Here is an 87,729-nt window from a genome sequence, read left to right as displayed (position 1 = left end):
ATGGAGCGGGTGATGGGAATCGAACCCACAACATCAGCTTGGAAGGCTGAGGTTTTGCCATTAAACTACACCCGCGTGTAGTATTAAATATATGATTTGGTGCGGCCGAGAGGACTTGAACCTCCACGGGATTAACTCCCACTAGGCCCTCAACCTAGCGCGTCTGCCATTCCGCCACGACCGCTGGCAAAACGCATAATTCAACTTTTAATTATCGAGAACAATAACCATTGTAAATTGTCGGTTACATTTTGTCAACACAAAATTAACTTAAAATTAATATTGTTAATTAAGGTTTGTTTTGCTTTCCTTGTTAAGACAACGATATCTATAATATATCATGTAATAATTATTGTCAATGTTTTTCACAACAAAATTTATATCAATTATAAAAAAGGTTGTTAGAAAACAGCATCTGCTTTTAACAACCCTTTTACTAAATATATATTTATATTTTTTCTATTTCTCAAAAACTTTAACTAATTTAAGTTTGCCACCGCAATGCCCGCATCTCATTATTTGAGTGTTCACTCTTTTAATACGTAAATAATTAGCTTTACAACTGACACATTGATATTTGTAATTAGCTCGACTTTCATATGTTTCAGTCGGATTGCAAAACCTTGGTGCGCCTACTTTAGCGCTTAAATCTTTGAAATCTGTATCTCTGTGTTGGTACCCTTTACCAGCAAGGTGAAGAAAATAATGACAAAGTTCATGTTTAACTATTTGAACTATTGCATCTTCTCCAAAATGCTTTAATTGTTTAGGATTTATTTCTATATTGTGGCTTTTCAACAAATATCTTCCACCTGTAGTACGTAATCGTTGATTAAAATAAGCCTTATGTTTGAAAGGTACTCCAAAGTATTTGATAGCCAAGTTTTCAGTTAATCTTTGAAGTTCATTATTATTCATTTGGATCAATCATCGTTAAAGATACTTTGCCTTTATTTTCATCGATATCCAGAATCCAAACATCCACAATATCTCCCACACTTACAATATCCATAGGATTCTTTACAAATTTCTTAGAAAGTTTAGAAACATGGACTAATCCATCTTGTTTAACACCTATATCAACAAATGCACCAAAATCTACTACATTTCTAACAGTACCATTTAATTTCATGCCTTCATTTAAATCTTCAATGGATAATACATCAGATTTAAGGATCGGTGTCTCAAATTCATCTCTTGGATCTCTATTAGGCGCAATAAGTGATTTGATAATATCTTCTAGAGTGGGTTCACCAATATTCAATTGTTTCGCAAGCCCTTCAATATTCACATCACTTAATGTTGATTTTAATTGATCCGTACCTATATCATTAGCGCCTAAACCTAGTTGCTCTAATATTTCATAAGTCACTTCATAACTCTCAGGGTGAATCGCAGTATTATCTAATGGTTCTGAGCCATCAACGATACGTAAAAAGCCTATACTTTGTTCAAAAGTTTTAGAACCCAACCGTTTAATTTTACTAATTTCTTTATTATGTTTAATAGGTCCATTTTCTTCTCTATAATCAATAATATTTTGCGCAATAGTTGAAGATAGTCCTGAAACATATTGAAGTAAAGATTTTGAAGCTGTATTTACATCTACGCCTACTTGGTTAACTGCAGTTTCAACTACGAAAGTAAGCGCATTGCTTAATTCTTTTTGATTTACATCATGTTGATATTGACCTACCCCAATAGATTTTGGATCTATTTTAACTAATTCGCTTAATGGATCTTGAACTCTTCTACCTATAGATACAGCGCTTCGTTCTTCAACTTGAAAATCTGGAAACTCTTGTCTGGCAATTTCTGAAGCAGAATACACAGAGGCTCCTGCTTCATTGACAATGATGAATTGAGCATCTAATTTATATTTTTTAATTACATTTGCTACAAATTGTTCAGTTTCACGGCTAGCTGTTCCATTTCCAATCGCTAGTAATTCAATTTGATAATCTTTAATCATGTTGACCAGTTCTTTTTCAGAAGCTTCGATTTTAGATTTTGGAGGATGAGGATAAATGACGCTTTTAGCAATAAACGTTCCAAAAGGATTAATAACTGCTAACTTACATCCCGTTCTAAATGCCGGGTCCACACCGAGAATTTGTTTTCCTTTCATAGGTGGTTGTAAAAGTAAGTTTCTTAAGTTCTCACTAAAAACATCGATGGCATGTGTCTCTGCTTTCTGAGTTAAATCTCCTCGAACTTCTCTTTCAATCGAAGGCATAATTAATCGTTTAAGACTATCTTCAATAGCCTCTGCAATATAAGGATTTGCTTCATTATTTACTTGAATTAATTGTCGTTCAATGTCTTTTTTAATTCTTGATGTGTCAAATTCTATTTTAACGTTTAATACTTTTTCTTTCTCCCCACGATTCATAGCTAAAATTCTATGATTTGCAACACGCTTTACTGGTTCAGAATAATCATAATACATTGAGAAGATTTCTTTTTCATCTTCTGCTTTTTTCTTCTTAGCAGACACAATTTGACCTTGATGATATACATCTTTTAAAAGTCTTGAACGATATTTAGGGTCATCTGAAACTTGTTCAGCAATAATATCCTGTGCCCCTTTAATAGCATCTTCTACTGTAGAAACTTCTTCATTTATGAATTCTTGTGCTTTTTCATCAACATTCTTATCTAAATTCTTCTGAAGTAACCATTTTGCTAAAGGCTCCAACCCTTTTCTTTTAGCTTCAGTAGCACGTGTTTTCTTTTTCTGTTTATAAGGACGGTATAAATCTTCAACTCTTTGTAGTTTTGTCTGTTTAATAATATCTTTTTTTAAGTCTTCAGTTAGCATGCCTTGTTGTTCAATACTATGTATCACTTCATCTTTTCTTTTTTGAAGATTTTCCATATATCTATATTCATCATCAATTTGCTTAATTTCAACTTCATCTAGACCACCAGTTGCCTCTTTACGATATCTTGCAATAAATGGCACAGTGTTGTTATCTTCTAAGAGTTCAAGAACTGATTTAATTTGTTTCTCTGAAAAAGAATACTTTTCAACGATTGTTTGAATTAAATTTTTGTCCATTGTTCTACCACGCTTTTCTTTAAAAATTTCTTCACTAGTTTAACATAATTTTTTAACTAGATTCTTCCTAGATATAATTTAGAATGCTTTAATCTTTTTTAAAGTTAAAAATTCTAACATATAAAAAGAAGTTCATTAACTCAGTCAATGAACTTCTTTTTATATTTATTGTTTAGCTGCTTCTTGCAACTTTTTGATTGCAGTACGTTGCAAGCGAGAGACATGCATTTGACTTAAGCCAATACGTTCGCCTGTTTCCTTTTGGCTTAAACCTTCTATAAATGTACATTGAATAATTTGTCTTTCTCTATCAGATAATATAGGTAAAATACGTTCTAGAATCATTCTCTTTTCAGTTAAATCATAATTATCATCTTGTTGACCCATAATATCTAATAGAGTGACAGTTGATCCGTCTTTATCTGCTTCAATAGAATGATCAACACTAAGCGCATTATAACTTTGACCCATCTCCATCGCTTCCAAGACTTCTTCATCCGAAACTTCAAGTCGTTGAGCAATTTCACTGATGGATGGTGAACGCTCAAGCTCATTTGTAAGTTCGTCACTTATCTTTTTAATTCTTGGACCAATTTCTTTAATACGTCTTGGTACATGAACACTCCATGTTTTATCTCTTAAATACCTTTTTATTTCACCAATTACGGTTGGAACTAGGAATGCTTCAAATTTTCGATCAAATGACAAATCAAATCTATTGATGGCCCCTATTAAACCAACCATACCAACTTGAACTAAATCTTCATGATGTGATTGCCCTTTTGAATATTTATATGCTAAAGATTCTATTAGTTTGCGGTAATGCGTAACTAATTTATCTTGAGCTTGGCTATTTTCATTTTCTTGGTGCTCTTTAATCCATTGGTTAATTTGTTCAGGTGATACATCATTAGCTGATTTCGACTCTTTCGCCATTATTTCGCACCTGCTCTTTTTTAATATACTTAATCATACTGATTGTAACACCAGATTCTTTATAGACCTTCACTTCGTCCATTAATGATTCAATAAGGAATAATCCTAAGCCGCCTTCGCGAAGAAAATCAATGTTTTCGTTATCGTCGTAAGGACCTAATTTTGATTTTGTTGTTTCATAATCAAAGCTTTCACCTTGATCTGAAATAACTATTTTTATTTTATCATCAAATATCTCAAAACATAAATTAATCATACCGGTTTCAGTATTTTGTTTATAAGCATGTTTTACAGCGTTAGTCACTGCCTCACTTACAGCAATTTTAGAATCTTCAATATCGTCATAAGATGCTCCAGCTCTTGAGAATACACCAGATAATGTTAAACGTATTAAACTTACGTATTCCGCAGAGGCTGGTAACCGCATTTCAATGTAATCTTGTCTTGATTGCATGTTATTCAACCTCCGTTCCTTCATTAACATGCATTAAATCTTTCAAACCGGTAATATCAAATAATCTACTGATTCGATCAGAAACAGCTAATATATATAAATCTTTATCATTTTGGTTTAATGCTTTTAACGTTCCTACAAATAAACCTAATCCTGTAGAGTCCATGTAACTTACGTTAGCTAAATTAACATGAATGTCATGAGTCCCTTCTTGTCGCATTGGTACAAGTACCTCTTCTAATTCAGGCACTGTATATACATCTAATTCTCCGCCAACTTTAACTTCATAATAATCGTCATGAGTTACAGTTTCTATATTAAGATTCATTCGATACACTCCTAGTCTTTATCAAATCTGCTTCATTTCTACATTTGTGTTCAAAAATATGTATACCCTACGACTTGAAACTTTAATCTATATTAGTTAAATTAATTTACTCTTTTTATAATTAAAATTGTCATATCGTCTTTTCTACTAGGGTTTTGAACTTTTAAAATTCCTTCATAAATAATTTGAACTATATCTTGTGGATGCATATGTTTATATTTTTGTATTAAATTTAACAATTTATCTTTATCGATAAATTCACCTTCTCTATTTCGTGCCTCAGTTACACCATCAGTAAAGATAATTATTAAATCTTCGAGATAAATAGGTATCTCTTGTTGATTATATCGAGTCTTCTGACTTACTCCAAGCACACGCCCACGAACGTCAATCTCTTCAAATTGTTCTGTTTCAGCTCGATAAATATAACCAGGCTCATGCCCTGCAGAACTACAATATAAAAGATGATTCATTTCTTCATACAAGCCATAAAACATCGTTACAAACATATTTTGGTTGACGTTTTTTTCGACAACTCGGTTAAGACGCTTTAAACCATCACTAGGCAATTGAGAGTGACCATATGAATCCATTCCAAATTTAATCATACTCATAGCTAAAGCAGCAGGTATACCTTTACCGATAACGTCCGCAACAGCGAAACTCATAGTCCCGTCTTTATGATCAATTAAATTAAAATAATCGCCACTTACCTTTTGAGCCGCTACGGAAATTACACCGATTTGTATACTATCGAATTGAGGTATATCTGTTTTAAGCATAGTTTGCTGAAGTCTAGAAGCCAAATCAATTTCTTTGTCGTGAACTTGTAATTTATTAACTAATCTTTGATAATCTCTATAACTATAACCGAATCCTCTTACTACCTCTTGAAGGACATCTAATGTACCGAGTATTTCTTTTTCTTCTAAATCTAATTGGTTAATATATGATTTATGAATTTCTACAATATCTTCTGGCAGTATATCCTTTTTAATTACTTCATTTGTAAATTCTTCGCACTTTTTTATAAGTTGTGTTCGGTTTTCAGTAGTTAAACTTTCTTTTACAAGTTCCATATAATCTTTCTTAAATTCTTCCACGAGATGTGCCTCCTTACTTCCAATTCACAATTCCATATGCTTTTAATCTGGTACTTTTTGGAATTCTTTTTTATCTATAAAATGAATAGCAAATAACTAAAAAGCCACAGTTTCTTAATATCTAAAAAAGACTTTAGGATTGGAATACCTAAAGCCGAAAAACTCAAGACATTCTTTTATAATAAATGTATTTACATAATAACTATAATTATATGCTATTTAACTAATGAGAGGTAGCACTAGTCTTGATTTGCAAAAATTCTTGATGTAAGCAATCGGTCTAAAGTTACCTAGTTAATTAAGAGTTATAATTATTATAAAGTTATTGTCTTTAAATTCATTATTTTATTTATGTTAACTACATATAAAACGCTATAATCATTGATGGTCAAAATTATGTAATCCTAGACTGATATCTAGGGCGTTGTCAACTTCCTTCATCTTACTTTCAGACAAATAGGTCAACTTCTCTTTTAAACGTTTTTTATCTAGTGTTCTAATTTGTTCAAGTAAGATAACAGAGTCTTTATCTAACTTATATTTTTTCTTTTCAATTTCTACATGGGTTGGTATCTTCGCTTTATTAATCCTACCTGTAATAGCAGCAACTATGACAGTTGGACTATATTTATTACCAGTATCATTTTGTATAATTACAACAGGTCTTACTCCCCCTTGTTCAGACCCTTGAACTGGTGATAAATCAGCTAAGTAAACATCGCCTCTTCTAATCATTCATTCTTAGAGTTAGAAGTAAGATATGTTTCATTACAATCGCAAGCTTCACATTCGATGGGAAAAGCTTCCGTTGCTAGGGAGAGGTTTAAATCGGCCATTTGTGCATAGCCTTCTTTTAATGATTGTTCAAGACTGTGACTCCTAGATTGATTAAAAGATAACATATGAAGAACCTCCATCTGATTCCAAAAAAGTTGTTATTTAACCTTTAATTTATGTTTATAATAACAAATTTTTAACGCAGTGACTATACTATTTTAACAAATCGTTCGTAACCACTTGTTCTTCATTATGGTGATAGATTCTTGGTAAACGTTTTGATAAGTTACACAATACTTCATAATTGATTGTATGTTGCTTTTCAGCTAGAGACTCAACGGACTGTGGTGAATCTATATGATTATCCATCAATATCACTTTGTCTCCCATCTTCACATCATCAGGCACGCTCACTATAGTCTGATCCATACAAACCCGACCTACCACTTCACATTGATGGCCATTAACATTCACATAAGCACCTTGCATAGCTCTTAAATAACCATCAGCATATCCAACTGGTAGTATAGCAATTTTCATTTCTTTATCAGCTGTAAAAGTACGTCCATAGCTCACAGTTTCGCCAACTTTAAGAGATTTCACTTGTACTATTTCAGTAACGAGTTGAGCACTTGGGCGAAGATGTACTTTGACATTATCCCTAACATATTGTGAAGGATAATACCCATATAATGAGATACCTAATCTAATCGCATTACAAAATTGTCCATCCATTAATAAAGAAGCTGCAGAGTTTTGTGAATGAATGTAATTTGGTTTTTCAACTTGATTAACAATATCTTTAAAAAATTCATACTGTTCATTCATAGAATCCCCTGGTTCATCTGCGCTAGCGAAATGTGTAAACACGCCTTCAAAAACAAGATCATCTTTTTTATTAATTATATCAACAACATCTTTATACTCTTCAACATCTTTCATACCTAATCGACCCATACCAGAATCTATTTTGGCATGTAACCAAAGTTCTTTCTCATTTTTTTCAGGTATATTTCTAATAGCTTCTTTAAGCCAAGCTTTTGAAGGTACAGTAAGAGCTACACGATGTTGAATAGCTTTACATATGTCTTTAGTTGGAATGACACCTAAGACTAGTATTTTTGCATCAATTCCATGCATTCTTAATTCAATTGCTTCATCAAGTGTTGCAACTGCGAAAAACGAAGCCCCATGTTCCATTAGGTGATGTGCTACTTTTACACTACCTAATCCATAACTATTAGCTTTAATGACTGATATAACAGTCTTGTTATGATGTAACTGATTGAATGTTTGATAATTGTTTAATATTGCATCTAAATTAACATTTAAATAGGTTGATCTATAGAATTTTTCCGACATGAAAAGGTCCTCCTTGAAACTACTCGCTTAATACTAAAATATTAATACATTTATTATATAACGCCTTTATTCTAATTTTTCTAAGGTAACTTGACTCATTGCATAATTATCTGTATGGGTAATGCTTACATGAGCTCTAAATCCATCATAGTCGATACATGGCTTACCTAATTCATCGTTATAGCAATTGATATCTTTAAAAGATATCGTCTGACCTAACCCTGTACCCAATGCTTTACTAAAAGCTTCTTTAACAGCAAAACGACCTGCTAAAAATTCAATCTTACGCTTTTCATGAGTGAATTTTTCAAACTTTAGCTTTTCATTTTCAGTTAATACTCGGTCAACTAATTTAGGTTGTTTATATAACACCTTTCTAATACGCTCAATTTCTATCAAATCTATACCTATTCCATGTATCATAACTTCGCCTCTTTAATCACTTTCAATATAGTTTCTATTCATAGTATCTTATTCATCATCGCCGTTTAACATATCATGCGCATCTCTAGTTTTATTTTGTTTAATTAATAACTTTAATTTTTGAGCTTCATTTTTATCTATCAATTCAATTTCACTATTACCACCAGCTGTTGATAGCGTGAGAGTAGCTAGTTGATATCTTCTCATTATAAAGCCCTCATTAATATCGATGTTCTGAATTCTAAAGTAGGGAATGATATTTGTCTTTATGAAAATAATGCCTCTTCTAACATGTACTTCATCTTCTTCAATTGCGTATCTAAAATTTTTATATCGAAATATGGGCATTACAAATATAAAAAAGACTCCTAAAATAACGACTCCAACTATTTCAGCAATGATGAGTGTACGATTATCTATCCAATGAAATTTCAACACATTAAAGATGGTAAATACGATTAATGCAATAGTAAAGATTGTTATCCATAGCAAAGCATTCATTCGCATTGCTTTTAAACCCTTTTTATTCATATAGTTATAATTACTCATGAGTATCACCTCTCATGTACCACTCTTTAAATTCATTAACTTTAGAAACATCTGTGTATTTAAGACCTATTTTTTTATTTTCAAAACCTTTGGCGATTATAAATTTAAAATTGGCCAAATGCTTTCTTTCTAATAAAGGATGCTGTCTAATTTCCATACCTATGACTTTATTGAGTTTGAAGTAGAATCTTTTCATATTAAGTAATGATGCTTTTTGGATAACAATTTCTTCATTTTCAAGGTAATAACCACTATATCGCACATATAATATGGCCCTTATTATTAATAAAATGATTAATAACCCCGCAATAACAAACGACCACGTAGACCAGAAATACCATCCAATAAAACTAGCAATAATAAGGATAAGTGATGGTATAAGAAAATGTCGATGAAAACCTCTTAGTGGCATGCCAGTATGGGCTGTATTAAAACGCATTTCTGGTACCAATGATTGAATCACTTCATAAGCTTGTTGCCGTTTAATAAAAGGTAAAATCATTATACGTCCATTAACATCACTCGTCTCTGCAGAAGTAACAACGTCACTAGTAATATAAAAATGAATAGAAGTATAACCAAATAATCTTCTTAGATATGATTGATGTTCAAGTACACCTTGAAGTCGATTTGTTGGTACAGTGACATTCTTTTTTGTAAATAAGCCATATTGAATTTTAAGTTGATGACCTTGTTGCGTTACTTTATATCCATAGTATCTTATGAATGCGAGACACGTACCGATGATATAGCTCATTATTAAAACGACAACCACTATAGCAATAATTATGAAGAAAGTAGATTTTAAGACATATGAGAGTTCCCCACCTAATTTTTCCCAAGGTATAATGTCCGAGAAACTTCCCACAATTGGAGACAATGTTATTAATGTAATACCAATCGCACCACTAGTCATTACCATAAATAATAATTGTTTAAATGACATTTTAAAAATTGATTTAGTAGGTACATTTTTCAAGGATTCATTATCCTCGTTTTCATCCTTTTCAGAATCAACATTCACTTCAGCTTGATGCGTTGCATTCAATTCTTGTTGTATGTTTTTAATCTCACTTTCAATCAATTTACTTTGCTTTTTTGATATTGTACTTAGTTCAATACCGTCACTTGGAGTTTTAATAATAAGTTCTACGCCACCTACTATTTGATTCACAAAACCTTCAGTGGTATCAACTGATTGAATTCTACTAATATTGAGTTCTTTTCGCTCTTTATTTAATACACCTGTTGTAAGAATGAAATGATTATTTTCAATCCAATATCTAGTATTATAAACTTTGAAAATATTATAAAAGAAAGTTATTAAAAATATTAATGTCATGATACCTGGCCATAAGTATGAATAGAAATCATCATATTTAAAATCTTTAATATTAAACAGGAAAATAATAATTACAATAAAATTATTTTTAATAACATTAATTAGACTTGTTACATATGAGATCGGATGTAGCTTTTGTGGATCATACATCGTCGTCTACACCTCTCAATCTATTTAACGCTTGATGCTCTATTACGTCTGCCTCTTCTTCTGAAACCATCGGCAGTGAAATTTCATGACCTGCTGTAACTAATTCAATTGTATTTATTTTAAATATTTTTGCTAGCGGATTTGTACTAACTGTAATATATTGCAACCTCTCTATCTTACTTAGTTCTTCCTTTTTAAAGAAAAAAGCTTGCTTCAAAATAATTGAATCGCCTTCAAATTTATAAAAATGGTATTTATATCTCAGAAATGGCCCAACTATAAAGTTTATAACTGAAATCACCGCAACTGTAATAAGTATGTATAGAATAAAGTTCCACCAATTATAAGTAGACCAACAATAATATAATATGCTCAAAATCACTAGTACTACAATTAAACCAATAAAACTAGTGATGTAATAGTACTTTAATGCATTTTTAGGACTGCGATGAAATGTACTATCAAGATTCATATTAAAGCTCCTTTAATTAATTTACTCACATTATAGCATAGAGTGTGATAGGTCTAAATAAAGCTTTAAATCTAAAAAAACCAGCTAAGTCAATAGACTTAACTGGTTAATAACATCATCGATTATTTTTGATGATCGGCAAATGTACGGCCTCTCATTGATTGGTTTGAACCTTTATTTTGTTTATCACGACGTTCGAATTTTTTATTATTTTTCTTTTTATTTGAATGACCTTTAGACCCTTTTGAACGTCTATTTTTATTATCAAATTTGCCATTGCCACGTTTGTTATTGTTGCCTCTTCTTGAACCGCCACCTCTACTATTGCGATTCTTACGTGCTAATGGTTTCTCAAACGTTAACTGTACTTCAACTTCATCGTTTGCTTCTACTAATTCTTGTAGCAATGATGCAACTAACTCAGTGCTGTCATATTCTTCAAGTAATTCACTTGAAATGCGTTGTAAACGAGGTTCACTGTCTTTAGACATCCAGTTTTGAACTTTTTCTTTAATATCGTCTTCACGAGCTTTAAGTACTTCTTTACGATGTGGTGGTCTTAAAGCGTTCATTCGACGTCCATTGACATCTTCAATTTGACGTATATAATCCATTTCAATTGGATTTACAAATGTTACCGCGATACCTTCTTTACCTGCACGTCCTGTTCGACCTATACGATGAGTATAGCTTTCTGTATCTTGAGGGATATCAAAGTTATAAACGTGACTTACACCTGAAATATCCAAACCTCTAGCTGCTACGTCAGTGGCAACTAAAATGTCAATTTGGTCATTTTTGAATTTCTTCAAGACTTCTAAACGTTTAGCTTGAGTAATATCACCATGCAAGCCTTCTGCTTTATAACCTTTAGATAATAGCGCACTAGTTAATTCATCAACACGACGTTTCGTACGTCCAAATACAATCGCTAAATCTGGTTGATGCACATCAAGGAAATTTGTAAATGTATCAAATTTCTCTAATTCTTTAACAATAGTATAGTATTCATCTATTTGTGGATCTGACATTTCATTATTCATTGTTTTAATGATTTTAGGCGTCTTCATAAATTGTTGAACTAAGTCTTGAATTGCTTTAGGCATAGTCGCTGAGAATAACATTGTTTGACGCTGGTCAAATGGAATTTTGTCCATAATAAATCTCATATCGTCGATGAATCCCATATTCATCATTTCGTCAGCTTCATCTAAAATTAATGTATGAATACCATTAGTTTTTAAAGTACGACGATTTAGGTGATCAATTACACGTCCTGGAGTTCCTACTACGATTTGTGGTCCTCTTTTAAGTGCTTTTATTTGTCGTTCAATCGGCATTCCACCGAAGACCGTAACGACTTGAACATTTTGGCCTTTACTAAACTCTCTTAATTGTTCCGCAACTTGCATAGCAAGTTCTCTTGTTGGCGCTAAAATGAGTGATTGTACGCCTTGTTGGCCTACAACTTTTTCAATTAAAGGAATACCAAAAGCCCCTGTTTTCCCCGTACCTGTTTGGGCTTGACCAAGGATGTCGTCTCCTTCTAACGCATAAGGGATACTGTCTTTTTGGATAGGTGTAGGTTCTTTAAATCCCATAGATTCCAGTGTTTGAACCGTTCTATCCGAGATCCCTAATTCTTTAAAATTTTGCAAAATAATTCTCCTTTTTAAGTGTTTATTTCTTAATATACGTTTTTGCATATATGTTCACTTTTGTTTCATCAACTTCTATATAGTACCACCTTAAAAATATTATAGCAATAAAGCAGTTACTTACTTTCTTTGTTTTACTCTTAAATTTTAAATTTATTACTCTTAAAAAAGATAGCGCATCACATGATGTAAGCGGTTAAAATTTTTAAATCATTTTCAACGCAAAAAAACATGCATTTCAACTTACTCATCAACGTTTAGATCGAGAATATTGAAATATGCATGTTCATTTACTTTAAAATATTAAATTAATGCTTCGACTACTTCTTCAAGTTTCATACCTCGTGAACCTTTAACCAATATTTTATCGTTTTCTTTCACAATAGTCTTCAATTCTTTAATCAGTTCACTTTTATCATCAAAGTGTTGTGCAGTAGGCACTTCATTTTGACCTGTGTTAAAAATAAATCGTGCTTCATCACCATAAGTGTATAATACATCAATTGCTTTATTATTGAGATAAGCCCCGACTTCTTCGTGCATAGATTGACTATTTTCACCTAGCTCTAAAACATCTGCTAGAATAAGGATTTTTCGCCCTTCCATACTACTTAGCGTATCGATGGCAGCTTTCATACTTGTCGGACTTGCATTATAAGCATCATTAATGACAGTTACGTTATTAGTAGTCTGGTGACGCTCCATACGCATACCTGTTAACTTAACATGATTAATATTGTCTTTTATTGTTTCATATGACAAACCAAGTTCATGTCCTATCGCAATGGCTATCGTCGCATTTTTCATATTGTGCGTACCTAGGATAGGTAGTGTAAAGCTTTCTTTATCATTTATTGTAAAAGCGATACCTTCTGTTTCTATATCATCAACATGACATACGAGCGTATTACTATTACCTAAACCTACACTTATTAATTTTGCTTTATTTAATTGTTCGAGATGCGGTTTTAGTAATGGTTCATCACCGTCGTATATGAATGTCCCATTCTCTTTAAGACCAATAGTAATTTCAGACTTGGCTTTAGCAATACCCTCTCTTGAACCTAAATCTTGCATATGTGATTCACCAATATTTGTGATGACTGCAATATCCGGTTGAGCAATTGAAGATAATAACTCTATCTCATGGAAGCCAGACATGCCCATTTCAAGAATAGAAATTTCTGTATCTTCATCTAAGTCTAATATTGTTAAAGGCATTCCAATCTCATTATTATAGTTACCTTGTGTTTTCTTTACTTTAAATTCTGTCGTTAAAACACTCTCAATCATATCTTTTGTAGTCGTTTTACCGTTTGATCCAGTTACTGCAATCACTTTAGGGTTCACATATTTAAGATATGCTTTGGCTAAGTCTTGTAATGCTTTAAGTGTATCTTCAACCCAAATGATTGGACCTTCGATATCCTCGCTTAACTCAGTTCCCTTTTCTGAAAATGAAGCACCAGCACCATCCTTTAAAGCTTGTGCAACAAATCGATGGCCATCTACGTTCTCACCTTTGAATGGGATAAAAAGCATATCCTTTTCAATGTTACGAGAATCAATAGTTACACCATTGATAGAATGGCTTAAATATTGTTCATCAATTTCGCAAGATATCCAATGTTTGATTTGTTCTAATGTAACGTTAATCATATTTAAAATCCTCTATTAATCAATTTTATATTTATTTTTCTTTTTATCTTCATGACGTTCTTTAGCGAGATTTATTAATTTTGCAATTAAATCTGGATATGATAATCCCATATTCTCCCACAAGCTTGGATACATACTGAATGAAGTAAATCCTGGCATAGCATTTGTTTCATTAATATAGATTTGGTTGTCTTCTGTAACAAAGAAATCTGCACGTACTAAACCTGAACAATCAGTGGCTTTAAAAGCCTCTAACGCCATATTACGTAATGTCATTTGAACGTCTTGATCTAAATCGGCTGGTATTTGAAGCTGAACTTTACCATCTTTATATTTAGATTTGTAATCATAAAATGCCACATCTTTAACAACTTCTCCAGGCCATGTAGTTTCAGGATAGTCATTACCCAATACAGCCACTTCAATTTCACGTGCTTCAATTCCTTGTTCAATTACAAGTTTACGGTCAAATTGGAAAGCTTCCTCAATACCTGATTTAAGTTCTTCTTCATTATTACATTTACTAATACCAACACTTGAACCTAAGTTAGCAGGTTTCACGAAAACTGGGTAAGTTAATTTATCATTAACTAATTTAATAATGTTGTTCTCATACTTTTCATATTCACTTCTTAAGAAACTAATGTATGGTAATTGAGGTAATCCTCTATGTTCAAACAATTGTTTCATAACTAATTTGTCCATAGAACTTGAAGCTGCTAACACACCATTACCTACATATGGAATATCTAATACTTCGAATAATCCTTGAATCGTACCGTCTTCACCATTAGGTCCATGTAAAAGTGGGAATACTGCATCATAAGAACGTCCAGTACTACCTTTACTTAATAATTGTGATATTTCTCCCGCTTCAACATTATTTAAAACTAATTCGTCAGTAGATTTAATTTCATCAGTGATGTTTTCTTTCTTCTTCCATTCACCATCATTTGTAATATAAATAATATCTATTTGATATTGATCTTTGTTAATTGCGTTTAATACGTTTTGTGCTGTTAATATTGAAACATCATGTTCAGCACTTTTTCCTCCAAAAACGATACAAATATTCTCTTTTGTCATTTCGTTTTCCTCCATTACAATTACTCGGCTTATATGCCATTTATCTGTTTAATAATTGTGATATTTTATTTATTATGTATAGCTCAATGTACATAACGGTCTCTGAAACTTAATATTATCATATTTCTAAAATCAATTGCATTTGATAATCCATCAATAAATCTAATTTTTAGTGACTGTTTTAATTCCTCTACCTTTGAATGGAAAAGAAAACTTATTTCTATATAATTTGTCGACTTGCCACTTTGATATTCTAGCAAATTTAAAAAAAGTCATGTAAAATCAATGTAGACTATTTATTAACCATTAAATTATGATTTTATATAGATTCATGAATGGTTTATGCTACAAATGAATCATTCATATATCATATTAATACGCGCATGATTATAAAGGAGTAGGAAATGAATTATTCATCTCGTCAACAACCAAGCAAACATTGGTTTCGTAAAGTCGACTGGATATTAGTGCTGGTAATTACTGTGTTAGCAATCATAAGCGTAACACTAATTAGTTCTGCAATGGGTGGCGGACAATATAGTGCGAACTTCAGTATTAGACAAATTATTTATTACATCCTCGGAGCTATTATGGCATTTCTCATTATGATAGTTTCCCCTAAGAAAATTAAACATAATACATATCTCTTATATTTCATTTTTTGTGTTTTACTCATAGGATTGCTTATTTTACCTGAAACAGCCATCACACCTGTGATCAACGGTGCGAAAAGTTGGTATAGCTTTGGACCTATAAGTATTCAACCTTCAGAATTTATGAAGATTATTTTAATTTTAGCCCTAGCTAAAACAGTTTCTAGACATAATCAATTTACTTTTAACAAATCGTTCCAGTCAGATTTAATGCTATTTTTAAAAATTATAGGTGTTTCAATATTTCCTATGCTATTAATTTTATTACAAAATGACCTCGGTACTACGCTTGTTATTTGTGCAGTTATCGCCGGTGTTATGATGGTTAGTGGTATTACTTGGAGAATCCTTGCACCTATATTTATCGCAGCAATTTTAGGTGGTGCTAGTATTATTTTAGCTATCATTTTCAAACCTACATTAATTGAAAATCTATTAGGAATTAAGATGTATCAAATGGGACGAATTAATTCTTGGTTGGATCCTTATACTTATAGTAGTGGCGATGGATATCATTTAACTGAATCACTTAAAGCAATTGGATCTGGTCAATTAATAGGTAAAGGTTACAATCACGGTGAAGTTTATATCCCTGAAAATCATACAGACTTTATCTTCTCAGTTGTAGGCGAAGAGATGGGCTTCATTGGGTCTGTTGTGCTAATTCTCATATTCTTATTTTTAGTGTTTCATTTAATTAGATTAGCAAGCAAAATCAATAGTCAATATAATAAAGTCTTTATTATCGGGTATGTTTCTCTTATCGTCTTCCATGTACTTCAAAATGTTGGAATGACGGTTCAATTATTACCAATTACTGGTATACCTTTACCATTTATTAGTTATGGTGGGAGCTCACTTTGGAGTTTAATGACAGGCATAGGTGTCATTCTATCTATTTATTATCATGAACCTAAGCGTTATCAAGAACCTGATACTTTAGATACTGCTAAAACTGCATAATTTACAAACAAAAAAGCACTCACACATAGTGAGTGCTTTTGATCATTTAAGCAAATTATTTTAACTCATGACTTACTTGATTAGATGTAGGTAAAGTATTAATAATATCTAAACGAGATTTAGTTTTTTTAATATTCACACCTAATGATGACAATAATTTGACTACGTTTTGAATCTTATCTGGATTCTTCACTATAATCACCTCGTTTGGATTGACTTCAAAATTATCATACCCCAATTTATACTACTTTACTACATCAATTGTTAAATTTTAAAAAATTATTTACAAATCTATAAATATGCTATATATAAGTAAATTGAACATTACTCTAATAACGCACGCGAAAGCCAGAATCATATACTTCTTTTTCAATACTATTTAAATTCGCAGGCGTTTCAAATAATACCTTTATTTCTCCTACTTTACTATCAATATCTACTTTTTCGACACCAATCATATTTTCTAAACGTGTCTTTAATTGGTTTTCTTCCTCTATAGTCTCAATATTAGCAACATAAACAATTCCATTTTCCATTGTATTCTACCTCATTAATCTTTAATTAATTTTTGAAAAGTAACCAATAGTTCTTCCATCGCTTCTTCTTGTGCACCATTATTCACTTTATTCATAATACAACTTTTCATATGATGATCTAACAATTTAGTAGCCACACTGTTTAAAGCAGAGCGTGTCGCTCTTATTTGAGTTAAAACATCATCGCAATACACATCGTCTTCAATCATTCGATTAATTGCACGTACTTGACCTTCGATACGATTTAATCGTGACTTTAAATTTGCTTTCGTTTGCTCTGAGTGATGTGCAGTTTCATTTTCAGTCACAAGCGTCACCTCGTTTCTTTATTCTTCATCATCGTATTATTCAATAATTATTAAGTCAATTGATTCATTCACTTTTTAAAATAAAACCGACTATGATATTCAACATTCTTCATGCTATAATTGTATAGTTAAAACTTTTTTGAATATCTTCAACGAAATTATGAGAAATACAAAGGAGGTACCATATGTTAGAAGTCTTTACTATGGCGCTTCACCATTCAAATATAATCATTAATGTTATCTTAATTGGCGCTTTCATTTTAAACTTGATCTTTGCATTTACAATTATCTTTATGGAGAGACGTACAGCTAATTCTATATGGGCATGGTTACTTGTGCTCGTATTTCTACCTTTAATTGGGTTCATTTTATATCTATTGCTAGGTCGTCAAATCCAAAGAGATCAAATCTTTAAATTAAATAAAGAAGATAAAGTCGGTTTAGAAATGATTGTCGATGAGCAATTGGAAGCGCTCAAGAAACAAGATTTCTCTAAAGGTAACCATCAAATAGTTAAATTTAAAGAAATGGTGCAAATGTTACTTTATAATAATGCTGCCTTTCTAACGACTGATAATGATTTAACTATTTATACTGATGGTCAACAAAAATTCGATGATTTAATTAATGATATTCGTAATGCTCAAGACTACATACATATTCAGTACTATATCTTTCATAGTGATGGACTTGGGAAACAAATTCTTAGTGAGCTTGAAAAGAAAGCCGAAGAAGGCATTGAAGTGAAAATGCTATATGACGATATGGGTTCGAGGGACTTACGTAAAAAGGATTTAAAACATTTTAGAAATAAAGGTGGGCATGCTGAATCATTCTTCCCATCAAAATTGCCATTAATTAATTTACGTATGAATAACCGAAACCACAGAAAAATCGTTATTATCGACGGTAAAATTGGTTATGTTGGTGGTTTCAATGTAGGTGATGAATATTTAGGTAAATCTAAGAAGTTTGGTTACTGGCGTGACACGCATCTACGTATTGTAGGTGATGCTGTAAATGCATTACAACTTCGATTTATTTTAGATTGGAATTCACAATCTACCCGAGACAATTTAACTTATCAAGAACGATATTTCCCTGATGTTAATTCTGGAGGAACAATCGGCATTCAAATCGCTTCTAGTGGACCTGATGAAGATTGGGAACAAATCAAATACGGTTACTTAAAAATGATATCATCAGCTAAAGAATCAATTTATATTCAATCCCCCTACTTTATACCAGATCAAGCATTTTTAGACTCGATTAAAATTGCTGCACTTGGTGGTGTGGAAGTCAATATTATGATTCCAAGTATGCCAGACCATCCATTCGTATACTGGGCTACACTTAAAAATGTCGCATCTTTACTTGAGGCCGGCGTAAAGGTGTATCATTACGAGAATGGCTTCCTACATTCTAAAGTATTGGTCATCGATGATGAACTCGCAAGTGTAGGTACTGCTAATATGGATAATCGTAGTTTCACATTGAATTTTGAAGTAAATGCCTTTATTTATGATGAGAGTGTCGCACGCTCCCTTAAGCAAGCATTTATTAACGATATGAAAGTGTCATCTAGACTTACAGAAGAAAGATACGAGCAACGCAGTACTTGGATTAAATTTAAAGAAGGTATTTCTCAATTATTGTCACCAATTCTATAATAAATTGAAAGGTCTGGGTTGTTCCTAGACCTTTTTAATATGTGAAGGAGACTATTATGGAAAATGAATTAAAAATTAAACACGCATGTAACTATATGAAAATGGTTCATAAAGATGATCACACTGGGCACGATATCACGCATGTAGAACGGGTTCATACATTAGCAAAGTATATCGCTTTAAATGAGGGTTTAGTACATACAACGATTATAGAACTTGCCGCTTTATTACATGACACAGTGGATAGCAAAATAACGAATGAAGAACAAGCATATGATAAACTTTCTACTTTTCTAGAAACGATTGACTTAACCCAAGATGATATTCAACATGTTTTACATATCATACAAAATATGAGTTACCGTGGTGGGAAAAACAATCAAGCCACATTATCAATTGAAGGGCAAATCGTAAGAGATGCTGATCGTTTGGATGCGCTAGGCGCAATCGGAATTGCTCGAACTTTTCAATTCGCTGGATATTTCGGCGAACCAATGTGGACTGAATCTAACGTGCCATTCGAATCACTACATACTGATAATATTGAAGCATTTGATCCTTCAGCAATTAAGCACTTTTACGAAAAATTATTAAAACTTAAAAGTTTAATGCATACCTCAACTGGAAGAAAGCTTGCTGAAGAACGTCATCATTTTATGCTTCAATTCTTAAAACAATTTTTACACGAATGGAATTTCAATAACAACACAAATTTGTAAATTTGGCACATGAAAAAGCCAGCAAATCATAATTTAATTTGCTGGCTTTTCTTATAACCTATTTCTTATTCTTTTTAGAAACAACTTGCGTATTTTTGCCTTTTTTATTAGAAGACGGATTATGTTCTTTTTCATATTGTTCGATGAAAGGTTGAACTTCTTTTTTAGCAAGTTTAGAGTAATACATATTTGCAAAATGCGTTTGTATTACTAAGAATAAGGCACTGACTGACCAATATAAACCAAGTGCAGATGACGCTTGTAATGAAATCCAAATAATCATGATTGGTGAAACAATCATCATCATGTATCCCATTTGGCGTTGCTCTTGAGGCATCGTTTTACTTGAAACATATGCTTGAACAAAGTAAAGAACACCGGCAATAATCGTAATCCAAATATCTGGTTTAGTTAAATTAAACCATAAGAAATGTGGATGATCAGAAAGTCCATTAACAAGTTTATCTTTTAATACGAAATATAATCCCATGATAATTGGCATTTGAATAAGCATTGGTAAACAACCGAGCATGCTCTTCATCGGATTCATATCATATTTTTTATAAACTTCCATCAATTCTTGGTTTGCCGCCATTTTCTCTTCTTGAGTACGAGCACGTTTAACTTTTTCTTGAATACCATCAACTTCTGGCTTAGCTACTTTCATTTTTTCACGCATCATATGACTATTTTTATAGTTTGATAACATGAATGGTAACAAGATTAAACGTATAACAAGAACTAAGATAATAATCGCTAGTCCATAGTCGTTATTAAATACATCATTTCCTAACCATTGTAAGAGATGTTTCATTGGCTGAACGAATGTATTAAAGAAGAATCCGTCCTGCTTTTCAGGTTTAGAGTAGTCACACCCTGCTAGAAAAACCATTATCCCTAAAAACAAAGGTAGTAACGCTTTTTTCTTCATTTTTCCACCTCTATTGTAATATTCACATAGGATTCATTTTATCATACTCATACTATAGTAGAAAACAAAAAGTGGAAAAATATATTGATTAATTAAAGTATTTACGAAAATGCTTAACAGTCTTGTCAATATTCTTACTTCTAGTTATTGCAGAAATTACTGAAACGCCATCAGCACAGGCTTCAGCAATTGGTTCAATATTTGTTTCATTAATACCACCTATTGCTACAATAGGTAATTCTCCAACATAATCTCGCAATTTTGTAATCATATGAGGACCAACAGGAGCGTTAGCATCATCTTTTGACGAAGTGGTATACATAGGCCCTACACCTATGTAATCCACTTGAGATAAATCCGATTGTTGATACTCATCTAAATTACCCACACTCAAACCTATAATTTTATTTCTAAACTGCATAGCAAAATCTTTAACTTCTTTATCATCCTGACCAACATGAACGCCATCAGCATCAATATCTTTTGCTAACTCTATATCGTCATTGACAATGAATGGTACGTGATATCTCTCGCATTTTCGTTTTAAATTTATTGCTAACTGTTTCTTCTCTTCACCTATTAAAGATGATGGGCCCTTTTCACGAAATTGATACATAGTGATTCCGGATTTCAAAGCCTCATCAAGTACTTGTTCAATGGTTCTATTTTCTGGTATATCTTGAGTTCCACAAATAAAATATACTTGTAATTGCTCTGAGCTAAACATATAAGATTAAACCTCTACTTTATGTACATATTTTTCAAATGTTGTCTCATCAATTTGATACATTTGATCGAGCAATTCTGGTAAAAATGATCCAGGGCCATGGACATGGTTTTTATTTTCAGCTAATTCTGCAGCAATATTGTACACACTAACCGCTTCAATTAACTGTTCAATTTCTGGTCGAGTATTTCTAAATAAGAAGCTTGCCACTACTCCTCCTAAAAGGCAACCTGCACCGGTAATTTTAGCTAGAAGAGGTGAGCCATTAGCAAGTTTAACAATTTGATTATTTTGTGCGACAACGTCTTCCTTACCTGTAATGACAATTGCTGTTTCGAGATTTTTATGGGCCTTTCTAGCAATTTCAACTGCATCAAGTGAACTATCACTATCTGTTCCTTTCATCGTAGTTTGAGAGTCAACAAGCGTAAGTAGTTCTGATGCGTTTCCCTTTATTACAGAAACTTCAATTTGTTCTAAAAATCTCTTACAAAATTGTTTTCTGTAAGAAGACGCGCCTACTGCCACTGGGTCGAAGACAATTGGCGTACCTTGTTCGTTAGCGATTCTCCCTATTTTCATAATACCTTCTTCATTATCATGAGTTAGTGTACCTATATTAATCACTAATGCACTTGCCACTTTGTAAAATTCTTCTGCTTCTTCAGGTGCTTCACTCATTGCTGGACTTGCTCCTAAACTAAGTAACCCGTTAGCTGTAAAATTTTTAACAACGTCATTGGTATAGCAAACAATAAGTGGATTTTCTGAACGTAATCTTTCTAAATTATTCATCATCTAAACCTACTTTCTTTAAATATGCAAAGTGATTCACTGGACCTCTCCCTTTACCAATTTCAGGCGTATGTTCAATACTCATTGAAATAAACGACTTAGCTTTTTCTACTGCTTGATGTATAGAACGACCTTTAGCTAGTTCTGCAGTGATTACTGCTGAAAATGTACAACCAGTTCCGTGTGTATGTTTAGTATCGAAGCGTTTATTTTCAAAAGTATAAACATCGTCCTTCGTAAATAAGAAATCTTTAGCGTTATTTAAATCAGCAGAATGACCACCTTTAATAACAACGCCTTTACTACCAATCTCATTGATAAAAATATCTCCTGCTTTGCGGATATTGTCTTCACTATCTATTTTCAAACCAGTAATTTCCTCTGCTTCAGGAATATTTGGTGTTACAACATCAGCTAAAGGTAATAAGGTAGTTTGTAAGTGAGATTTAGTATCATCGTCCATGAGTGAATCTCCACTCTTCGCCAACATAACAGGATCAATAACATAAGGAATATCTGAATACTTTTTCAAATAACTTTGTATCAGTTCCATTGTTTCTTTAGTCGCAATCATTCCTGTTTTTATAGCATGTGGTAATTCATCATCAAAAACACTATCAAGTTGCTCTTGTACCCAACTTGTTTCCAAATTATGAATGCTCTGAACACCTAGAGTATTTTGCGCGACAATGCTAGTGATTGCTGCCATACCGTATACGCCACATGAATGGAAAGATTTTAAATCAGCCATTACCCCTGCGCCACCAGTGGGATCTGTTCCAGCTATCGTTAATGCTATTTTAGGTTTATTCATGGTTTTCTCCTCCAAAATCCCATTTTTCATCGATATAAGCCATATTAAAGAAATGACGCTCATGTACTGTACTTTGCAAGAAGTTTTCTTTGATTTCTTGCTTTTCTTTGTCAGTACATTCTTCTGTTAAACGGTCCATCAATTGATCGAAAACATCAACAAGTGGATCCATTTCAGTACTATAAAAATCAAACCACTTTGCGGTAATTGAATCTTTATTTAATTTAGGATCTTTAATCGCACGCTTAGCTATAACTGCATAGACGTAAGGACAAGGTGCCATTGCAGCTATAGTGTATGCTGCATTTTCGTGAGCATAAGCATTATAATACATATGCTTAATATAGTGATCTCCACTTGGTGGCCAAACTTTTTCTTTAACAATTTCTTCATAAGATTCATTGATATAATCAGCCAGTACTTCATGTGCCTCTACTTCACCATCTAACATGAATTCAATCTGTTCAACTAAGAATTTTACATCTTGCATAGTGTGAACCTTTGGAATAAGTAAGGCATATAAGTTTGTAAATTCTTTTAAATATGATGCATCCGCTCTTAAATATTGACGTACTGCTTGTTTAGGTAAAGTCCCAACTAATAATTCTTGAATAAAGTTATCATTGTAAATTCTTTCAATAATTGGTTGAGCTTCTTCCCTTAATTCTTGTGAAAATTTCATTAAATAAGCCTCCTTGGATAATAAAAAAACTACTTTCCAACAATGAAAAGTAGCTAAATCTGGGCATAGCGATGCTTATTTGATAAAGACTACTTTCCTACGTTGGTACTAACCAAATCAGGTTATAAGGGTCTGAATCATATCATCTCAGCCTTGTGGCTCCCCTAGTAGTTAATATTTATTTAATTCAATAATTACATTATCAAACGACTCTCACTAAATCAATTAAATGTGCTTCTAAATAAAAAAACCATCTTCTCATATTGAGAAGATGGTTAATAATCATATATTTAAATTATGCAGTTACCCATTGGCTAGCGCCTGCAGTGTTGTATAATTTAACTGCTGCAGCGTCTTGTACGCTTTCAGGAGCGTTAGCTGGAGATTGACCTTTATATTGTTCTGGAGCTACTGAATCCCAAGTTGATTGTAAGAATTGGAATTTACCAGCTGCGCCAGTTGAAGGGTTGATAGCGTGGATGTCGCCACCTGATTCACGTTGAGCAATTTGTTTTAAGTGTGAATTTAAGTTTACTGATGAACCACTTGAAGCTTGGTTTGATGAAGCTTGACTACTTGCAGTGTTGTTAGTTGGTGCACTGTAAGAAGTAGTTGCTTTAGCTTGTGGTTGTTGAGTTTGCTCAGTTTGTGGAGCAGAAGTTTGTTCTGGTTGAGCTTGTTGAGCTTGGCTAGTTTGTTGTTGTGAACTTACTTGGGCAGCTGAAGTTTGGTTGCTTACATCTTGTTGTGGAGTAGCTTGACCATTTTGTGCATAGTTCCAGCTCCAGTGAGTACCATTTGATTCAAAGTGATAATTGAAACCATTGTAATCAAAGTTTACGTTATAAGCACCTTTTTGGATAGGGCTTTCGTTTAATGATTGGTCATTTGATTGAGCTTTTTGAGCTAATTCTGCTTTATCAACGTTTGTTGCTTCACTTGCGTGTGCGTCGTGTCCAGCATTACCTGCTACAACGCCTAATCCTACTGCTAATGATGATGCAATAATTGTCTTTTTCATTATTAAAAATCCTCCTAAAAGTGATTTGTTTTCTTAACTAATTTACAAGTACTACTCTAACATCTGTATAAACAGTGTAGGTTACAGTGAAATAAAAAAAACAAGCTCTTTTTTACACTCGAATTACAATGAATATTAAATATAATTGGAATTAAATTTCTACTCAAAACTGTCATGACAGTTTTGAGATTGTATCGATTCTTAAACAAGTTTGTAATATAATTGAAATCTGTCAGATAATTATAAGTTGATTGAATGATTGATGACTTAAATATTAAAAGCGACCTTACTTTAATATTGGCCGATCAAAGTAGGTCGCTTGAGTATAATTGAAAGAAAAGGATAATTTAATTTTTATTAAAAATAGGATGGAGTTTAGGGAGAGAATTAATTTTTAGATATTAATAATTTCAATGTCGTCTGAATGATAAGTGTCTTCATCGTATTGATTTTGAGAGAGGATTTCATTATGTTTAGTTTTTGGAGACATAAATTTAATTGTTTCTACATATAGTTCGGTTACAAAATGCGTTTGTCCTTCTTTTTCATATTTTCTTGAACGCATTTGTCCTGTTATACCTACTAATGTACCTTGACTAGTATATTTTTCGATATTGGTTGCTGTTTTGCCGAAAGCTTTACACAATAAATAATCACTTGATATTTCATTATTTTCATCTTTGTAATTTCTTTCAGTTGCTACACAAAATGTTGCGACCTTATTATCCTCCTTCTCATAAATTTGAGCATCTTTAGTCAACCTTCCTACTATTACTATTTTGTTTAACATGTGTCACCTCCTTCTTGTAATACATAATAATTGACGGGTTATAATTTGGTCAAAATTACAAATACCCTTAAAATGATAGCTATTTGTAGTATGTTTTTGATATATTTAAAGAAAATAATCATTAATTAAGTTCATAACTGCTTATAATTTAATTTATTGTATATTTAAAAAACAATTGGGATGTGAAATAATGAAAACATTTAAGGCTGTTCGGTTTCAAATTGTAAATGAGAATGGTGGCGTTTCAGAATATGAAATCGAAGATGGCGTTATTATAAATAAAGAAGGTAGTGGAACAGGCTGGTTACTTGAGATTGTTATTTCAAATGAGCACTATGAAACATTTAAAACATATATGGATGATAAACAATTATTAGATATTAGAGTAGTCATCACTAGACCTGCAAATGATCCAGCTTTATTTGATGCTACGGTTAAAAATGTCGCTAATTTTAAAAAATCAATGTCTGTTGTTTTTGAATGTCATATTTATACGTTACGACAAGTCTATGCCGAAAGCTTGCTAGAGGAATTGGTAGATGATGGTTTAACTGGTGAAGAGCTCAAGAAGACCTTTAATCGAATGATGCAATCTAAACCTAAACTAAAAGAAGAAAAATTCGAGAGAAATTAAATAAATAAAAAAAGGAGTGTAAAAGGAACTAATTCATTTTAATTAGTTCTTGATACACTCCTTTTATAATATGGAATAGTTTAAGCATCTTGAATAGCAAATATTAGTTCACAGCTACAAGCAAGTTGACCATCGACTGTAGCTTTCGCACTACCTTTACCTATTGGTCCTTTAATTTTAGTAATTTCTACTTCTAACATTAACGTATCACCAGGTGTCACTTGTTTTTTGAAACGACATTTATCAATACCAGCGAATAAAGCTATTTTACCTTTATTCTCTTCATTGTTTAACATCGCTACGGCTCCAGTTTGAGCTAGTGCTTCAGTTATTAATACACCTGGCATTACTGCGTATTCAGGAAAATGCCCTTGGAAAAATGGTTCATTACCAGAAACTTGCTTTAAACCCACGCAACGTTTTCCCTCTTCATATTCAACAACTCTATCAATTAATAAGAACGGTTGTCTATGAGGGATAATTTGTTTAATTTGATTATAGTCAAAAATTGTTTCCATTATATTAAACCTCCGAAATGTAAACTTTGATGTTTAAAAATGATTTAATCATTAATACGCTTAATATCTGCACCAAGGTCTTTTAATTTTCCGTGTAAATTTACATAACCTCGATCTAAATGCTTAAGTTCAGTAACTTGTGTAGTACCATCTGCAACTAAACCTGCTAAGATCAATGCTGCTGCAGCTCTTAAATCTGTAGCTTTAACTTGCGCGCCTTGTAATTGACTTTTTCCTTCAATTTTAGCGCTTCTACCTTCAACATTAATATTTGCATTCATTCTTCTAAACTCGGCTACATGCATAAATCTATTTTCAAAGACCGTTTCAGTAATAACTTTATGCCCATTTGCTGTAAGTAATAAAGCCATCATTTGTGATTGCATATCAGTTGGGAAACCTGGATGTGGTAATGTTTTTACATCAACAGGCTTTAAGTCACCTTCAGCAGAAACTTGAATACCGTCTTCTTTGAAGTCTAAATTAACCCCCATCTCTTCAAGTTTATATACTAAGCTTGCCATATGCTCTTTGATGGCACCTCGAACAAAGATATCTCCACGTGTGATTGCACCGGCGATTAATAATGTTCCCGCTTCAATTCTATCTGGAATGATTGAATGTTCTACACCATGTAATTTATCAACACCGTGTATAGTGATTGTATCTGTTCCAGCACCAGTAATTTTACCGCCCATTTCATTAATATAGTTGGCTAAATCTACAATTTCTGGTTCTTTAGCAGCATTTTCAATAATTGATTTACCTGATGCAAGTGAAGCTGCCATGATAATATTTTGTGTTGCTCCTACACTTGGAAAATCTAAATGAATTTGAGTACCTTTTAATCCATTTTTAGCATTAGCATAAATATTACCATTTTCTAAATGAATTTCGGCTCCTAGTGCTTCAAATCCTTTGATATGTTGTTCAATCGGTCTACTACCAATTGCACAACCACCAGGTAACGCTACAATTGCATGTCCGAGTCTAGCAAGTAATGGCCCCATTACTAAAATACTCGCTCTCATTTTACTCACATATTCATATGGAGCCTCTTCATTCAATTTTTGAGTAGCATCAACTTTAACTGCATTTTCTTCTTTATTATATGAAACATCTGCATTAAGTGTTGATAAAACATTATTTATCGTCTCTACATCACTTAAAGCTGGAACGTTAACAAGTTTACTTTGCCCCTCTGAAGCTAATAAAGAAGCTGTTAATACTGGTAATACAGCATTTTTTGCACCTTCAACTTTAACTTCACCTGTTAATCGGTTTCCACCATTAATTACTATTTTATCCATCTTAAATCCTCCACTTATAACTCCTATTACTTATTCATTTCCCTGATTAATAAGTTAATATTCATTTTATAATTATATCCAGTTTTAGATATAAATAACAGTTTTTGAATTACTTTAATAAATACTTAACTTGAGTTGAATATTGTAATAAATCGACAATAAAATTACTTACCGATGTACCTATTAAAATAGCTACAAATATCATACAAATTTGCACTTGTAATGCATAACCTTTTTTAAAAAATTGATCTAATCTAACAGAGTTTAGAGCCCAATAGGCTATACAGATACATATTACATGTAAGATAAGGTGTACAATTGCAAATTGACCAAGATAATCCATGTTCTACTCCTTCGTAAGATTACTGTATAACATTGTACACGAAATAACTTAATAAAGATACTTTAATAATTCCGATTGTGAAATTAAAATATTTAATAAAAAAAGGTTCGAAGCGTATATAACGCCTCGAACCTTTTTAGTTATTTTAATTCAGCCACACGTAAACGGTTATTAGCTCGTTCTAACGCTCTTTTGGCTCTATTAATGTCACTGTTATCATCATCATCTTCTAAATGTGATTCTGCTCTCGACTTAGCCAATTTAGCTCTCTCAACATCGATTTCGCTAGCAGTTTCTGCTGTTTGGACGATAATTGATAATTTATGTTGTCTAACTTCAACAAAACCATCACTAACTGCTACATATTCGTTACCATTATGAAAGTTAACTTTAACATAGCCAGTTTTTAATGCGGCAACTGTTGGAATGTGTCCACTCATGATACCCATTTCACCAGCTGTTGTTTGTAATACAGCTAGTTCTACATCTTCTCGTTCGTAGACAGAACCATTAGGAGTGACAATATTTAGGCTTAATGTATTCATTATCCATACCTCCTAATTATTAGACTTCAACACCCATATCTTTGGCTTTTTCAATTACGTCTTGCATACTACCTACTAAACGGAAAGCATCTTCAGGAATATGATCGTATTTACCATCTAAGATATCTCTGAAATCTGATACTGTTGTTTTAACTGGTACATAAGAACCTTTTTGACCAGTGAATTGCTCAGCTACGTGGAAGTTTTGTGATAAGAAGAATTGAATTCTACGAGCACGTTCTACAGTTTGTTTATCTTCATCTGATAACTCATCCATACCAAGAATTGCAATAATATCTTGTAATTCTCTGTATTTTTGTAAAGTAGACTGAACTTCACGAGCTACATCGTAATGGTCTTGACCAACGATTGATGGTTCTAACGCTCTAGAAGTAGAAGCTAATGGATCAACCGCAGGATAAATACCCATTTCAGTTAATTTACGCTCTAAGTTAGTTGTCGCATCTAAGTGAGCGAATGTAGTTGCTGGCGCAGGGTCTGTATAGTCATCGGCTGGAACGAATACCGCCTGAATTGAAGTAACAGAACCTTTATTAGTTGAACTAATACGTTCTTGTAATTGACCCATTTCAGTAGCAAGTGTTGGTTGATAACCAACGGCTGAAGGCATACGTCCAAGTAATGCTGAAACTTCAGAACCAGCTTGTGTGAATCTGAAGATATTATCAATGAATAATAATACGTCTTGGCCTTCTTCATCACGGAAATATTCTGCCATTGTTAAACCTGATAATGCAACACGCATACGAGCACCAGGTGGCTCGTTCATCTGACCGAATACCATCGCTGTTTTCTTAATTACACCACTATCGCTCATTTCATAGTAAAGGTCGTTACCTTCACGTGTACGTTCACCAACACCGGCGAATACTGAAATACCACCATGCTCTTGAGCGATATTATTGATAAGTTCTTGGATTAAAACTGTCTTACCAACACCGGCACCACCGAATAATCCAATTTTACCACCTTTAATGTAAGGTGCTAATAAGTCTACTACTTTGATACCTGTTTCTAAGATTTCTACTTTAGTAGATAATTCATCGAAGCCAGGTGCTTGTCTATGAATAGGATCACGACGTACTGAATCATCAATCTTTTCATCTAAATCGATTGTTTCTCCTAATACGTTAAATACTCTTCCTAAAGTTGCATCACCAACAGGTACGCTAATATCTTTACCTGTATCTTTAACTTCCATACCTCTTTGAACGCCGTCAGTTGAGTCCATTGCGATTGTACGTACTACATCATCACCTAATTGAAGTGCAACTTCTAAAGTTAAATGAAGTGTGCTATCTTCTTTAGGAACTTCGATGTGTAAGGCATTGTTAATATCAGGAACTTCATTATGTTCAAAACGAACATCGATTACTGGACCCATAACTTGAGTTACACGGCCAATTCCCATGTTGATTTCCTCCTTTTAATATTATTCAAGAGCTGCTGAACCACCAACAATTTCAGTGATTTGTTGAGTGATCGCTGCTTGTCTCGCTCTATTATATTCTAATGATAAATCATCAATAAGTTCAGTCGCATTATCAGAAGCATTTTTCATTGCAGTCATACGTGAAGCATGTTCACTTGCTTTAGCATCTAAAATAGTTCCATAGATTAAGCTTTCGACATACTGCGGTAGAATAACACTTAAAATAGATTCTTTGTCAGGTTCAAATTCGTAAGATGACATTTGACCATGACCTTGGCTAGAATCTTCTTGAGATAATGGTAATACTTGCTTAGTTGTTGGTTTATTTTCAAGAACACTAACATAGTGACTATAATAAATTGTTAATTCATCAATATTTTCTTCGCTATATAAATCAATTGCGTGCTTAGCAATCGCTTGAACTGATTTAAATGAAGGTTGATCCGGAAGGTCAACTAAAGAACTTTCGATTTCATAACCTCTATTATTAAAGAAATCAACACCTTGTTGACCTAAAACAATAATACTGTATTCACTACTGTCATTATGTTTCGCTTTAATATCATTCACTAAACGTTTTAATACATTTGTACTATAAGCACCTGCAAGTCCTTTATCACTAGTAATGATTAAATAACCACTACGTTTTACATCTCTAGCTTTAAGCATAGGATGGTTAGAAGAACTATTAGCACCTGCTACTGCAGTAATAGCATCTTGCATTTTTTCCATATAAGGTCTGAACTGCTTCGTATTCTTTTCTGCTCTACGCAATTTAGAACTAGAAACCATGTTCATCGCCTTAGTGATTTGCTTCATCTTTTTAGTCGATTTTATTCGATTATCAATCTCTTTTAGAGAGCCCATTATCTCACCACCTTTTTTAATTAGAGTATTAACGTTGAAAATGTACTCTCATATTTGCAGTTACAATTTTTCAATTAAGAATTATTGTTCTGATTTACTAAAACCTTTTTTGAATTCTGTAATAGCAGAATCAAATTTATCAGCATCTGGTAATGCACCAGTTTCTCTGATTTCATTTAATAAGTCAGTTGCATTTGCATCTGCCCAGTGGTTTAATTCGTCTTCAAATCGAGTAATATCTTCTACTGGAATATCATCTAAATAACCTTTAGTTAATGCATAAATTGTTAAAACTTGATATTCAACTGGTAGAGGGTGGTTTTGGTCTTGTTTTAATACTTCAACAGTACGTTTACCACGTTCTAATTTTTGAGCAGTAAATTCATCTAAATCAGAACCGAATTGTGCGAATGATTCTAACTCACGATAAGAAGCTAAGTCTAAACGTAGCGTACCTGCTACTTTCTTCATAGCTTTAATTTGAGCAGAACCACCAACACGAGATACTGATTGTCCAGCATTAATAGCTGGTCTTACACCAGAGAAGAATAAATCTGATTGTAAGAAAATTTGTCCATCAGTAATTGAAATAACGTTTGTTGGGACATAAGCTGAAATGTCACCAGCTTGCGTTTCAATAATAGGTAAAGCAGTGATTGAACCGCCACCCAATTCATCATTAAGCTTCGCTGCTCTTTCTAATAATCTACTATGTAAGTAGAAAACGTCACCTGGGTAAGCTTCACGACCTGGTGGTCTACGTAATAATAATGATAATTCACGATAAGCTGCTGCTTGTTTAGTTAAATCATCATATACGATAAGAACATGTTTACCATTAAACATGAATTCTTCACCCATAGTTACACCTGAATATGGTGCGATATAAAGTAATGGTGCTGGATCAGCTGCAGAAGCAGAAACAACGATTGTGTAATCTAAAGCGCCTGCTTGTCTTAATTTCTCAACATTTGCACGTACTGTTGAATCTTTTTGACCAATAGCTACGTAAATACAAATTGTATCTTGATCTTTTTGGTTCAAGATTGAATCGATAGCAACAGTTGTTTTACCAGTTTGACGGTCACCAATGATTAACTCACGTTGACCACGACCAATTGGTACTAAAGCGTCAATTGCTTTGATACCTGTTTGTAATGGTTCATCAACTGATTTACGATCCATAACACCAGTTGCTTTTTTCTCAACTGGACGTGTTTTAGTTGCATTGATAGGACCTTGTCCATCAATAGGTTGACCAAGTGGATTAACGACTCTTCCAATTAATTCGTCTCCAACTGGTACTTCCATAATACGGCCTGTACGTTTAACTTCGTCACCTTCACTAATATCGTTGTATGGTCCTAAAATAACCACACCAACATTTGATTCTTCAAGGTTTTGTGCTAAACCTAATACGCCGTTGTGGAATTCTACTAGCTCACCAGCCATAACATCGTTTAATCCGTGAATTAATGCGATACCGTCACCAATTTGAAGTACAGTACCAACATCAGTTACGGACATTTCAGACTCATAATTTTCAATCTGTGAGCGAAGTAATGCACTGATTTCTTCAGCTTTGATGGCCATCTATGTCACTCCTCTTTAAATATTAATTAGCTCTTTCAAATTTTCTTTGTAATTGAACAAGGTCATTCTTAACGCTACCATCCATAACAGTTGTGCCGACCTTAACTCTAAATCCACCAATTAAATCTGGATTGATTTTAGTGCTAACAATTACTCTAGATAAATGTGTTTGATCTTTAATCAATTGTTCTATTCTTGCTAATTCATCTTCATTTAATTCATAAGTAGATTCTACAATTGCAAAGTCTTGGTTATGGTGCGCATTATATAAACTTTGAAAAGCTCTAAATACATCTTCAATTAATGATAAATGACGATTATCAGCTAAAACTTTTAGCGTATTAACGACGTATTGATTTGCACCACTATATACTTCATTAACGAATGATTTACGCTCATCTGCAGTTAATGAAGGATTACTATCAATTGCTTTTAAACTTTTAATATAGTCGAAAGATGAATGGCTGATTGTTTCTAAATCTTCATAAACTACATCTAATTGATTTGTATCATTAGAGACATCAAATAATGCTTTGGCATATTTATTTGCTACCTTTACCATTATTTATCCCCTGCCTCTTTTAAATACTTTTCAACTAAATCTTTTTGATCTTGCTCTGAAATTTCTTTTCTAAGAACTTTAGATGCGATTAATACTGATAGTTCAGATACTTGATTATTAATATCAGCAAGTGCACGTTCTTTTTCACTGTTAATTTCACTTTGAGCAGTCTCAATCATGCCGTTAGCTCTTACATTAGCTTCATGAATAATTTCTTCATGTTGCTTACGTGCTTGAACCTTAGCATCGTCTAAGATTCTTTGAACTTCATCTTGAGTTTCTTTAAGTGTCTTTCTGTTTTCTTCTTCAAGTTTTTGAGCGTTGATTTTAGCTTGTTCAGCATCATCAATATCTTTATTGATGTCTCGCTCACGTTTGTCCATTACTTCTTTTAATGGACCCCAAGCAAATTTCTTCAATAGCGCAAGAAGAATTACGAATGTGGCAAGTGTAACTAATGTTGTTCCCCATTCGACTCCTGCACCTAAAACGAACATATTAGCTGTTGCAGTCACGGGCTCATGACACTCCTTTCGTAGATATAATCACTAAGCTATAAAAAACAAAACGAACGGCGATAGCCTTGTACAGGCCTCGCCTTAATATGTCTTATCCAGCAAATGTCATGAACGCAATTACAACACCAATGATAGGTAAAGCCTCAACTAAACCAACACCAATGAACATGATACCCATTAATTGACCACGTGCTTCTGGTTGACGTGCTACACCTTCAACTGTTCTAGATACGATAAGACCGTTACCGATACCTGCACCTAATGCTGATAAACCAATTGCGATTGCCGCTGCGATTAAATTCATAATAAATTTTCCTCCTAAGAATTGTATATAATTATTAAATTAATTTAATGTCCATCTGCCACTTTATGTGACATATAAACCATTGAAAGCATGATGAAGATATACGCTTGGATTGAACCAACGAATATTGAGAACGCTTGCCAAGCGATTAATCCTGGAATACTTATAATCCAACCCCATGATAAATGGTCTACAAATAGTCCTGCCAGTAAACCAAGTAATAATTCACCAGCAAAGATATTACCGTATAGTCGTAAACCTAAAGTTAATGTAGATGTAAACTCCTCAAATACATTAATGATTGCAAGTGGCCAGAAAGGTTTAAAGTATCCGGCTGCATATGCTTTAGGCCCACGCATTTTAATACCGTAATAATGCGTTAGTAGAATCATAGTTGTAGATAACGTAAGAGTTACCGTTGCGTCAGCTGTCGGTGATTTCCACCATAGATAGTGATCTTTAGTAACAATAGCAAACGGTAACCCAAGCATATTGGCTACAAAGATGAACAAAATTAATGTCACTGCTAAAAAGTGAAAGTTTCCACCTTTTTTCCAAGCCATGTTACTCTCTATGATGCCTCTTACAAAATCAAATACCCATTCAATGAAGTTTTGCTTTCCAGTTGGTCGTTTTTTAAGATTACGCGTGCATATTAAAGCTATGATAAAAACTAAAATCGCCGTAATGAGCACCATCATAACACTTGCCATGTTAAAGACAATATCGAATCCAAACACGTTCCAACTGACGAGTGGGGATTTGTGATCCATAAACTCACCTCTTTCTTATTTAATTTTTACTCCCTTTTAAGTAGAGGGCGTAATATGATTACAATATAAGAAATCATTAAACCAATTAATACACCTATGATATTGATGTGGTCTTTGAAGAAAAACCATAACAAACACGCAATGATTGCTACAAGATATCTCCATATATTGCCCGTTGAAATATGTATAGCATCTTGTTGTTGTGCCTTTGCTAAATAACTTTCAAAGATGTATGTATTAACCAAAGAACCACATGTTCCTATCATTAATCCTAAAATAAAAGGTCGGGGTATAATTAGATACAATATTCCTAATACTATTAAGAGATAAAGATAATATTGGATATATTGTTTAAAAATGATGTAGAAACGACTCATCTATATGCCTCCGAGTGTCTTATACCAATCATGTAAACCGTTCCACTCATACAATCTAAATGATAATATAGCCTATTGTATGGTGTCAATTCTATTCAAAGTCTTGTTAAAATTTACGGCATTTTTGTCACAAAATATTCACAAAAAGTAACGTAACAAACTTTTTATTTTTCAAAATGATTGGGTTTATCACTAATTAATCCAAAATAATATTTAATATGATTTACTATCCTATTACTTGCATTCCCATCTCCATAGGGATTGTTTGCTTCACTCATATGTTTATAAAGCTGTTTATCGTCTAAAAGACGCTTAGTTTCCTCATAAACAGAGTCCTCATTAGTACCAATAACCCTTAAAGTACCTGCTTCTACCCCTTCAGGTCTCTCTGTACTATCTCTCAATACGAGTACAGGTTTATGTAGAGATGGAGCTTCTTCTTGTATTCCTCCAGAATCAGTCATAATTAGGTAAGCGTGCTTAGCAAAATTATGAAAGTCTATCACATCTAAAGGTTCAATTAACTCTATACGATCATGGTGACCTAAATACGCTTCAGCGAGTTCTCTAACTCTCGGATTCATGTGAACTGGATATACTAATGCTAAATCTTCATACTGATCAATTAATTTTCTAACTGCCTTAAACACGTTAATCATAGGTTGACCTATATTTTCCCTTCTATGAGCAGTTAATAAAATAAATTTCTTGTTACGATGTTTATCGATGATTTGAGAAGTATAATTTTCATTAATTGTATAGTTCATAGCATCAATCGCTGTATTACCAGTTATTACCACATTGTTAGATGATTTGCCTTCATCAAGCAAATTCTTAGCTGCATTAAAAGTTGGGGCAAAATGCAAGTCTGCCATTACCCCAACCATTTGTCTATTCATCTCCTCAGGAAAAGGAGAATACTTATCATAACTTCTTAACCCAGCTTCAACATGACCAATAGGTAATTGATTATAAAAAGCTGCTAGTGACCCAGAAAACGTAGTAACTGTATCACCATGTACTAGTACCATATCTGGTGATTCTTTTTTAATTACTTCTTCTAAAAGAACCATCGATTTTGATGTAATATCAGACAAAGTCTGCCCAGATTTCATAATATTCAAATCATGACAAGGTGTTATATCAAATGTATTTAATACTGAATCAAGCATTTCCCTGTGTTGAGCTGTAACAACAACGACGGGTTCTAATTCAGCATCTTTTTCTAATGCTTTTACGAGTGGTGCCATTTTAATAGCTTCAGGTCTTGTCCCGAAGATGGTCATAATTTTTTTCATCAAACTATCTATCTCCGAATCTATTATTTAGTACCAAATAATCTGTCACCAGCATCCCCTAATCCAGGTGTGATGTAAGCTTTGTCATTTAATTTTTCATCAAGTGTCGCGATATAAATATCTACGTCTGGGTGAGCTTCTTGCATCTTTTCCACACCTTCTGGTGCAGCAATTAAGCACATAAAACGAATATTTTTCGCACCACGATTTTTCAGTGATGAAATGGCTTCTATTGCTGAAGCACCAGTCGCTAACATAGGGTCTACAACGATAATTTGTCTTTCATCGATATCTTGAGGTAGTTTAGCAAAGTACTCTACTGCTTTAAGTGTTTCTGGATCTCTATATAAGCCAATGTGACCTACTCTTGCTGAAGGAACTAAACTTAAAACACCATCAGTCATTCCTAATCCTGCTCTTAAAATTGGCACTATAGCTAATTTTTTACCCGCTAGTCGTTTAGCTGTCATTTTAGTTACAGGTGTTTGAATTTCAACATCTTGTAATTCTAAATCTCTAGTCACCTCATAAGCCATTAACATACCTACTTCATCAACTAGTTCTCTAAACTCTTTTGTACCGGTATGAGCATCTCTAATATAACTTAGTTTATGCTGTATTAAAGGATGATCGAAAACATGTACTTTACTCATTTATAATTTCCTCCAATGTGTTTCTCTATTATTCATATAATGGATATTTTGAAGTAAGGGCGTGCACTCTTTCTTTAGCTTCATTGAGTTTAGCTTCATCGTCAGTATGTTTTAAAGCTAAGCTAATAATTTTTGCCACTTCCTCGAATGCTGATTCATCGAATCCACGTGTAGTTGCAGCTGGTGTGCCTAATCTAATTCCACTTGTAACGAATGGTTTTTCTTGATCGAAAGGAATTGTGTTTTTATTACAAGTAATACCTACTTTATCAAGAGTCTCTTCAGCGACTTTACCTGTAATCTCAATAGAACCTTTAACATCAACTGCAACTAAATGATTATCAGTACCACCTGAAACCACTCTGAATCCTTCATCAATTAATGTTTGAGCTAAAACTTGAGCATTTTTAATCACTTGTTGTTGATATGATTTGAAGTTACTGTGTAATGCTTCTCCAAATGCTACTGCTTTCGCTGCAATTACGTGTTCTAGTGGGCCACCTTGAATTCCAGGGAAAATTGTCTTATCAATTTCTTTTTTATATTCTTCTTTACATAAAATCATACCTCCACGAGGGCCACGTAAAGTTTTATGTGTAGTAGTAGTGACAAAATCAGCATATTCAACAGGATTTGGATGTAAACCAGCTGCAACTAATCCAGCAATGTGAGCCATATCCACCATTAATTTAGCACCTACTTCATCTGCAATTTCTTTGAACTTTTTAAAATCAATAGTTCTAGAATAAGCAGAGGCACCCGCTACAATTAATTTAGGTTTATGTTCTAGTGCAAGTTTGCGTACTTCATCATAGTTAATTAATTCCGTTTCTTTATCAACTCCGTATTCAACGAAATTATAAAACTTACCACTAAAGTTAACTGGAGATCCATGAGTTAAATGTCCCCCATGACTTAAGTTCATACCTAGAACAGTATCTCCCATCTCAAGAGCAACTAAATAAACAGCCATGTTGGCTTGTGAACCAGAGTGAGGTTGTACATTAACATGTTCAGCGCCAAAAAGTGCTTTAGCACGATCAATTGCTACTGTTTCAGAAACATCAACATATTCACAACCACCATAATAACGACGGCCTGGATAACCTTCGGCATACTTATTAGTCAATACTGAACCTTGAGCTTCCATAACAGCTTCAGACACAAAATTCTCAGATGCAATTAATTCGATATTACTATTTTGACGGTCATACTCCTTTTGAATTGCTTCAAAAATCACTTTATCCTGTTTTTCAATGTAAGACATAAATAATTCCCCTTCTTTCATTAAATTATTGATATTTAGCACGTTCGCCACCAATTTTCTTAGGTCGTGATGTCGCTATGGTAACGATAGCTTCTCCAACTTGTTTAACGCTTGTTCTGACTGGAACACATACATGCTTGATATGCATACCAATTAATGTTTGGCCAATGTCAATACCTTTAGGTACACTGATATGTTCTACAACCATTGGATTATCCATATGTTGGTAGGCATACGTTGATAAACTACCACCTGCATGTACATCTGGAACTACATTTACCTCTTCCATAGACAGTGGGTTAAAATCTGCTCTTTCAATCGTGATTGCTCTATTAATATGTTCACATCCTTGAAAGACAAATGACACACCTGTATCCTCTTCAATTTGTTTCAAAGCATCAAAAATCTCTTTAGCTATCTCTAATGATCCAACTGAACCAATTCGTTCGCCAATGACCTCAGATGTTGAACAACCGACAATACACAATTCGCCTTTCTTAAAGAATGACATATCTTTTAATTCAATAAGTAGCTTTTGTAAATCACGCAATGAAACCCACCCCTTTGAATATAATAAAAAGGAACATAGCAAACTTACTATACCCCTTTATTATAACTTATTTAAAGCTTAACATATACTAATTATATATAATTTACTCTGTTATCGATTCATTTCAATTTTTTTCAATAAATCGTAGATATTTTGAAAAGTTTTTTCATATACTTCAAAAGAACATCCAAATGGGTCTTCTATATGCCCCTCAATACCTGCATACTCATTTATCGTGTACACATTTGAATATTGACCGTATTGAGACTTAATTAAATCTTTATGTGAAGGAGACATTGTGAGAATTAAATCTGCTTCTAAATCTTCCAAAGTAAATTGTTGAGCATTTGAAGGCTTAGGTAGATGATAGCTATGAATCAATTGTAATGATTCTTTAGAGATTTTTTGCCCTTCCATAGCAAATAAACCACGTGATTGAATGTCATCGTTTGGCAACAATTTCTTAGCAATACTTTCAGCTAACGGACTTCTACACGTATTACCTGTACAAACAAATATTAATTTCATAATTCGTCACCTTCTATCACTTCATTACCTGCTGCTTTCAACATTCTATTCATAATCGCTTCAGACTGATCCTTTTTTTCAAAACTATAAATATAAGCGTGTTTAATATCATTAGAGCTATCTATAGAGTGCAATACACTATATAAATTATGGTTTGCCCCTTTAATATCTTGCTCATCATCACATAGTGGAATAAATTGAGCATTCTCAGGCAATAAATATTTCATACTAATAGGAAAAATAAATACTACATCATTCCATTTTTCATTATTATCAATTTTGTGAGTTAAATTTTCAACAATTGTTAGTGGCGTATCTGGCGAATAATGTTTATATTTCATCCCAGGAGCAATAGGTTTGTCCTTTTCAAAATAATTAGCCTTTTGAATACTCCCCGGTAAAACTTGTTCTATCATTGAAGTGGTTATAGAACCTGGGCGTGCTATTCTAAAAGGATATTGAGTACAATCTAACACTGTACTCTCAAGACCTTCTTCACTTTGATCCCCATTAACAATTCCGTCCACTTTTCCGTTTAAATCCTGAAAAACATGATCAAACTTTGTAGGTGAAGGTCTACCACTTAAATTGGCACTTGGTGCAGCTATAGGTTCGTCAATATATTGAAGTAACGCCCGCCCTATTTTATGACTTGGCATACGAACTGCAATAGAGTTTAATCCGCCTGTAACTTTTTCACATAAATAACCTGTTTTAAGAGGTAAAATAAATGAAATTGGTCCAGGCCAAAAGACATCCATTAATTTTGAAACACGTTCATCAATTCCATCTACAAACTCTTCAAGTTGCTCCCTTTGATGTATATGAACGATTAAAGGATTATCAGAAGGACGTCCTTTAGCTTCATATATTTTTCTTACCGCATGTTCATTTCTTGCGTTCGCACCAAGCCCATAAACTGTCTCTGTAGGAATCGCTACTAATCCATCATTTAATAATGTCTCTTTAATCTCGTTTAACTTAGGATATTTAACTACATTCTCTTCATATTTTCTAAGATCCCATATTTGAGTATTCACCATTTTCACCTCTTTCTTATCTATATTATGAATTTAAAAAGAGTGGAACTCAATTCAGTTCATTATTGTTGAAGTTGAAGTTCCACCCATTCATTTTTAATTATGTTTAAAACTTAATCCGCATATAAAGATACATTTAATTTCACAAAAAAACGCATTATAATCTCATGAATTCTTTACCATTTGAATGACACGATGCGTTCATTACCATTAATATCTCTAATAACTTTGACTAACTTGTCAGGATACATAGAATTAATTAATGCTTTTAGTTGGTTGCCTTGATTATATCCAATTTCAAACACGACATGTCCTTGTTCTTTCATTACTTGTGGTAAATCTTTTAAAATACCCTCATAGATGGCGTAGCCTTCATTTTCAGCAAACAGAGCATGGTGAGGCTCATATTTAAGTACAGTATCATCCATATCTCTTGCTTCACATTCATCAATATAAGGTGGATTAGAAATTAATCCGTCAACTTTAATATTATTATCAATTAGAGGTTTCAATGCGTCTCCTTGAAGAAATTGAATTTCTTGCTGATGTAATGTTGCATTATTGCGTGCAACATTCAGTGTATCTTCATATAAATCTGTAGCGAGAACGTTTAAATCTGGCTTAAGCAACTTAAGTGTAATAGCAATCGCACCGCTTCCTGTACCAATATCGGCAACTGTATCTTGATGATGACATTGATTTAGAAAATGAAGCATCACTTCTTCAGTTTCAGGACGAGGGATTAGACAATTATTATCTACCTCGAAGTTATAGCCGTAAAAAGATTGAAAGCCTACGATATATTGAATAGGTTCACCACTCAACATTCTATGTAGAGCTAGGTCAAATTTTGCTATATCAGCTTGAGACATCTGTTCTTCACGATGGATAAGATAGTCTGTTCGTGACCATTTAAAAAGGTCCAACAGTAGCCATTCTGCCCTAGTCTGCTCATACCCTTTATCTAATGTTAATTGAATAGCCTCTTGAAGTTTATCTTTATAGTTCACCATTATTAAGTTCTTTCAATTTCTCAGTTTGTTCAGATAGAGTAAGTGCGTCTATGATTTCATCTAAATTACCTTCCATAATCTGACCAAGTTTCTGTAGCGTTAAGCCAATTCTATGATCAGTCACACGACTTTGTGGATAGTTATATGTTCTGATACGTTCTGAACGGTCACCTGTACCTACAGCAGATTTTCTTTGTGACGCATATTTTTGTTGTTCTTCTTGTAACTTCATATCGTATAAACGTGCTTTTAAGACTTTCATCGCTTTCTCACGGTTTTGAATTTGTGATTTTTCTGATGACGTTGCAATAACACCAGTAGGTAAGTGGGTAATACGTACTGCTGAGTCAGTTGTGTTAACGTGCTGACCACCCGCACCACTTGAACGGTACGTGTCAATCTTTAGATCTTCGTTACGAATTTCAATCTCAACATCTTCTACTTCTGGCAATACAGCTACTGTTGCCGTAGAAGTATGTATACGGCCACCTGATTCAGTTTCTGGTACACGTTGAACTCGGTGAGCACCGTTTTCAAATTTTAATTTACTATAGGCTCCACTACCTGATACTGAAAAACTAATTTCCTTATAACCACCATGGTCACTTTCAGAAGCTTCAACAATTTCAGTTTTAAAACCATATGCTTCAGCATATTTAGAATACATCCTCATCAAGTCCCCAGCAAATATGGCCGCTTCGTCACCACCTGCAGCTGCTCGGATTTCAACGATAACGTCTTTTTCATCATTTGGGTCTTTAGGAATTAATAAGATTTTAAGTTCTTCTTCCATTTCAGGTAATTCAGCTTTTAAAGACGCACTCTCTTCTTTAAGCATATCCACTTCTTCTTTATCTGAAGTTTCTTTTAACATTTCTTCAATATCTTCAAGTTCTTCTTTTTTAGATTTATAACTACGATAAACTTCAACAGTTTTTTGTAAATCAGCTTGTTCTTTTGAATATTTTCTAAGTTTATCTGAATCATTCACGACATCAGGGTCGCTTAACATCTCATTTAATTGTTCATATCGTTCCTCTACTATATCTAATTGATCAAACACTACATTTCCTCCTTCTCATTTTCACTTGGAGCCACAATATGATGTGCTCTACAACGTGGTTCGTAACTTTCATTCGCACCAACTAATATAATTGGGTCATCTATTTTAGCTGGCTCTCCATTGATTAATCTTTGTGTACGGCTAGAAGGTGACCCACATACAGCACAAACCGCCTGTAATTTAGTCACTTGTTCACTAACAGCTAATAATTTCGGCATAGGTTCAAAAGGTTCTCCCCTAAAATCCATATCTAAACCTGCAACAACAACTCTGTGACCATTTTTAGCCAGTTGTTCTACAATATTTACTATTTCACCATCAAAAAACTGCACTTCATCTATTCCGATAACGTCTACATTGTCTAAATCTTGGTTTAAAACTTCTCTTGACGTAGAAATATTTATCGCTTCAATTTCATTACCATCGTGTGAGACGACCTTTTCTTTATGGTAACGATCATCAATAGCTGGCTTAAAAACAATGACTTTCTGTTTCGCGTAAATCCCTCGTCTTAAACGACGAATCAACTCTTCTGATTTACCACTAAACATACTTCCAGTAATTGTTTCAATCCATCCGGAATGGTACGTTTCATACATTGAGAGTTCCACCTTTTTTCAAAACATAATCGCTTAATTATATCATATTTTATGAGTAGTTAAATGCATTTTCAAAGTATTATTCTAAATTAAACGACGATACTCTCATTTTACAAACAAATTAAGTAAAAACAAAATCTACTAACATAATAAAGGGTTAAAAAATAAAAAAACTGTCTACATTCCCTATATGGATACGTAGACAGTTGAAATTCAAATTTAGTTGTTGTTTGATTTGAAACCAAACTTTTTGTTGAAGCGTTCCACACGACCATCCGCAGCGGCGAATTTTTGACGCCCAGTATAGAATGGATGTGAATCAGATGATACGTCTAAACGAATAACTGGGTATTCATTTCCATCTTCCCATTCCATAGTTTCTGAAGATGTTTTAGTAGAACCACTTAAGAATTTAAAGTTTGTAGTAGTATCTAAAAAGATAACTTTGTGGTATTCAGGATGAATTCCTTGTTTCATTTCTTTCAGCTCCTTTGCCCTGAACCATCTGGAACAGAGTTATTTGTGAGTTTTTTACCCAATACTGTGTAATTATAATAGTTATCAAATCAAAACGCAACCCTTTATCAAAGATAACTTAGATAATTGGTTTACCTGTCTTTGTACTTTCTTCTGCTGCCTTTTGTAATTGTGAAAAGAAGTCTTTATTATTTTTAGAGCGTTTTAACTTGCGAATAAAACGTTCAGTAAAGTCTGTAGAGTCTGTGAACAAGTTACGTAATTGCCATAATGAGTCAAGTTCAGCTTTCGAGATAAGTAATTCTTCTTTACGTGTTGAACTACGACCAATGTCAATTGCTGGGAAGATACGGCGTTCTGATAATTTACGATCAAGATGTAATTCCATGTTACCTGTACCTTTAAATTCCTCGTAGATCATATCATCCATTCTTGAACCAGTTTCAACAAGTGCAGTAGCTAATATGGTTAAACTACCACCTGCTTCAATGTTCCTTGCTGCACCGAAAAATGCTTTAGGTTTATGCAGTGAAGCAGGGTCTAAACCACCAGATAGCGTACGTCCACTCGGTGGGATTACAAGGTTATAAGCACGTGCTAAACGTGTAATAGAATCCATTAAGATGATAACATCTTCACCTATTTCAACTAATCTTTTAGCACGTTCTAATAATAATTCTGCTACTTTGACATGATGTTCTGGCGGTTCATCAAAAGTGGAGTGCACTACTTCCGCAGATTCAACTGAACGTTCAATATCAGTTACCTCTTCAGGTCGTTCACCTACTAGTAAAATAAAAAGTTGAGCTTCAGGTTTATTTGTAGCAATCGCATTAGCAATCTCTTTTAATAAACTTGTTTTACCTGCTTTAGGTGGCGCTACAATTAAACCACGTTGCCCTAAACCAATCGGCGTCACTAAATCCATAATTCGAGTTGAATAATTAGTCGGAAGCGTTTCTAATAAAATTCTTTCTTCCGGATAAAGCGGCGTTAACGCTTGGAAATGAGGGCGTTTTTTAACTTCTTCTGCATTTTGATCATTCACAAAATCGACTTGAAGTAACCCATAATATTTTTCATTATCTTTCGGTTTACGTACTTTACCAGTTACTTTGTCTCCACGTTTGATCTCAAAACGTCGGATTTGACTTGCAGAAATATATATATCCTTTTCACCTTTAGAATAGTTAACGGTTCTAAGGAAACCATACCCATCCTGTTGGATATCATCAAGGATACCTTCCATGTAGTAATTGCCATCTTTCTCCATTTGAGCTTCCATGATAGCTAAAACTAACTCTTTCTTATTTAATTTACTATAATTTGTTAATTTTAAAGATTTGGCTTTTTGAGTGAGCTCTTTAGTAGTGTTGTTTTTGTATAATTCGTGGAAAGATTCATACTGAGGAGATGTTCGTTCTCTTTCAGGCATAGACTTGCACCCATTTCATTATTTTTTATATTGCGAGACTTTGACATATAAATATTAAATATAGACGTTAAATGAAATTTTTAAATTTTAAGATGTGCGAGTTAAATTTAAGAATTTCAGTAAGCCTTATCGTCTTTATTTTATATTCAAATGTGTCATGACCTTCTAATTACTAGAATAACTATAGCAAATTTTCAATTTAATTACAAAATGAATTTAGAAAATATAACAATAAAAACAAAACACGGAACTAATATAGTTCCGTGCATCGTTTAATTGCAAGTTTTAATTAATTTGTTCAATTATTTAAAATAACCAGCAATTGATTTAACTTCTAAGAATTCTTCAATACCATAGTCGCCCCATTCACGACCTAAACCTGATTGTTTATAACCACCGAATGGTAAGTCAGGTTTTCTACCAGCTTCATTGATTTCAATAGTTCCTGCTTCAACTGAACGTGCTACTTTACGTAAAGTCTCTTGATCTTTACCAATAACGTAGCCAGCAAGACCATATTTAGTATCATTAGCAATTTCAATTGCTTCATCTAAATCATTATAAGTGATCACTGACATAACTGGACCGAAGATTTCTTCTTGAGCAATTGTCATATGGTTATCTACATTGATGAAAATAGTTGGACGTGCAAAATAACCTTTATCAAGGCCTTCTGGTTTACCAGGGCCACCGTAGAATAATTCAGCACCTTCATTTACGCCTTTATCAATATAGTCTTGAACTTGATCGAATTGTTTTTTACTGATAATTGGTCCGACCTGTGTACCATCTTCACGAGGATCTCCTACTTTAACTTGGCTAAATTCTTCTTTAACTGCTGTTAAGAAATCTTCTTTAATACTTTCAGGTATAAGTACACGTGTACCTGCAGTACATACTTGGCCAGTGTTATTAACAACTTTGCCAGTTGTAGCTTTAGCTGCTTCCTTGATATCAGCATCGTCAAGAACGATATAAGGAGATTTTCCTCCTAGTTCTAGAGACACTTTTTTGAAGTCTTTTGCAGCTTTTTCCATGATTTTAGATCCTGTTGGGCCAGAACCAGTAAATGACATCATTCTCACTTTAGGGTGTTCACTTAATGGATTTCCTACACCTTCACCATCGCCATTAACTAAATTGAATACACCTTTAGGTACGCCAACTTTATCAAAGATTTCTGCTAAGATAATAGCTGCAAATGGTGTTTCTTCAGAAGGTTTAAGAACTACTGGACTACCTGCAGCAAATGCAGCAGCTAATTTTAATGATGTTTGATTAGTAGGGAAATTCCAAGGTGTAACTAATCCTGAGACACCAATAGCTTCTTTAACTACTAAATCATCTCCACGTTGCTCTTCAAATTCAAAATTATCTAAAGCATCTCTTGCTGCCGTAAAGTGATTTAATCCCATTTGATAGTGAACATTTTCAGAAACAGATAATGGAGAACCTAATTCATCTGTAATCGCTTGGATAATATCGTCTTTTCTATTTTCATATTCTTTTACAATTTTATCTAACAAGTCTCTACGTTCTTCAACTGAACTATGACGAAATTCTAAATAAACTTTGTCAGCCGCTTCAACAGCTTTGTTAACATCTTCTTCATTCCCGTTAGCTACAGATCCCATCACTTCTTCAGTTGCAGGATTGATTACGTCAATTGTTTCGCCACTCGCACTATCAACCCATTCGCCATTAATATATTGTTTAGTGAAATTTCTCATATTAAATCTTCACTCCTTAGAAAAGTTATGTGTATATTCTATCCTTTAAAGCGTTACTTTAAACATATGCAACACTAAAATGAATTACGCTCAATTCATTTTATATTGGAAATTATAAAGCATCATTTTGCATCTACATAAAAAACTGCTTATAAAGTTTTTTACTTTATAAACAGTTCATCATGTCTTATTTATTTTGAAGAATTTGCTTCTAACTCAACGTATTTTTGTGCCCAAGCTTCCATAGGCTTTAATGCTTCGGCTAAAGCTTGTCCTTTATCAGTCAATTGATAAACAATTTCTAATGGGCTAGATGAAATAATTTGCTTCTCTACTAGTTTCCATTCTCCTAGGTCGGTTAATTTTAAGCTCAAAGCTCTAGGAGTGATCGTCTTTAGATCTCTTTTCATATCGGAAAAGTGAGCTGATTGACTTTCACATCTTGATAAATAATTAATAATTAGCCCATTCCAACTACGACCAACAATTTTGAAGGTTTCTTCAAGATATGGACAGATTTCCATTTGCCTCACCTCACATTTAATATGCTTATAATTGTAGGCATTTCTCTATTGTCTTCCAATTATTAATATAAATATTATACCACAAAACCTTAAATTTCTTCAGTCCAAATATCTGCTCCGAGTGATTTTAAATGTTCAACAATATTTGTATAACCTCTGTATATATGTTTTACATTGAAAATTGTTGTTACACCTTCAGCGATTAATCCCGCAGTAATTAAACATGCACCGGCACGTAAATCACTTGCATATACTTCCGTTCCTTCAAGACGCGAAGGTTTAATAGTTGCTGTACCTTCATCAGCATAAATATTTGCGCCCATACGTTGTAGTTCATCAACGTGTTTAAATCTAGCTGGATAAATTGTATCTGTAACAAATGATGGCCCATTAGTCATAAATAATAATGGTGTAATAGGTTGTTGAAGATCCGTAGCAAAGCCAGGATAAACTAAAGTTTTGATATCAACATTTTTATATGGTGATTGTTTACGAATAATTGCTTTCTCATCATCTATTTGGATATCAACACCAAGCTCTCTCAATTTAACAGTTAACGCTTCTACATGCTTAGGTACAATATTATTTAATACAACTTCTTCACCCATAGCAGCAGCCATACACATATAAGAACCAGCTTCAATTCTATCAGGAATAATTTGATATTCTGAACCGTGCAACTCTTCCACGCCATTAATTTTGATGGTAGTTGTTCCTGCGCCTTTAATATTAGCTCCCATACTCATTAAAAAGTTAGCGACATCTACAACTTCAGGTTCTTTAGCTGCATTTTCAATGACAGTCTGACCTTTAGCATGTACAGCAGCAAGCATAATATTTATTGTAGCACCAACACTAACCATATCTAAAAAGATATTTGCACCTTTTAATTCTTTAGCTTCAATTTTCATAGAAGTATCGCTTGATTCATCAATTTCTGCCCCTAATGCTTTGAAACCTTTTATATGTTGATCAATAGGACGTGGTCCTAATGGACATCCACCTGGTAGCCCAATGACACATTTTTTAAAACGTCCTAGCATCGCTCCCATCATATAATAAGATGCACGCAATGATTCAACCTTATTATTAGGTAACGGCGCATTTTCAATTTCAGTTGTATCTACATCCAATTCTTTGCCTTTTAAAGTCGTTTTAATATTTAAATCTTCTAACAAACTTACTAAAGTTTTTACATCAGAGATTTGGGGAAGACCTTCCAACTTTACATGTCCTTGAGCTAATAAAGTTGCGGGGATAATAGCTACTGCACTATTTTTCGCTCCACTAATTTCTACTTCTCCTTTTAGTGTTTGTCCACCTCTTATTTTTATTACCTCTTGAACCATATGATTTATCTCCTTTGTTTCCTTCGTTTTAAAATTTCACATTATTAGCATTATAAAATAATTTTACTTTGTTTGTAAAATAGTTCAAATCTAATCAATGTTAAGTTATTTTAGCAACTTTACACATAAATAGTGTCAAAGTTTCTCGCTAAATAATAATACTCTAATAATTAATATTAGACTATTACCTCATATACAACTTCTTAATCGTTAAATTTTTGTTTATTTATGATTTATATATCTTTTATTTTTATGTAACATCTGATTAATTTGAGGAAATTCATTTAAATGAATTTCATTCTGATTCAAGTATAGCATAAATAAGACTATTGAAACCTTTGTTCAATGGGCTCAGACTGTAGACAAACCCTTTCACTCATTGTCATTTCATGCATGCCTAGCTCATTTACTAGTGGTAAACTCCCGTCGTTATGCATTTTAAGACCTTGATTAAAAGGGAATTCTATCAGTCTTCATCTTCTAAAATATTCCATAAAAAAGACCATTGAAACCTTTGTTCAATGGTCTATGATAATGATTTATCAAATTATTTAGCTCGGTTAGAAGTTCCGAATTCTCTAATTTTACCTTTTACTGTTTCTTTAATTGCTTCACGAGCTGGTCCTAAATATTTACGAGGATCGTAAACATCTTTATCGTTATTTAATACATCACGAACAGCTTTAGCTGAAGCAATTTGGTTTTCAGTATTTACATTGATTTTAGCAGTACCATAAGGAATTGCTTTTTGAATGTCTTTAGTTGGGATACCAGTTCCACCATGTAATACTAATGGTAATCCAGTAGAAGCGCCAATTTCTTCCATTTCTTTAAATCCTAATTTTGGTTCACCTTTGTAAGGACCATGAACTGAACCTAATGCAGGTGCTAAAGTATCGATGCCAGTCTTTTCAACTAATTCTTGGCATTCTTTAGGATCAGCGTAGATAACGCCGTCAGCTACTACGTCGTCTTCTTGTCCGCCTACCGTACCTAATTCAGCTTCTACAGAAACGCCTCTTTCATGTGCATATTCAACTACTTTAGAAGTAATTTCAATATTTTCTTCGAATGGACTATGTGAAGCGTCAATCATTACTGAAGTGAATCCAGCATCAATCGCTTCTTTACATTTTTCGAAACTTGAACCATGGTCTAAGTGAATTGCAACTGGAATTGTAATGTTTAAATCGTGAATTAAACCTTCAACCATTTTTACTACAGTGTAGAAACCACTCATATAACGAGCAGCACCTTCAGATACACCTAAAATAACTGGTGCATTCTCTTCTTGTGAAGCTTCTAAAATAGCTTGTGTAAACTCAAGGTTATTTAAGTTGTATTGACCAACTGCATAACCGTTTTCTTTCGCATCAATTAACATTTCTTTCATTGAAACTAAAGGCATGAAAGTTCCTCCTTGAGTGCATAAGTGCACGTATTTTTCAAAAATCATTATATCAAAAATACATAGTTAATGCATTCGAATACTTTATATAATATTAATAATTTTCACAATCCTTAGATTTTAAACTGTTGCAACCGCATTCATTTTAACAATCAGTCAAATATTGCATTACTATAATGTATTATTTAAAATGTTTTATTGAAAAGAATGGAGGAAAATCATGTCAAAAATTCTAAATACACAATTGACTGGTATCTTTAATAGGCTTGAAAAGCAAGCATTAGATATACAAATGGCAGCACAATGTTTAATACAAGCTATTGGCGGTGAGGGTTATGTTTATGTTAAAGGATATGAAGATTTAAAATTTTATGAAGCTTTTGTATTGAATAGTAATGAAAAGCTCGAATCAAGCCGTTCACTAGATGACTTAAAATCTATGAGTGAAATTGATTCTACAGATAGAGTGTTTTTATTCTCACCTTTTTACAATGAGGATGTAGAGCAAGACGTTCAACGTTTAATTGAATTAGATGTCGATTTTGTATTAGTTTGTAACAATCCAAAACGTGATGATTTTCCAGAACATTTAATGCATTACGTTAACCTTTCAACACCTAGACCTATTGTTTATACTGAAGATTACGATAAGATTGTTCAACCTCATGCGATGGCATTTAATTATGTATATTATGAAATTTACACTCAAATGATAGAGATGACACGAGATTTAAATCTATAACTTAAGTTTCTACATTTGCGCAAACTATATAATCAGGTATCAAACTTATCGCTATTCATATTAAATTTTCATAAATTTATACACTTCATTATTTTAAACATTAACTCAAGTTACACTTAAAATATAATTGAGATTGCTATAAAAAAATTAGCAATCTCTTTTTTTATATTTTAAAAGTGCTTTATTTATATAGTCTGTTTATTTGTAAAAGTAGCCTCTTAAGAATGTGAAAGCACACGACACAATATACAGATAAAAAAACAGTAAAAAGATTGCTATCAATCTTCTTACTGCTTTGGTTTTAATACTTATTTATCTAAATTTTAAATATAATCAATTAACGATTATTGTTGTTGATATTTAAGTGAAGCCTCAATAAATGATCTAAAGATTGGTTGAGGACGGTTTGGTCTTGATAAGAATTCAGGGTGGAATTGACATGCAATGAAGAAGTCATTTTCCGGAATTTCAACAATCTCTACTAAACGTCCATCAGGGCTTGTACCTGAGAATACCATTCCATTATCTTCTAATTGCTCTCTAAATTCATTGTTAAATTCATAACGATGACGATGACGTTCTTCGATGTCATTTTCAGAATAAATAGATTCTGCAAGGGTGCCTTCTTTAATATGACAAGGATATAAACCAAGTCGAAGTGTACCACCTAAATCTTCAATATCTTTCTGTTCAGGTAATAAATCAATAATTGGGTATGGGGTACTTGGATCTAACTCAGCTGAATGAGCGCCCTCTAAACCTAAAACATTACGTGCATATTCAACAGTAGCTAGTTGCATACCTAAACAAATTCCAAAGAAAGGAATGTTGTTTTCACGGGCGTATTTAATTGCTGAAATTTTACCTTCACTTGCACGGAAACCGAAACCACCTGGAACTAAGATACCATCAACGTCAGATAAATAACTTTCAACGTTATTATCAGTCACTTCGCTTGAATCTATCCATTTAACAACAACATCTTTCTTGAATGGATAGCCGGCGTGTTTTAATGATTCAACAACTGATAAATATGCGTCTTGTAAGCTAACATATTTACCAACTAATCCTATTGTAATCTTACCATCAAGATGATTTACCGTATCTAATAAGTGCTCCCACTCATCAAGTTGAGTTTCATACTTAGCGTTTAATTGTAGACGTTTAATGACGATATCGTCCATATCTTGGTCACTTAATTGGAGTGGAATTTCATAAAGTGATTCAGCATCGCGACATTCAATCACGCTTTCTTTGTTTATATCACAGAATAATGCAATTTTATCTTTTAAATCTTGAGTCATTTCGTATTCTGTTCGAACAACAATTAAATCAGGTTGAATTCCTAGTCCACGTAATTCTTTTACACTGTGTTGAGTTGGTTTCGTCTTCATTTCACCTGCTGCTTTAATGTAAGGTAATAAAGTACAATGTACATACATTACATTATCGCGGCCTAAATCACTTCTTATTTGACGAATTGCCTCTAAGAATGGAAGTGATTCAATATCACCTGTCGTACCACCTATTTCTGTAATAACAACGTCAGCGTTTGTACTTTCTCCAGCTAATAATAATCTTTCTTTAATTTCATTTGTAATATGTGGGATAACTTGTACTGTGCCACCTAAGTAATCACCACGACGTTCTTTCTTTAATACATGAGAGTAAACTTTACCTGCAGTCACATTAGAATATTTATTTAAATTAATATCGATAAAACGCTCATAGTGACCTAAGTCTAAGTCTGTTTCTGCGCCATCATCAGTTACAAATACCTCACCATGTTGATATGGACTCATTGTACCTGGATCCACATTTAAATATGGATCAAATTTTTGAATTGTAACTTTAAGACCTCTATCCTTAAGCAATCTTCCTAGAGAAGCGGCCGTAATCCCTTTTCCTAATGATGACACTACTCCGCCTGTTACAAAAATAAATTTTGTCATTGTCTGACCTCCTGTATAATTTAGGGTTGCTACCTCGTTGTTATTATATTAATTAAAATTGTGAGTAACATGACGACCATGATATGACATGTTTATAGATTTTAAATTACTCTACAATTCTGTTCACTTTAAAATATTTAGTCATTTAAAAATAAAAAAACGCTCCCTCTCACAACAATTGTAAGGGGGAGCGTATCTAGTTAATACACGTGTCCTAATTAAAGGAGCCCGAATAAAATTCTATCATCTTTTAATTAAAAATAAAAGTCCCACTTTAAAGTTCAGAAAATAAGAATTAGTCGTTGAAGTCTTCCTCATCTTCAAATTCTTCTTCTTCCTCTTCAGCAATATCATCATCGTCATCTTCTTCAATCACGATATCTGAATCATTGATTTCTTCTTCTACTTCTTCGTCTTCTGGATCATTTAAAGTTTCTTGATCATCAGTTTCAGCAGGAATATCATCGTCCTCATCAATGTCATCTTCACCTAATAATTTAAGGTTTTGATCTTCTTCATCATCGTCATCAAGAATATCAAATTTTTGAATTGTAGGTGCAATCTTTTCTTCAATATCGTCAACAGAGTACCAATCGCGAAGCCCCCATTGATTTTCGCCGACATTTAAGAAACGACCATCTGTATTAAGATCAGTATAGAATTGAACAACACGATTCTCAATATCATCGTACTCATAACCACCTAGAGATTTAAACTCGTCGATAATATCGTATAAATTCATTGTTGTTTGTTTATCATTTAATAAAGTGTAAGCCATATCGATAAATGACTTCTCATCAACCATTTCTTTTGTGTAATCTTGAATTTTCATTAAAATACTTCCTTTCAAAGGATTTTTCTCTTATTTAAACGTCAAATTTTCATTAATTAATAGTAACAAAAATAAATTATAAATGACAACTACTGATTTAGCAATCACTACTCGTAGTTCAATTGATGTAAACTTTCAGTTGATAGACTAGTAGTTGATATACTTTTCAAATAGAACATAGTCTTCAGCTTCTTCAATAACCACAAAATTACTATTATCACATAAAGGTTTTAATTCATTATTCTCTCCATATAACGTTATAGCCAAAACCTTGATATCATCAAAATGTTTACGAATATAAGTTGGCAATTGTCTTAGAGCACTTTCCGCTATACCTTCGTTACGATGCTCTTTATTAACTTCTATTGCTGAAATTCTCATTCTATCTTCAATCTGTTCAATAGCAATAAATCCAACTTTTTCATTATCTTTAAGTAAATTAATTACATGAATATTAGCCTCATTTGAAGTTTCGCTTTCAACTAAGCGAAGTGAAGAAACATGTTTAGAATCTAAGTCTAAATAATAGAGTCGTTCTTTACCAATAGGGCCTTCCTCTTTAGTAGCAGTGTGCATAAAGCCAGCGCGTTCATAAACGTTCCACGCTCCTTTATTTTCAGCATCAACTACTAGATACAAATGATTAAAATCTGGGAATAATTCTTGCACATATTGAGGTAAGAACATCATCATCTTCGTTCCATAACCATGACCTTGATATTTCTCATTTACTGATAGAGATCGAACATAAACGACATTTTCAGGTGTATCATAGCCTTCATGTTGATAATATTGATGTAAGACAAAGAATCCCACCACTTGTCCCTCTTGATTCATTGCAATATTGGCTACTCTGTTTTCATCATTTAAAGCATCATCCAAAACTGTTTTAGGTAATGAGGAATAAATCTGCTGTCTCTCACTTAATTTAAATTCATTCACTGCTTCACGATACTTTTCTTCAAACACTTGGACTGTAATACCTTCAAATTCTTTTTTGATAAACATTTATTTAATCCCCTATTCGTTAATTACAACTTCTATTATATATGAAATAAATATTGATTACTATTTAGCTCAATTTTCTTTTTGAAAATTTATCTTACAATAGCATTACCCTATTAAGAAATTAAACAACCTTAAATATAAATTTATTTAAATAATGCTTGTTTTTCAGAGATTTTAATATACTATAGTGAGTGACATATTTTTAATGTGGAGTGAGAGTCTAATGAAGGTAGGTATTGATGCCGGAGGTACATTAATAAAGATAGTTCAAGAACAAGGTAATGAACGCTTTTATCGAACAGAACTTACAACAAATATTGATAAAGTCATTGACTGGCTAAATAATGAAGACATTGAGTCGCTTAACTTAACTGGTGGTAATGCTGGCGTCATTGCTGAGCATATCAAAATTTCAGCACAAAGCTATGTTGAATTTGATGCATCGTCCAGAGGGTTGCGTATATTGTTAGAAGAACAAGGTCATCATATTGATACTTACATATTTGCTAATGTTGGTACAGGGACTTCATTGCACTATTTTAATGGTCAGGATCAACAACGTGTGGGTGGTGTAGGTACCGGTGGCGGTATGATTCAAGGGTTAGGTTACTTGTTATCAAATATTACTGACTATACAGAGCTTACTAATTTAGCACAAAAAGGCGACCGGGATTCTATTGATTTAAAAGTCAAACATATATACAAAGACAGCGAACCACCTATTTCAGGAGATTTAACTGCTGCAAACTTTGGGAATGTGTTACATCACCTAGATAACAATTTTTCTTCCGCAGATAAGCTTTCATCTGTGATTGGTGTAGTTGGTGAAGTCATTACAACAATGGCTATTACCTTAGCCCGTGAGTATCAAACCGAAAATGTAGTATATATAGGTTCATCATTTAATAATAATAATTTACTACGTGAAGTAATTGAAAATTATACAGTATTGAGAGGTTTTAAACCTTATTATATTGAAAATGGTGCATTTTCAGGTGCACTAGGTGCTTTACATTTGTAAATAATAAAACAACGGTAGTGAATTAAAGGAAAATAATTTTTTTAAAATTAATTTCCCATTCACTACCGTTGTCATTATTTAATAAGTTAAAAAGTTATTTCGTTAGATAATTTTTGTGCAGATACAACTGTGCCCACGACTCCAGGTTTTAAGTCAATAGCTACTGCTTTATCATCATCACGTAACTTATCTAACCACTCTCCAAAAACTTTACCTTCAATTTCGATAATTTCACATTCCTCAAAATCTTCATCTCGTACCTTAGACGCACGATTTTTAATACTCCAAACCGGCATAATATGAGGTTTTTGATGTTCATCATCACTAATCATGACAAAGTTTTTTTCATTTTTATTAGTTAAACCATAAACTTCATCGTATTTAGCTACATCTTTAACAAATTCTTTAATTCTGATGTCATCAAGTTCTGACATCAACTCATCAGTCATTTTAATAACATCCACTAATTGTCCATTTTCTTCATTATTAACATTAACTAAGATTTCATCACCTTCATCAAATAAATCATCTAATTCATATGTGACGAATCTGTCAATATCAGCTCGAACAACCTTATCATAATCTATAGAATGTTGAGATAAATATGATTCAGCCATAGCTTCATCTGTCCACATAGCAATATAAGATTGTTCTTTTTGATTTAACCTTACTAACTTCTTATTTTTTGAAGCAAAATAAATATATTCGTTTATTAAAATATCCTTGAAAAATGCTTCATATTTGTACGACATGTCAAACCCTCAATTCATTAGTTATTCGTATAGTGTGTCAATTTAAATGTTAAACGACTAATAATTGATAGTCAATCGTGTACAATTAATAATATTATTTCGTTATAGCCTGTAATTAAATCTGGTTATTTCTGAAAATTTCGAAAATATAAATTTTACTAAAGATCTATTTGCATTTGTCGAGTATGACTTATAAACCTAATTCTTTAATAAACTCATTTTCATGCTGAATAATTTCTTTTTTACTTGAACCGTGCCATATACATCCAAATCGAGAATTCACTTTATCTTTGCCATACCAATCGCCATCATAATATGAAAGTGGATAAAGAACACCCTTCTTGATATATTTAATGATTGTATTATAAAAATGTGTATTATCACCGTTAGAAAAATAACTATAAAATTTATGATATCCTTTTGCTAAATCCTTTGCGAGCAACAACATACTTGTTGAACCATTTTGTCTAAAATTCAAATCAATTGCAAAGACGTCATTATTTTTATCTACTAACAAATCAAATCCAGCAACCCCAAAGAATCCTTTACTTACGCCTATCTCCATAATTTCTTTGCCGGCATCAATGACATGCTGAGGTACATCATTAACATTTTCATTCCCGTTATAAAAACCATACTCATTCGTTAGTTGTTGGGCTGTACCTAAATATTTAATTCCCAAATCAGGAGCATAAGCATATTGAACGCAGTAGTTATTAACCGCTTCAATTTTTTGTTCAATTATTAAATAATCTGTAGCTTCAGTGGCTTCTTTAATGCGAATTTTAGCTTGTTCTAAATCTTGATCATTGTAGCAAATCATTACACCATAGCCACCTGCTGTAGGTAAGTCATCTCCGGGTTTAATTACGAATGGATAAGACCAAGACTTAATTCGAGTTTCAAATTCTTCTATAGGTACAATCTCTCTATCAGGTAAATATTTGTTGTTCGTCCATTCAGGTATCCTTGATTTATTATTTAAAGCAACAAATATGTCTTTATTAAGTGCATAATACTCTTTCTCTAAAATATCTTCATCATGTATATATTGAAAATAAATTTTCTTACCATCTTTATGAGCTAAAGTTTGTAATAATTCTTCATATGTCTCTTTATTATTAAACTTGTAAATGTGAGTTGGAATTTGCTTTCCTACTAATTTAAATAGGTATGCTAATTTCTCAGTAACACTTGCTTCATGCACAATAACTGGAAAGCGATTAGCGATGAGTAATTCTCTTCCAGTTAAAAAATTAGATTGATGTTCATCAGGTTTTAACCATGGATTAGAGATATATGAAGGTCTAGATGTATAAACCACATCATCATTGTATAAATCACTTAAAGTCAACATCGGACCATTTACTTTTTCATTCATTATTTAACATGCCCCTTTATATGAGTATGTTCTTCAACAATTTCATTGAATAACTTCTCATTTTCAATTAATTCTAAGCCCATTAAGGCTAAGATTTTAGCTCCTCTTATTAAAGCTTGATCACCATGAACACTTGCAGCCGCTTCTCTGAAACGATGTGTATGCCCTACAAGATTACGTGAACCGATTTTAATATGAGGATGAATAGTTGGAACTATGTGACTCACGTTACCCGTATCTGTTGAACCATAACCGAAGTCATCATTAATGACTTTCTCTCCCATTTCTTCAGCATACTTTTCAAATAAGTCATCTAATTTAGGCGATTTGATAAATTCATTTACACCGTTTTGAATGGGACCAAATTCATAATCACAACCTGTTTGAATGGCTGCCCCACGCGCAATTTCCTTTACCTTTTCTGTTAATACATCTAGTTCTTTACGAGATGTAGCTCTGGTATAAAAACGAGCATGTGTATAATCAGGTATAATATTTGCAGCTTTCCCACCATCTAATATAACGCCATGTACACGTTGTCCCTTTTTTATATGTTGCCTTAACTGTGCAACACCATTGAAATAAGAAATCATGGCATCAAGGGCATTAAGTGCTTCGTCTGCATTTTCAGAAGCATGAGCACTTCGTCCATAGAATTGAATATCTAATACATCCACTGCCAGAGTGTTGATGGTACGATATGTTTCATTACCTGGATGTACCATGAGCGCAACATCTATATCTTCTATAATGCCTGCTTTAACATAAGACGCTTTAGCAGAACCATTTTCTCCACCTTCTTCAGCCGGACATCCTAGTACAACAACTTTACCACCTATCTCGTCTATAACTTGTTTTAAAGCTGTCCCCCCTAAAACGCTTGCTGTTCCAATAATATTGTGACCACATGCATGTCCTAGTCCAGGTAGTGCATCATATTCTGCTAAGAAACCAATTGTAGGACCTGGTTTATCAGACTCGTATGAGGCAATAAAACCTGTAGCATGTCCAGCAATATCTGTTTCTATTTCGAATTCATGCAATTTTAGAATATCGATTAACGTTCTTGACGCAAATATTTCTTCATTTCCTAGTTCAGGGCGCTCATGAATACGATGACTGATTTCAACATAATCATATTTTTTATTTTCTATAAAATCTAATATCTCTTGTTTTGCACTCATTGTACCTAACTCCCTTGAAAACCTTACTAGCTTAATTCAGTTTATACTTTATTCATACTCATTATTTAATGATTATTACTCAAAACTATTACTTAAAGAGGAGGAAAGATAACTAACTTTTTTCTAACATACACTAGCTTTTTTCACTTTCCTCAATTTAATTATTACTTATTCTATCGGAATAAATAATTGTTGTCATTACTTTTTAACATATATACACAATTTTCTTACAATTCAAACGCTAATTGCTTTGCTACTTTTTTCAAAATTGTCATTCACATCGAGGATTGTTACAATCAAATTATTGAAATGAACAATAAATTGCGTAATTGCAATAAGGAGGATACAATCATGCCTAAAATGAACGTTGAAAGTTTTAATTTAGATCATACTAAAGTTGTTGCACCATTTATCCGTTTAGCGGGTACGATGGAAGGATTGAATGGAGATATTATCCATAAATATGACATCCGTTTCAAACAACCTAATAAAGAACATATGGAAATGCCTGGTTTACATTCTTTAGAACACTTAATGGCCGAAAACATTAGAAATCACACTGATAAAGTTGTTGATTTAAGTCCTATGGGTTGCCAAACTGGTTTCTATGTATCATTTATTAATCATGACGATTATGATGATGTTTTAAATATTGTTGAAAAGACATTGAACGATGTCTTAAATGCTACAGAAGTGCCAGCTTGTAATGAAGTGCAATGTGGATGGGCAGCAAGCCATTCATTAGAAGGTGCTAAAGAAATTGCTCAAGCTTTCTTAAATAAACGCGACCAATGGAATGATATTTACGGTACGGAAAAATAAATGAATTTAATATTAAATAAGACTCTAGATTTACTTGCTTATCGCAAGATGATCTAGAGTCTTTCTTTTACTACATAATTATTTATTATTTAGAATTTCAACGATATCTTGAGGTTTACGTCCCAATAAATCTTCCAATAAAGAAGAAGATTCATCAAAATCACCATCAACACTTGCTTCAAAAATATCGACAAACATTTGTTTCATTTAAAAAAAAATAAAACTACAACTACTCAATAGCAGTTGTAGTTCAATAATGAATTATAGTTTCTTAACAATACCCATTAATACAAATTGTAATGGTAATCTTAAATAAAGTGCCCATTTAGGAACTTCTTTATCACCCAATGGTAATTTTTTACGTGCCATATAAATATTTGCAGGGAATACTGCTAATAGGAATAAGTTAATTCCTTTCTTCAACCAACTTGCTGGTCTTTGAATTAATAGCATCATTCCAAAGAAGATTTCAAAAACACCTGTAACTAATACAGCTGTTTTTTGTAAAGGTAAATAATCTGGAACAATATTTCTAAATTGACGTTCATTCGTAAAATGTAATACACCAGCTGTTCCAAATGCGATTCCTAATAGAAATCTTAAGAATTTCATTTATGTTCAACTCCCATTTCTTTTAAATAACTTTTACCGTATTCTGGTAATTCTACGTTGAAGTTATCTGCAATTGTAGCACCGATTGAACTAAATGTCGTGTCTTGAGATAGTTCATGATACTGATTAATCTTAGGACTAAACATTAATACTGGTATATATTCGCGTGTATGATCCGTACCATCGGCTATTGGGTCATTTCCGTGATCAGCTGTAATAATCACTAAATCGTCTTCTTGTAAGTGTTCAATTAATTCCGGTAAACGATTATCAAAGTCTTTAATAGCTTGAGCATAGCCTTCTTTATCTCGTCGGTGACCATAAAGCGCATCAAAGTCTACTAAATTTAAGAAACTAATCCCTTTGAAGTCTTTTTGTACTACTTCAATGAGTTTGTCCATACCATCCATATTATTTTTGGTACGAATGGCTTCTGTCACACCTTCACCATCATAAATATCATTAATTTTACCAATAGCAATGACATCGTAATCATTATCTTTTAACGTATTCATCACTGTTTTACCAAAAGGTTTCAATGCATAATCATGGCGATTTGATGTACGTGTAAAGTTGCCAGGTTCACCTACATATGGTCTTGCAATAATACGTCCAATTAAATACTTAGGGTCTTTAGTTAATTCACGAACTTTTTCACATATATCATATAATTCATCAAGTGGAATGATATCTTCATGAGCAGCAATTTGAAGTACAGGGTCAGCACTTGTGTAAACAATTAAATCGCCTGTCTTCATTTGATGTTCGCCCCACTCATCGATGATTTGAGTACCTGAAGCGGGACGATTTGCAACAACTTTACGTCCTGTCATCTCTTCAATTTCCTTAACAAGTTCATCTGGGAAACCATTAGGATATACTTTAAATGGTTGCATAATATTTAAACCCATAATTTCCCAATGTCCAGTCATTGTATCTTTACCAACAGAAGCTTCGCTCAATTTTGTATAAAATGCACCTGGTTTTTCAACCTTAGAAACTACTGGTAAAGAATCAATATTTCCTAATCCAAGTCGTTGTAAATTTGGAAGTTCTTGATTAAATCCTTCTAAAGTGTGTTTGAGTGTATGAGAACCCTCATCTTTAAATGCAGCCGCATCTGGACCCTCACCAATACCTACTGAGTCCATAACGATAAGATGGATTCGATTAAACGCTGTAGTCATTCTTTACATCTCCTACTCGGTTATAATTTTGTGAATTAAGGTTGGTGTTTCACCTTTTTCTTCAATTGTAATACTCTCGTCTAATTTGTCTAATATTTCATTAACATTTTCTTTATTGCTATGAATAGTGAGAATATTATCTCCTTGTTTGACAGAATCCCCAACTTTTTTATTTAGAACAATCCCTACACCTAAATCAATTTTATCTTCTTTAGTTTGACGTCCTGCACCAAGCATCATTGAAGCAACACCGATTTCATTTGCAATCATCTTGGTAATCACGCCATCCTTTTTCGCTTGAAAATGAATTTGATAGCGTGCATGAGGCAACTTATCTGGGTTATCAACAATAGACGAATCACCACCTTGGTGACTAATAAAGGTTTTAAATTTCTCTAAAGCTTTACCTGATTGAATAGCTTCCTCAAGCATTTGACGTGCTTCTTCTAATGATTGAGCTTTTTGAGCTAACACTACCATTTGTGAGCCTAATGTTAATACAAGTTCCGTTAAATCTTTTGGCCCTTGGCCTTTTAGTGTCTCAATCGCTTCTTTTAATTCTAAAGCATTACCAATTGCACGACCCAATGGTTGGCTCATATCAGAAATAATCGCCATAGTATTTCTACCTACATTATTACCTATACTTACCATTGCATCTGCTAATGCTTCTGCTTCCTCTAACGTTTTCATGAAAGCACCGCTCCCGGTTTTAACATCAAGAACAATTGCATCTGCACCAGCTGCGATTTTTTTACTCATAATTGATGACGCGATTAATGAAATAGAATTAACAGAACCCGTCACATCTCTTAGTGCATATAGTTTTTTATCAGCTGGTGTTAAATTTCCAGATTGACCTATAACAGCAACTTTGTTTTCATTAACAAGTTTAATAAATTCTTGTTCACTTATCTCTACATTAAAACCATTTACTGATTCTAATTTATCAATCGTTCCACCAGTATGACCTAAACCACGACCACTCATTTTAGCTACAGGTACACCCAATGACGCTACTAAAGGCGCTAATACTAGTGTTGTCGTATCTCCTACACCACCAGTAGAGTGCTTATCCACTTTTACACCTTGAATTTGAGATAAATCAATCTTATCTCCTGAATTAACCATTGCCATCGTCATTGCTGCTCTTTCTTCTTGGTTCATATCTTGGAAAAAGATGGCCATAGCTAAACTCGAAGCTTGATAATCAGGGATGTCACCTTTCGTATAACCATTAATAAAAAATTCAATCTCTTCTTCTGTTAGCGCATGTCCGTCACGTTTTTTCTCAATAATATCTATCATTCTCATAAAAATCATTCCCTTAAATGAATCTTTTAATAATCTGAGTTGGAATCAAGACCCTCTATAATTTGGGCTCCCGCACTTGCACCAATTCTTGTCGCACCTGCTTCAATCATTTTTTCAAAGTCTTCTAGACTTCTCACTCCTCCAGACGCTTTTACTTCTAAGCGGTTGCCTACAGTATCTTTCATTAATTTGACGTCTTCTGGTGTAGCTCCCCCACCAGCAAATCCTGTAGATGTTTTAACAAAAGTAGCGCCTGCTTTTTCAGCTAATTCACAAGCCTTAACTTTTTCTTCATCAGTTAAAAGTACTGTTTCAATTATCACTTTAACTGTTTTTCCATTAGCAGCTGCGATAACACCCTCAATATCTTTTTGCACTTCATCATAGCGTTGATCTTTTAAAGCCCCAATATTAATAACCATATCTATTTCTGAAGCACCATTTTTAATTGCATTTTCAGTTTCGAAGACCTTTACGTCAGTCGTAGTTGCCCCTAATGGAAATCCGATTACAGTACACACAAGTACATCTGTATCTAGTAATTGTTGACTTGCATAACTAACATGAGTTGGATTAATGCACACTGATTTGAATTGATACTTTTTAGCTTCTTCAAGAATTTTATCAATTTGTTCTCTAGTTGAATCAGGTTTTAGTAAAGTATGATCTATATATTTTGCTACGTTCATTTCCGTTCCTCCATTTTTCAAAAGATATGTAACAGCTTACTAAGAATGAAACTAGCAAACAAATATAAGTCCTGGTATACTTCTGAAGATGACAGAAAAAAGTGTCTAGAAGTCACTAAATTTTAATTTAATTTGTTATACAGCTTCACACTTAGTTAATAATCACATAATATTTACTTACAATTATATAGTACAAAAATTCGCATAAAAGATAAACAAATGTTATCTTATATTGTGATATAAAGCTTTTTAATCTATATTGATAACTTAAATAATAAGGAGAAGATAACTTATGACGAATGGTACACCTCATATTCAACCAAATGGTGTAAAAATTGCTAAAACTGTATTAATGCCAGGTGACCCGCTACGTGCAAAATATATTGCGGATAACTTCTTAGAAAATGTTGAACAATTTAATGAAGTACGCAACATGTTCGGTTATACAGGAACATATAAAGGTAAAGAAATCTCAGTTATGGGGTCAGGAATGGGAATTCCAAGTATTGGTATTTACTCTTATGAGTTATATAATTTCTTTGATGTAGAAACAATTATTCGCGTGGGTTCATGTGGTGCACTTCAAGAGGATGTTAATTTATATGATGTAATTATTGCTCAAGCTGCATCAACAAATTCAAATTATGTAGATCAATTTAATATTCCTGGACATTTTGCGCCGATTGCTGATTTTGACTTAATTACTAAAGCTAAAAAAGCAGCAGACGAAATTGGTGCTACTTCACATGTGGGAAATGTATTATCATCTGATACTTTTTATAATGCAGATGCAACATTTAACGATGCATGGAAGAAAATGGGTATATTAGGAATTGAAATGGAATCAGCAGGTTTATATTTAAATGCCATCAATGCAGGTAAAAAAGCACTTGGCGTCTTCACAGTTAGTGACCATATTTTACGTGATGAAGCTACAAGTGCAGAAGAAAGACAAACATCATTCACTCAAATGATGGAAATTGCACTTGAAATTGCTGAATAAAATATTAAAGGATCAACACTAGTACTTAGTGTTGAAAATAAAAATAGCAGTAAGAAGATTCTAATTGAAATCTTCTTACTGCTATTATTTTTAGCAATTATGTCCAAATTTATTTTTTAGAACGTTGTCTATCAAATTATTTACCTAAATAAGATTGTAACATCCAATTATGTTTATCAACTGAAGTTTGCATGCCAATAAACATATCTTCTGATACATCATCACCTGCATTACCTGCTACTTCTATTGCATGTTCTAATTGTTTAGAAATATTAGTGAAATCATGTGAAAGTTCTTCTACCATTTGTTCAGCTGCATAATTTTTTCCAGCCTCTTTAACAATTGATTTATCTAAGCTTTCAGTTAAAGTACCGATTGGGTTACCACCAATAGCTAAGATTCTTTCTGCTAAATCATCTACATATTGGCTAGCTTCATCATAAAGTTCTTCGAATTTAGTGTGTAATGAGAAGAAGTTTGGTCCTTTTACGTACCAATGGAAATTGTGTAATTTTGTGTATGCTACTGTCCAGTTTGCTACTTGTTGATTTAATTCTTTTACTACATCTTGTTGATTACTCATTTAAAATACACTCCTTAATTAATCAGCTTTCCTTGATTGCAATAATTATTATATTATAATAATTCTAATCTGTAAAGCAAAATCACACTTTTATTTATAATTATTTCAAATTGTTGTCGAAATTATGACGATGCTTATTTGCATTAATAAATGAACTCATTACATACAAATTCTAATATTTTCTAATATTGAAAGTTATTTTAACTTTTTGACTTCCACCTATATATTATCAATTAGTAGTCAAAATTATCAATTAAGTTAACTTGATTTTAGCATTATCATCTAAAAAGAATGATTTTTCATATTCAGTAGGCTTATGCCAGTGTGTCTTCCACATTTTGTCTCTATTATTAGCAAATAAATTATAACCTAAATCACGTATTGTTTTCGGCAGTACTCTTAGACCTATACCTAACCATTTTTTATTGTTTGGCAACGAAGTAATAAGCGTAGCAATCGCGTCTGATTTATATTCTAAATGCTCACCTTTTTGCAAGATTACACTATTTCTATTTTTGGCTTCGGGATGTTGATTAAAAAATTGTTCGCCAATCTCACCTTTTATAGTTGCGAACTCATAGCTCTTAGAAAGTCCATTTTGAATAAGCCAAATCGCATAATTATAACAATAAATGCAATTACCGTCATAATATATAATAGGCATATTAAATACCTCCTTTATTAACTCTTACAATTACATTTCCTTTTTTCAAAACATCATAAACACGGCCTCCTCCTCATTTACAAACATTTCTTTAGTAATTTTAATTAATTGAAATAAAAGCATTTGTATTTAACTTAATGGCGATTAAGAATCTTTAAAACATAAAAAGCTCCCCTCAAAACTTTCACTTATTAACGTAAAGAGTTTGAGGAGAGTCATTTCAAATTTAATTTCTAAAATTTAATTAAGATATTCTATTAAACTAACTTACTCTGAATGATTAACGCGTACAATGCGCGTATACTTAAGAAACTGTTGAGAATACTTCTGTTTAATGTCCTCTATAGAATCATATGTTACACCAATAATATGCCAATTAGGATTAAAGTGATAGAAGGAATCTTTGTTTTTAGACCATTTAATCATACTTCCATCTTTATTGTACCTAGGTAATGTCACCTCATAACCTTCTAATACATTAATGTACGTTTGGAAGATATCTGGATCGATACGATTAAAATTATCAATAACTAAATAATTTTTATCTTTGGTAGGCATTAATTGCGTAATAAATCCTTCGCGATAATATAGAGCGCCTGATTCATTTGGTAAATATTTGCCATATAACATATCCTCTGTAAAATCAGGATGTCCACTAGTAATGACAGGATTTGCATTTGTTTTTTGCAATAAATCATTAGCTGCTTTTAAGCCTTCTTCTTTTCTATCAACAACTAATAATATAAATGGTTTGAGTGAATCATCATTTTGATATTCAGTGACTTCTGATTTTTGAACTGTCTCGAATGGATTTTTAATACCATTATTGTCACTCATTTCTAATATAGCATCATATTGTGTTTGTGACATACTCGCGATAGCTTGTTTAGCATTTTCTTGTAAGAAATATAAATTCTTTAATTTCTGATGTTTATTTAAATGACCTAAAGAAATTGGGTCAATATTCTTGCCATACAAGATTTCTATAGCCGTACTATTCGTTCTACCTGGAATTGGAGGTTTCTCATGAATATGACGAGCCACTTCGCCGATACCTACTACTGATTGATCTTTTTCTTTATTATAGATAATAATATTATCTCCAACTTCAAGTTGTGTATAGAAGTGATAACCATTTCTTTTTATTCCATTGTAAGTATGCGTAAAAATTGTATAATTTTTACCTGGTTCAAAGTCATCTGTTTCAGATAATAAAAAGTATCTTGGGATTTTAGTTTCCCCTTTTCCTAAACTTACAATTAAATCAAATTCTGATTGTTTAATTTGATTAAACAACGTTTCTTTCATATTATTCATACGAAAATCTAAAGCTTCACTTCGTTTTAAATAGTCGGTTGTCAATGATTTCAGTTCTTCATTGAATTTAAATTCTACCCTGATTTTATTTTGAGCGCCTGCTTGAACACTTATGATTTCGCCTATACCTAATAAACCAGAATCGGTTTGTACTTGATAAAAGATGACTTGATCTCCTGCTTTGGCCTTTTTAAAAGCACGAAATCCTTGAGAAGGATTGAAATGTGCACCCGATTCAAATAAAGTTGTTTGACCTACAAGGGGTTCATTGTGATTCCATCTATTATAACCACAGTTTAGCCAAAAATAGTTAATTTCCTCAGTCATTATGATACTCCTTATCTAACCTATAATTTAAATAAATGTGTATTACGAATACTTTGATACAAATTTTAAATTCATTTTATCATAATTTTTATCACACATTTTCAATATTCTCTAACAATTAGCTGTTTTTATCATTTTAAGAAAAAGAAGCTAAGACAACTCATCTGTCTTAGCTTCGAATAAAAAGTCATTAAAACTTTTGATAAACATTTACATAACCTATAATAAACAAATTTATTAATGAGGTGTAATCATGCTACCTAATAACGGAATGACGTTAATCATTACTCCACCTAATTTAAGCATAGCATTAATATCTTTATCTTTAATCGTAATCAAAGCACTAATAATACCTACAATTGCTACAACTCTCGGTAGAATTAATGTAGGGTAATGTGGCATATGTAAAAATATTCCAGCTCCTGAAATCATTCCACAAATGAGAGAAATATATAAAAATTGCTTCAAAACTAACGCTCCTTGTATGATTAATCTCTATATAATTACTAGCAATTTATTTTTAATCAAGCTTAAATATAACTAATTATAAGCGTAAAATCACCTTCGAATACGCTATCTAAATCTTCAGATGTTAAAACAAAATTAGTTCCCTTTTCAATCTCAAAAATTTCACCATCAATAATAATTTTACCATTACCTTCTAATACAGAAATTAAGCAAAATTCACGTGGCTTCATATAATTTAATGTACCTGAAATTTCCCATTTTACTATAGTAAAGAAGTCATTAGACACTACGTGGGTGCAATTGTGATTCTCTATCACTTCGTTCTGAGGTACAATATTTGGCAGTTCACTAGAGTACTCCATTACGTCTAATGCTTTAGAGACATTTAGTGTCCGTTGTTCATTGTTATTAAGTTTACGATCGTAGTCATATACTCTATATGATACATCAGATGACTGCATTGTCTCATATGCCATGATTCCAGCGCCTATAGAATGAATTGTGCCAGCAGGAATAAAATAAAAGTCTCCAGGTTTAACTTTAATCTTTCTTAAGTTTTCTTGGAACTTGCCTTCCTTTATTTGTTGTTCAAATTCTTCACGAGATGATGCTTTAGTGCCAATGGTAATTTCAGCATCTTCCTCCGATTCGATAATGTACCAACATTCGGACTTGCCATATTGACCATTTTCATTTTCATAAGCATATGAATCATCAGGATGAACATGTATTGATAAAGGTGCCTCAGCATCAACAATTTTAGCCATTAAAGGGAAATCTTTACTTGGAAACTCGCCAAATAGTTCTCTATGGTCGTTCCAAACTTGATCTAGTGTCTGCCCCGCATAAGGTCCATTGAGAATTTCACTCTTACCATTCGGATGTGCGGATATTCCCCAACACTCACCTATATGCTCATTTGGAAGATGATATCCAAATTGTTGGAGTTTACTTCCACCCCAAACCTTTTCATGAAAAATAGGCTTTAAAAATAACGGCATCATTACACCTCCATTATCTTAAACGTCAACTTAATCTATCATTCTAAAGTTAACTTAAGTATACTTATCTCCTTAAAGACATTTTTCACTTTATTATTAAGTAGTTTCTATATTTCTAAAGAGACAACAGTCAATTTAATAATTATGTATTGAGTTCCCTAACTTTAAGTTATATCCATTATTTTTCATTATCACTATTTATGATTGTACCACATTTCAAAACCTAAAGAAGTACCGAATTTTTTGAATAAAAATTATTATTTAAAAACAAATAGAACAAATCATCTTTAATTCAATTTTAGTTTATCAAACGCTTCACTAATTAATTAAAGTTTTGCATTATTATTAACAATATCAATCTGAAGTTAAATAAACCATTTTTCACTCGATAATTTAAAACAAATAACAGCCGAATCACCTAAAAGGTAACTCGACTGCTTTTGCTAATATCATTTTTATAACGATTATTCATATTTTTGTATCGCATCTTTAATTTCTTTATCGCCACTAAGAATTTGAAATTCTTGATTAGCAAATTTATCTGATGTAACTACTTCTTTAAGCACTGTTGCTACATCGTCTCGAGGAATAGACGCACGTTTATCAAAGTATAAATCTGCTTCAATTTTACCAGTACCTTCATCATCAGTAAGTCTTCCAGGATGCACAATTGTATAATTAAGACCAGAATTTCTTAAATAATCATCTGAGTAGTGTTTAGCAATTGTATACGGTTTTAAATCGCCAGCAGAATCGAAAGCTTCTCTTCTTGAATCATAAGTTGAAACCATTACATAGTGCTTAATGTCCGCCTCTTTACTTGCTTCAATAGTTTTAACAGCACCGTCTAAATCAACTATAATTGTCTTATCATCGCCTGTACTGCCACCTGAACCTACTGAGAAAATAACTTTATCGTAATTGTTGAAGAGTTGAGTTAAATCTTTAACAGTGGCTTTTTCAACATCTACCAACGTTGCATCGACATCTTGGTCCTTTAATTCTTTCACTTGTTCCTCTTTACGAACACCTGCAGTAAAATCAATATTATCTGATTTTAATTGTTGTACTAATCTTGAACCTACGCCACCATTAGCACCGATTAATAAAATACTCATTCTTAACGTCCTCCCTTTTTAAAATCGTAATTGATGTTTACCACCCATTTTCAAAAAGTAAACCCAATAAAAATACGATTGACATCACTACCGCAATAAATTATATTAATATATGAACAAATATTCATATAAAGAGGTGCTTCAAGGTGAATGACATTGATCAAAATAAACATACCGATGTAGATACTTTAAGCAAAGTCACTGAGATATTCAAAGCTTTAAGCGATCTCAACCGTTTACGTATTATGGAATTATTAGAATTTGGAGAAGCAAGTGTAGGACACATTTCACATACATTGAATATGTCTCAATCAAATGTGTCACATCAACTAAAGTTATTGAAAAGTACACACTTGGTTAAATCAAAGCGACAAGGTCAATCTATGATATATTCTTTAGACGACAAGCACGTATCTACATTACTCAAACAAGCCATTCATCATGCTAGTCATCCAAATGAAGGTGGAAGTTAATATGACAAATCACAATCATCAACATCATAGTCACAATCATGCACATGGTCATGTCCATACAAATAATAAGAAAGTACTTTTAATCTCTTTCTTTATTATAGGATTATTTATGTTAGTAGAAATCATCGGTGGATTTATTGCCAATAGCTTGGCCTTACTCTCTGATGGATTTCACATGTTAAGTGACACCATCTCACTTGGCGTAGCACTTATCGCATTTATATATGCGGAAAAGAATGCTACACAAACTAAAACCTATGGCTATAAACGCTTTGAAGTGCTCGCTGCTTTATTCAATGGCGTAACTTTATTTATTATCAGTCTTATGATTATTATCGAAGCTATTCGTAGATTTTTCGCCCCTCCAGAAGTGCAATCTCAAGAGATGTTTATTATAAGCTTAATTGGCTTAATCGTTAATATTGTAGTTGCAGCGTTAATGTTTAGAGGCGGTGATACATCTCATAATTTAAATATGCGTGGCGCCTTTATCCATGTATTAGGTGATCTCTTTGGTTCAATTGGTGCAATCGTAGCAGCATTATTAATTTGGGCGTTTAACTTTACTCTTGCTGATCCTATCGCTAGTATTCTGGTGTCACTAATTATTTTAAAAAGTGCTTACGGTATAGCAAAATCTTCACTAAATATTTTAATGGAAGGTACACCTAGTGATGTAGACCTAGAAGCAGTGATATCTACAATCACTAAAGACGAACGCATTCAAAATGTACATGATTATCATGTTTGGACTATATCAAATGATATGAATGCACTCAGTTGTCACGCAGTTGTTTCAGAGCAATTAACAGTTAAAGAATGTGAAAATCTTTTAGAAACCATTGAACATGATTTATTGCATCAAAATGTTCAACACATGACAATACAACTTGAAACACCTAAACATAAACATGATGATTCAACATTATGTTCAGGTATTCATAAACACATACACACTCATACACATGCCAATAGTCATTAAAAATATCCTCAAGGGCAAGACACTTCCAATGTCTCATCCTTGAGGATATTCAATTATTTACATAAAGTTTTTAAAAATAAAGTCTCTTGCTGGTACTTGTTTTTCAGCAAAACCTTCAATAAATTCTTCTTCATCATAGTCTAGTTTTACACGTTCAACAGAAATGCCTTGTTCATTAATTGTAACAATACCATATACAGTATGAGCTCCGTTATTTAATCCCACTGCACCTGGATTAAAGTAAATTGTAGATTTATCATCAAATAAATGTAAACGATGATTGTGGCCAAATAGTATTAAATCCGCGTCTTTATCTTCAAAAAGCTTAGAAATCTCTTGCTCATCATCACTAGCCATCGGTGCGAAAGGTTGCCCTTCAATTCCTACTTCTAATTTTTCATTAGGAATTTCATAATGAATAAATAAAACCTTTTTACCTTTAATAGTCTTCTCAATGTATCGTGGTAATTGATTTAATTCATCATAATATGATTCATCGAGGTGGCTTTCTATCCATTGATGATGCTCATAAAATTTGCCTTTAAGATCTTCAGGATATTGTGTGTTATTAACTAGTGTCATGATTGCTTCATCATGGTTACCGGCAATCATTTCCATATCATCACGATCAAATACAGTATCTAAAACTTTGTTTGTCTCGTGTCCAATACCTATATTGTCGCCAAGATTATAAATTTTATCGATATCTTCTCTACTATCAATATCATCTAACACCTTTTCTAATGCATCATAATTACCATGGATATCAGTAATAACTGCAAATTTCATGATGATATCTCCTTTCAATGTGAATTTACTAGCATATTTTAACACTTCAATACCCTTTTATGTTAGATATTAATTTAAAAAAAATAAGATTTTTGATATTGTATTTATATTACGTTAAAGGAGTGCTTAAAATTTGTTTAGATATTATAAATCGGCATTTAAAAATGCTAAACCGCAACTACTCAAAGCTTTATTATTCGCTTTAATTAGTTTTGCAGTTTGTTTTATTGTTTATCGATTTGCATCAGCATTTATAGCTCAATTTTCTACTCAGATGCAAATGTTACAACAATTCGGACAATCCGTTTCATTAACAATGTACATCCCTATTATTATTATTTATCTTATTTTAGCTTTACTATTTATTTTCCTTGGATATCAACTATTAGCAGGTGCTATTAATGTTATCCAAAAGGCTATGAAGCACGAAAAAATTAAATTTAGTGATTTATTTTTTGCCTTTAAAAAAGGCCGTTATGCAACATCTTTATTATTAGCATTGATCTCAGTTGTTGCTATTATGATTATGTTTATCATTGCATACTTACTAAAATTATTGTACAACGTCACTTTTATTCAATTGTATGCGTGGATACAACAATCAGTAAGTAATGTGGATAATTCAATTGCTATTTTAATTATTTCTCAAATTGTAATTATTTTACTAATGGGATTCATTACTTCAATCGTTTATTGGTTCTTCTTAATCTTCATGATTAATTACACAGTTGCATTTGCAGAAAATCCACATCGAAAAGCAATGAGTAATGTTAAAGAAGGATTTAATGGAATTAAGAATGGTAAGAAAACTTGGTTAAAATTCTTTATTGGTATTTTATTACTTAACCTAGTTGTTCTTATTACAGGTCAACCATTAATTACCCTATTTAGTTATTTAACTAGTCATATGTCACAATCAGTTGCTCAAATTCTTGCATACGTTGTGCTTATTTTAATCATTCTAATTAGAATTGTTATTTACTTTATCATTCTTATGGGTATCATTTATTACTTCATCACACGTGGTGATAAAATTGATAAACCTGGTAAGAAAGCTCGCAAAGGTAAGAAGAATGACAAAGATTCATTAGCTACATCTAAAGACGATAACAAAGGTAAAACATCTAACGTAAAAGAAAAAGTTCAAGATAAAGTGAACGACAATGACTCTAAAGGTGATAATCTTAAAGATAAAGCTGAAAATCAATTTAGCAATCAAAAAGATAACGCTTCTAGTAAGGGTCAAGATTTAAAAGACAAAGCTTCTGAAAAGGTGTCTGACAATAAAGACGACATTACAGATAGAGCTAAAGACACTTTTGACAAGAAATAATAGTTATTAAATAAACTCGCAAGTAACCTATTATCGTTACTTGCGAGTTTTTAATGTTTATATATTTATTTGTCTAATAATCGTGATTTTAAGTATTTAGCTGCCCCATCTTCTTCATTTGTTTCCTCAGTCACTTCATCTGTGATATCTTTAATTTCTTGTCGTGCATTTTTCATTGCAACTGTATATTGCCCAAAGTCGAACATCGCACGATCATTATCACTATCTCCAATGACTAATGTTTCCTCTTGCTGAATACCAAAGTGTTCAATCATTTCTTTAATCCCCGTACCCTTATCGGTATTATACGCCATTGTTTCTGCATTATAACGAGACGAGTTAGAAACACTGATACTTAGCAAAACTTTATTCTGAATAAGTTCATCTCTGAATGTGGTAATTTTATCAAGATTTGGATTAAACAAATAGATTTTAGAATAATCTAAGTCCGGCAACTCGTCACGCCAATCAATTTTATCTTTCATAGCGTCTAGTCTTGAAGTCCATTCACTATGACTTACATTATTGGGTGGCGTTTCACCAGTAATCATGTCACGCATCCATTGATAATCTTCTTTTAAAACGATACGTTGTGCTCCAAAAGGAAATACTTCATAGTAGATATGTTGTTGTTGAGCTAATTTAACAATTTTTTTAACTTGTTCTAAAGATAAGCTGTGTTTAAACAAATTTTGATCCTCGATTTCACCAGTAGTACCATTAGAACTAATAATTCCATCAACTTTAAAACCTTCAGGTACGAGTTGATGTATCTCAGAATATGAACGACCTGTGGCTAGAAATACCTTAAAACCCTTTTCACGTAATTCATCTACCACATCCTTGGTATAGTTAGATGCTTTATTATTTTCATGTAAAATTGTTCCATCCATATCTAGGAATATTGCTTTAACGTTATTCATATTATCCTCCACTCGTTACTTTAATTACTTAAATAAATTGTGTCACTGTTTGATATAAAGTGCAACGACTTTAACTTTAATAAAGCGTTGATATCATATATATAGCTTAGAAACCTTTACCTTTTGTAGAATTAACGAAGATGCATTTCAATTTAAAATACAACATTGATATTGTGAGCTACCGCGACGATATTTTTCGGAATATTCTGTTAAAAATGTTTTTTAAAAAACCAGCAAGGTTTCCCTTAACTGGTTTTAAAAACTAGTTCAATTATTCAACTGTAACTGATTTAGCTAAGTTACGTGGTTTATCAACGTCTAAATCTCTGTGCAATGCAGCATAATATGAAATTAATTGCATAGTAACAACAGAAACTAATGGTGTTAATAACTCATGTACATGAGGGATAACATACGTATCACCATCTTTGTCTAAGCCTTCCATTGAAATGATACAAGGATTAGCACCACGAGCTACAACTTCTTTAATATTACCACGGATAGATAAGTTAACATTCTCTTGAGTTGCTAAACCGATAACTGGCGTACCCTCTTCGATAAGTGCAATTGTACCGTGCTTCAATTCACCACCAGCAAATCCTTCAGCCTGAATATAAGAGATTTCTTTAAGTTTTAATGCACCTTCTAAACTTACATTATAATCAATTGTACGTCCTATAAAGAATGCATTACGAGTTGTTTCTAAGAAATTAGTAGCAATTTCTTCCATTACTGGTGCATCATCAACGATAGTTTCAATAGCAGTTGTTACTTTAGCTAATTCTCTTAATAAGTCGATATCAGCTTCACGACCGTGATTTTTAGCTACGATTTGTGAAAGTATTGATAATACTGCAATTTGAGCTGTATATGCTTTTGTAGATGCTACAGCAATCTCAGGACCTGCATGTAAGAGTAATGTATGATCCGCTTCACGAGATAACGTTGAACCAGCAACATTAGTAATAGTTAATGATTTATGACCTAATTTTTTCGTTTCAACTAGTACGGCACGACTGTCTGCTGTTTCACCTGATTGTGAAATATAGATGAATAATGGTTTTTCAGATAATAAAGGCATATTGTAAACAAATTCTGAAGCAACATGTACTTCTGTTGGTACTCCTGCCCATTTTTCGATGAACTCTTTCCCTACTAAACCGGCATGATAACTTGTACCTGCTGCAATGATGTAAATACGATCTGCATCTGCGACATCTTTGATAATGTCTTTATCAATTTTCAAGTTACCCTCTTCATCTTGATATTCTTGGATAATGCGACGCATAACTGCTGGTTGTTCATGAATTTCTTTCAACATATAGTGATCATAAACACCTTTTTCAGCATCTGAAGCATCGATTTCAGCAGTATAAGATTCACGCTCTTGAACATTACCTTCAGTGTCTTTGATTACCACATCATCGCGTTTAACAATTACGATTTCATGGTCATGAATCTCCTTATATTGGTTAGTAGCTTGTAACATTGCTAATGCATCTGAAGCGATAACATTGAAACCTTCACCCACGCCAACAAGCAATGGAGATTTGTTTTTAGCTACATAAATCGTATCTTTATCTTGCTCATCCAATAAACCTAAAGCATATGAACCATGTAATAAAGTCACAACTTTAGTAAAGGCCTCTTCTGTTGAAAGTCCTTCATTTGAAAAGTGTTCAATTAACTGAACAATCACTTCTGTATCAGTTTCAGAAAGGAATTTAATATCTGATAGGTACTCAGCTTTCAACTCCTCATAGTTTTCAATCACACCATTATGTACTAATGTGAAACGACCTGTTGCTGATTGATGAGGATGAGAGTTTTCATAGTTTGGTACACCATGAGTTGCCCAACGTGTATGACCAATACCTACTGTTCCATCTTGATCACTGTTATCTGCGACTTTACGTAGTTCAGCAATTCTACCTTTTTCTTTAAATACTTTAGTCCCTTGATCATTAACTACAGCAACACCTGCTGAATCATAACCACGATATTCTAATTTTTCTAAACCTTTTAAAAGTAATTCCTTAGCATTGTCGTATCCAATATAACCAACAATTCCACACATAATCTATTTCCTCCAAAATGAGGGATAGCAAGAGCAATATGATTTGTTATTTTAATTTATATTAATAACCTTCTACCATATCAATGATGTCATACGAGGACATCAAGAAATAAGCGTGTGTAATTGATCATTTTAACACGCTACTCTACGCTTCCCTTAGTAGTATTTTATTTCGGCGATCTTATTAACTTTGTCCACTAAGTTGCCCTAGTGTTTTACTTAATAAGCTAACGAATGAGCCACATCCGGGATAGCATCCGCCGATCTATTCGATCACTATCCTCCTCGTCTACAAAAGCTATATTATTCTCTATAAAAGTTCTCATAATTAACTTTTAATTTTCAACAATAATATAGTCATTTGCACAGGCGCTATAACTATTTATTTACTTTCTTTCCTCCTTTCCATTAATCATTATTGTACACTGACGATGATTTATTTTGCAAATGATTTAACAATACTTCCTAAAATAAGTTAAAAAACTTATTTTTTTAACCTTTGAAAAAACTTATTAATATAAACTAATTCAAAGTTCTACTATATAATAGTTAGACTTAATCTTGTCACAAATATCATGACAAACTCAATTTTTGTTTATATTGAGAGAAACTAACTACAAGATTTAAACTAAATATAGTCACATACTAATTAAAAAAAGAGGTGTAGAGATGTCACAAACTCAAGAGAAAAAAGGAGTCGGTCGTAAAGTCCAAGCGTTTGGATCATTCTTAAGCAGTATGATTATGCCTAACATTGGTGCATTTATCGCATGGGGTTTTATTGCCGCAATCTTCATTGATAATGGTTGGTTCCCTAACAAAGATTTATCTCAATTAGCTGGACCGATGATTACGTACTTAATTCCATTACTCATCGCATTTAGCGGTGGGCGTTTAATTCATGGTTTACGTGGTGGTATTATTGCAGCTACAGCAACTATGGGGGTTATTGTAGCTTTACCTGAAACACCAATGTTACTTGGTGCCATGATTATGGGGCCACTTGTTGGTTGGTTAATGAAAAAAGTAGACCAATTCGTGCAACCTAGAACACCACAAGGTTTTGAAATGTTATTCAATAACTTTTCTGCAGGTATCTTAGGTTTTATTATGACAATTATTGGTTTTGAAATTTTAGCTCCAATCATGAAATTCATCATGCACATCTTGTCTGTAGCTGTTGAATTCTTAGTTCACCTTCATTTACTACCTATAGTAAGTATTATTGTTGAACCAGCTAAAATTTTATTCTTAAATAACGCGATTAACCATGGTGTATTTACACCACTTGGTACCGACCAAGCAGCACATGCTGGTCAATCTATCTTATTTACTATTGAATCTAACCCTGGACCTGGTCTAGGTATTTTATTGGCCTATATGATTTTCGGAAAAGGAACTGCTAAAGCAACTTCATATGGTGCAGGTATTATCCACTTCCTAGGTGGTATTCATGAAATTTACTTCCCATATGTTTTAATGCGTCCATTACTATTTATTGCAGTTATTTTAGGTGGTATGACGGGCGTTGCAACTTATCAAGCTACTGGCTTCGGTTTCAAAAGTCCAGCGTCCCCAGGTTCATTTATCGTTTACTGCTTAAACGCACCTAGAGGCGAATTCTTACACATGTTACTTGGTGTAGTACTTGCTACATTAGTATCATTTGTCATCGCAGCACTTATTATGAAATTCACTAAAGAACCTAAACAAGATTTAGAATCTGCTACAGCTCAAATGGAAGCGACGAAAGGTAAAAAATCTAACGTTTCATCTAAACTAACGCATTCTGATAAAGAAGCAACTCGTTCAAATGCACAGAATGCGAGCACAGCTGGAACAACAGGTGTTACTACGTCTTCTACAGAAAATGAGAAAGAAAATGATGAAGATAATACTGAACAACTTTTAGATAACTACAATACTGAGAATGTTGATGCACACGATTATAGCGGTGTAAATCATGTTATATTCGCATGTGATGCGGGTATGGGTTCAAGTGCTATGGGTGCAAGTATGCTACGTAATAAATTTAAGAAAGCTGGTATTACTGACGTCAATGTGACTAATACAGCTATTAATCAATTACCTCATGATGCACAACTTGTAATCACGCAAAAAACGCTAACAGATCGTGCCATTAAACAAGTTCCAAATGCTATTCATATTTCAGTGGATAACTTCTTAAATTCACCAAGATATGAAGAGTTATTAAATAATTTAAAGCACGAAGATTAACTTAATTATTTTCAAAAATGGAGGATACCGCCATGTTACTGAGTACACGTGAAAAAGAGATTATTGAAATATTAATCAAGTATCACGGCCAATATGTCACTATATACGACATCGCTCAACAACTAGCGGTGTCCTCTCGTACTATTCATAGAGAGTTAAAACAAATTGAATCGTACTTAAGTACATTTTCAATACAATTAGAGCGAGCCAATAAAAAGGGTATACGATTGTCTGGAGAAGCTAACAATATTAGACGATTGAAGGAAGCAGTTACAACTCAACAAACATTAGATTTATCAATTGAAGAACAAAAAGTAATCATTCTTTATGCTCTTATACAAACTAAACACGCAATAAAACAATTTAGTTTAGCACACGAAATTGGTGTTTCAATTCAAGCTCTAGCTAAACTTTTAGATGATTTAGAAGAAGAATTATTATCTTATCAACTGTCACTTTCAAGAAAACGTGGCGAAGGTGTCTACTTAAAGGGTCCTGAGTCTAAAAAAAGAGAATTTCTTAGTCAACTTATGGTAAATAACTTAAATAGTACAAGCGTTTATTCTGTAATTGAAAATCACTTTGTTTACCAATCTTTGAATCATTCTCAACAATCTCTCGTAGATTTAGATAGAATATTTAAAATTGAACGTTTATTGATGGACTATTTAGGTCAACTGCCCTATACCCTAACAGAATCTAGTTATTTAACTTTGACGATTCACATTGTGTTAAGTATTACACGTATGCAAAATGGTGAATACGTCTCACTAAATAAAGATATATATGAAACAGTTAAAGATACCTTCGAGCATGAAGTTGCAACAGAAATTGCTAAACGTCTTGAAGAAATATATAACGTTGAGTTTAACCAAGCTGAAATCACTTTTATAACAATTCATTTGCGTGGTGCTAAACGTAAAGGTACAAAGGATTCTAATTCTGAGGAAGATAATAGTAGTAAAAAGATTCGTCAATTTGTTAATACAGTTACACGAATATCAGGACAACATTTTAAAGATAAGGAAAACTTAATCGAGGGGTTAACATTGCATATTAATCCTGCAATTAATCGTTTGAAATCTAACATTGAAACCTACAATCCTTTAACTGAAATGATTAAATTTAAATATCCACGTCTTTTTGAAACGATTCATAAAGCATTGCATATGGTGTGGTCTGATTTAATTTTTCCTGAAAGTGAGATTGCTTTTATAGTGCTTCACTTTGGTGGATCCATTAAAAATCAGGGAAATCGCTTTTTAAATATCCTAGTCGTATGTAGCAGTGGCATTGGAACAAGTCGTTTATTAGCCAATCGTCTTGAGCAAGTCTTTAGTGAAATTGAAAGAATTACTCAAGCTTCTGTAAGCGACTTGAATGTATTAGATTTAAATAACTACGACGGAATTATTTCGACTGTAAATTTAGATATCGAAGCCCCATTTCTAATTGTTAATCCATTATTACCAGAACATGAAGTGTCTTATGTAGCTTCTTTTCTAAGTACGAATTCAAATCAAACTCTTCTAGCTGAAAATGATAACTCAAATACCTTTACAAATCCTGAAGAAACAATTCAAGATATGCGCATAGGTTTAGAGGTATTAGATTCAGTGAAAATAGAATATAAATTAGTAGATAATTGGAAGCAATATTTAGAAACTTACTTATTAAATGAAAATATAATTGAGGACAGGCAATCATTCGCTGATTTACTGCAATCAAAGTTTGAACAAAATCCTAATTGGGTGTTACATCCTTATCCGGTAGCAATCCCACATTTAAAAGATAACATGTTCAAAAAACCTTCCATACTTATTACTATTTTGGAAGAACCGATACAATTGCAACGTAATCAAAATGATTTAAATTCAGTTCATTATTTGATAAGTATGTTTATTCCAGATAATCAAAAAATGGCTCAATTCGTAAGTGCCCTCTCAGAGGCGGTAAGCGAGCATTTGAATGACATCGAAGAATTTATGCAAAATCCATATGAATTTAAAACTATTTTAAGAAACAAATTATTAAATCAAATGAAAAATCAATTACAATAGGAGTGTTTTAAATGAGTGAATTATTTAGTAATGACAATATCTTTTTAAATGTATCAGCATCTGATCAAAATGATGCAATCGAAAAAGCAGGACAAGTTTTAGTTGATAGTGGTGCTGTAACACCAAACTATATCGAAGCTATGAAAGACCGTGAAAACGTAGTATCAACTTTCATGGGTAATGCATTAGCAATTCCTCACGGCACTGAAGAAGCTAAAGGTAATGTGATTCGTTCAGGTTTAAGCTTATTACAAATTCCTGAAGGTGTTGACTGGAATGGCGAAGAAGTAAAAGTCGTAGTTGGCATTGCAGGTAAAGATGGCGATCATTTAGATTTACTCTCTAAAATTGCAATTACTTTTAGTGAAGAAGAAAATGTTGATCGCATCGTAAATGCTACATCTGCAGATGAAATTAAACAAGTATTCGAGGAGGCTGACGCATAATGAAAGCAGTTCATTTTGGTGCCGGCAATATCGGCAGAGGTTTTATTGGATATATATTAGCTGACAATAACATTAAAGTTACCTTTGCAGATGTAAATGAAGATATAATTAATGCACTGGATAGTGAACATCAATACGATGTTATTTTAGCTGATGAAGCTAAAACAACAACTCGAGTGAATAATGTAGATGCTATTAATTCAGCTAAACCCTCAGATCAACTTAAAGAAGCAATACTTGAAGCAGATTTAATCACAACGGCTGTTGGAGTAAATATTTTACCAATTATTGCTAAATCATTTGCTCCATATTTAAAAGAAAAGAAAAATCATGTAAATATTGTTGCTTGTGAAAATGCTATTATGGCCACAGATACTTTGAAAAAAGCCATTCTGGATATTACTGGGCCATTAGCTGACAATATCCATTTTGCAAATTCAGCAGTGGATAGAATTGTGCCATTACAAAAAAATGAAAATATATTAGACGTCATGGTAGAACCTTTCTTTGAATGGGTTATCGAAAAAGATGCTTGGTACGGTAAAGAATTAGAACATATTAAATATGTAGATGACTTAACACCATATATAGAAAGAAAATTGTTAACAGTTAATACAGGACATGCATTTTTAGCTTACGCTGGTCATTTTGAAAATAAAGCTACTATTTTAGATTCTATCGAAGATAAACAAATAGAAGCAGGCCTTCGCCAAGCTCTTAGTGAAACGAGTCAATATATCACAGATCAATTTGATTTCTCTAAAAATGAACAAAAGCAATACGTTGAGAAAATTATTGATCGTTTCAATAATCCTAATCTATCTGATGAAGTTACACGTGTTGGTCGAGGAACAATACGTAAAATAGGTCCTAAAGATCGTATTATCAAACCATTAACTTATTTATATAATAAAGGTTTAGAACGTGAAGGTTTAGTTAAAGCAGCTGCTCTTCTTCTTGCATACGATGACAATGCTGATCAAGAAACAGTAGAAAAAAATAACTATATTAAAGAACATGGTGCTAAGGCCTTCTTAAAAACATATGCTAAAGTTGACGATCAATTAGCTGATGAAATTGTTAAAGAATTAGAATTATTACAGAAAAAGTAAATGATATAAAAAACACCTTCGAAAGAAGAAAGATTCTTTCGAAGGTGTTTTAATTTATTAATAAGGAATATAAGAATAACTTATTCGTTACGCATTATCTAATCCCATTTTATCTTGTACAACATCTGCAATCTCTTGAGCAAAACGTTGAGCGTCTTCATTAGTGGTTGCTTCCACCATAACTCTTACTAAAGGTTCTGTACCTGAAGGGCGAACTAAAATTCTACCTTCCCCATTCATTTCAGTTTCAACTTTAGTCATCACTTCTTGTACATGAATATTCTCTTCTACTCGATATTTATCAGTTACTTTAACATTGATAAGAGATTGAGGATATTTTTTCATTTGTGATGCTAATTCACTTAGTGATTTACCGCTCATTTTAATTACAGAAGCAAGCTGAACACCTGTAAGTAATCCATCACCCGTTGTATTATAATCCATCATCACAATATGACCAGATTGCTCGCCACCAAGATTATAGTTACCTCTTCTCATTTCTTCGACAACGTAACGATCTCCTACTTTTGTTTTGTTAGATTGAATACCTTCATTTTCTAATGCTTTATAAAAACCGAGATTACTCATAACTGTTGAGACAATCATATCATTGTTTAATTCATGGTTTTTATGCATTTCTTGACCAATTATAAACATGATTTGGTCTCCATCAACAATTTGACCATTTTCATCTACAGCAATAATTCTATCTCCATCGCCATCAAAGGCTAAACCAAAATCACTTTCAGTCTCTAAGACAGTTTCCGCTAATTTCTCAGGATGTGTAGAACCACATTGTTCATTAATATTATATCCATCCGGATTACATCCAATTGTTTCAGTATCAGCTTCTAAATCACCAAATAAGAACGGTGCTAGTGATGATGTAGAACCATTAGCTCCATCTAAAGCAATTTTAAGTCCTTCAAAATTAACATCTACAGTTGATTTTAAATAGCTTAGATATTTTTGAGCACCTTCAAAATAATCTGAATAATGTACAATGTCTTCACCGATAGGACGAGGTAATTCAGGATTATCTTGATCTAACAATTCTTCGATTTCATTTTCTTGATCATCAGATAATTTAAAACCATCTGAACCAAAGAATTTTATGCCGTTATCTGCAACTGGGTTGTGAGAAGCTGAAATCATAACACCTAAAGCAGCTTCCATTTCTTTAGTTAAATAAGCTACACCTGGTGTTGAAATAATACCTAAACGCATGACTTCAGCGCCAATAGAGATAAGACCTGCGATTAAGGCTGATTCAAGCATTTCACCTGAAACACGCGTATCTCTACCCACTAGTACTTTTGGATGCTTCTCCCCTTTATTATGTGCTAAAACATATCCACCATATCTACCCAATTTAAAAGCTAATTCAGGTGTAAGCTCTTGGTTGGCAATGCCTCGAACACCATCAGTACCAAAATATTTTCCCATTTTTAAACTCTCCTTTATATCTAACAATTATTTAACGTTTATATATGCTTTCGTTTCCTTAGGACTTACTTTTGTAACATTGTCTGGCAAGTCAAATTTTACTGTTTTCTCAGTTGATTCTGATACGCCATCTAAATCAACTTCAGCTGTTACTTCATTGATGCTTTGTAAATCGTCTCTACTACCGTAAATCTCAACTTCTTTATCGTTTAATTTGATATTATCTAATTCTCTATCATTATCTAGTTTACCCGTTGATTTAGTACGAACTTTTACTTTTTTACTATAAGTTTCAACTGCAACTTTTAAATCTACTTCACTAGGATTAATTGAGACATTTAATTTATTTAATTCTTTATCAAATGCATTGACTTCAGCTACATCATTTGTATCTTTTGAAATTTTACTAGCCTTTTTAAATGTAGCTTTTAAATAAGCAATTTTTTTAAGCTGTTGCTCCCCACCTGTCACTTTAACAGTTTCAGGAGAAATGCTTTGTTTACTTACTTTATACTTTGCATCAATATCACTTTGACTTACATCAGGTTGAACATGCATTTTTTTAGTAATCTTTTTCTCTAGATGAACATCTGCGCTTTTAGGTTTTACACTGTAGCTTACATCGTCATCTATACCTTTAACCTGAAATTTCTTGTGATACTCTCCAGCTTTTTTATCGGATAAATCAATTGTTACTTTAAGGTCTTCTGGATTTTCAATTTTAATTAACTTTGATTGGGGGCCTGATAAATTAACATCGACATTATCAGGCGCTTTCGTAACATGTAAATCTTTATTATTGTAAATTACATCTACAGGTACATCCTGAATTGTTTTAGTGGATTTCTGTGATATATCGTCTGTATTAAACACATTTCCAAATACATTATTAACTGATAAAAAGAAAAATATAGCTAGGATTAACGCTACAAATCTTAATCCCCACTTACTTTCTAACATTTTAATTCACACCTTTCTTTTGAAAGTGTGCGCCAAACCAATGTTCAGCAAGTAATTCTTCGAAAACTTCATTAGATATATCTCTTCTAAGTTTACCATCAAAAGTTACAGATATATCTCCAGTTTCTTCTGAAACTACAACTGTAAAAGCATCAGATACCTCTGAAATCCCAACTGCTGCTCTATGTCTTGTTCCTAAACTTTTAGATATTTTAACACTGTCTGATAAAGGTAAATAACTCGCTGCTACAGCTATTTTACTACCTTGAATAATCATCGCACCATCATGTAATGGTGTGTTTGGAATAAAGACGTTTGTCAATAACTCTTGAGAAATATCTGAGTTCATTGGAATACCAGTTTCTATGTAGTCTTGTAATCCTGTTTCTTTTTCAAAAACAATAAGTGCACCTATTCGTCTTTTAGCCATATACTGAACAGCTTTAGAAACAGATTGTATTAATTTCTCTTCATCACGACTATAAGTGTTGGTATAACGTTTTAAAAAGCTACCTCTACCTAATTGTTCTAATGCTCTTCGTATTTCAGGTTGGAAAATAACAATTAGTGCAAGTACTCCCCACTGAATAACGATATCAAATAATTTAGAGGTTGCTGTTAAATTAAGCATCTTACTGACTTGTTGGCCGATAACAATTACGACAATCCCTTTTAGTAATTGAATCGCTTTAGTGCCTTTAAAAACTGTTATGAGAAGATAAAGTACATACCAAACAATCAGTAAATCAAGTACACTAGTAATAATTTTTAATGTACTAAGATTTTGAAAAAAGTTGGAAAAATCCATAACATCTCCTCCGGGTAATATTTTTCCATATTAATTATTATACCAATCATTGTTAATAGTGTCATATGAACAAAGACTAAAAAATAAAAAAACTTACACAGTATATACCATGTAAGTCGTGCTTTCACAATTTTATTTATAGAAGTGTTTCACCAAAGAAAGTACCTAATAGCGCAACAGCTTGTTCAGCAGTATGATTCGAATTGTCAATAAGAGGATTAACCTCAACTATATCCATTGAAGTAACTAATTTTGATTCATTTAACAATTCGAGTGCAAAGTGACTTTCCCTATAGCTCAAACCACCCATTACTCTTGTACCCGTTCCAGGAGTTTCAGCGGGATCTAAAGCATCAACGTCTAGTGAGAAATGAAGGCCATCTATATTTCTAGATTTTAGATACTCAAGAGATCTTTCAATCACCTCTTGTATTCCGAACCGGTCGATATCCGCCATAGTAAAAGTTTTAATATTCTTATCCTTTATGTATTTCCTTTCACCTTCATCTAAATCCCTCATACCAATTAATACGATATTTTCAGGTTTAACTTTAGGCGTAAAATCATTTATATTGACAAGTTCATCTGGTCCATCACCTGCTAATATTCTTAAAGGCATACCGTGAACATTACCAGAAGGAGATTCTTCAGGTACATTTAAGTCACCATGAGCATCGTACCAAATGACACCTAGATTTTCGTAATGTTGACTAATACCTGAAATCGAACCAACAGCTATTGAATGATCGCCACCAAGTGTAAGTGGAAAGTTTCCTTTCTCTACTATTTCTGATGTAGCTTTGCTAAGATTTTCAGAAACAGTTACTATTTCATCATAGTTCCTTAACCCTTCTTGATCAGAGTTAAATTTCTCTACATCTAATGTTGGTACTTCTATATTACCTTTATCTATAACATCAAGTCCCATTTTTTTAAGACGTGACAATAATCCTGCATAACGAATTGCATCTGGTCCTAAGTTTACACCAAGTTTCTTTTGACCGAATGTGGAAGGTGCACCAATAATTTCAATACGTTGATTCATGACAATACCCCTTTCATTTACATAGATTCAGAATAATGTATACGCTTGCATTTTTCAAGAAGTATTGTAGTTATATTTATTTAAATCAAATAATAAAAAAACACCTTCAATAATGAAGGTGTTTAAAAGTGAGCCATAGAGGATTCGAACCTCTGACCCTCTGATTAAAAGTCAGATGCTCTACCAACTGAGCTAATGGCTCTAATGGCTGGGCTAGCTGGATTCGAACCAGCGCGTGACGGAGTCAAAGTCCGTTGCCTTACCGCTTGGCTATAGCCCAATGAGATGGTGGAGGGGGGCAGATTCGAACTGCCGAACCCGAAGGAGCGGATTTACAGTCCGCCGCGTTTAGCCACTTCG

The 87,729-nt window shown here is 32.8% G+C and carries 91 protein-coding genes, 4 tRNA genes and 1 riboswitch; of the genes, 15 read left to right on the top strand and 80 right to left on the bottom strand.

Annotated elements, in window-relative coordinates; all coding sequences use genetic code 11:
- Position 1: 1 nt before the first annotated feature.
- From AC3WQX_RS11445 to AC3WQX_RS11360, 18 genes are all read right to left on the bottom strand, one after another.
- A tRNA-Gly gene (locus AC3WQX_RS11445) sits at positions 2-75 on the bottom strand.
- 22 nt (positions 76-97) lie between these two features.
- A tRNA-Leu gene (locus tag AC3WQX_RS11440) sits at positions 98-184 on the bottom strand.
- A 275-nt stretch (positions 185-459) separates the two neighbouring features.
- Positions 460-918, bottom strand: coding sequence for a SprT family protein (locus AC3WQX_RS11435; RefSeq protein WP_023351378.1), 459 nt, complete (start codon positions 916-918; stop codon positions 460-462).
- Positions 911-3,061: a Tex family protein gene (locus tag AC3WQX_RS11430; protein WP_023351377.1), complete on the bottom strand. Its 2,151-nt coding sequence runs from the start codon at positions 3,059-3,061 to the stop codon at positions 911-913. Before AC3WQX_RS11430 ends, AC3WQX_RS11435 begins: the two co-directional genes overlap by 8 nt.
- 165 nt (positions 3,062-3,226) lie before the next feature.
- Positions 3,227-3,997: an RNA polymerase sigma factor SigB gene (gene sigB, locus AC3WQX_RS11425; protein ID WP_002435824.1), complete on the bottom strand. Its 771-nt coding sequence runs from the start codon at positions 3,995-3,997 to the stop codon at positions 3,227-3,229.
- Complete coding sequence (gene rsbW, locus AC3WQX_RS11420) at positions 3,972-4,451, bottom strand: anti-sigma B factor RsbW (RefSeq protein ID WP_002435518.1); 480 nt, start codon at positions 4,449-4,451, stop codon at positions 3,972-3,974. Before rsbW ends, sigB begins: the two co-directional genes overlap by 26 nt.
- A 1-nt stretch (position 4,452) precedes the next feature.
- The gene (locus tag AC3WQX_RS11415; protein ID WP_492740252.1) at positions 4,453-4,779 is read right to left on the bottom strand and encodes an anti-sigma factor antagonist; all 327 of its coding nucleotides are present in this window, start codon (positions 4,777-4,779) and stop codon (positions 4,453-4,455) included.
- A 101-nt stretch (positions 4,780-4,880) separates the two neighbouring features.
- Positions 4,881-5,858, bottom strand: coding sequence for a SpoIIE family protein phosphatase (locus tag AC3WQX_RS11410; protein ID WP_211181699.1), 978 nt, complete (start codon positions 5,856-5,858; stop codon positions 4,881-4,883).
- A gap of 402 nt (positions 5,859-6,260) precedes the next feature.
- Positions 6,261-6,617, bottom strand: a complete 357-nt coding sequence (locus AC3WQX_RS11405; RefSeq protein ID WP_002435799.1) for a type II toxin-antitoxin system PemK/MazF family toxin — start codon at positions 6,615-6,617, stop codon at positions 6,261-6,263.
- Entirely contained in the window at positions 6,614-6,784 is a 171-nt protein-coding gene (gene mazE / locus AC3WQX_RS11400) for a type II toxin-antitoxin system antitoxin MazE (protein WP_002435513.1), read from the bottom strand. Before mazE ends, AC3WQX_RS11405 begins: the two co-directional genes overlap by 4 nt.
- Positions 6,785-6,872: 88 nt before the next feature.
- Positions 6,873-8,021, bottom strand: a complete 1,149-nt coding sequence (gene alr / locus AC3WQX_RS11395; protein ID WP_023351373.1) for an alanine racemase — start codon at positions 8,019-8,021, stop codon at positions 6,873-6,875.
- A 66-nt stretch (positions 8,022-8,087) separates the two neighbouring features.
- Complete coding sequence (acpS, locus tag AC3WQX_RS11390; protein WP_002435510.1) at positions 8,088-8,444, bottom strand: holo-ACP synthase; 357 nt, start codon at positions 8,442-8,444, stop codon at positions 8,088-8,090.
- A 48-nt stretch (positions 8,445-8,492) separates the two neighbouring features.
- Positions 8,493-8,993: a PH domain-containing protein gene (locus AC3WQX_RS11385; RefSeq protein ID WP_023351372.1), complete on the bottom strand. Its 501-nt coding sequence runs from the start codon at positions 8,991-8,993 to the stop codon at positions 8,493-8,495.
- Positions 8,986-10,485 carry a PH domain-containing protein gene (locus tag AC3WQX_RS11380; protein ID WP_492740248.1) on the bottom strand — a complete coding sequence of 500 codons (1,500 nt, stop codon included), beginning with the start codon at positions 10,483-10,485 and terminating at the stop codon, positions 8,986-8,988. Before AC3WQX_RS11380 ends, AC3WQX_RS11385 begins: the two co-directional genes overlap by 8 nt.
- A complete protein-coding gene (locus tag AC3WQX_RS11375; protein WP_023351370.1) occupies positions 10,478-10,957 on the bottom strand; it encodes a PH domain-containing protein in 480 nt (159 codons plus the stop codon). The genes AC3WQX_RS11380 and AC3WQX_RS11375 overlap by 8 nt, the downstream gene beginning before the upstream one ends.
- 122 nt (positions 10,958-11,079) lie before the next feature.
- Positions 11,080-12,615 carry a degradosome RNA helicase CshA gene (cshA, locus tag AC3WQX_RS11370; RefSeq protein WP_023351369.1) on the bottom strand — a complete coding sequence of 512 codons (1,536 nt, stop codon included), beginning with the start codon at positions 12,613-12,615 and terminating at the stop codon, positions 11,080-11,082.
- Positions 12,616-12,918: 303 nt separating this feature from the next.
- Positions 12,919-14,274 carry a UDP-N-acetylmuramoyl-tripeptide--D-alanyl-D-alanine ligase gene (locus AC3WQX_RS11365; protein WP_023351368.1) on the bottom strand — a complete coding sequence of 452 codons (1,356 nt, stop codon included), beginning with the start codon at positions 14,272-14,274 and terminating at the stop codon, positions 12,919-12,921.
- Positions 14,275-14,289: 15 nt separating this feature from the next.
- The gene (locus tag AC3WQX_RS11360) at positions 14,290-15,360 is read right to left on the bottom strand and encodes a D-alanine--D-alanine ligase (RefSeq protein ID WP_002435813.1); all 1,071 of its coding nucleotides are present in this window, start codon (positions 15,358-15,360) and stop codon (positions 14,290-14,292) included.
- Positions 15,361-15,764: 404 nt separating this feature from the next.
- Here AC3WQX_RS11360 and AC3WQX_RS11355 point away from each other — a divergent pair, with 404 nt between their 5' ends.
- A complete protein-coding gene (locus AC3WQX_RS11355; protein ID WP_023351365.1) occupies positions 15,765-16,976 on the top strand; it encodes an FtsW/RodA/SpoVE family cell cycle protein in 1,212 nt (403 codons plus the stop codon).
- A gap of 55 nt (positions 16,977-17,031) precedes the next feature.
- On the opposite strand, the gene AC3WQX_RS11350 is transcribed toward AC3WQX_RS11355, so the two are convergent.
- From AC3WQX_RS11350 to csoR, 3 genes are all read right to left on the bottom strand, one after another.
- Positions 17,032-17,169, bottom strand: a complete 138-nt coding sequence (locus tag AC3WQX_RS11350) for an Lmo0850 family protein (RefSeq protein WP_002435861.1) — start codon at positions 17,167-17,169, stop codon at positions 17,032-17,034.
- Between the two features lie 136 nt (positions 17,170-17,305).
- A complete protein-coding gene (csoZ, locus tag AC3WQX_RS11345; RefSeq protein ID WP_023351364.1) occupies positions 17,306-17,512 on the bottom strand; it encodes a putative copper chaperone CsoZ in 207 nt (68 codons plus the stop codon).
- A gap of 14 nt (positions 17,513-17,526) precedes the next feature.
- Positions 17,527-17,820, bottom strand: coding sequence for a copper-sensing transcriptional repressor CsoR (gene csoR / locus AC3WQX_RS11340; protein WP_002435858.1), 294 nt, complete (start codon positions 17,818-17,820; stop codon positions 17,527-17,529).
- 185 nt (positions 17,821-18,005) lie between these two features.
- Here csoR and cls point away from each other — a divergent pair, with 185 nt between their 5' ends.
- Together cls and AC3WQX_RS11330 are read left to right on the top strand one after the other, a co-directional pair.
- Positions 18,006-19,490 (top strand): cardiolipin synthase, encoded by a 1,485-nt coding sequence (gene cls / locus AC3WQX_RS11335; RefSeq protein ID WP_002435854.1) that lies wholly within the window; start codon positions 18,006-18,008, stop codon positions 19,488-19,490.
- A gap of 56 nt (positions 19,491-19,546) precedes the next feature.
- A complete protein-coding gene (locus AC3WQX_RS11330) occupies positions 19,547-20,209 on the top strand; it encodes an HD domain-containing protein (protein ID WP_023351363.1) in 663 nt (220 codons plus the stop codon).
- Positions 20,210-20,267: 58 nt separating this feature from the next.
- On the opposite strand, the gene yidC is transcribed toward AC3WQX_RS11330, so the two are convergent.
- From yidC to AC3WQX_RS11295, 7 genes are all read right to left on the bottom strand, one after another.
- Complete coding sequence (gene yidC / locus AC3WQX_RS11325; RefSeq protein WP_002435877.1) at positions 20,268-21,140, bottom strand: membrane protein insertase YidC; 873 nt, start codon at positions 21,138-21,140, stop codon at positions 20,268-20,270.
- Positions 21,141-21,228: 88 nt separating this feature from the next.
- Positions 21,229-21,867 (bottom strand): thiamine phosphate synthase, encoded by a 639-nt coding sequence (thiE, locus tag AC3WQX_RS11320; protein WP_023351362.1) that lies wholly within the window; start codon positions 21,865-21,867, stop codon positions 21,229-21,231.
- A gap of 6 nt (positions 21,868-21,873) precedes the next feature.
- Positions 21,874-22,662 (bottom strand): hydroxyethylthiazole kinase, encoded by a 789-nt coding sequence (gene thiM, locus AC3WQX_RS11315; RefSeq protein WP_023351361.1) that lies wholly within the window; start codon positions 22,660-22,662, stop codon positions 21,874-21,876.
- The gene (gene thiD, locus AC3WQX_RS11310; RefSeq protein WP_002435497.1) at positions 22,655-23,476 is read right to left on the bottom strand and encodes a bifunctional hydroxymethylpyrimidine kinase/phosphomethylpyrimidine kinase; all 822 of its coding nucleotides are present in this window, start codon (positions 23,474-23,476) and stop codon (positions 22,655-22,657) included. The genes thiM and thiD overlap by 8 nt, the downstream gene beginning before the upstream one ends.
- Positions 23,469-24,158 carry a thiaminase II gene (tenA, locus tag AC3WQX_RS11305; RefSeq protein WP_002435801.1) on the bottom strand — a complete coding sequence of 230 codons (690 nt, stop codon included), beginning with the start codon at positions 24,156-24,158 and terminating at the stop codon, positions 23,469-23,471. Before tenA ends, thiD begins: the two co-directional genes overlap by 8 nt.
- Positions 24,159-24,235: 77 nt before the next feature.
- A riboswitch (TPP riboswitch) is annotated at positions 24,236-24,334 on the bottom strand.
- A gap of 119 nt (positions 24,335-24,453) precedes the next feature.
- Positions 24,454-25,179: a transglycosylase family protein gene (locus tag AC3WQX_RS11300; RefSeq protein WP_023351360.1), complete on the bottom strand. Its 726-nt coding sequence runs from the start codon at positions 25,177-25,179 to the stop codon at positions 24,454-24,456.
- A gap of 394 nt (positions 25,180-25,573) precedes the next feature.
- Positions 25,574-25,969, bottom strand: coding sequence for a single-stranded DNA-binding protein (locus tag AC3WQX_RS11295; RefSeq protein ID WP_023351359.1), 396 nt, complete (start codon positions 25,967-25,969; stop codon positions 25,574-25,576).
- 190 nt (positions 25,970-26,159) lie between these two features.
- Between AC3WQX_RS11295 and AC3WQX_RS11290 the strand changes: the two genes are divergently transcribed.
- Positions 26,160-26,603, top strand: coding sequence for a YwpF-like family protein (locus AC3WQX_RS11290; protein WP_002435823.1), 444 nt, complete (start codon positions 26,160-26,162; stop codon positions 26,601-26,603).
- 80 nt (positions 26,604-26,683) lie between these two features.
- On the opposite strand, the gene fabZ is transcribed toward AC3WQX_RS11290, so the two are convergent.
- From fabZ to fdaB, 27 genes are all read right to left on the bottom strand, one after another.
- Entirely contained in the window at positions 26,684-27,121 is a 438-nt protein-coding gene (gene fabZ / locus AC3WQX_RS11285; protein ID WP_023351358.1) for a 3-hydroxyacyl-ACP dehydratase FabZ, read from the bottom strand.
- Between the two features lie 44 nt (positions 27,122-27,165).
- Positions 27,166-28,431 (bottom strand): UDP-N-acetylglucosamine 1-carboxyvinyltransferase, encoded by a 1,266-nt coding sequence (gene murA / locus AC3WQX_RS11280; RefSeq protein ID WP_002435807.1) that lies wholly within the window; start codon positions 28,429-28,431, stop codon positions 27,166-27,168.
- A 109-nt stretch (positions 28,432-28,540) separates the two neighbouring features.
- The gene (locus AC3WQX_RS11275) at positions 28,541-28,774 is read right to left on the bottom strand and encodes a DUF1146 family protein (RefSeq protein WP_002453705.1); all 234 of its coding nucleotides are present in this window, start codon (positions 28,772-28,774) and stop codon (positions 28,541-28,543) included.
- Between the two features lie 140 nt (positions 28,775-28,914).
- The gene (locus tag AC3WQX_RS11270) at positions 28,915-29,319 is read right to left on the bottom strand and encodes a F0F1 ATP synthase subunit epsilon (protein WP_002435826.1); all 405 of its coding nucleotides are present in this window, start codon (positions 29,317-29,319) and stop codon (positions 28,915-28,917) included.
- Between the two features lie 19 nt (positions 29,320-29,338).
- Positions 29,339-30,751, bottom strand: coding sequence for a F0F1 ATP synthase subunit beta (gene atpD / locus AC3WQX_RS11265; RefSeq protein ID WP_002435865.1), 1,413 nt, complete (start codon positions 30,749-30,751; stop codon positions 29,339-29,341).
- Between the two features lie 21 nt (positions 30,752-30,772).
- Entirely contained in the window at positions 30,773-31,639 is an 867-nt protein-coding gene (atpG, locus tag AC3WQX_RS11260) for an ATP synthase F1 subunit gamma (protein WP_002435866.1), read from the bottom strand.
- 81 nt (positions 31,640-31,720) lie between these two features.
- A complete protein-coding gene (atpA, locus tag AC3WQX_RS11255; RefSeq protein ID WP_002435859.1) occupies positions 31,721-33,232 on the bottom strand; it encodes a F0F1 ATP synthase subunit alpha in 1,512 nt (503 codons plus the stop codon).
- Positions 33,233-33,254: 22 nt separating this feature from the next.
- Positions 33,255-33,794 (bottom strand): F0F1 ATP synthase subunit delta, encoded by a 540-nt coding sequence (locus tag AC3WQX_RS11250; protein WP_023351357.1) that lies wholly within the window; start codon positions 33,792-33,794, stop codon positions 33,255-33,257.
- A complete protein-coding gene (locus AC3WQX_RS11245) occupies positions 33,794-34,309 on the bottom strand; it encodes a F0F1 ATP synthase subunit B (protein WP_023351356.1) in 516 nt (171 codons plus the stop codon). Before AC3WQX_RS11245 ends, AC3WQX_RS11250 begins: the two co-directional genes overlap by 1 nt.
- 94 nt (positions 34,310-34,403) lie before the next feature.
- On the bottom strand, positions 34,404-34,616 hold the full coding sequence (gene atpE, locus AC3WQX_RS11240; RefSeq protein WP_001048816.1) for a F0F1 ATP synthase subunit C: 213 nt from the start codon (positions 34,614-34,616) through the stop codon (positions 34,404-34,406).
- 44 nt (positions 34,617-34,660) lie between these two features.
- A complete protein-coding gene (gene atpB / locus AC3WQX_RS11235; RefSeq protein WP_023351355.1) occupies positions 34,661-35,389 on the bottom strand; it encodes a F0F1 ATP synthase subunit A in 729 nt (242 codons plus the stop codon).
- A 26-nt stretch (positions 35,390-35,415) separates the two neighbouring features.
- Entirely contained in the window at positions 35,416-35,766 is a 351-nt protein-coding gene (locus AC3WQX_RS11230) for an ATP synthase subunit I (RefSeq protein ID WP_002453711.1), read from the bottom strand.
- A 164-nt stretch (positions 35,767-35,930) separates the two neighbouring features.
- Positions 35,931-37,064 carry a non-hydrolyzing UDP-N-acetylglucosamine 2-epimerase gene (gene wecB, locus AC3WQX_RS11225; RefSeq protein ID WP_030062761.1) on the bottom strand — a complete coding sequence of 378 codons (1,134 nt, stop codon included), beginning with the start codon at positions 37,062-37,064 and terminating at the stop codon, positions 35,931-35,933.
- Positions 37,065-37,087: 23 nt separating this feature from the next.
- On the bottom strand, positions 37,088-37,717 hold the full coding sequence (gene upp / locus AC3WQX_RS11220) for a uracil phosphoribosyltransferase (protein WP_002435776.1): 630 nt from the start codon (positions 37,715-37,717) through the stop codon (positions 37,088-37,090).
- A gap of 28 nt (positions 37,718-37,745) precedes the next feature.
- The gene (gene glyA / locus AC3WQX_RS11215) at positions 37,746-38,984 is read right to left on the bottom strand and encodes a serine hydroxymethyltransferase (RefSeq protein WP_023351353.1); all 1,239 of its coding nucleotides are present in this window, start codon (positions 38,982-38,984) and stop codon (positions 37,746-37,748) included.
- Between the two features lie 25 nt (positions 38,985-39,009).
- Positions 39,010-39,534 (bottom strand): TIGR01440 family protein, encoded by a 525-nt coding sequence (locus tag AC3WQX_RS11210; protein WP_023351352.1) that lies wholly within the window; start codon positions 39,532-39,534, stop codon positions 39,010-39,012.
- Between the two features lie 111 nt (positions 39,535-39,645).
- Positions 39,646-40,062: a low molecular weight protein arginine phosphatase gene (locus AC3WQX_RS11205; RefSeq protein ID WP_023351351.1), complete on the bottom strand. Its 417-nt coding sequence runs from the start codon at positions 40,060-40,062 to the stop codon at positions 39,646-39,648.
- Positions 40,059-41,102, bottom strand: a complete 1,044-nt coding sequence (locus AC3WQX_RS11200) for an L-threonylcarbamoyladenylate synthase (protein ID WP_030062760.1) — start codon at positions 41,100-41,102, stop codon at positions 40,059-40,061. The genes AC3WQX_RS11205 and AC3WQX_RS11200 overlap by 4 nt, the downstream gene beginning before the upstream one ends.
- A 176-nt stretch (positions 41,103-41,278) precedes the next feature.
- Positions 41,279-42,115 carry a peptide chain release factor N(5)-glutamine methyltransferase gene (gene prmC / locus AC3WQX_RS11195; RefSeq protein WP_023351349.1) on the bottom strand — a complete coding sequence of 279 codons (837 nt, stop codon included), beginning with the start codon at positions 42,113-42,115 and terminating at the stop codon, positions 41,279-41,281.
- Positions 42,102-43,178, bottom strand: coding sequence for a peptide chain release factor 1 (prfA, locus tag AC3WQX_RS11190; protein ID WP_002435511.1), 1,077 nt, complete (start codon positions 43,176-43,178; stop codon positions 42,102-42,104). Before prfA ends, prmC begins: the two co-directional genes overlap by 14 nt.
- Positions 43,178-43,777, bottom strand: a complete 600-nt coding sequence (locus tag AC3WQX_RS11185; RefSeq protein WP_023351348.1) for a thymidine kinase — start codon at positions 43,775-43,777, stop codon at positions 43,178-43,180. The genes prfA and AC3WQX_RS11185 overlap by 1 nt, the downstream gene beginning before the upstream one ends.
- A 219-nt stretch (positions 43,778-43,996) precedes the next feature.
- Positions 43,997-44,254: a type B 50S ribosomal protein L31 gene (locus AC3WQX_RS11180; RefSeq protein ID WP_002435494.1), complete on the bottom strand. Its 258-nt coding sequence runs from the start codon at positions 44,252-44,254 to the stop codon at positions 43,997-43,999.
- A gap of 118 nt (positions 44,255-44,372) precedes the next feature.
- Positions 44,373-45,689 carry a transcription termination factor Rho gene (gene rho, locus AC3WQX_RS11175; protein ID WP_023351347.1) on the bottom strand — a complete coding sequence of 439 codons (1,317 nt, stop codon included), beginning with the start codon at positions 45,687-45,689 and terminating at the stop codon, positions 44,373-44,375.
- A gap of 302 nt (positions 45,690-45,991) precedes the next feature.
- On the bottom strand, positions 45,992-47,419 hold the full coding sequence (locus AC3WQX_RS11170) for an aldehyde dehydrogenase family protein (protein WP_002453719.1): 1,428 nt from the start codon (positions 47,417-47,419) through the stop codon (positions 45,992-45,994).
- Positions 47,420-47,610: 191 nt separating this feature from the next.
- Positions 47,611-47,943 carry a winged helix-turn-helix transcriptional regulator gene (locus AC3WQX_RS11165; RefSeq protein WP_002435794.1) on the bottom strand — a complete coding sequence of 111 codons (333 nt, stop codon included), beginning with the start codon at positions 47,941-47,943 and terminating at the stop codon, positions 47,611-47,613.
- Between the two features lie 89 nt (positions 47,944-48,032).
- On the bottom strand, positions 48,033-49,292 hold the full coding sequence (gene murA / locus AC3WQX_RS11160) for a UDP-N-acetylglucosamine 1-carboxyvinyltransferase (RefSeq protein ID WP_002453720.1): 1,260 nt from the start codon (positions 49,290-49,292) through the stop codon (positions 48,033-48,035).
- Between the two features lie 547 nt (positions 49,293-49,839).
- The gene (fdaB, locus tag AC3WQX_RS11155) at positions 49,840-50,700 is read right to left on the bottom strand and encodes a class IIb fructose-bisphosphate aldolase FdaB (RefSeq protein ID WP_002435762.1); all 861 of its coding nucleotides are present in this window, start codon (positions 50,698-50,700) and stop codon (positions 49,840-49,842) included.
- Positions 50,701-50,920: 220 nt separating this feature from the next.
- Here fdaB and AC3WQX_RS11150 point away from each other — a divergent pair, with 220 nt between their 5' ends.
- Positions 50,921-51,442: a DUF2529 domain-containing protein gene (locus tag AC3WQX_RS11150; protein WP_002435809.1), complete on the top strand. Its 522-nt coding sequence runs from the start codon at positions 50,921-50,923 to the stop codon at positions 51,440-51,442.
- A 344-nt stretch (positions 51,443-51,786) separates the two neighbouring features.
- Here the strand turns inward: AC3WQX_RS11150 and pyrG are convergent, their stop codons facing one another.
- From pyrG to AC3WQX_RS11135, 3 genes are all read right to left on the bottom strand, one after another.
- Positions 51,787-53,394, bottom strand: coding sequence for a CTP synthase (gene pyrG / locus AC3WQX_RS11145; protein WP_002435764.1), 1,608 nt, complete (start codon positions 53,392-53,394; stop codon positions 51,787-51,789).
- 295 nt (positions 53,395-53,689) lie between these two features.
- A complete protein-coding gene (gene rpoE, locus AC3WQX_RS11140) occupies positions 53,690-54,226 on the bottom strand; it encodes a DNA-directed RNA polymerase subunit delta (protein ID WP_002435872.1) in 537 nt (178 codons plus the stop codon).
- A gap of 147 nt (positions 54,227-54,373) precedes the next feature.
- Positions 54,374-55,234, bottom strand: coding sequence for a GNAT family N-acetyltransferase (locus AC3WQX_RS11135; RefSeq protein ID WP_023351346.1), 861 nt, complete (start codon positions 55,232-55,234; stop codon positions 54,374-54,376).
- Between the two features lie 223 nt (positions 55,235-55,457).
- On the opposite strand from AC3WQX_RS11135, the gene coaW reads away from it, so the two are divergent.
- Positions 55,458-56,255 (top strand): type II pantothenate kinase, encoded by a 798-nt coding sequence (coaW, locus tag AC3WQX_RS11130; RefSeq protein WP_002435515.1) that lies wholly within the window; start codon positions 55,458-55,460, stop codon positions 56,253-56,255.
- An 86-nt stretch (positions 56,256-56,341) separates the two neighbouring features.
- Here the strand turns inward: coaW and AC3WQX_RS11125 are convergent, their stop codons facing one another.
- The 3 genes from AC3WQX_RS11125 to AC3WQX_RS11115 form a co-directional block, all read right to left on the bottom strand.
- A complete protein-coding gene (locus tag AC3WQX_RS11125) occupies positions 56,342-57,007 on the bottom strand; it encodes a DUF2750 domain-containing protein (RefSeq protein ID WP_023351345.1) in 666 nt (221 codons plus the stop codon).
- 190 nt (positions 57,008-57,197) lie between these two features.
- Positions 57,198-58,388, bottom strand: a complete 1,191-nt coding sequence (gene ldmS / locus AC3WQX_RS11120) for an L-aspartate--L-methionine ligase LdmS (RefSeq protein WP_023351344.1) — start codon at positions 58,386-58,388, stop codon at positions 57,198-57,200.
- Entirely contained in the window at positions 58,388-59,572 is a 1,185-nt protein-coding gene (locus tag AC3WQX_RS11115; RefSeq protein WP_023351343.1) for a M20 family metallopeptidase, read from the bottom strand. Before AC3WQX_RS11115 ends, ldmS begins: the two co-directional genes overlap by 1 nt.
- A gap of 351 nt (positions 59,573-59,923) precedes the next feature.
- Here AC3WQX_RS11115 and AC3WQX_RS11110 point away from each other — a divergent pair, with 351 nt between their 5' ends.
- Positions 59,924-60,394: an S-ribosylhomocysteine lyase gene (locus AC3WQX_RS11110; protein WP_049427253.1), complete on the top strand. Its 471-nt coding sequence runs from the start codon at positions 59,924-59,926 to the stop codon at positions 60,392-60,394.
- A gap of 261 nt (positions 60,395-60,655) precedes the next feature.
- Here AC3WQX_RS11110 and AC3WQX_RS11105 read toward each other — a convergent pair whose 3' ends face one another.
- Genes AC3WQX_RS11105 through deoC form a run of 4 tightly spaced genes read right to left on the bottom strand, consistent with a single transcriptional unit; the run spans position 60,656 to position 64,196 of the window.
- Positions 60,656-61,006, bottom strand: a complete 351-nt coding sequence (locus tag AC3WQX_RS11105; protein ID WP_023351341.1) for a DoxX family protein — start codon at positions 61,004-61,006, stop codon at positions 60,656-60,658.
- On the bottom strand, positions 61,003-62,193 hold the full coding sequence (deoB, locus tag AC3WQX_RS11100) for a phosphopentomutase (RefSeq protein ID WP_002435879.1): 1,191 nt from the start codon (positions 62,191-62,193) through the stop codon (positions 61,003-61,005). Before deoB ends, AC3WQX_RS11105 begins: the two co-directional genes overlap by 4 nt.
- Positions 62,194-62,205: 12 nt before the next feature.
- Entirely contained in the window at positions 62,206-63,507 is a 1,302-nt protein-coding gene (locus AC3WQX_RS11095) for a pyrimidine-nucleoside phosphorylase (protein WP_049427250.1), read from the bottom strand.
- A gap of 26 nt (positions 63,508-63,533) precedes the next feature.
- Positions 63,534-64,196, bottom strand: coding sequence for a deoxyribose-phosphate aldolase (deoC, locus tag AC3WQX_RS11090; protein ID WP_049427248.1), 663 nt, complete (start codon positions 64,194-64,196; stop codon positions 63,534-63,536).
- A gap of 292 nt (positions 64,197-64,488) precedes the next feature.
- Here deoC and deoD point away from each other — a divergent pair, with 292 nt between their 5' ends.
- Positions 64,489-65,199 carry a purine-nucleoside phosphorylase gene (gene deoD, locus AC3WQX_RS11085; protein WP_002453735.1) on the top strand — a complete coding sequence of 237 codons (711 nt, stop codon included), beginning with the start codon at positions 64,489-64,491 and terminating at the stop codon, positions 65,197-65,199.
- Between the two features lie 136 nt (positions 65,200-65,335).
- On the opposite strand, the gene AC3WQX_RS11080 is transcribed toward deoD, so the two are convergent.
- The 6 genes from AC3WQX_RS11080 to AC3WQX_RS11055 all read right to left on the bottom strand — a co-directional run bounded on the left by AC3WQX_RS11080 (position 65,336) and on the right by AC3WQX_RS11055 (position 70,677).
- Positions 65,336-65,782, bottom strand: coding sequence for a Dps family protein (locus tag AC3WQX_RS11080; RefSeq protein WP_002435760.1), 447 nt, complete (start codon positions 65,780-65,782; stop codon positions 65,336-65,338).
- Between the two features lie 253 nt (positions 65,783-66,035).
- The gene (locus AC3WQX_RS11075; protein WP_002435797.1) at positions 66,036-66,446 is read right to left on the bottom strand and encodes a thiol-disulfide oxidoreductase DCC family protein; all 411 of its coding nucleotides are present in this window, start codon (positions 66,444-66,446) and stop codon (positions 66,036-66,038) included.
- Between the two features lie 267 nt (positions 66,447-66,713).
- Positions 66,714-68,090: an EVE domain-containing protein gene (locus AC3WQX_RS11070; RefSeq protein WP_070597713.1), complete on the bottom strand. Its 1,377-nt coding sequence runs from the start codon at positions 68,088-68,090 to the stop codon at positions 66,714-66,716.
- A gap of 237 nt (positions 68,091-68,327) precedes the next feature.
- Complete coding sequence (locus tag AC3WQX_RS11065) at positions 68,328-68,558, bottom strand: hypothetical protein (protein WP_002453738.1); 231 nt, start codon at positions 68,556-68,558, stop codon at positions 68,328-68,330.
- Between the two features lie 62 nt (positions 68,559-68,620).
- Positions 68,621-69,559, bottom strand: coding sequence for a mannose-6-phosphate isomerase, class I (gene manA / locus AC3WQX_RS11060; protein ID WP_049427244.1), 939 nt, complete (start codon positions 69,557-69,559; stop codon positions 68,621-68,623).
- A 464-nt stretch (positions 69,560-70,023) separates the two neighbouring features.
- On the bottom strand, positions 70,024-70,677 hold the full coding sequence (locus tag AC3WQX_RS11055) for an SDR family oxidoreductase (protein ID WP_049427241.1): 654 nt from the start codon (positions 70,675-70,677) through the stop codon (positions 70,024-70,026).
- A gap of 155 nt (positions 70,678-70,832) precedes the next feature.
- On the opposite strand from AC3WQX_RS11055, the gene AC3WQX_RS11050 reads away from it, so the two are divergent.
- Together AC3WQX_RS11050 and czrB are read left to right on the top strand one after the other, a co-directional pair.
- Positions 70,833-71,150, top strand: a complete 318-nt coding sequence (locus tag AC3WQX_RS11050; protein ID WP_030062749.1) for an ArsR/SmtB family transcription factor — start codon at positions 70,833-70,835, stop codon at positions 71,148-71,150.
- Between the two features lies 1 nt (position 71,151).
- Positions 71,152-72,132, top strand: coding sequence for a CDF family zinc efflux transporter CzrB (czrB, locus tag AC3WQX_RS11045; protein WP_492740231.1), 981 nt, complete (start codon positions 71,152-71,154; stop codon positions 72,130-72,132).
- A 57-nt stretch (positions 72,133-72,189) separates the two neighbouring features.
- On the opposite strand, the gene AC3WQX_RS11040 is transcribed toward czrB, so the two are convergent.
- Positions 72,190-72,921 (bottom strand): metallophosphoesterase family protein, encoded by a 732-nt coding sequence (locus tag AC3WQX_RS11040; protein ID WP_002453743.1) that lies wholly within the window; start codon positions 72,919-72,921, stop codon positions 72,190-72,192.
- Between the two features lie 133 nt (positions 72,922-73,054).
- Here AC3WQX_RS11040 and AC3WQX_RS11035 point away from each other — a divergent pair, with 133 nt between their 5' ends.
- Positions 73,055-74,254, top strand: coding sequence for a hypothetical protein (locus tag AC3WQX_RS11035; protein WP_064212370.1), 1,200 nt, complete (start codon positions 73,055-73,057; stop codon positions 74,252-74,254).
- Positions 74,255-74,319: 65 nt separating this feature from the next.
- Here the strand turns inward: AC3WQX_RS11035 and AC3WQX_RS11030 are convergent, their stop codons facing one another.
- Together AC3WQX_RS11030 and glmS are read right to left on the bottom strand one after the other, a co-directional pair.
- Entirely contained in the window at positions 74,320-75,177 is an 858-nt protein-coding gene (locus AC3WQX_RS11030; RefSeq protein WP_002453745.1) for a Cof-type HAD-IIB family hydrolase, read from the bottom strand.
- Positions 75,178-75,448: 271 nt separating this feature from the next.
- The gene (gene glmS, locus AC3WQX_RS11025) at positions 75,449-77,254 is read right to left on the bottom strand and encodes a glutamine--fructose-6-phosphate transaminase (isomerizing) (RefSeq protein WP_037551327.1); all 1,806 of its coding nucleotides are present in this window, start codon (positions 77,252-77,254) and stop codon (positions 75,449-75,451) included.
- A gap of 669 nt (positions 77,255-77,923) precedes the next feature.
- Between glmS and AC3WQX_RS11020 the strand changes: the two genes are divergently transcribed.
- The 4 genes from AC3WQX_RS11020 to AC3WQX_RS11005 are packed head-to-tail and all read left to right on the top strand — an operon-like array spanning position 77,924 to position 83,110.
- A complete protein-coding gene (locus tag AC3WQX_RS11020) occupies positions 77,924-79,492 on the top strand; it encodes a PTS mannitol transporter subunit IIBC (RefSeq protein ID WP_049427232.1) in 1,569 nt (522 codons plus the stop codon).
- A 32-nt stretch (positions 79,493-79,524) separates the two neighbouring features.
- A complete protein-coding gene (locus tag AC3WQX_RS11015) occupies positions 79,525-81,552 on the top strand; it encodes a BglG family transcription antiterminator (protein ID WP_492740226.1) in 2,028 nt (675 codons plus the stop codon).
- A gap of 11 nt (positions 81,553-81,563) precedes the next feature.
- Positions 81,564-81,998 carry a PTS mannitol transporter subunit IIA gene (locus tag AC3WQX_RS11010; RefSeq protein WP_002435784.1) on the top strand — a complete coding sequence of 145 codons (435 nt, stop codon included), beginning with the start codon at positions 81,564-81,566 and terminating at the stop codon, positions 81,996-81,998.
- Positions 81,998-83,110 carry a mannitol-1-phosphate 5-dehydrogenase gene (locus AC3WQX_RS11005; RefSeq protein WP_002453750.1) on the top strand — a complete coding sequence of 371 codons (1,113 nt, stop codon included), beginning with the start codon at positions 81,998-82,000 and terminating at the stop codon, positions 83,108-83,110. Before AC3WQX_RS11010 ends, AC3WQX_RS11005 begins: the two co-directional genes overlap by 1 nt.
- Positions 83,111-83,197: 87 nt before the next feature.
- On the opposite strand, the gene glmM is transcribed toward AC3WQX_RS11005, so the two are convergent.
- The 6 genes from glmM to AC3WQX_RS10975 form a co-directional block, all read right to left on the bottom strand.
- Positions 83,198-84,556, bottom strand: coding sequence for a phosphoglucosamine mutase (glmM, locus tag AC3WQX_RS11000; protein WP_049427228.1), 1,359 nt, complete (start codon positions 84,554-84,556; stop codon positions 83,198-83,200).
- A gap of 27 nt (positions 84,557-84,583) precedes the next feature.
- A complete protein-coding gene (locus AC3WQX_RS10995) occupies positions 84,584-85,516 on the bottom strand; it encodes a CdaR family protein (protein ID WP_492740222.1) in 933 nt (310 codons plus the stop codon).
- A gap of 1 nt (position 85,517) precedes the next feature.
- The gene (gene cdaA / locus AC3WQX_RS10990; protein ID WP_002435856.1) at positions 85,518-86,324 is read right to left on the bottom strand and encodes a diadenylate cyclase CdaA; all 807 of its coding nucleotides are present in this window, start codon (positions 86,322-86,324) and stop codon (positions 85,518-85,520) included.
- A gap of 136 nt (positions 86,325-86,460) precedes the next feature.
- Positions 86,461-87,369, bottom strand: a complete 909-nt coding sequence (rocF, locus tag AC3WQX_RS10985; RefSeq protein WP_023351327.1) for an arginase — start codon at positions 87,367-87,369, stop codon at positions 86,461-86,463.
- 129 nt (positions 87,370-87,498) lie between these two features.
- Positions 87,499-87,571 (bottom strand) — tRNA-Lys (locus tag AC3WQX_RS10980).
- Between the two features lie 3 nt (positions 87,572-87,574).
- A tRNA-Gln gene (locus AC3WQX_RS10975) sits at positions 87,575-87,649 on the bottom strand.
- Positions 87,650-87,729: the final 80 nt, after the last annotated feature.

This window comes from Staphylococcus sp. FW104-15G4D, from assembly GCF_058790135.1.
This window is presented reverse-complemented; position numbering and strand designations above follow the sequence as displayed.

What these genes read in the sequence shown, in the direction of transcription:
- AC3WQX_RS11430 (WP_023351377.1), bottom strand. Translation starts at nt 3,061, where the DNA reads ATGGACAAAAATTTAATTCAAACAATCGTTGAAAAGTATTCTTTTTCA.
- AC3WQX_RS11040 (WP_002453743.1), bottom strand. Translation starts at nt 72,921, where the DNA reads ATGAAATTTGCAGTTATTACTGATATCCATGGTAATTATGATGCATTA.
- deoD (WP_002453735.1), top strand. Translation starts at nt 64,489, where the DNA reads ATGACGAATGGTACACCTCATATTCAACCAAATGGTGTAAAAATTGCT.
- AC3WQX_RS11055 (WP_049427241.1), bottom strand. Translation starts at nt 70,677, where the DNA reads ATGAGTATTTTATTAATCGGTGCTAATGGTGGCGTAGGTTCAAGATTA.
- AC3WQX_RS11385 (WP_023351372.1), bottom strand. Translation starts at nt 8,993, where the DNA reads ATGAGTAATTATAACTATATGAATAAAAAGGGTTTAAAAGCAATGCGA.
- atpE (WP_001048816.1), bottom strand. Translation starts at nt 34,616, where the DNA reads ATGAATTTAATCGCAGCGGCAATCGCAATTGGTTTATCAGCATTAGGT.
- AC3WQX_RS11275 (WP_002453705.1), bottom strand. Translation starts at nt 28,774, where the DNA reads ATGGATTATCTTGGTCAATTTGCAATTGTACACCTTATCTTACATGTA.
- AC3WQX_RS11105 (WP_023351341.1), bottom strand. Translation starts at nt 61,006, where the DNA reads ATGAAATTCTTAAGATTTCTATTAGGAATCGCATTTGGAACAGCTGGT.
- AC3WQX_RS11165 (WP_002435794.1), bottom strand. Translation starts at nt 47,943, where the DNA reads ATGGAAATCTGTCCATATCTTGAAGAAACCTTCAAAATTGTTGGTCGT.
- deoC (WP_049427248.1), bottom strand. Translation starts at nt 64,196, where the DNA reads ATGAACGTAGCAAAATATATAGATCATACTTTACTAAAACCTGATTCA.
- rpoE (WP_002435872.1), bottom strand. Translation starts at nt 54,226, where the DNA reads ATGAAAATTCAAGATTACACAAAAGAAATGGTTGATGAGAAGTCATTT.
- manA (WP_049427244.1), bottom strand. Translation starts at nt 69,559, where the DNA reads ATGCCGTTATTTTTAAAGCCTATTTTTCATGAAAAGGTTTGGGGTGGA.
- AC3WQX_RS11360 (WP_002435813.1), bottom strand. Translation starts at nt 15,360, where the DNA reads ATGACAAAAGAGAATATTTGTATCGTTTTTGGAGGAAAAAGTGCTGAA.
- AC3WQX_RS11075 (WP_002435797.1), bottom strand. Translation starts at nt 66,446, where the DNA reads ATGCCTATTATATATTATGACGGTAATTGCATTTATTGTTATAATTAT.
- atpD (WP_002435865.1), bottom strand. Translation starts at nt 30,751, where the DNA reads ATGGGAATTGGCCGTGTAACTCAAGTTATGGGTCCAGTAATCGATGTT.
- AC3WQX_RS11135 (WP_023351346.1), bottom strand. Translation starts at nt 55,234, where the DNA reads ATGTTTATCAAAAAAGAATTTGAAGGTATTACAGTCCAAGTGTTTGAA.
- mazE (WP_002435513.1), bottom strand. Translation starts at nt 6,784, where the DNA reads ATGTTATCTTTTAATCAATCTAGGAGTCACAGTCTTGAACAATCATTA.
- AC3WQX_RS11185 (WP_023351348.1), bottom strand. Translation starts at nt 43,777, where the DNA reads ATGTATGAAACGTACCATTCCGGATGGATTGAAACAATTACTGGAAGT.
- AC3WQX_RS11230 (WP_002453711.1), bottom strand. Translation starts at nt 35,766, where the DNA reads ATGAGTCGTTTCTACATCATTTTTAAACAATATATCCAATATTATCTT.
- thiD (WP_002435497.1), bottom strand. Translation starts at nt 23,476, where the DNA reads ATGAATAAACCTAAAATAGCATTAACGATAGCTGGAACAGATCCCACT.
- AC3WQX_RS11410 (WP_211181699.1), bottom strand. Translation starts at nt 5,858, where the DNA reads ATGGAACTTGTAAAAGAAAGTTTAACTACTGAAAACCGAACACAACTT.
- AC3WQX_RS11180 (WP_002435494.1), bottom strand. Translation starts at nt 44,254, where the DNA reads ATGAAACAAGGAATTCATCCTGAATACCACAAAGTTATCTTTTTAGAT.
- AC3WQX_RS11015 (WP_492740226.1), top strand. Translation starts at nt 79,525, where the DNA reads ATGTTACTGAGTACACGTGAAAAAGAGATTATTGAAATATTAATCAAG.
- murA (WP_002453720.1), bottom strand. Translation starts at nt 49,292, where the DNA reads ATGGTTCAAGAGGTAATAAAAATAAGAGGTGGACAAACACTAAAAGGA.
- AC3WQX_RS11125 (WP_023351345.1), bottom strand. Translation starts at nt 57,007, where the DNA reads ATGTCGTACAAATATGAAGCATTTTTCAAGGATATTTTAATAAACGAA.
- coaW (WP_002435515.1), top strand. Translation starts at nt 55,458, where the DNA reads ATGAAGGTAGGTATTGATGCCGGAGGTACATTAATAAAGATAGTTCAA.
- fabZ (WP_023351358.1), bottom strand. Translation starts at nt 27,121, where the DNA reads ATGGAAACAATTTTTGACTATAATCAAATTAAACAAATTATCCCTCAT.
- AC3WQX_RS11205 (WP_023351351.1), bottom strand. Translation starts at nt 40,062, where the DNA reads ATGAAATTAATATTTGTTTGTACAGGTAATACGTGTAGAAGTCCGTTA.
- AC3WQX_RS11415 (WP_492740252.1), bottom strand. Translation starts at nt 4,779, where the DNA reads ATGAATCTTAATATAGAAACTGTAACTCATGACGATTATTATGAAGTT.
- AC3WQX_RS11080 (WP_002435760.1), bottom strand. Translation starts at nt 65,782, where the DNA reads ATGAGTAATCAACAAGATGTAGTAAAAGAATTAAATCAACAAGTAGCA.
- glmS (WP_037551327.1), bottom strand. Translation starts at nt 77,254, where the DNA reads ATGTGTGGAATTGTTGGTTATATTGGATACGACAATGCTAAGGAATTA.
- csoZ (WP_023351364.1), bottom strand. Translation starts at nt 17,512, where the DNA reads ATGGAAAATGGAATTGTTTATGTTGCTAATATTGAGACTATAGAGGAA.
- AC3WQX_RS11020 (WP_049427232.1), top strand. Translation starts at nt 77,924, where the DNA reads ATGTCACAAACTCAAGAGAAAAAAGGAGTCGGTCGTAAAGTCCAAGCG.
- AC3WQX_RS11005 (WP_002453750.1), top strand. Translation starts at nt 81,998, where the DNA reads ATGAAAGCAGTTCATTTTGGTGCCGGCAATATCGGCAGAGGTTTTATT.
- sigB (WP_002435824.1), bottom strand. Translation starts at nt 3,997, where the DNA reads ATGGCGAAAGAGTCGAAATCAGCTAATGATGTATCACCTGAACAAATT.
- rsbW (WP_002435518.1), bottom strand. Translation starts at nt 4,451, where the DNA reads ATGCAATCAAGACAAGATTACATTGAAATGCGGTTACCAGCCTCTGCG.
- AC3WQX_RS11010 (WP_002435784.1), top strand. Translation starts at nt 81,564, where the DNA reads ATGAGTGAATTATTTAGTAATGACAATATCTTTTTAAATGTATCAGCA.
- alr (WP_023351373.1), bottom strand. Translation starts at nt 8,021, where the DNA reads ATGTCGGAAAAATTCTATAGATCAACCTATTTAAATGTTAATTTAGAT.
- cdaA (WP_002435856.1), bottom strand. Translation starts at nt 86,324, where the DNA reads ATGGATTTTTCCAACTTTTTTCAAAATCTTAGTACATTAAAAATTATT.
- AC3WQX_RS11030 (WP_002453745.1), bottom strand. Translation starts at nt 75,177, where the DNA reads ATGAATAACGTTAAAGCAATATTCCTAGATATGGATGGAACAATTTTA.
- cls (WP_002435854.1), top strand. Translation starts at nt 18,006, where the DNA reads ATGTTAGAAGTCTTTACTATGGCGCTTCACCATTCAAATATAATCATT.
- AC3WQX_RS11070 (WP_070597713.1), bottom strand. Translation starts at nt 68,090, where the DNA reads ATGACTGAGGAAATTAACTATTTTTGGCTAAACTGTGGTTATAATAGA.
- AC3WQX_RS11095 (WP_049427250.1), bottom strand. Translation starts at nt 63,507, where the DNA reads ATGAGAATGATAGATATTATTGAGAAAAAACGTGACGGACATGCGCTA.
- AC3WQX_RS11405 (WP_002435799.1), bottom strand. Translation starts at nt 6,617, where the DNA reads ATGATTAGAAGAGGCGATGTTTACTTAGCTGATTTATCACCAGTTCAA.
- tenA (WP_002435801.1), bottom strand. Translation starts at nt 24,158, where the DNA reads ATGAAATTTTCACAAGAATTAAGGGAAGAAGCTCAACCAATTATTGAA.
- AC3WQX_RS11150 (WP_002435809.1), top strand. Translation starts at nt 50,921, where the DNA reads ATGTCAAAAATTCTAAATACACAATTGACTGGTATCTTTAATAGGCTT.
- AC3WQX_RS11435 (WP_023351378.1), bottom strand. Translation starts at nt 918, where the DNA reads ATGAATAATAATGAACTTCAAAGATTAACTGAAAACTTGGCTATCAAA.
- prmC (WP_023351349.1), bottom strand. Translation starts at nt 42,115, where the DNA reads ATGGTGAACTATAAAGATAAACTTCAAGAGGCTATTCAATTAACATTA.
- yidC (WP_002435877.1), bottom strand. Translation starts at nt 21,140, where the DNA reads ATGAAGAAAAAAGCGTTACTACCTTTGTTTTTAGGGATAATGGTTTTT.
- AC3WQX_RS11330 (WP_023351363.1), top strand. Translation starts at nt 19,547, where the DNA reads ATGGAAAATGAATTAAAAATTAAACACGCATGTAACTATATGAAAATG.
- atpG (WP_002435866.1), bottom strand. Translation starts at nt 31,639, where the DNA reads ATGGGCTCTCTAAAAGAGATTGATAATCGAATAAAATCGACTAAAAAG.
- atpB (WP_023351355.1), bottom strand. Translation starts at nt 35,389, where the DNA reads ATGGATCACAAATCCCCACTCGTCAGTTGGAACGTGTTTGGATTCGAT.
- ldmS (WP_023351344.1), bottom strand. Translation starts at nt 58,388, where the DNA reads ATGAATGAAAAAGTAAATGGTCCGATGTTGACTTTAAGTGATTTATAC.
- rocF (WP_023351327.1), bottom strand. Translation starts at nt 87,369, where the DNA reads ATGAATCAACGTATTGAAATTATTGGTGCACCTTCCACATTCGGTCAA.
- upp (WP_002435776.1), bottom strand. Translation starts at nt 37,717, where the DNA reads ATGAGTAAAGTACATGTTTTCGATCATCCTTTAATACAGCATAAACTA.
- murA (WP_002435807.1), bottom strand. Translation starts at nt 28,431, where the DNA reads ATGGATAAAATAGTAATTAATGGTGGAAACCGATTAACAGGTGAAGTT.
- AC3WQX_RS11375 (WP_023351370.1), bottom strand. Translation starts at nt 10,957, where the DNA reads ATGAATCTTGATAGTACATTTCATCGCAGTCCTAAAAATGCATTAAAG.
- thiE (WP_023351362.1), bottom strand. Translation starts at nt 21,867, where the DNA reads ATGTTTAGCTCAGAGCAATTACAAGTATATTTTATTTGTGGAACTCAA.
- AC3WQX_RS11110 (WP_049427253.1), top strand. Translation starts at nt 59,924, where the DNA reads ATGCCTAAAATGAACGTTGAAAGTTTTAATTTAGATCATACTAAAGTT.
- acpS (WP_002435510.1), bottom strand. Translation starts at nt 8,444, where the DNA reads ATGATACATGGAATAGGTATAGATTTGATAGAAATTGAGCGTATTAGA.
- AC3WQX_RS11380 (WP_492740248.1), bottom strand. Translation starts at nt 10,485, where the DNA reads ATGTATGATCCACAAAAGCTACATCCGATCTCATATGTAACAAGTCTA.
- glmM (WP_049427228.1), bottom strand. Translation starts at nt 84,556, where the DNA reads ATGGGAAAATATTTTGGTACTGATGGTGTTCGAGGCATTGCCAACCAA.
- deoB (WP_002435879.1), bottom strand. Translation starts at nt 62,193, where the DNA reads ATGACTACAGCGTTTAATCGAATCCATCTTATCGTTATGGACTCAGTA.
- AC3WQX_RS11270 (WP_002435826.1), bottom strand. Translation starts at nt 29,319, where the DNA reads ATGAATACATTAAGCCTAAATATTGTCACTCCTAATGGTTCTGTCTAC.
- glyA (WP_023351353.1), bottom strand. Translation starts at nt 38,984, where the DNA reads ATGTCTTACATTGAAAAACAGGATAAAGTGATTTTTGAAGCAATTCAA.
- AC3WQX_RS11290 (WP_002435823.1), top strand. Translation starts at nt 26,160, where the DNA reads ATGAAAACATTTAAGGCTGTTCGGTTTCAAATTGTAAATGAGAATGGT.
- atpA (WP_002435859.1), bottom strand. Translation starts at nt 33,232, where the DNA reads ATGGCCATCAAAGCTGAAGAAATCAGTGCATTACTTCGCTCACAGATT.
- AC3WQX_RS11300 (WP_023351360.1), bottom strand. Translation starts at nt 25,179, where the DNA reads ATGAAAAAGACAATTATTGCATCATCATTAGCAGTAGGATTAGGCGTT.
- AC3WQX_RS11355 (WP_023351365.1), top strand. Translation starts at nt 15,765, where the DNA reads ATGAATTATTCATCTCGTCAACAACCAAGCAAACATTGGTTTCGTAAA.
- thiM (WP_023351361.1), bottom strand. Translation starts at nt 22,662, where the DNA reads ATGAATAATTTAGAAAGATTACGTTCAGAAAATCCACTTATTGTTTGC.
- pyrG (WP_002435764.1), bottom strand. Translation starts at nt 53,394, where the DNA reads ATGACAAAATTTATTTTTGTAACAGGCGGAGTAGTGTCATCATTAGGA.
- AC3WQX_RS11115 (WP_023351343.1), bottom strand. Translation starts at nt 59,572, where the DNA reads ATGAGTGCAAAACAAGAGATATTAGATTTTATAGAAAATAAAAAATAT.
- AC3WQX_RS11365 (WP_023351368.1), bottom strand. Translation starts at nt 14,274, where the DNA reads ATGATTAACGTTACATTAGAACAAATCAAACATTGGATATCTTGCGAA.
- AC3WQX_RS11170 (WP_002453719.1), bottom strand. Translation starts at nt 47,419, where the DNA reads ATGAGAAATTTCACTAAACAATATATTAATGGCGAATGGGTTGATAGT.
- AC3WQX_RS11250 (WP_023351357.1), bottom strand. Translation starts at nt 33,794, where the DNA reads ATGGTAAAGGTAGCAAATAAATATGCCAAAGCATTATTTGATGTCTCT.
- wecB (WP_030062761.1), bottom strand. Translation starts at nt 37,064, where the DNA reads ATGAAAAAAATTATGACCATCTTCGGGACAAGACCTGAAGCTATTAAA.
- rho (WP_023351347.1), bottom strand. Translation starts at nt 45,689, where the DNA reads ATGCCTGAAAGAGAACGAACATCTCCTCAGTATGAATCTTTCCACGAA.
- czrB (WP_492740231.1), top strand. Translation starts at nt 71,152, where the DNA reads ATGACAAATCACAATCATCAACATCATAGTCACAATCATGCACATGGT.
- AC3WQX_RS10995 (WP_492740222.1), bottom strand. Translation starts at nt 85,516, where the DNA reads ATGTTAGAAAGTAAGTGGGGATTAAGATTTGTAGCGTTAATCCTAGCT.
- fdaB (WP_002435762.1), bottom strand. Translation starts at nt 50,700, where the DNA reads ATGCCTTTAGTTTCAATGAAAGAAATGTTAATTGATGCGAAAGAAAAC.
- AC3WQX_RS11295 (WP_023351359.1), bottom strand. Translation starts at nt 25,969, where the DNA reads ATGTTAAACAAAATAGTAATAGTAGGAAGGTTGACTAAAGATGCTCAA.